General features: G+C 64.9%; 96 protein-coding genes, 3 tRNA genes and 6 pseudogenes (2 of these 105 cut by a window edge). 68 read left to right on the top strand and 37 right to left on the bottom strand.

All coding sequences use genetic code 11. From position 1 onward, the window contains the following. Positions 1-604 carry the 3' portion of a 2-dehydro-3-deoxy-6-phosphogalactonate aldolase gene (locus tag RX327_RS21070; RefSeq protein WP_317247000.1) on the top strand. Its footprint begins 32 nt before the window's first position, so 604 of the gene's 636 nt are visible here — the last part of the coding sequence; its start codon lies beyond the left edge, outside the window; it ends in the stop codon at positions 602-604. A 117-nt stretch (positions 605-721) separates the two neighbouring features. Here the strand turns inward: RX327_RS21070 and RX327_RS21065 are convergent, their stop codons facing one another. Then, positions 722-1,027, bottom strand: a complete 306-nt coding sequence (locus RX327_RS21065; RefSeq protein WP_050384599.1) for a hypothetical protein — start codon at positions 1,025-1,027, stop codon at positions 722-724. Positions 1,028-1,260: 233 nt separating this feature from the next. On the opposite strand from RX327_RS21065, the gene RX327_RS21060 reads away from it, so the two are divergent. Together RX327_RS21060 and RX327_RS21055 are read left to right on the top strand one after the other, a co-directional pair. Continuing rightward, on the top strand, positions 1,261-1,674 hold the full coding sequence (locus tag RX327_RS21060; protein ID WP_050384541.1) for an SRPBCC family protein: 414 nt from the start codon (positions 1,261-1,263) through the stop codon (positions 1,672-1,674). Positions 1,675-1,694: 20 nt separating this feature from the next. Beyond that, the gene (locus tag RX327_RS21055; RefSeq protein ID WP_082190588.1) at positions 1,695-1,934 is read left to right on the top strand and encodes a YdeI/OmpD-associated family protein; all 240 of its coding nucleotides are present in this window, start codon (positions 1,695-1,697) and stop codon (positions 1,932-1,934) included. 602 nt (positions 1,935-2,536) lie between these two features. On the opposite strand, the gene RX327_RS21050 is transcribed toward RX327_RS21055, so the two are convergent. Then, complete coding sequence (locus RX327_RS21050; protein WP_317246999.1) at positions 2,537-3,070, bottom strand: DUF992 domain-containing protein; 534 nt, start codon at positions 3,068-3,070, stop codon at positions 2,537-2,539. 1,222 nt (positions 3,071-4,292) lie between these two features. On the opposite strand from RX327_RS21050, the gene RX327_RS21045 reads away from it, so the two are divergent. From RX327_RS21045 to RX327_RS21035, 3 genes are all read left to right on the top strand, one after another. Continuing rightward, complete coding sequence (locus tag RX327_RS21045; RefSeq protein WP_317246998.1) at positions 4,293-4,811, top strand: hypothetical protein; 519 nt, start codon at positions 4,293-4,295, stop codon at positions 4,809-4,811. A 124-nt stretch (positions 4,812-4,935) separates the two neighbouring features. Then, positions 4,936-6,525, top strand: coding sequence for an alpha/beta hydrolase domain-containing protein (locus tag RX327_RS21040; protein WP_317246997.1), 1,590 nt, complete (start codon positions 4,936-4,938; stop codon positions 6,523-6,525). Between the two features lie 60 nt (positions 6,526-6,585). After that, positions 6,586-7,218: a TetR/AcrR family transcriptional regulator gene (locus RX327_RS21035; RefSeq protein ID WP_317246996.1), complete on the top strand. Its 633-nt coding sequence runs from the start codon at positions 6,586-6,588 to the stop codon at positions 7,216-7,218. 58 nt (positions 7,219-7,276) lie between these two features. On the opposite strand, the gene RX327_RS21030 is transcribed toward RX327_RS21035, so the two are convergent. Continuing rightward, positions 7,277-7,600 carry a peptide deformylase gene (locus RX327_RS21030; protein WP_317246995.1) on the bottom strand — a complete coding sequence of 108 codons (324 nt, stop codon included), beginning with the start codon at positions 7,598-7,600 and terminating at the stop codon, positions 7,277-7,279. 85 nt (positions 7,601-7,685) lie between these two features. Further along, positions 7,686-7,762: transfer RNA gene (locus tag RX327_RS21025), tRNA-Arg, on the bottom strand. 288 nt (positions 7,763-8,050) lie between these two features. Between RX327_RS21025 and RX327_RS21020 the strand changes: the two are divergent. The 7 genes and pseudogenes from RX327_RS21020 (at position 8,051) to RX327_RS20990 (ending at position 21,328) form a co-directional block, all read left to right on the top strand. Continuing rightward, positions 8,051-13,250, top strand: a pseudogene (locus RX327_RS21020) (alpha-2-macroglobulin family protein). Then, positions 13,247-15,457, top strand: a complete 2,211-nt coding sequence (gene pbpC / locus RX327_RS21015; protein ID WP_317246994.1) for a penicillin-binding protein 1C — start codon at positions 13,247-13,249, stop codon at positions 15,455-15,457. The pseudogene RX327_RS21020 and the gene pbpC overlap by 4 nt, the downstream one beginning before the upstream one ends. A 163-nt stretch (positions 15,458-15,620) precedes the next feature. Beyond that, positions 15,621-17,285 (top strand): glycosyltransferase family 39 protein, encoded by a 1,665-nt coding sequence (locus tag RX327_RS21010; RefSeq protein ID WP_317246993.1) that lies wholly within the window; start codon positions 15,621-15,623, stop codon positions 17,283-17,285. Between the two features lies 1 nt (position 17,286). Then, entirely contained in the window at positions 17,287-18,132 is an 846-nt protein-coding gene (locus tag RX327_RS21005; protein WP_050384545.1) for a phosphatase PAP2 family protein, read from the top strand. 66 nt (positions 18,133-18,198) lie between these two features. Further along, on the top strand, positions 18,199-18,990 hold the full coding sequence (locus RX327_RS21000) for a glycosyltransferase family 2 protein (RefSeq protein ID WP_317246992.1): 792 nt from the start codon (positions 18,199-18,201) through the stop codon (positions 18,988-18,990). Further along, positions 18,987-19,325 (top strand): lipid-A-disaccharide synthase N-terminal domain-containing protein, encoded by a 339-nt coding sequence (locus RX327_RS20995; RefSeq protein WP_317246991.1) that lies wholly within the window; start codon positions 18,987-18,989, stop codon positions 19,323-19,325. The genes RX327_RS21000 and RX327_RS20995 overlap by 4 nt, the downstream gene beginning before the upstream one ends. A 203-nt stretch (positions 19,326-19,528) precedes the next feature. Then, on the top strand, positions 19,529-21,328 hold the full coding sequence (locus tag RX327_RS20990) for a M23 family metallopeptidase (protein ID WP_050384546.1): 1,800 nt from the start codon (positions 19,529-19,531) through the stop codon (positions 21,326-21,328). A 49-nt stretch (positions 21,329-21,377) separates the two neighbouring features. On the opposite strand, the gene RX327_RS20985 is transcribed toward RX327_RS20990, so the two are convergent. Further along, the gene (locus tag RX327_RS20985; protein WP_317246990.1) at positions 21,378-23,075 is read right to left on the bottom strand and encodes a Na/Pi cotransporter family protein; all 1,698 of its coding nucleotides are present in this window, start codon (positions 23,073-23,075) and stop codon (positions 21,378-21,380) included. 336 nt (positions 23,076-23,411) lie between these two features. Between RX327_RS20985 and RX327_RS20980 the strand changes: the two genes are divergently transcribed. Further along, on the top strand, positions 23,412-23,657 hold the full coding sequence (locus tag RX327_RS20980; RefSeq protein ID WP_026192789.1) for a PilZ domain-containing protein: 246 nt from the start codon (positions 23,412-23,414) through the stop codon (positions 23,655-23,657). Between the two features lie 140 nt (positions 23,658-23,797). Next, positions 23,798-24,622: a tetratricopeptide repeat protein gene (locus RX327_RS20975; protein ID WP_317246989.1), complete on the top strand. Its 825-nt coding sequence runs from the start codon at positions 23,798-23,800 to the stop codon at positions 24,620-24,622. Positions 24,623-24,641: 19 nt separating this feature from the next. On the opposite strand, the gene RX327_RS20970 is transcribed toward RX327_RS20975, so the two are convergent. The 5 genes from RX327_RS20970 to metC all read right to left on the bottom strand — a co-directional run bounded on the left by RX327_RS20970 (position 24,642) and on the right by metC (position 30,441). Then, a complete protein-coding gene (locus tag RX327_RS20970; protein ID WP_317246988.1) occupies positions 24,642-25,910 on the bottom strand; it encodes a CpaE family protein in 1,269 nt (422 codons plus the stop codon). Next, positions 25,907-26,647, bottom strand: a complete 741-nt coding sequence (locus RX327_RS20965) for a CpaD family pilus assembly protein (RefSeq protein ID WP_157341260.1) — start codon at positions 26,645-26,647, stop codon at positions 25,907-25,909. Before RX327_RS20965 ends, RX327_RS20970 begins: the two co-directional genes overlap by 4 nt. Positions 26,648-26,679: 32 nt before the next feature. After that, the gene (locus RX327_RS20960; protein WP_410712069.1) at positions 26,680-28,149 is read right to left on the bottom strand and encodes a type II and III secretion system protein family protein; all 1,470 of its coding nucleotides are present in this window, start codon (positions 28,147-28,149) and stop codon (positions 26,680-26,682) included. A gap of 13 nt (positions 28,150-28,162) precedes the next feature. Further along, positions 28,163-28,963 carry a Flp pilus assembly protein CpaB gene (gene cpaB, locus RX327_RS20955; RefSeq protein WP_317246987.1) on the bottom strand — a complete coding sequence of 267 codons (801 nt, stop codon included), beginning with the start codon at positions 28,961-28,963 and terminating at the stop codon, positions 28,163-28,165. A 281-nt stretch (positions 28,964-29,244) separates the two neighbouring features. Continuing rightward, entirely contained in the window at positions 29,245-30,441 is a 1,197-nt protein-coding gene (gene metC / locus RX327_RS20950) for a cystathionine beta-lyase (protein ID WP_317246986.1), read from the bottom strand. Positions 30,442-30,764: 323 nt separating this feature from the next. On the opposite strand from metC, the gene RX327_RS20945 reads away from it, so the two are divergent. Genes RX327_RS20945 through RX327_RS20930 form a run of 4 tightly spaced genes read left to right on the top strand, consistent with a single transcriptional unit; the run spans position 30,765 to position 35,276 of the window. After that, positions 30,765-31,781 carry an amino acid ABC transporter substrate-binding protein gene (locus RX327_RS20945; RefSeq protein WP_317246985.1) on the top strand — a complete coding sequence of 339 codons (1,017 nt, stop codon included), beginning with the start codon at positions 30,765-30,767 and terminating at the stop codon, positions 31,779-31,781. 23 nt (positions 31,782-31,804) lie between these two features. After that, a complete protein-coding gene (locus RX327_RS20940) occupies positions 31,805-33,010 on the top strand; it encodes an ABC transporter permease subunit (protein WP_317246984.1) in 1,206 nt (401 codons plus the stop codon). Further along, positions 33,007-34,527, top strand: coding sequence for an amino acid ABC transporter permease (locus RX327_RS20935; protein ID WP_317246983.1), 1,521 nt, complete (start codon positions 33,007-33,009; stop codon positions 34,525-34,527). The genes RX327_RS20940 and RX327_RS20935 overlap by 4 nt, the downstream gene beginning before the upstream one ends. 11 nt (positions 34,528-34,538) lie before the next feature. Beyond that, positions 34,539-35,276 carry an amino acid ABC transporter ATP-binding protein gene (locus RX327_RS20930; protein WP_317246982.1) on the top strand — a complete coding sequence of 246 codons (738 nt, stop codon included), beginning with the start codon at positions 34,539-34,541 and terminating at the stop codon, positions 35,274-35,276. 63 nt (positions 35,277-35,339) lie between these two features. Here RX327_RS20930 and RX327_RS20925 read toward each other — a convergent pair whose 3' ends face one another. Then, positions 35,340-36,374, bottom strand: a complete 1,035-nt coding sequence (locus RX327_RS20925) for a cysteine synthase A (protein ID WP_317246981.1) — start codon at positions 36,372-36,374, stop codon at positions 35,340-35,342. Positions 36,375-36,988: 614 nt separating this feature from the next. On the opposite strand from RX327_RS20925, the gene RX327_RS20920 reads away from it, so the two are divergent. The 6 genes from RX327_RS20920 to RX327_RS20895 all read left to right on the top strand — a co-directional run bounded on the left by RX327_RS20920 (position 36,989) and on the right by RX327_RS20895 (position 47,126). Then, a complete protein-coding gene (locus RX327_RS20920; protein ID WP_317251294.1) occupies positions 36,989-38,458 on the top strand; it encodes an efflux transporter outer membrane subunit in 1,470 nt (489 codons plus the stop codon). Next, positions 38,448-39,893 (top strand): efflux RND transporter periplasmic adaptor subunit, encoded by a 1,446-nt coding sequence (locus RX327_RS20915; protein ID WP_317246980.1) that lies wholly within the window; start codon positions 38,448-38,450, stop codon positions 39,891-39,893. The genes RX327_RS20920 and RX327_RS20915 overlap by 11 nt, the downstream gene beginning before the upstream one ends. A gap of 48 nt (positions 39,894-39,941) precedes the next feature. Next, the gene (locus RX327_RS20910; protein ID WP_317246979.1) at positions 39,942-43,070 is read left to right on the top strand and encodes an efflux RND transporter permease subunit; all 3,129 of its coding nucleotides are present in this window, start codon (positions 39,942-39,944) and stop codon (positions 43,068-43,070) included. Then, positions 43,067-46,171: an efflux RND transporter permease subunit gene (locus tag RX327_RS20905; protein ID WP_317246978.1), complete on the top strand. Its 3,105-nt coding sequence runs from the start codon at positions 43,067-43,069 to the stop codon at positions 46,169-46,171. Before RX327_RS20910 ends, RX327_RS20905 begins: the two co-directional genes overlap by 4 nt. Before the next feature lie 35 nt (positions 46,172-46,206). Beyond that, complete coding sequence (locus tag RX327_RS20900) at positions 46,207-46,932, top strand: tRNA-uridine aminocarboxypropyltransferase (protein WP_317246977.1); 726 nt, start codon at positions 46,207-46,209, stop codon at positions 46,930-46,932. Between the two features lie 120 nt (positions 46,933-47,052). Beyond that, a tRNA-Cys gene (locus RX327_RS20895) sits at positions 47,053-47,126 on the top strand. A 43-nt stretch (positions 47,127-47,169) separates the two neighbouring features. Here RX327_RS20895 and RX327_RS20890 read toward each other — a convergent pair. Both RX327_RS20890 and RX327_RS20885 read right to left on the bottom strand, forming a co-directional pair. Then, positions 47,170-47,352: a hypothetical protein gene (locus tag RX327_RS20890; protein ID WP_024584196.1), complete on the bottom strand. Its 183-nt coding sequence runs from the start codon at positions 47,350-47,352 to the stop codon at positions 47,170-47,172. 435 nt (positions 47,353-47,787) lie between these two features. After that, entirely contained in the window at positions 47,788-48,432 is a 645-nt protein-coding gene (locus RX327_RS20885; protein WP_050385331.1) for a TetR family transcriptional regulator, read from the bottom strand. A 94-nt stretch (positions 48,433-48,526) separates the two neighbouring features. Between RX327_RS20885 and RX327_RS20880 the strand changes: the two genes are divergently transcribed. The 7 genes from RX327_RS20880 (at position 48,527) to RX327_RS20850 (ending at position 56,207) form a co-directional block, all read left to right on the top strand. Further along, on the top strand, positions 48,527-49,012 hold the full coding sequence (locus RX327_RS20880; protein ID WP_050385332.1) for a DUF1772 domain-containing protein: 486 nt from the start codon (positions 48,527-48,529) through the stop codon (positions 49,010-49,012). 259 nt (positions 49,013-49,271) lie between these two features. After that, a tRNA-Asn gene (locus tag RX327_RS20875) sits at positions 49,272-49,346 on the top strand. A 136-nt stretch (positions 49,347-49,482) separates the two neighbouring features. Continuing rightward, positions 49,483-49,662: a hypothetical protein gene (locus RX327_RS20870; RefSeq protein WP_028331942.1), complete on the top strand. Its 180-nt coding sequence runs from the start codon at positions 49,483-49,485 to the stop codon at positions 49,660-49,662. Between the two features lie 134 nt (positions 49,663-49,796). Next, positions 49,797-50,462, top strand: coding sequence for a protein-L-isoaspartate O-methyltransferase family protein (locus RX327_RS20865; protein WP_050385333.1), 666 nt, complete (start codon positions 49,797-49,799; stop codon positions 50,460-50,462). A 215-nt stretch (positions 50,463-50,677) separates the two neighbouring features. Next, positions 50,678-52,081 (top strand): TolC family outer membrane protein, encoded by a 1,404-nt coding sequence (locus RX327_RS20860; RefSeq protein ID WP_317246976.1) that lies wholly within the window; start codon positions 50,678-50,680, stop codon positions 52,079-52,081. 334 nt (positions 52,082-52,415) lie between these two features. Next, positions 52,416-53,150 carry a PopZ family protein gene (locus RX327_RS20855; RefSeq protein WP_317246975.1) on the top strand — a complete coding sequence of 245 codons (735 nt, stop codon included), beginning with the start codon at positions 52,416-52,418 and terminating at the stop codon, positions 53,148-53,150. 189 nt (positions 53,151-53,339) lie between these two features. Next, positions 53,340-56,207, top strand: a complete 2,868-nt coding sequence (locus RX327_RS20850; RefSeq protein WP_317246974.1) for a valine--tRNA ligase — start codon at positions 53,340-53,342, stop codon at positions 56,205-56,207. 18 nt (positions 56,208-56,225) lie between these two features. On the opposite strand, the gene RX327_RS20845 is transcribed toward RX327_RS20850, so the two are convergent. Next, positions 56,226-56,831 carry a DNA-3-methyladenine glycosylase gene (locus RX327_RS20845; protein ID WP_317246973.1) on the bottom strand — a complete coding sequence of 202 codons (606 nt, stop codon included), beginning with the start codon at positions 56,829-56,831 and terminating at the stop codon, positions 56,226-56,228. Between the two features lie 187 nt (positions 56,832-57,018). On the opposite strand from RX327_RS20845, the gene lipA reads away from it, so the two are divergent. The 3 genes from lipA to RX327_RS20830 all read left to right on the top strand — a co-directional run bounded on the left by lipA (position 57,019) and on the right by RX327_RS20830 (position 59,074). Further along, positions 57,019-57,978: a lipoyl synthase gene (gene lipA / locus RX327_RS20840; RefSeq protein WP_317246972.1), complete on the top strand. Its 960-nt coding sequence runs from the start codon at positions 57,019-57,021 to the stop codon at positions 57,976-57,978. A gap of 89 nt (positions 57,979-58,067) precedes the next feature. Continuing rightward, a complete protein-coding gene (locus RX327_RS20835; protein WP_317246971.1) occupies positions 58,068-58,607 on the top strand; it encodes a DNA topology modulation protein in 540 nt (179 codons plus the stop codon). After that, positions 58,607-59,074 carry a type II toxin-antitoxin system RatA family toxin gene (locus RX327_RS20830; protein ID WP_317246970.1) on the top strand — a complete coding sequence of 156 codons (468 nt, stop codon included), beginning with the start codon at positions 58,607-58,609 and terminating at the stop codon, positions 59,072-59,074. Before RX327_RS20835 ends, RX327_RS20830 begins: the two co-directional genes overlap by 1 nt. Before the next feature lie 87 nt (positions 59,075-59,161). On the opposite strand, the gene RX327_RS20825 is transcribed toward RX327_RS20830, so the two are convergent. The 3 genes from RX327_RS20825 to RX327_RS20815 form a co-directional block, all read right to left on the bottom strand. Further along, on the bottom strand, positions 59,162-59,557 hold the full coding sequence (locus RX327_RS20825; RefSeq protein WP_317246969.1) for a BA14K family protein: 396 nt from the start codon (positions 59,555-59,557) through the stop codon (positions 59,162-59,164). A gap of 173 nt (positions 59,558-59,730) precedes the next feature. Next, positions 59,731-60,330 (bottom strand): CinA family protein, encoded by a 600-nt coding sequence (locus RX327_RS20820; protein ID WP_317246968.1) that lies wholly within the window; start codon positions 60,328-60,330, stop codon positions 59,731-59,733. Position 60,331: 1 nt separating this feature from the next. Beyond that, positions 60,332-61,528 (bottom strand): bifunctional 2-C-methyl-D-erythritol 4-phosphate cytidylyltransferase/2-C-methyl-D-erythritol 2,4-cyclodiphosphate synthase, encoded by a 1,197-nt coding sequence (locus RX327_RS20815; protein ID WP_317246967.1) that lies wholly within the window; start codon positions 61,526-61,528, stop codon positions 60,332-60,334. Between the two features lie 285 nt (positions 61,529-61,813). On the opposite strand from RX327_RS20815, the gene dusB reads away from it, so the two are divergent. The 8 genes and pseudogenes from dusB (at position 61,814) to mgtE (ending at position 73,019) form a co-directional block, all read left to right on the top strand. Then, complete coding sequence (gene dusB / locus RX327_RS20810) at positions 61,814-62,815, top strand: tRNA dihydrouridine synthase DusB (protein WP_317246966.1); 1,002 nt, start codon at positions 61,814-61,816, stop codon at positions 62,813-62,815. Further along, positions 62,812-63,987 carry a nitrogen regulation protein NR(II) gene (locus RX327_RS20805; RefSeq protein ID WP_317246965.1) on the top strand — a complete coding sequence of 392 codons (1,176 nt, stop codon included), beginning with the start codon at positions 62,812-62,814 and terminating at the stop codon, positions 63,985-63,987. The genes dusB and RX327_RS20805 overlap by 4 nt, the downstream gene beginning before the upstream one ends. A gap of 9 nt (positions 63,988-63,996) precedes the next feature. Beyond that, a pseudogene (ntrC, locus tag RX327_RS20800) lies at positions 63,997-65,440 on the top strand (nitrogen regulation protein NR(I)). Positions 65,441-65,617: 177 nt separating this feature from the next. Then, positions 65,618-68,089, top strand: coding sequence for a sensor histidine kinase NtrY-like (locus RX327_RS20795; protein WP_317246964.1), 2,472 nt, complete (start codon positions 65,618-65,620; stop codon positions 68,087-68,089). A gap of 17 nt (positions 68,090-68,106) precedes the next feature. Next, positions 68,107-69,477, top strand: a complete 1,371-nt coding sequence (locus RX327_RS20790; RefSeq protein WP_317246963.1) for a sigma-54 dependent transcriptional regulator — start codon at positions 68,107-68,109, stop codon at positions 69,475-69,477. Positions 69,478-69,851: 374 nt separating this feature from the next. Beyond that, positions 69,852-70,100, top strand: coding sequence for an RNA chaperone Hfq (gene hfq, locus RX327_RS20785; protein WP_028179548.1), 249 nt, complete (start codon positions 69,852-69,854; stop codon positions 70,098-70,100). 11 nt (positions 70,101-70,111) lie between these two features. Beyond that, a complete protein-coding gene (gene hflX, locus RX327_RS20780) occupies positions 70,112-71,494 on the top strand; it encodes a GTPase HflX (RefSeq protein ID WP_317246962.1) in 1,383 nt (460 codons plus the stop codon). A gap of 154 nt (positions 71,495-71,648) precedes the next feature. After that, complete coding sequence (gene mgtE, locus RX327_RS20775; protein ID WP_050385345.1) at positions 71,649-73,019, top strand: magnesium transporter; 1,371 nt, start codon at positions 71,649-71,651, stop codon at positions 73,017-73,019. Positions 73,020-73,163: 144 nt separating this feature from the next. On the opposite strand, the gene mazG is transcribed toward mgtE, so the two are convergent. Then, complete coding sequence (mazG, locus tag RX327_RS20770; protein ID WP_317246961.1) at positions 73,164-74,021, bottom strand: nucleoside triphosphate pyrophosphohydrolase; 858 nt, start codon at positions 74,019-74,021, stop codon at positions 73,164-73,166. A gap of 128 nt (positions 74,022-74,149) precedes the next feature. On the opposite strand from mazG, the gene queC reads away from it, so the two are divergent. After that, entirely contained in the window at positions 74,150-74,869 is a 720-nt protein-coding gene (queC, locus tag RX327_RS20765; RefSeq protein ID WP_317246960.1) for a 7-cyano-7-deazaguanine synthase QueC, read from the top strand. A gap of 422 nt (positions 74,870-75,291) precedes the next feature. Here the strand turns inward: queC and RX327_RS20760 are convergent, their stop codons facing one another. From RX327_RS20760 to nthA, 3 genes are read right to left on the bottom strand one after another with little or no spacing between them, the layout of a single operon-like run. Beyond that, complete coding sequence (locus RX327_RS20760; protein ID WP_317246959.1) at positions 75,292-75,669, bottom strand: nitrile hydratase accessory protein; 378 nt, start codon at positions 75,667-75,669, stop codon at positions 75,292-75,294. Then, complete coding sequence (gene nthB / locus RX327_RS20755; protein ID WP_317246958.1) at positions 75,669-76,328, bottom strand: nitrile hydratase subunit beta; 660 nt, start codon at positions 76,326-76,328, stop codon at positions 75,669-75,671. The genes RX327_RS20760 and nthB overlap by 1 nt, the downstream gene beginning before the upstream one ends. After that, the gene (nthA, locus tag RX327_RS20750) at positions 76,325-76,954 is read right to left on the bottom strand and encodes a nitrile hydratase subunit alpha (protein ID WP_317246957.1); all 630 of its coding nucleotides are present in this window, start codon (positions 76,952-76,954) and stop codon (positions 76,325-76,327) included. The genes nthB and nthA overlap by 4 nt, the downstream gene beginning before the upstream one ends. Before the next feature lie 74 nt (positions 76,955-77,028). Here nthA and RX327_RS20745 point away from each other — a divergent pair. Beyond that, a pseudogene (locus tag RX327_RS20745) lies at positions 77,029-77,839 on the top strand (enoyl-CoA hydratase/isomerase family protein). Positions 77,840-78,078: 239 nt separating this feature from the next. Here the strand turns inward: RX327_RS20745 and RX327_RS20740 are convergent. Genes RX327_RS20740 through RX327_RS20730 form a run of 3 tightly spaced genes read right to left on the bottom strand, consistent with a single transcriptional unit; the run spans position 78,079 to position 82,293 of the window. Further along, complete coding sequence (locus tag RX327_RS20740; RefSeq protein WP_317246956.1) at positions 78,079-78,651, bottom strand: DUF6496 domain-containing protein; 573 nt, start codon at positions 78,649-78,651, stop codon at positions 78,079-78,081. A gap of 42 nt (positions 78,652-78,693) precedes the next feature. After that, the gene (locus RX327_RS20735) at positions 78,694-79,878 is read right to left on the bottom strand and encodes an acetate/propionate family kinase (protein ID WP_317246955.1); all 1,185 of its coding nucleotides are present in this window, start codon (positions 79,876-79,878) and stop codon (positions 78,694-78,696) included. Positions 79,879-79,881: 3 nt separating this feature from the next. Then, positions 79,882-82,293, bottom strand: coding sequence for a phosphoketolase family protein (locus RX327_RS20730; RefSeq protein ID WP_317246954.1), 2,412 nt, complete (start codon positions 82,291-82,293; stop codon positions 79,882-79,884). Positions 82,294-82,943: 650 nt separating this feature from the next. On the opposite strand from RX327_RS20730, the gene RX327_RS20725 reads away from it, so the two are divergent. The 3 genes from RX327_RS20725 to RX327_RS20715 all read left to right on the top strand — a co-directional run bounded on the left by RX327_RS20725 (position 82,944) and on the right by RX327_RS20715 (position 84,296). Continuing rightward, positions 82,944-83,291 carry a response regulator gene (locus RX327_RS20725; RefSeq protein ID WP_028331969.1) on the top strand — a complete coding sequence of 116 codons (348 nt, stop codon included), beginning with the start codon at positions 82,944-82,946 and terminating at the stop codon, positions 83,289-83,291. 394 nt (positions 83,292-83,685) lie between these two features. Next, positions 83,686-83,880: a hypothetical protein gene (locus RX327_RS20720; RefSeq protein WP_028331970.1), complete on the top strand. Its 195-nt coding sequence runs from the start codon at positions 83,686-83,688 to the stop codon at positions 83,878-83,880. Between the two features lie 236 nt (positions 83,881-84,116). Then, the gene (locus RX327_RS20715; protein WP_028331971.1) at positions 84,117-84,296 is read left to right on the top strand and encodes a hypothetical protein; all 180 of its coding nucleotides are present in this window, start codon (positions 84,117-84,119) and stop codon (positions 84,294-84,296) included. A 417-nt stretch (positions 84,297-84,713) separates the two neighbouring features. On the opposite strand, the gene RX327_RS20710 is transcribed toward RX327_RS20715, so the two are convergent. Together RX327_RS20710 and RX327_RS20705 are read right to left on the bottom strand one after the other, a co-directional pair. After that, positions 84,714-84,893: a hypothetical protein gene (locus tag RX327_RS20710; RefSeq protein WP_244482219.1), complete on the bottom strand. Its 180-nt coding sequence runs from the start codon at positions 84,891-84,893 to the stop codon at positions 84,714-84,716. A gap of 119 nt (positions 84,894-85,012) precedes the next feature. After that, the gene (locus RX327_RS20705) at positions 85,013-85,561 is read right to left on the bottom strand and encodes a response regulator (RefSeq protein ID WP_317246953.1); all 549 of its coding nucleotides are present in this window, start codon (positions 85,559-85,561) and stop codon (positions 85,013-85,015) included. On the opposite strand from RX327_RS20705, the gene RX327_RS20700 reads away from it, so the two are divergent. The 13 genes and pseudogenes from RX327_RS20700 (at position 85,536) to RX327_RS20640 (ending at position 96,341) form a co-directional block, all read left to right on the top strand. Continuing rightward, positions 85,536-86,546: a chemotaxis protein CheB gene (locus RX327_RS20700; RefSeq protein WP_050385370.1), complete on the top strand. Its 1,011-nt coding sequence runs from the start codon at positions 85,536-85,538 to the stop codon at positions 86,544-86,546. The two genes, RX327_RS20705 and RX327_RS20700, sit on opposite strands and share 26 nt — an antisense overlap. Beyond that, positions 86,546-86,815, top strand: coding sequence for a hypothetical protein (locus RX327_RS20695; RefSeq protein WP_028331974.1), 270 nt, complete (start codon positions 86,546-86,548; stop codon positions 86,813-86,815). Before RX327_RS20700 ends, RX327_RS20695 begins: the two co-directional genes overlap by 1 nt. Before the next feature lie 364 nt (positions 86,816-87,179). Further along, entirely contained in the window at positions 87,180-90,350 is a 3,171-nt protein-coding gene (locus RX327_RS20690; RefSeq protein WP_317246952.1) for a CheR family methyltransferase, read from the top strand. Next, complete coding sequence (locus RX327_RS20685; protein WP_317246951.1) at positions 90,351-91,097, top strand: Crp/Fnr family transcriptional regulator; 747 nt, start codon at positions 90,351-90,353, stop codon at positions 91,095-91,097. Between the two features lie 303 nt (positions 91,098-91,400). Beyond that, entirely contained in the window at positions 91,401-91,601 is a 201-nt protein-coding gene (locus RX327_RS20680; protein WP_028331978.1) for a hypothetical protein, read from the top strand. A 361-nt stretch (positions 91,602-91,962) separates the two neighbouring features. Beyond that, positions 91,963-92,217 (top strand): hypothetical protein, encoded by a 255-nt coding sequence (locus RX327_RS20675; protein WP_028331979.1) that lies wholly within the window; start codon positions 91,963-91,965, stop codon positions 92,215-92,217. Between the two features lie 266 nt (positions 92,218-92,483). Further along, positions 92,484-93,332, top strand: coding sequence for a hypothetical protein (locus RX327_RS20670; RefSeq protein ID WP_050385353.1), 849 nt, complete (start codon positions 92,484-92,486; stop codon positions 93,330-93,332). Positions 93,333-93,365: 33 nt separating this feature from the next. Further along, entirely contained in the window at positions 93,366-93,587 is a 222-nt protein-coding gene (locus RX327_RS20665) for a hypothetical protein (RefSeq protein ID WP_050385371.1), read from the top strand. 25 nt (positions 93,588-93,612) lie between these two features. Beyond that, entirely contained in the window at positions 93,613-94,035 is a 423-nt protein-coding gene (locus RX327_RS20660) for a hypothetical protein (RefSeq protein WP_050385372.1), read from the top strand. 108 nt (positions 94,036-94,143) lie between these two features. Continuing rightward, entirely contained in the window at positions 94,144-94,647 is a 504-nt protein-coding gene (locus RX327_RS20655; RefSeq protein ID WP_050385354.1) for a hypothetical protein, read from the top strand. A 2-nt stretch (positions 94,648-94,649) separates the two neighbouring features. Then, positions 94,650-95,732: a YihY/virulence factor BrkB family protein gene (locus tag RX327_RS20650; protein WP_050385355.1), complete on the top strand. Its 1,083-nt coding sequence runs from the start codon at positions 94,650-94,652 to the stop codon at positions 95,730-95,732. 53 nt (positions 95,733-95,785) lie between these two features. Beyond that, on the top strand, positions 95,786-96,010 hold the full coding sequence (locus RX327_RS20645) for a hypothetical protein (protein WP_028331984.1): 225 nt from the start codon (positions 95,786-95,788) through the stop codon (positions 96,008-96,010). A gap of 9 nt (positions 96,011-96,019) precedes the next feature. Continuing rightward, a pseudogene (locus tag RX327_RS20640) lies at positions 96,020-96,341 on the top strand (four-helix bundle copper-binding protein). Positions 96,342-96,532: 191 nt separating this feature from the next. Here RX327_RS20640 and RX327_RS20635 read toward each other — a convergent pair. From RX327_RS20635 to RX327_RS20625, 3 genes and pseudogenes are all read right to left on the bottom strand, one after another. Continuing rightward, entirely contained in the window at positions 96,533-96,964 is a 432-nt protein-coding gene (locus tag RX327_RS20635) for a CBS domain-containing protein (RefSeq protein ID WP_050385356.1), read from the bottom strand. A gap of 137 nt (positions 96,965-97,101) precedes the next feature. After that, a pseudogene (locus RX327_RS20630) lies at positions 97,102-98,350 on the bottom strand (DUF763 domain-containing protein). A gap of 87 nt (positions 98,351-98,437) precedes the next feature. Continuing rightward, the gene (locus tag RX327_RS20625; RefSeq protein ID WP_028331988.1) at positions 98,438-98,926 is read right to left on the bottom strand and encodes a ferritin-like domain-containing protein; all 489 of its coding nucleotides are present in this window, start codon (positions 98,924-98,926) and stop codon (positions 98,438-98,440) included. Between the two features lie 252 nt (positions 98,927-99,178). Here RX327_RS20625 and RX327_RS20620 point away from each other — a divergent pair, with 252 nt between their 5' ends. From RX327_RS20620 to RX327_RS20600, 5 genes are all read left to right on the top strand, one after another. Continuing rightward, the gene (locus RX327_RS20620) at positions 99,179-99,382 is read left to right on the top strand and encodes a CsbD family protein (RefSeq protein WP_028331989.1); all 204 of its coding nucleotides are present in this window, start codon (positions 99,179-99,181) and stop codon (positions 99,380-99,382) included. 101 nt (positions 99,383-99,483) lie between these two features. Continuing rightward, the gene (locus RX327_RS20615; protein ID WP_050385358.1) at positions 99,484-100,092 is read left to right on the top strand and encodes a cysteine hydrolase family protein; all 609 of its coding nucleotides are present in this window, start codon (positions 99,484-99,486) and stop codon (positions 100,090-100,092) included. A 640-nt stretch (positions 100,093-100,732) separates the two neighbouring features. Beyond that, on the top strand, positions 100,733-101,752 hold the full coding sequence (locus RX327_RS20610) for a TRAP transporter substrate-binding protein (RefSeq protein WP_317246949.1): 1,020 nt from the start codon (positions 100,733-100,735) through the stop codon (positions 101,750-101,752). Positions 101,753-101,792: 40 nt separating this feature from the next. After that, positions 101,793-103,682: a TRAP transporter large permease subunit gene (locus RX327_RS20605; RefSeq protein WP_317246948.1), complete on the top strand. Its 1,890-nt coding sequence runs from the start codon at positions 101,793-101,795 to the stop codon at positions 103,680-103,682. A gap of 25 nt (positions 103,683-103,707) precedes the next feature. Then, positions 103,708-105,357: an acyl-CoA synthetase gene (locus tag RX327_RS20600; RefSeq protein ID WP_317246947.1), complete on the top strand. Its 1,650-nt coding sequence runs from the start codon at positions 103,708-103,710 to the stop codon at positions 105,355-105,357. A gap of 4 nt (positions 105,358-105,361) precedes the next feature. Here RX327_RS20600 and RX327_RS20595 read toward each other — a convergent pair whose 3' ends face one another. From RX327_RS20595 to RX327_RS20570, 6 genes are all read right to left on the bottom strand, one after another. Then, positions 105,362-106,168, bottom strand: coding sequence for an MBL fold metallo-hydrolase (locus tag RX327_RS20595; protein WP_317246946.1), 807 nt, complete (start codon positions 106,166-106,168; stop codon positions 105,362-105,364). Then, entirely contained in the window at positions 106,165-106,956 is a 792-nt protein-coding gene (locus tag RX327_RS20590) for a TatD family hydrolase (RefSeq protein WP_317251293.1), read from the bottom strand. Before RX327_RS20590 ends, RX327_RS20595 begins: the two co-directional genes overlap by 4 nt. A 14-nt stretch (positions 106,957-106,970) precedes the next feature. Continuing rightward, entirely contained in the window at positions 106,971-108,971 is a 2,001-nt protein-coding gene (gene metG, locus RX327_RS20585; RefSeq protein WP_317246945.1) for a methionine--tRNA ligase, read from the bottom strand. A 73-nt stretch (positions 108,972-109,044) separates the two neighbouring features. Then, positions 109,045-110,091 (bottom strand): DNA polymerase III subunit delta', encoded by a 1,047-nt coding sequence (locus RX327_RS20580; RefSeq protein WP_317246944.1) that lies wholly within the window; start codon positions 110,089-110,091, stop codon positions 109,045-109,047. Continuing rightward, on the bottom strand, positions 110,088-110,774 hold the full coding sequence (tmk, locus tag RX327_RS20575; RefSeq protein WP_317246943.1) for a dTMP kinase: 687 nt from the start codon (positions 110,772-110,774) through the stop codon (positions 110,088-110,090). Before tmk ends, RX327_RS20580 begins: the two co-directional genes overlap by 4 nt. A gap of 1 nt (position 110,775) precedes the next feature. After that, positions 110,776-111,933: a D-alanyl-D-alanine carboxypeptidase family protein gene (locus RX327_RS20570; RefSeq protein ID WP_317251292.1), complete on the bottom strand. Its 1,158-nt coding sequence runs from the start codon at positions 111,931-111,933 to the stop codon at positions 110,776-110,778. Positions 111,934-112,200: 267 nt separating this feature from the next. Between RX327_RS20570 and RX327_RS20565 the strand changes: the two genes are divergently transcribed. Beyond that, a complete protein-coding gene (locus RX327_RS20565; protein WP_317246942.1) occupies positions 112,201-113,136 on the top strand; it encodes an alpha/beta hydrolase in 936 nt (311 codons plus the stop codon). A 33-nt stretch (positions 113,137-113,169) separates the two neighbouring features. Here RX327_RS20565 and RX327_RS20560 read toward each other — a convergent pair. Next, a pseudogene (locus tag RX327_RS20560) lies at positions 113,170-114,101 on the bottom strand (septal ring lytic transglycosylase RlpA family protein). A 794-nt stretch (positions 114,102-114,895) separates the two neighbouring features. Here RX327_RS20560 and RX327_RS20555 point away from each other — a divergent pair. Continuing rightward, positions 114,896-115,330 (top strand): NUDIX domain-containing protein, encoded by a 435-nt coding sequence (locus RX327_RS20555; protein ID WP_050385367.1) that lies wholly within the window; start codon positions 114,896-114,898, stop codon positions 115,328-115,330. Here RX327_RS20555 and RX327_RS20550 read toward each other — a convergent pair. Further along, a protein-coding gene (locus RX327_RS20550; RefSeq protein ID WP_082190639.1) for a low molecular weight phosphatase family protein crosses the window boundary here: on the bottom strand, positions 115,284-115,343 show its final stretch. It continues 420 nt past the right edge of the window; only the last 60 of its 480 coding nucleotides appear in the window; the start codon falls outside the window, past its right edge; its stop codon occupies positions 115,284-115,286. The genes RX327_RS20555 and RX327_RS20550 overlap by 47 nt on opposite strands.

Raw genomic sequence — 115,343 nt, 5'->3', positions numbered from 1 at the left:
GCTGGTCGCGATCCTGCGCGGCGTCAAGCCCGAGGAGACCGAGGCCATTGTCGGCGTGCTGATCGAAGCCGGCATGACCGCGATCGAGATTCCCTTGAACTCGCCCGATCCGTTCCGCTCCATCGCGATGGCGGTGAAGCAGGCGCCATCAGGCGTGTTGATCGGCGCCGGCACGGTGCTGACCGCGGCAGATGTCGATCGTCTCGACGAAGTCGGCGGCAAGCTCATGGTCTCGCCCAATGTCGACACCGAGGTGCTGGCGCGTGCGCGGGACCACGCGATGATCACGATGCCCGGCGTGTTTTCGCCGACCGAGGCGCTGCTCGCCGCGCGCGCGGGTGCGTCGAGCCTGAAATTCTTCCCGGCGAGCGTGCTCGGCGCCTCCGGCATCGCCGCGATCAGGGCCGTGCTGCCGGCCGGCGTGATGATCGCCGCCGTCGGCGGCGTCTCGGACCAGAACTTTGCGGAGTATGTGAAGGCGGGCATTCGCGCCTTCGGTCTCGGCAGCAGCCTCTACAAGCCGGGCATGACGGCCGCGGAAATTGCCGTCAGGGCAAGGGTGACGATCGAGGCTTATGACAGGGCCGTGGCGGACGCCGACTAAAGCGCGATGCGATCAGGATGAATCGTCTTCGCGCTTTAGGTTGTTGTTTGAGCATGATCTTTTCGGAAAACCGCTGCGCACCTTTCCGGATCATGCCTTAGACCCAAAGCAAGTGCGCTAATCGTCCCGCCTGCCGCCGTCGATCACCCTGAACAGCGGGGCCGCCTCGCGCGGATTCTCGAGCAGTTCTTCGACCATGGCGATCGCGGCCGCGACGTATTTCCCGGTCGCGGCGTCCAGCGGACGTTCGGCTTCGTCCGAGAGCGCGAGCCTTGCGCCTTCGAGCAGCTTGCGGGTGCGGACGGCGGACTCGTCGCCCGCGGTGAGGGCGACGCGCGCGATCGATCGCAGCACGAACAATTCGCCCTCCAGCCGCAGCAGGCGGTCGTTCAGCTTGCTCAGGACGGTGTTCAGGTTCCGCATGACGCGCTCTCCGGGCATTGGACCCGTCTTCCATACACGGTCATTCCTGACGAAATTCTTGTGACGACCACGCACCATTTGGTTGGTTGAATGGCATCCCGGATCTCCTCATGTTCCCGGCGGCCCGGGCGTTGCCATTTGACGAAGGCGTCGATGGCCCTAATAGAATGGCCGCGGTCCGGCGCCGCCCGGGAGGCGCGTCAGCTTCACCCCATCGCAACGAGGGAATAGATATGAGGATTGCCGTCGAAACGACCGTTGCCGCGCCGATCGCGGATGTCTGGCGCGCCTACACGACGCCCGACGACATCAAGCAGTGGAACGCGGCTTCCGACGATTGGCACACGACCGCCGCGACCGTCGACCTGCGCACCGGCGGCGCCTTCTCGTCGCGGATGGAAGCCAAGGACGGCAGCATGGGGTTCGATTTCGCCGGCACCTACACCAGGGTCGAGGAGCTCCGTCTGCTCGAATATTCGTTCGGCGATCGCAGCGCGCAGGTCGCGTTCACGCCGGAGACCGGCGGCGTCAAGGTGCAGGTCAGCTTCGACAGCGAGGATACCCATTCGGTCGAGCAGCAGCGCGGCGGTTGGCAGGCGATCCTGGACAATTTCAAGCGTTACGTCGAAGCCAAGCGGCGGTCCTGATCCGGCGATCGGAGGGCGTCGTGACGCTGAAGCGACCGCGCGCGGCGATGCCGGAAAGCATCCGCCGCGAGCTCGATGCGAGCGGACTGATGCAGTCGTTCAAGGCGCGCCCGCCGTATCGGCGCAACGACTATCTGCACTGGATCGGCCGCAGCGTGCGAACTGCAACACGGCGCAAGCGGATCGACCATATGCTGGCGGAATTGAAGGCCGGTGGAGTGTATATGGGAATGGCGCATCGGCCGAGCAAACCAAAGTGAAACTCTCGCGGCGTGATCGCTGCGCGCTGTGCGTCCTCATCGCTCGCTTGATGTTTTGGTCGCGCGAATCCTCATCGAAGAAAAAGTCGATCTCGGAATCGTCCATCGCGGTCCTGAAAAATATCGACGACCGACGCGCGCACTCACGATCTTCTAGCGAGGCATTCTTGGATTAAGAAATTGCGAAGCGCGCTGCCGGCGCTCACGGGCAAGTGGAACCTGCAATCGCACGAACGGAAAGCGATCAGTCCCTCAATCGCGGCCGGAACTTTGTTCACGCACGGAGAACTACGGAATCGTTTCGTGCGCTGAATGATAAAAACGGCGAGTGATTTCACGGCACACGGCGAACATCGAAAAAGAAAGGCCTCAGCGCGTGGGCCACGCTGAGGCCAAGTAGACACTTTGGTCGTGAGGCACCGTCGCCGGCGCCTCGGTGCCTAACCTACCTTTGTTTCTGTGTTTCCAAATGGCCCATTTGGGCCATGCCGCGTGATAGCCAATTTGGGACATGCGCCGCTGGCACAAAGTGTGCACACTTGGAGCTGTCAGGATTTTGCATCACCTTCCTGGGGCTAGGGCCAGCGCCGTTCGCATGTATTTCAAGCGGACGGCGTTGTGCATTCTGGCGACCGCGCGGGCCATGGCTTGGCTGCGCCCAGGGTCAGCGGTCCACCGGCCGAATCTCGAGGTTCTCGATTTTCAGGGGGCGGCGTTGAGGGGACGTTCTGCTCGTTCAACGGATGCAGCGTGATCGGCGTATTCGTGCCGCCGGCGAGAACGTTGACGCCGGCGCCCTCGGCATGGGCGTAGCCGCCGGCGAGATCGTCGCTGCCAAGCCACGGCACCGGCGCCATCACCTTCCAGGTCATGGCGACTTCTTGATCTCCGATCAAAACACCGAGGTTGCGGATGGCTGCGACATAACGACCGTCCGGCGTGCTATCGACGTGCAGCACGCAATTGAGGTTGGTCACCGGACCCACGACGAACCCGGTATCGGGTCCGCCGCGACACTCAAGCGTTCCGGCCTGCACCTGCTGCGCATTGGCGGCTGCGAGCGGCGCAGCGAGAACCGCCGCACCACACACAGCAGAGGCGATCGAACGGCATGTCATACGCATGGTGCCGGACAACGCGGATCGGCGCGCAATCGGCCCATTCCCCGCGAGCGGCCTTCGTTTGTGGTTAAGAGAGCCTTAGAGATGGGTTTGATTGCTGCCGACGGTCGACGTTCGCGAGCGATCGGCCAGGAAGACGACGATCAAGCAACGGCGATCCCTTTTTCATCGCCGTGCCGGCTGACACCTCGATTGTGTATCTATCGCCGTCGAACGAGCGTGCTTGATTTCCAGGCAGGAGAGTAACGGGGCGAGGCAAAGGACCGGTCCCGGCGCTGACGCCAAGCCGTTCGGATCACGGCGGTGAGCCTGTCCCGAAAAATTACGCCGCCGGGCTCGAAATGCATTGTCCCGGCGGCGCCTGTTCGAATCTGGGCCCGCAATCCCAGTCATGTTTGTGTCTGCAAAACCGGCGCCAAGGTTCGAGCGCCCCCGTAATCATACGGGGACTTGGGGGCCCGCGATGGATTGGTGTTGGCTGCGTGTGTGCTGGCGAAGGTCCGATTGTCCGTGTGATCCAAGCCGCGGCGCGAGAACGGCTGATCGCCACCGATGCTCCGCCCGCTCAGATATGATGCTCGAGCTTCCGCATCTCCTGCAGGCGAGCCAGGCAGAAATCCCGATACAATTCGTTGATGAAATCCCACATGACCTAATCCCCTTGGTCCAATGCCGGGACACTACGCCGGGTTTGTTTCCGGCCGGCTTCGCGGCTTGCGGAAAATGGTTTCATCGAGGAGGGAGGGTGGCGATCCCGGCAGGATTCGAATCTGCAACCCGCGGAGTAGAAACAAACCGGGCGCCGTGCCGCCGCGCGATCTCCTCCTCGCAATCGGCATTGAGCTGCCGCGCCTGGCGCGCTGCCCATGCCCGGTCACGCTCGCGGCACGCGTCGCTCTCGCTGCAGCTCGCGCGTCCGCAGGTCAGGTGCCGTAGACGTCCTGATACCTGATCCGCGCGTGGCGCTCGCCTTCGCCGTTGACGTCGAGCATCGAGACGCTGCCTTCGCGGCAGGAAACGTGTCGCGACAAAGCGTCAATAAAGAGTGATTAGCGAAATCGCTCGCAGCCAAATATTAGACGATCGGTCTAATTTATGGGTCTCGGTAAAATGCAGTGATTGGCTTTGGCGGAGTTCGGTCGCTGCCGAGCGCTGACGGATTGATCGAGACATCTTCAATAAGCAACGTCCGCCGACTCCTTCGCGGTTGGCTGGTTTCCAGCATGAGAGGTCACGCATGTTTCGCAGTATCGCGCTTGGAATGACGATCACTCTCGCAATGGCTCTAACCGCGCCGGTGGCCATTGCGCAGCAAAAGCACCACGTCAGCTATGATACGCCGGCAACTCAGACGGTATACACCCAACAACACGTCATCGACGTTGGCGACATTCCGGGACATCAAGCTCGGCTCTTCGAAATTCGGCGGACCTATGGGGGCGATGCCCCCATGATCAACGGGTCGAAGTTGAAGGAGCAGTGGACGCGCGGCATGTCGGACTACATCGATAACAATGGTCCGGCCCTCATCTACAACGTCTGGATACTGGAGAATGGCGACAAGTTTTTTGTCAGGACATCTCTGGTCGCCCAAAGCAGTGGAGACGGGAAGCTTACAAACATGACATCGGGCGTCATTACTGGAGGCACAGGTAGCCTCGCCAGGATTTGTGGCATCATTAGCAGCCACGGGCCGTCCGAGCCGAAGGCCGGCGTCAATGCCAATCAGACCGACATCGACTATTGGATGGAGTGAGAAGGTCTTCGCGACAGGCGATGGACCGGTGAGAAATTGCCGATCCATGATGTCCGCTTCTGATACGGCGTATCGTGATCAAAAAATGCTCGGAACCATCCGCTATCGACTATGGAGAATTCCCATGCCGCACCGTCGAAACGGGCCAATTGGGATGTTCTTGTTTTGCTTGTTCACCCTCATGTCGACGGCACGGCCCGCGAGCGCGGAAGTCACCCGGATCGAGTTCACGTCGAAGCAGCCTTACGGCACATTTCGTGCCGGCGATTATGTGATTTGGCAGGGCAAGATCCACGGCGACCTATCGCCGCAAGAGGTCATTCCGGGGATCGACAAGGCGTCGCGCAATGAACGTGGGCGCGTCGACTACGCCGCGAAGATTATTCTCATGATGCCGGCGGCTCCTCGCGGGGGAAACGGCGCATTGCTGGTGGACGTACCCAACCGCGGGCAAGTCTGGGCCGAGGCGATCTACAACTCGCCACGCGATGTGCGATTCCTCCCGGGCACGCTGGAGCAGGGCACGGGCTTTCTCCAGGATCACGGTTTCGCGGTTGCGGAGGTTTTTTGGGAGCTTGGACAGGGCGCGGACCTGCCTTCGTTCGCCGACGCCGACGGCAAGACACGCTTCGTCGAGGGAGTGGGCTTTGCGATCGTCCGCGACGCCGCGGATTTCCTCGCGCATGCAGCCTCCGACAAGGGTGGAACGCCCAACCCGCTCGGGGGAGCGATCAACCGCGTGCTCGCGAGCGGCAGGTCCCAGGATGGACGATTCCTGAAAACCTTTCTCCTGAACGGCTTCAACATGATGGGCAACCGGCGCGTCTTCGACGGCATGCATGTGTTCGTCTCGGCCGCCGGCCTTCTTCCGATCCTTCAGACGGGCGTTGGACCAATGTCGAGCGCCGAGGGGGCTCCCACATTCGACAATCCGGATTTTCCCGGCGTGAATGACGGACCTCTCACGATCGGCGAGATCACGGCCAAGGTCGAGGCGCGCGGCGAGGTGCCTCCGAAGATGTTACTCGTCAGCTCCACCACGGACTACTATTCGCTGCGCGCTTCGCTTGGCCGCACAGGCGCGTCCGGAACCGCGGATCAGCCACTGCCCGCCAATGCGCGGATGTACGATATCGCGGGCGGCCCGCACGTACCCGCCCCCAGGGCACCGGCCTGCACACTGACGCCGGGCCGCCTCGATTGGGCGCCGCTGTCGCGGGCCCTCCTGCTGCACCTTGATGCCTGGGTGAGCCGCGGCGCCAAGCCGCCCGCCAGCGAACTTATGCCGCTTGAAGCCGCGGGCGGCGAGCCACCTGCGCTGCGCGCCCCGACCCGGCTTTCCGCCGCAGTCATACAGGTGCCGAAGCGCGATCAGGACGGCAACGCGCTCGGCGGCGTACGGCTGCCGGATGTCGCGGTGCCGACCGGCACCAATGGCGCCCAGAACCAGCCGCAGACATTCACCTGCATGCTGATCGGGTCCTTCTCGCCATTCGCAGCGACGAAAGCGGAACGAGAGCGTACCGGTGACGCCCGCCCGTCGATCGAAGAGCGCTATCACGGCCGCGACGATTACGTGAACCGGATTCGGGTTGCCGCGCAGGATCTCATTAAGCGCGGATTCATGCTGCCGGAAGATGCAGCGGTGATCATTCAGGAAGCCGCGTCGAGCAACCTGTTCGCGCCCGCACCAGTGAATACCGAACCACGGTGAAGGTTCGTCCGCATCACAGGCGGTTTGCTTCTCCTAGACGATCGGTCTATTACGATCTGCATGAGCAAGACGCTGCCTCGCCGCCGTCGCGGGCGACCACCTAAAGAACTTGCCGGCACTAGCGCGACCCGTGACGCGCTGGTCCGTGCAGGTGTCGTCATGCTGACGGAGAAGGGCTATTCCGCGACGGGGATCGAGGAAGTCTTGCGTAGCGTCGACGTGCCGAAGGGCTCGTTCTACCACTACTTTGCGAGCAAAGAAGCGTTTGGAGCGGAACTGATCGACAGCTACGCCAGCTATTTTTCGCGGAAGCTCGACAGCTTCTTCCTGAAAGAGCAGCATCCCCCGCTCGAAAGGCTCAGGGGTTTTACCGACGATGCTGCGTCTGCCATGAAGCGCTTCCGCTATACGCGCGGCTGTTTGGTGGGCAATCTTGGCCAGGAGATGGGTGCACTTCCACAATCTTTTCGTCGGCAACTATTCGATGTGTTCATCGACTGGCAGCAGCGCACAGCCAAGTGCTTGAAGTATGCTCAAACCATGGGTGCGATCTCTTCCAGCCACGATTGCGACTGGCTTGCCGAATTCTTCTGGATCGGCTGGGAGGGCGCGGTCCTGCGCGCCAAACTCGAGCGCCGTTCCGAGCCGCTTCACTCCTTCTCGAAAGGCTTTTTCAAGCTTCTCAGTAAATGAGCCTTTTTGTCATTGGGTCGTTCAATATTACTGTATCTTCCTTTTCCCCAACCCCGCACTAGGCGGACATCTTCTCAAACCGCTTGATCAGCCGCTCCCGCTTCAGCCGCGACGGCCTGCCGATCCAGAACATCCCATCGAGTTGCTCGATCTCGTGCTGATGGCAGACGGCGCGCAGACCGTCGGAGTCTTCGGTCTGCATGTTGCCGTAGACGTCCTGACAGCGGATGCGGATGCGCGCGTGGCGCTCGACCTCGTTGTTGACGCCGGGCATCGAGACGCTGCCTTCGCGGTGCAATCGTTTCGTTGTGCGGAATAGGTCCGGGGATCTTCCGGTGATTTGGTGCAATATCTGGCGACAAACAGCGCCATTGATCCGCATTTGTTCTACACAAAGCGTGAATTTGCTTTGCGTCGCAAACCGGTTAAAGGCCCTTGAAATATAAAGAAAATCTGCCGGTGCAAACTGGCGATCCCGGCAGGACTCGAACCTGCAACCCGCGGAGTAGAAATCCGCTACTCTATCCAGTTGAGCTACGGGACCGTTGCGGCCTTGTAGCACCGCCATTATGAAAAATCCGCCTTTCCGCCAAGTCCGTCCGAACCGATTTTTGTGGTCGAACGACAAAGGCGAGCAGGGCGCCCGTCCTGCGTTGGCCTGTCCAGCCCGCCGAGCCGCACGATGCTGCCGTCGGGGCTGGTCAAAGGAATGTCGGCAATGCGATCTGCGACGTTTTTCGTCCGTTCATGTCCGTGCCTTCACTCCGTCACCTTTTCGCGCACTTTTGGCCCCAACGCGGCGTGCGACCGCGGGGCTTTCAGGAGCTCCATCATGATCGGATTGGTTCGTGCCGCCACGATATGCGCCACGCTGGCGTTCGCCCTGGTGAGCGCGCAGGCCGCCGACAAGGCCTTCAAACGCGACGATCTCGCCGATTCCGCAATCAAGCTGGAGGCCCAGATCAAGAGCGAGGCGGGCGCGGTCAACAAATCGGCCGCGACCCTGCGCACCGACGCTGACGCCGCGTTCAAGCGCAATGATTTCCGTGGCGGGCTGCAGATCCTCGGCCAGGTCGCGGCGACCACGCCAGAGGACGGCGCCAACTGGCTGCGGCTCGCGAGGACGATCTTCCAGATCCGGTCGGCGAGCTCGAGCGAGCAGACCTTCCTGCTCGAGCGCGCCTCGACCGCCGCCTATATCGCCTATCAGCGCGCCGGAAACCCGGGCGAGGAGGCCGACGCGCTCGCCGTGCTCGGCAAGTCGCTGGCCGAACGAAAATTGTGGCGGCCGGCGCTGGATGCATTGCGGCTGTCGCTCGACATGCGTGAGTTCGCCGACGTCCGCGGTCAATATGAGAAGATGCGCGACGAGCACGGCTTCCGGCTGCTCGACTACACCGTGGACTCGGATTCGGCGAGCCCGCGCGCCTGCTTCCAGTTCTCGGAAGAGCTTGCCAAGCGGACCGACTTCGCGCCGTTCCTGGCGCTGGCGGGGCAGGACAAGCCGGCGCTGTCGGCAGATGGCAAGCAGCTCTGCGTCGACGGGCTGAAGCACGGCGAGCGCTACAACATCAATCTGCGCGCCGGCCTGCCGTCCACCGTGAAGGAGGGCCTGCCGAAATCGGCCGAGTTCAACATCTATGTCCGCGACCGCAAGCCGTTCGTGCGCTTCACCAGCCGCGCCTATGTGCTGCCGCGGACCGGCCAGCGCGGCATTCCCGTGGTCAGCGTCAACACGCCCGCGGTCAACATCAACGTCTTCCGGATCGGCGACCGCAATCTGATCAACACGGTGGTCGACAGCGACTTCCAGAGGACGCTGATACCAGCTCTCCGATCTCGGCGATCAACGTGGCGTCAAGGTCTGGTCCGGCGAGCTCGCGACCGCGATGACGCTGAACCAGGACGTCACCACCGCATTCCCGGTGGACCAGGCGCTCGGCGAGCTCCAGCCCGGCGTCTACGTGATGACCGCCGCGGCCAAGGGCCCGGGCTCCCACGACGACGGCACGCTGGCGACGCAATGGTTCATCGTCTCGGACATGGGCCTGTCGGCCTTCTCCGGCAATGACGGTATCCACGTCTTCGTCAACTCGCTGGCTTCGACCGAACCGGTCGCCAACGCCGACGTGAAGCTGGTCGCCCGCAACAACGAGATCCTGGCGACCCGCAAGACCGATGCGGCCGGCCACGTGCTCTTCGAGCAAGGCCTGGCCCGCGGCGAGGGCGGGTTGTCGCCGGCGCTGCTGACTGTCATGGGTGAGAAGGCCGACTACGCCTTCCTGAGTTTGAAGACCAACGCGTTCGACCTCACCGACCGCGGCGTCGCAGGCCGGGCGATCCCGGCCGGCGCCGACGCGTTCGTTTATGCCGAGCGCGGCGTCTACCGCTCCAGCGAGACCGTCTATCTGACCGCGCTGTTGCGCGACGGTCAGGGCAATGCCGTCACCGGCGGTCCGATGACGCTGGTGATTGAGCGTCCCGACGGCGTCGAATTCCGCCGTGCCGTACTGGCCGACCAGGGCGCCGGCGGCCGCACGCTGGCCGTGCCCCTCAACTCGGCCGTCCCCACCGGAACGTGGCGGGTGCGCGCCTTCACCGATCCGAAGGGATCGTCCGTCGGCGAGACCACCTTCCTGGTCGAGGATTACGTCCCCGAACGGGTCGAATTCGATCTGACCAGCAAGGAGAAGGTGATCAAGGCTGAAGTTCCAGTGGAACTTCAGATCTCCGGCCATTTCCTCTATGGCGCGCCGGCTTCCGGCCTCCAGCTCGAAGGCGACATGCTGGTGGCGCCGTCGAGCGAGCGCCCCGGCTTTGCCGGCTATCAGTTCGGCGTCGACGACGAGGAGACCGCGAGCAACGAACGGACCCCGATCGAGGACCTGCCGGAGGCCGATGCCAACGGCGCGGCGACCTTCCCGGTGAAGCTCGAGAAGGTGCCGACGTCGACCCGGCCGCAGGAGGCGCAGATATTCATCCGCATGGTCGAGACCGGCGGCCGCGCCGTCGAGCGCAAGATTGTGCTACCGGTCGCGCCCGCCGCGGCGCAGATCGGCATCAAGCCCCTGTTCGGCGACAAGAACGTCGCCGAGGGCGACAAGGCCGAGTTCGACGTCGTGTTCGTCGCACCGGACGGCAAGCAGCTGCCGCGCAACGGGCTGCGCTACGAGCTGTTGAAGCTGGAGTTGCGTTACCAATGGTACCGGCAGAACTCGTCCTGGCAGTATGAGCCGGTCAAGTCGACCCGCCGCGTTGCCGATGGCGACGTCAACCTCGCCGCCGACAAGCCGATGCGCCTGACCTTCCAGCCGCAGCCCGGCCGCTATCGTCTCGACGTGAAGTCGAACGATGCGGATGGCCCGGTGACCTCGGTGCAGTTCGACGTCGGCTGGTATTCCGACGGCAGCGCCGACACGCCGGACCTGTTGGAGACCTCGATCGACAAGCCGCAATACGCCTCGGGTGACACCATGACGGTGTCGGTCAACGCGCGCACGTCAGGCAAGCTGACGGTCTATGTGCTTGGCGACCGCCTGCTGACCACCCAAAGCGTCGACGTCACGGAGGGCACCCGGCAGGTGAAGCTCCCGGTCGGCAAGGACTGGGGCACCGGCGCCTACGTCGTGGCGACGCTGCGCCGTCCGCTCGATGCGGCGGCCCAGCGCATGCCGGGCCGCGCGATCGGGTTGAAATGGTTCGGCATCGACAAGCAGGCCCGGACGCTGCAGGTGAAGCTGACGCCGCCTTCGCTGATCCGGCCGAACTCGACGCTGAAGATCCCGGTGAAGCTCGACGGGCTCAATCCGGGTGAGGACGCCAAGGTCGTCATCGCCGCGGTCGATGTCGGCATCCTCAACCTCACCAATTACAAGCCGCCGGCGCCGGACGATTACTATCTCGGCCAGCGCCGCCTGAGCGCGGAGATCCGCGATCTCTACGGGCAACTCATCGACGGCATGTCGGGCACGCGCGGCCAGATCCGCAGCGGCGGCGACTCCGCCGGCGCCGAGCTCCAGGGCTCACCGCCCGCGCAAAAACCGCTCGCGCTCTATTCGGGCATCGTCACGGTCGCCGCTGACGGCACGGCCGAAGTGAGCTTCGACATTCCGGAGTTCGCCGGCACCGCGCGCGTGATGGCGGTGGCGTGGACCGCCACGAAGCTCGGCCGCGCCAACACCGACGTCGTGATCCGCGATCCCGTGGTGCTGACCACGACCCTGCCGCGCTTCCTGCTCAACGGTGACAAGGGCACCATCAGCATGGATATCGACAACGTCGAAGGTGCAGCCGGCAACTATGCCATCAGCGTCAAGGCGAGCGGCCCGATCAAGGCTTCGGGTAATTCGACCACGACCGTGAAGCTCGCCGCCAAGCAGCGCTCCTCGCTGTCGCTGGGTCTCGAGGCCGGCGGCGCCGGACGTGCCGAGTTCGACGTCGACATCTCCGGGCCGAACGGGCTGACGCTGGCGCGCCACTATGCCTTCGACGTCAAGGCGGCGACGCAGGTGCTGGCGCGGCGCTCGATCCGCACCCTGGCGAAAGGCGAGAGCCTGACGCTGACCTCGGACATGTTCTCCGACCTCGTGCCGGGCACCGGCAGCGTCTCGGTCTCGGCCAGCCTGTCCACCGCGCTCGATGCGGCGACGATCCTCAAGGCGCTCGATCGCTATCCCTATGGCTGCTCGGAGCAGATCACGAGCCGGGCCATGCCGCTGCTCTATGTCAACGATCTCGCCGCCGGCGCGCATCTCGCCATGGACACCGAGGTCGACCAGCGCATCCGCGACGCGATCGAGCGGTTGCTGGCCCGCCAGGGCTCGAACGGCTCCTTCGGCCTGTGGTCGGCGGGCGGCGACGATGCCTGGCTCGATGCCTACGTGACGGACTTTCTCACCCGCGCCCGCGAAAAGGGCTTTGCGGTGCCGGACGTGCTGTTCAAGAACGCGCTCGATCGCATCCGCAACTCCGTCGTCAATGCCGACGAGCCGGAGAAGGATGGCGGCCGCGATCTCGCCTATGGCCTCTACGTGCTGGCACGCAACGGCGCCGCGCCGATCGGCGATCTCCGCTATCTCGCCGACACCAAGCTGAACAACCTTGCGACGCCGATCGCAAAGTCGCAGCTTGCGGCAGCTCTTGCACTGGTCGGCGACAAGGCGAGGGCCGAGCGGGTCTATGGTGCCGCGCTCGATGCGCTGAACCCGAAACCCGTGATCGAGTTCGGCCGGGTCGACTACGGCTCGGCATTGCGCGACGCTGCGGCGCTGGTCTCGCTCGCCGGCGAAGGCAATGCGCCACGCACCACGTTGACGCAGGCAGTGTCGCGGGTCGAGTCCGCGCGCGGACTGACGCCCTACACCTCGACGCAGGAGAATGCGTGGCTGGTGCTGGCGGCGCGGGCGCTCGCCAAGGAGACGCTGGCGCTCGATATCAACGGCCAGCCGGTCAAGACCGCGCTCTACCGCAGCTACAAGGCGGACACGCTGAGCGGCAAGCCGCTGAAGATCACCAACACCGGCGATGCGCCTGTGCAGGCGGTGGTCTCGGTGTCGGGCTCGCCGGTGACGCCGGAGCCCGCCGCATCCAACGGCTTCAAGATCGAGCGCAGCTATTTCACGCTCGACGGCAAGCCGGCCGACATCAGCAAGGTCAAGCAGAACCAGCGCTTTGCGGTGGTGCTGAAGATCACCGAGGCCAAGCCTGAGTACGGCCACATCATGGTGTCCGACTATCTGCCGGCGGGCCTGGAGATCGACAACCCGAACCTGGTGTCATCGGGGGATTCCGGCACGCTCGAGTGGATCGAGGACGGCGTCGAGCCGAAGAACACCGAGTTCCGCGATGACCGCTTCACTGCGGCGATCGACCGGGGTGCCAACGACAAATCGGTGTTCACCGTCGCCTATGTCGTGCGCGCGGTGTCGCCCGGCAAATATGTGCTGCCGCAGGCCTATGTCGAGGATATGTACAATCCATCGCGCTATGGCCGCAGCGGAACCGGCGCGGTTGAGGTGAAGCCGGCGAAATGAGTGATCGTGGAATGGGCAAGGACCGGCGCTCACATCTCTCCTCGTCATCCCCGAGTTTGACCCGGGGATCCACGTTTGCCGCGCGCGAGGAAGACGTGGATGGCCGGGTCGAGCCCGGCCATGACGGGCGCACCAAAGGGCTCGTTCTACGCGTCGTAGCCTGCTTCGTCGCCATTGTAATGGTCGCAACCGGCGCCTTCGCCGCCTGGGTCGTGTCGCTCGGGCCGCTGCCGCTCGACAAGGCGCAGCAGGTCTCGACCACGGTGATCGACCGCAATGGAAAGCTGCTGCGTGCCTATGCCATGGCGGATGGGCGCTGGCGGCTGCCGGTCGACGCCAAGACCAGCGTCGATCCGACGTACCTGAAACTGCTGTTCGCCTATGAGGACCAGCGCTTCTATGAGCATCACGGCATCGATCCGCTGGCGCTGTCGCGCGCCGCATTCCAGCTTCTCACCAGCGGCCATATCGTCTCGGGCGGTTCGACGATCACGATGCAGCTGGCGCGGCTGATCGAGCCGCGCCACCAGCGCTCGGTCTACGCAAAGCTGCGGCAGATGGTGCGCGCGGTCGAACTGGAGCGGCAGCTCTCGAAAGAGCAGATCCTCGATCTCTATCTCGCGCTCGCGCCTTACGGAGGCAATCTCGAAGGCATCCGCGCCGCCTCCATCGCCTATCTCGGCAAGGAGCCGAAGCGGCTGTCGCTGGCGGAGGCCGCGCTGCTGGTCGCGTTGCCGCAATCGCCGGAGCGGCGGCGGCTCGATCGTTACCCGGACGCCGCCCACGCCGCGCGCGACCGCGTGCTCGAACGCATGGTGGAGGATGGCGTGGTGTCGAAGGACGATGCCGCGCAGGCCACGGCGACGGCGGTGCCGAAGATGCGCAAGCAGATTCCGATCCTGGCGCCGCATTCGTCCGATCAGGCGATTGCGACGATGAAGGATGCGCCCATCATCAAGCTGACGCTCGACGCCACGCTGCAACGAAACCTGGAGCCGCTGGCGCGCGACCGCGCCATCGCGCTCGGGCCGAACATCTCGGTCGGGATCATCGTCGTCGACAACGAAAGCGGCGACGTGCTCGCGCGCGTCGGCTCGGCGGATTATTTCGACGAGAGCCGGGCAGGGCAGGTCGACATGACCCGCGCCGTCCGCTCACCGGGCTCGACGCTGAAACCCTTCATCTACGGGCTCGCCTTCGAGGACGGCTTTGTCCATCCCGACAGCCTGATCGACGACCGGCCGGTCCGCTTCGGCTCCTACGCGCCGGAGAATTTCGACATGACCTTCCAGGGCACGGTGCCGGTGAGGAAGGCGCTGCAATTGTCGCTGAACGTACCGGCCATCGTGCTGCTCGACCGGGTCGGTGCCAGCCGGTTGTCGTCACGGCTGAAGCAGGCCGGCACCAGTCTCGTGCTGCCGAAGGACGAGGCGCCGGGCCTTGCGATGGGTCTCGGCGGTGTCGGCATCACGCTGCAGGATCTCGCTCAGCTCTATTCCGGCCTGGCGCGGCTTGGCGCCACCAAGCCGTTGCGCGAGATCATGCAGGAGAATGACGGCCGCGACACGATGCGGCTGCTGGATCAGGTCGCGGCCTGGCAGGTCGGCAACGTGCTGCTGGGAACGCCGCCGCCGGAGAACGCTGCCCACAACCGCATCGCGTTCAAGACCGGCACATCCTACGGCTATCGCGACGCCTGGTCGGTCGGCTTCGATGGCCGCATGACCATCGGCGTCTGGGTCGGGCGGCCTGACGGCGCCCCGGTTCCCGGCCTGATCGGGCGCGTCGCTGCCGCACCGATCCTGTTCGACGCCTTTGCCAGGACCGGCAAGATCCCGGCGGCATTGCCGAAGCCGCCACGCGGCGTGCTGGTCGCCAGCAACACGAAGCTGCCGCCGCCGCTGCGCCGGTTCCGGCCGCTCGGCGAACTGGTCCGTAGCGGCAACGACCAGGCCCCGCACATCCAGTTTCCGCTGAACGGCTCGCGCATCGACGTCGATCAATCCGAGGACGGCCGCAACGCCGCGCTGCCGGTCAAGGTCGCCGGCGGGGTGCTGCCGCTGACGGTGCTCGTGAATGGTGTCTCAGCCGGGGACATCGACAGCCGGCGGCAGCGCCTGATCGATCCGCCCGGACCCGGCTTTGCCCGGGTCACCGTGATCGACGCCACGGGCGCCGCGGACACCGTTGTGATCCGCGTGCAATGATCGCACGGGAAAGCGGAGCGGCACGGTCGGAAAGCGGAACAGCACGGTTGTTTGCGGTGCGGTTTCATCGTATGCGAAACCCATGGTGGATGGCCTCCAACCCCGGCGCTTCGGAGCAGGGCAACAGTCTGTAAAACCTGCGCATTCGAGCCGCAGGCTGTTCATGGCGTTCGAGTTCGCAACGGCCAGCCAATGGCGTTCGATCCTGTTCCTGACGCTGACCTGCCTGGTGCTGTTTCTGCCAGGCTTCTTCACCATCCCGCCAATCGATCGCGACGAAGCGCGGTTCGCCCAGGCCACCAAGCAGATGGTCGAGAGCGGCGACTATGTCGATATCCGCTTTCAGGAGGACGTCCGCTACAAGAAGCCCATCGGCATCTACTGGTTGCAGGCGGCGGTGCTGAAGACCGTCTCCGCGCTCGGGGTGCCGCGCGCCCAGGTCCGCATCTGGGTGTACCGCCTGCCGTCCCTGATCGGCGCCATCGGCGCTGTTTTGCTGACCTATTGGACGGCGCTTGCCTTCGTGACGCGGCAGGGGGCGGTGCTGGCCGCCTTGATGATGGCAAGCTGGGTGCTGCTCGGCGTCGAGGCGCGGCTCGCCAAGACCGACGCGGTGCTGCTGCTCTGCGTGGTCGCCGCGATGGGGGCGATGGCGCGGGCCTATCTGTCGTGGCAGCGCGCCGAGGACGAGACGCATCCGCCCTGGAGCTGGCCCGCGATCTTCTGGACCGCGCTCGCTGCCGGCGTCCTGATCAAGGGCCCGCTGATCCTGATGTTCGTCGGCCTTGCCATGGCCGGGCTTGCGATTCTCGATCGGTCGGCGGCCTGGTTCTGGCGCATGCGCCCAGTCTGGGGTCTGATGTGGATGCTGGTGCTGGTGCTGCCGTGGTTCCTCGCGATCTTCTGGCGCGCGGGAGAGGCCTTCTTCGCGGACTCCGTCGGCGGCGACATGCTGAGCAAGTTGGGCGCCCAGGAATCCCATGGCGCGCCGCCCGGACTGTACCTCGCGTTGTTCTGGATCACGTTCTGGCCGGGCGCACCGCTTGCGGCGATGGCGGCACCCGCGGTGTGGCGGGCGCGGCGCGAGCCCGGCGCGCAGTTCCTGCTGGCCTGGCTGATCCCGTCCTGGATTGTGTTCGAGGCCGTGCTGACCAAGCTGCCGCATTACGTGCTGCCGCTCTATCCGGCGATCGCGATCCTTACCGCAGGCGCGGTGGAGCGGCGCGTGCTGTCGCGTTCGCCCTGGCTGTTGCGGGGCGCCGCCTGGTGGTTCGCGATTCCCGCATTCGGCGCGGTGCTGGTGATCGTCGGCGCGATCAAGGCGATCCATCAGCCGGTGTTTCCGGCCTGGCCGTTGTTCGCCGTCGCGATGGTGTTCGGCCTGATCGCGTGGTGGTTGTTCGAGGACAGCCGCGCCGAGCGCTCGCTGCTCAATGCGGTGATTGCCGCGGCGCTGATGGCAGCCGGTACCTATGGCGTGGTGCTGCCGCGGCTCACCACCGTATTTCCGAGCCAGGAGGTCGCACGCGCCTTGCGCAACGTGACCTGCGTCGGCCCGAAGGCGGCAGCCGCCGGCTTCCACGAGCCGAGCCTCGTGTTCATGACCGATACCTCGACGCTGCTCACCGACGGCTCCGGTGCGGCGGATTTCCTGCGGCAGGGCAGCTGCCGCTTCGCACTGATCGAGCAGCGCTCCGAGCGCAGCTTCGTGCAGCGCGCCGAGGCGATCGGGCTGCGCTACAAGGCACCGGTGCGCGTCGAGGGCTACAACATCTCGCAGGGCAAGGCGGTCTCGATCGCGATCTTCCGTTCCGAAGGGACGGAATGACATGCCGGCGCTGCCAGCCACCCCGGAATCCGCCAACTATTTCGGACGATTGCTGACGCTGGTTTGGCTGTCCTTTGCCCAACTCGTGCGGGCGCCGTCGCATTCGCGCCGCGCCGAGGCGGCGCGCCGTTCCGCGCGCCACGGACTTTTGCTCGTCGTCATTGTCGGCGCCGTGATCATCACGCTGATGTATGCGTTCGATGTCACCGAGATAAGTCTGATGCCGCCACGCGGCACGCCTGGTCTGTGGTGGGTAAGGACGCTCACCGATTTCGGCAAGGACGAGTATGTGCTGTGCGCGCTTGGCCTGCTGCTGATCGCGGTCGCGCTGGCGGCGCCTGCGCTGCGCGGCGTGCCGCGCGCCACCTTGCTTGGCTTCGGGACGAGGCTGCAATACCTGTTTCTGTCGGTTGTGCTCTCGGTCGCTGTCGGTGAATTGATCAAGTGGATCGTCGGCCGCGGGCGGCCCTTTGTCGGCGGCAAGGCCAATGCCTTCAACTTCCAGCATTTCGCCGGCACCGAGGCCTATTCGAGCTTTCCGTCGGGACATTCGATCACCGCGTTCGCGTTGGCCTTTGCCGTGTCCGCGGTGTGGCCGGGCGCGCGGTTCGCGATGCTGATCTATGCGCTGGTCATCGCCGCAACCCGGCTCGTGCTGCTGGCGCATCATCCGAGCGACGTGATGGCCGGCGCGCTGGTCGGGGTGATCGGCGCAATGGTCGTGCGCTACTGGTTCGCCGCCCGCCGCCTTGGTTTTGCCATTCATCGCGACGGCACTGTGGTGGCGCTGTCAGGACCGTCGGACGGGCGTCTCAAAAGGGTTGCGAGGAGCGCCTTCGCCCCATAAAAGCGGTCGCCCGATGGCCGGATCGGGCTGGTTCCATCGCCGACAACACCAACCACGAGTGCCGATTTGCCTGCTCCCGACCAGATTCCGGTCGCCGTTTCCATCGTCGTGCCTGTGCGCAACGAGGCGGACAATATAGCGCCGTTGATCGCCGAGATCGCGGCCGCGCTCGACGGACGTTGGGCCTACGAGATCGTCTACGTCAATGACGGCTCGACCGATGCCACCGGCGAGCGGCTGAGCGCGGTCATGGCCCGGCGGCCCAATCTCCGGCAGCTCCGCCACGCGGTCTCGTCGGGCCAATCGGCGGCCGTGCGCAGTGGTGTGCGTGCGGCGCGCGGGGACATCGTGGCGACGCTCGACGGCGATGGCCAGAACAATCCCGCCTTCCTGCCGGACCTGATCGCGGCGGTCGAGAAAAGCGCGCGCGTTGGGCTCGCCGCCGGCCAGCGGGTCGGGCGCAAGGACACCGGCTTCAAGAAGTTCCAGTCGCGCATCGCCAACGCGGTGCGCGGCATCATCCTGCGCGACGGCACACGCGACACCGGCTGCGGACTGAAGGCGTTCCGGCGCGACGTCTTCCTGATGCTGCCTTATTTCGACGGGCTGCATCGCTTCCTGCCGGCGCTGGTGCGCCGCGAGGGCTACGAGATCGCCTATGTCGATGTGATCGACCGGCCGCGCCACTCCGGCGTATCGAACTACGGCTTCTTCGACCGGCTGTGGATCGGAATCATGGATCTCGCCGGGGTGTGGTGGCTGATCCGCCGCAAGAAGCCGACGCCGGTCGTCACTGAAGTGGTCGCTGAAGTGCCCGGTGTCACTGGCGTGCCGGGCGTGACCGAGGTGAACGCATGATCATTCAATACGGTCAGGCGCTGAGCAACTATCTCTACGACGTCTTCGTCGCCAAGTTCGATTTCTGGCTCGCATTCGGGCTCGTCGCGCAATTGTTCTTCACCGCGCGCTTCCTGGTGCAGTGGATCGCGAGCGAGCGCGCCGGCAACAGCGTGGTGCCGATGGCGTTCTGGTTCTGCTCGATGGGCGGCGGGCTGATGACGCTGGTCTACGGCGTCGTGAAGCGCGAGCCGGTCATCATCCTCGGACAGTCGCTCGCGACCATCATCTACATCAGGAACATCATGCTGATCTGGAAGAACCGCGGCCGCGGGTCGAAAACGCTCGATAGCTGACTGCCGTCATCGTCGGAGCGGCGAGCGGTATGCCGGGCCTTGTTCGGCAATCTCGATAAATTCCAGCATAGGGCTCAGCCCGGCATCAATTGCGACCGAATCTGAACCAAGGTCAAACATTCGCCCCAAGCCGCATGGCATCTACGGCTTGCCGTGGGCGTGGCGGCATCTCGAGACCGTGCCCCAGGGGATGAGGGGCGTTGATGACCAGCCGTGACGAAGCGACGAGGGCGGGTGGTTATCTATCGAGCATCCCTGATATTCCGTCGCTTGACGAGCCGCCGCTGACAGGCGAGCGCAAATTGCCTGACCGGCGCGCCGTCAGCCTCCGCTGGATGGCGGGGACGATTCTGATCGGATCCGCCGCCGTCGCTCTTCTTGCCGGCGCGCTTCGCGGGACGTTTGGCGATCACGCGCGATTCGCAAGCGCGCCGGTCGTGTCACTTCCGCGCTTCGCAGGGCAGGTGGTTGACGAGGTGCGGCGCGGCGATCGTCTCGACCGGAGGCTCGGCTCGCAGGGCAATTCCGCTGCGCTCAAGATTGAGCAGCTGAGCGATGCCGGCGCGGTCCGTCGATTTACCCGCGTGTCGGCGCGGCTCGCGGAGATCGATCTCGAACCACACCAGGAAGCGCGGGGAGACGAAAAGGACGACGCGCGAGCGGGCTCGCAACGCGACCTGCTGTCGGAACTGCCAGCCATCATACGGACAGGTCCATCGCGGCGCCCACTGCCGGGCGGCACCAGCGCCTATGCTGATGGTGAGGACGTGCCGCATCCGCCGGCTCCGATAGGTGAGGCTGTCAACGTCACCAACCTTCCGAAGTCGCCTTCGTCATCGCGTCACCGGCGACATGTCATTATCGCGAGAAGCGGCGACACGCTGTCCGCCATTCTGCGGGCGCTGGCGGCGGCAGCGGAGGATGCGCCGGCGATCCTTGCCGCTTTCCCGTCGCCCGGCGCTCAAGAGACGCTGTCCGGTGGCGAGAAAATCACGGTCATCGAACAAGGCGGAGATGCCGGTTCGCCGCGCGGCCATGTCGCGACGGTGTCGATCGAACGGGCCGGCTCCAATGTGTCTGCCGTCGGTCGCACCGATCGCGGCCAATACCAGCCGATCGTACCGGAACAGCCCGACGTCGCCTCGCGGAGCTACAGCCCGCTGCGTGAGTCGATCGATACGCATTCCGTTCCGGGCGAAACGCTCCGTGACGGCCTCAACGCGCTTGCGCGCTCCAACCACGTCGATCAGGGGATCGTTGCTGAACTGATGCGGCTCTGTGGTCGCGATTTCGATCTCGACGAGCCGCTCGGCGACGCCGATGTGGCCGAGATCATCTATGCATCGAACGACATCGGTCAGCCGGAGTTGGTCTTCATCGATTTGACGGCGGGCGGACAGACCCGCCGGTACTATCGCTTCACGGCGCCGGACGATGGCAGCTCCGATTTCTATGATGAGACCGGCCAGTCCATCACCAAATTCCTGTTGCGCAAGCCGGTCGTGACCGGGCGCCTCGGCGACGGCTTCGGTTGGCGGATTCATCCGATCCTTGGCGACCGCCGCTTCCATGCGGGCGTCGATTATGCGGCGCCCTATGGTTCGCCCATCGCGGCCGCGGGCGCCGGCGTCGTCGAGACCGAAGGGTTCGAACGGGGGTACGGGAAATATATCCGCGTGCGGCACGACCGCGGCTATGAGACGACCTATGCCCACGTCGCGAGCTTCCCGCCCGGGCTGAAGATCGGAGACCGCGTCCGTCAGGGTGAGACGATCGCCTTCGTCGGATCGACCGGGCTCTCGACCGGACCGCACCTCTATTACGAGGTGCGGATCAACGGCCGCAACGTCGATCCGCTTCGGATGAAGCTGTCAGGCGGCCGGCTGCTGCAAGGGGATCTGCTCGGGGCGTTCGATCGCCAGCGTGACAGCATCAACCAACTCGCTGCGGTCTCTGCGCTTCCACAGCGGCGTTCCGGCTCCGAACATCGGCCGCCGACGTAGCGAGCACAGATCGCATCACGCCATGCCGCCGCGGCGGGCCTTGCCGGAATCAGGAACCCGGAGAGCTCGAAGGCACGGGCGCCGCAACCTCGGTCGCTTCCATGGTGCTCTCGCGGTCGGCGGCTGTTTCGCCGGCCGCGTCGAGCACGGGATAGGCGACCGAGCAGATATGCGAGTGGATGCGGCGCAGATCGCGCAGCACGTCCAGATGCAGCGACGTGGTCTCGATGGTCTCGGGACGGCCCTCGCGCAGGCGGTCGAGATGCCGCTCGACCGCGGCAAATTCGGCCGCGCGCAGCGCCGCCTTCTCGGTGAGCAGCTTGCGCGCCTCGTTGGCGTCCCCTGACATGAAGACGCCGAACGCGATACGCAGCGAGTCCATCGTGCGCTTGTGGAAGGCCGACAATTCCTCCGCGCCTTCGCTGGAGAATTGCAGGCGATGCTTGATCTTCTTGGTGGCGAGCTCGCTCAGGCTCTTGTCGATGATGTCGCCGATATGCTCGAGGTTGATAGCGAAGGAGATGATCTCCATCGCGCGCTGGCCCTCGCGCTCGTCCAGGCTGCCGCGGGTGAGTTTCGTGACGTAAAGCTTGATCGCCTCGTTCAGCCGGTCGACGGTGTTGTCCATCTTCGACACCTGGTCGACCAGGGCGCGATCGTTGGTCAGCATCGCCGCCATCACCTTGCGCAGCATGGCCTCGGTGTGATCGCCCATATGCAGCACCTCGCGCGCCGCATCGGCCAGCGCCAGTGAAGGCGTCTCCAGCGCGCTCTCGTCGAGGTAGCGCGGCCGTGATGGATCGGTCTCCTGCGCTCGCTTCGGCAGCAGACGCTCGAGCAGCCGCGCCATGTGGTCGAGCACGCCGATGAACAGCAGCGCGGTTGCAACGTTGAAGGCGATGTGGAACAGCGCAGTCGCCTTGGCGAGATCGGGCTGCCAGGCGTAGATGATCTCGGTGATCGGGCGCAGGAACGGCGCCACCAGCAGGATGCCGACGACGCGGTTGACGAGGTTGCCGACCGGCAGCCGGTAGCTCGCCGGATTGTCGCGCCGCGCGCCCTCCAGCAACGGATTGATGGCACTGCCGAGGTTGGCGCCGAGCACCAGCGCAAATGCAGCATAGGGCGAGATGAACTGGGAAAAGGCCAGCGACATCACCAGCAGCACGCTGGCGACACTGGAATGGACCAGCCAGGTGACGACGGCGCCGATCAGGATGCAGAGCACGGGATCGCCGGTGATCGCGCCCAGGAACACGCGCACGCCCGGAGCGTTCTCCGCCGGCGCCAGCGTGTCGAGCAGGATGTGCAGCGAGAGCAGCATCAGACCGAGGCCGATGCAGACGCGACCGATGTCCTTGATCCGCGAGCGCGGGCCGGAGCGGAAGGCGACGAGTCCGAGCACGAACAGGACCGGCGCAACGGCTGCGATGTTGAACGACAGCACCTGCACGATCAGCGTCGTGCCGACATTGGCTCCCAACATGATGGCGAGCGCCGGCACCAGGCTGACGATCTCTTCGGCGGCGAAGGAACTGGTGATCAGGGCAGTCGCGGTCGAGCTTTGGAGCAGGGCGGTCAGGCCGAGACCGGCGCCAAGGGCGGTAAAGCGATTGCGCAGCGCCCGGCCGAGCAGCCGCCGCAGGTCGGGACCGAAGGCGCGCAAAATGCCGCTGTGGACCATGTGCAGGCCCCACAGCAACAGGGCAACGCCGCCCATGAGATCGAGCAGAACAATGCTTCCCATGCTTCCTGGCATCCCGGCGAATTCGAGTCGAAACGATATAGGTATCGTCTATCGACTGGCGATCAACCCCTTTTTGTTCTCATGCGAACAGGACGGTAGCAACGCACGCTATCGAGTGGGGCGGCCTGATCGAAGGTGCGTGATGCGCCCTGCAGGACAAATAGCTCAACTATTCTATTTTTGATATCCAAGCTCGCGGGGCTGGGCGAGGGCGCCCCCGGTAAACGAATCTCGAATGCGACCGCTCAATTACGATGGGTTCCGCTAGGCAGTTTCCAATCTTTCCCGGCTATGACGGTAGGCTAGGAAGTTGCCCAGAAAGGCTTGGGGATCAGAATGTTTATGAATCGCCGCAAGAGCGAACGCCGCCCGTGCCGGAGCGTCGCCAAAATTCAGCTGGGCACAGGGTCGCTGCCACGCGACTGCATGATCACCGATATTTCGGCCGGCGGCGTCAAGGTGATCGCCGAATATCTGGAGATCCCGCCGGAATTCACCATCATCCTGTCGACCGGCAGTCCGCGTCAGTGCCGGCTGGCCTGGCAAATCGGGCACGAGTTCGGCGCCCAGTTCGTCGACTGAACCAGCCATTTGGCTGCTTTCTCGCCAGGCGTCCGGCAGCGCATCTGGGCCGGATGACGGCGACATGATGGCATCCTTAACCGGACCTTAGGGTTAAGCTGTGAGCATCCCGGAACCTTCGCCGTTCCGAGTCTCGCTTAATGTTTGAGAATTTACCCCGACCCTCAGGCCGCGCGCGCCGTCTCGCGGGCACGGTATCTGCCGTGATCCTGCTGATCGGGTTGTCCGCCTGTCAAACCTCCGGCCCGTCGGACATCACCGGCTCATTGGGCGAGACGGCGGAAGCCACGCCGGCCCCGGCCGATCCGCGGCGCGACATCGCGACCTACCACGAGCGTGTCCGCGCCAACCCGAAAGACACCGATGCCGCGCTGAAATATGCCCGTGCGCTGCGCGAGACCGGCCAGCGCGCGCAGGCGGTCGCGGTGCTGGAGCAGGCCGTGCTCGGCCATCCCAGCAACAAGGCGCTGCTCGCCGGCTACGGCCGCGCGCTCGCCGATAGCGGCAATTTCCAGCAGGCCTTCGACGTTCTCAGCCGTGCGCATACGCCTGAGGATCCGGACTGGCGCATCTTGTCGGCGCAGGGCGCGGCGCTCGATCAGCTCGATCGCCACGACGAGGCGCGGCAGTATTATGCGAGTGCGCTGAAGATCGTGCCTGACGATCCGTCAGTGCTCTCCAATATCGGGCTGTCCTATCTGCTGTCGAAGGACCTGCCGAAGGCCGAAGAGACGCTGCGCCGTGCCCGGGAGCGCGCCCCCGGCGACATGCGGGTGCGAACCAATCTCGCCGTCGTGGTTGGCTTGCAGGGCCGCCAGTCCGAAGCGGAAACCATCATGAAGGCCGATTTGCCGCCGGAGCAGGGCTCAGCCAACGTCGCCGCGCTGAAGCGGCTGTTGGCGCGCCGGGATGCGAGCCGCACCGACGCCGAGAAGATCCCGGTCGCAGCCAGTCGACGCGACTAGGGCGCTTTCAGGCGGGACGCTAGCCGGCGGCCCGGCGCCCGTCGTTTCGGCGCGACTGCAGCTTCTTGAGGATCGGCGACAGGAACAACTCGCGGGCTTCCGCGAGGTCGGGGCGGCCGGTGAGGCGCTGCGCGATCTGCAGGAAAGTCCTTGTGGTGCGGTGACGCGCGGAGACTTCCGCGATCATCTGACCGTTGTTGGCGGCTTCACCGAACAGCCTGCAATCGAACGGGATCACCGCGATCGGCTGGCTCTCCATGGTCTTGGCGAACGCCTTGACCTCGATCTCCGCGCGCTTGTGCATGCCGACCTGGTTGAGGCAGTACAGCGGCGGGCGGTCGTTCGGACGCGCGGTCCTCAACAGGTTCAGCATGTTCTTGGTGTTGCGCAGGTTCGCGAGATCGGGCTCGGCCACGATCACGATGTCGTCGGCGTTGACCAGTGCGCGCCGCGTCCAGCCGGACCATTGGTGGGGAACGTCGAGCACGATGCAGGGCGTGGTCATGCGCAGCGTATCGAAGATGGCATCGAACGCCTCGGCGCCGAAATCGTAGACCTGGTCGAGGGTGGCCGGCGCTGCCAGCAGGCTAAGATGATCGCCGCACTTTGCGAGCAGGCGTTCCATGAAGGCAGAGTCCGGACGGTCGGGCGAGAACACGGCGTTGGCGATGCCCTGCACCGGATCCTGGTTGTAGTCGAGCCCGGCGGTGCCGAAGGCGAGGTCGAGATCGACGACGACGGAATCCAGCGCGAGGTCGCGCGCGATGGTCCAGGCGACATTGTGGGCGACGGTGGACGCACCGACGCCGCCCTTGGCGCCGGCGACCGCGATCAGGCGGCCGACCGAGACCGCTTCGGAAGCCGAGAACAGGCTGCAGATCGAGCGAACGACGTCGAGTGTCTCGACCGGGCCGACCACGTAGTCGTTGACGCCGCGGCGCACCAGCTCGCGATAGGGCGCGATCTCGCCGGCCGTGCCGAGCACCACGACGCGGGTGCCGGGGTCGCAGACCGTGGCGAGTTCGTCGAGACCGGCCAGGAAATCATGATCCGGCTCGGTCTCGAGCATGATGACGTTGGGCGTCGGCGCCTTGTGGTAGGCGTCGATCGCCGCGGCGATGCCGCCCATATGGACCGAGAGATGAGCCTTGGCGAGCCGGCGGTCGTCGGCAGCCGCGCGTGCGTTCGCGGCGGTCGCGACGCTGGCGCAGAAGGCCTGCACGGAAATCCGCGGCGCCGGCGCGATGTAATCGTTCGCGTGCTGCGGCTCGTCTTGTTGTTCGGTCATTTCGCGGCGTCGCTCAGCTTGGCTTTCTCGGCTTCGGGGTAGGCGGTCGCGGTCGACTCACCCTTGCGGTATTTATCGAACGCGATCGTACGGCGCGGCGTGTAGGCTGCGGTCTCGGTGCGCGGCTGTTCGAGGTCGGACGGATTGGCGACCATCGCGGCAAGGTTACGCTGCGTGGCGCAGCCGAAATTGTCGTACTGCTTGTTCTCGTTGTAGCTCGGATTGTAGATCGAGGGACCAAGGTCGCTCGGCCACACTCCGCAGGGACCGGCGACCGCGGCCATCTTCGGATAGCTCAGCCGAATGGTCGGAAGCGCGCGCGGATCGTCGAGATGATAGGGGCGCTTGGTGATGGCATGGGCGGGCACGCCCATCGACGCCAGCAGGCCGCGGATCTCCTGATATACCGCCTGTGCCGAGCGCGCGTTCGAGCTGTCGGCCGGCACGTCGATCGCAATCGCGCCGGTGCCTTCGCGGCGCCAGGTGCGCGCCAGCCCCATGACGTCGTCGCGCTGCGTTTCGGTGAGATTGCCGCGGGCGCGGCCGACGAAGACGACGATCGATTGCTCGCCTTCGGTGATTGCGATCGGATGCCGCTGCCGGTAGTCGTCGCCCACGGTGCCGGTGGCAAGATTGTCGCCTGTCAGATTGCAGCCGCCGAGCGCGATCGCTGACGTGACAAGGGCGCCGAACAGCGACAGCCTCCTGGCACGACCAGCTTGTGTGTTGCGTGTCATCATAGGATCCCCCAACCCTTCAGGTCCGCGCCTCAGTCGATGATGAAGCCGAAATTGACTGGCGTGGCGCCGATCGGCTCGCTGCGGGCGGCGACGCCGTAGATGCGATTGACGCGCGCCAGCAGGGCCGACTGCGCGTCGGACGCCGGCGCGAAGCCGTCGTCGGGCCGCGACAATTCCTTCTGGGCGACCGCGCGCACCACATAGGGCGTCACGATCACCATCAGCTCGGTCTCGTTGTTGACGAAGTCCTGGCTGCGGAACAGCGCGCCGATGATCGGCAGCTGGTCGACGCCGGGCAGGCCGTTGATCGCCTGCTTGGTCTGCTGCTGGATCAGGCCGGCCATCGCCATCGAGCCGCCCGAGGGAACCTCCAGCGTGGTATCGGCGCGGCGGGTCTTGATCGAGGGAATGGTCGTGCCGTTCTGGCCGCCGGTCAGGGCGTTTTCCATCGAGACTTCGGAGACCTCGGTCATCACCTTCAGGCTGATCCGTCCCTCGGTCAGCACCACCGGCGTGAAGTTGAGCGAGATGCCGAATTTCTTGAAGCTGACGGTCTGAACGCAATTGCCGATCGTGCCCGACGTCGTCGTCTGGCAGGTGACGCCGGTCGGAATCGGAAACTCGCCGCCCGAAATGAAGGTCGCCGACTCGCCGGAGATCGCGGTGAGGTTGGGCTCGGCCAGCGTCTTCACCACGCCCGCGCTCTCCATCGCGCGCAGCGTCGCGGTGACGGTCGGCACGCCGAGCTTGTTCAGGGCTGCGCCCGTCAGCCCGTTGTTGGGGGCGAGCGCACCGTTATTGGCGGTGAAGGCGTTGGCGTTGTTGAAGACCACCGCGGCGGTGCCGTAGTTCATATTGGCGCTGAGATCGACGCCCAGCTGCTTGACGATGTCGCGGCGGACTTCGCCGACGACGACCTTGAGCATCACCTGGTCGCGGCCGCGCACGACGATGTTGTTGACGACCTTCTCGGCGCCGCCGACGAGCTTTGCGGCGACGTCACCGGCTTGCTGAGCCTCGACCGGGCTCGACACCGAGCCGGTCAGCATCACGCTGTCGCCGACGCCTTCGATCTGCACGCCGGGCAGCATCTGCTTCAGCGCCGCGCGCATGCCGTTGAGATCGCGCTTCACGGCGATGTCGTAGGAGGCGACCTGCTGGCCGTCGGCGGTGAAGAACACGACGTTGGTCTGGCCGACCTGACCGCCGATGATATAGGCGCGCTGCGCCGAGCGGATCACCGCGTTGGCGATCTTGGGATCGGCCACGAGCACGTCCTTGACCTCGCGCGGCAGGTCGATGACGACGGACTTGCCGACGCCGAGCGACACGGAGCGCGTCTTGGCGGCGATGCTGCTGGTCACCGCCACATCCGCGTTCTTGTCGGGATCGGTCGCGCTGGCAAGGGCAGGGATCAGCATCAGCGCGGTGATCGCCGACAATGACAGCGCGCGGACCAGCGTGGTCGACGTCGCCAATTGTTTCGCACCCGTCGTCATATCGAAGCCCCCATCACTTCTGTGTCGTCAGAGAGCTCGGGATGCCGAAGCGCACCACCTTGATGCTCTCGCCCCGCTTCGGGGCATGGTCTCTGGTCTCGTCGGTCTGCTCGTTGACATCGACGATGCTGCGCAGCGCGAGCGTCAGCGTGCCGCCCTGGCGCGCGGCCGAGAGCGTCGCGACCTGGTCGGGCCGGAGCTCGAGCGTGACGGTCTTGCCGAGCACGGCGTTCTGGCCGTCCTTTTCCTTCGGCGCCTGGTCGATCGCGAGCACGCGGATGTTGGACAGCAGGATTTCAGTGGTGACGATATCGCGGCCGCCTTGCTGATCGAGATTCTTGTCGCGACGCGACAGGATCACGTCGACGCGATCGTTGGGCAGGATGAAGCCGCCCGCGCCGGTCTCCGGCGAGATCTCGGTCGAGATCGCCCGCATGCCGGTGGGCAGGATCGCCGCCATGAAGCCGGAGCCTTCCGCCTTGACCAGCTTCTGGTCGCGGATCGGTTCGCCGACGATGAAGGGTGCGCGTGCGATCGAACCGATAACGTCGTTTATGGCGTTGGCGTTGGCGTCGTGACGGATGAACGCGCTGCTTGCAGTTTCAGCCGGCCAGCGCTGCCACTGGATGTCTTCGGCCTTGACCGATTGACCGAGCCCGATGTCGGACTTTGCGACCAGCACTTCGACGGTCGGCAGTTGCGCGACGGGCGGCGCGATCGGCGCCGGTTTGCGATCGCCGACGCTCGCGAGATACATGGCCGCGAGGCCTGCGACGCCGGCGATGCCGAGGACCACGATGCGTGCCGTTTTCATGCGATTGTCTGAATGCCCTTCACATAGGGCAATCGCGTCCTTGCGGCACTGACAGCCCTTCCCGAGGCATCACTACGGCCGCAAAAGTATAAGGGAACTTGATGGAAGGTCCGGACAATTAAGGGATTGGTGGGGATGGTGAACGGCGGGTTATCGGCGCGGTTGCATCTCCGCAGAATCCCGGAGATCGTGCGTGCTTAAGGCGTACGACGTTGGTCGCAACGCGGCGTCAGCGCCGGTGGAGCGTGGTTAATGTCGCCTAACGTGGCAGGGCGCGAGGATCAGAGCGCGGCCTTCAGCGCCGCAAATCCACGGTCGAGATCGGCCTTGAGGTCGTCGAGATTCTCGAGCCCGATATGCAGCCGCAGCGTCGGCCCGCCCGGCGACCATTTGGTCGCGGTGCGATAGTCGCTGCAGTCGAAGGGGATCGCGAGGCTCTCGAAACCGCCCCAGGAGAAGCCCATGCCGAACAGCTTCAGCGTATCGAGCATGGTGTCGACCGCCTTCTGCGGCGCGGGCTTCAGCACGATGCTGAACAGGCCTGACGCGCCGGTGAAGTCGCGCTTCCAGATCGCATGGCCGGGATCGGTTTCGAGCCCCGGATGCAGCACGCGCGCGACCTCTGGTCTGGCAGCGAGCCAGCGCGCCATATCGAGCCCGGAGCGATGATGCTGCGCCAATCGCACCGACAGCGTGCGCAATCCGCGCAGCGCCAGGAAGACGTCGTCGGGGCCCGCGCAGACGCCGAGCAGGCGGATGCCCTCGATGATCTGCGGCCAAGCCTTGGCATTGGCAGAAATCGTGCCGAACATGATGTCGGAATGGCCGCCGATATATTTGGTGGCCGCCTGCATGCTGATGTCGACACCCTGCTCGAGCGAGCGGTGATAGAGCGGGGTCGCCCAGGTGTTGTCGTCGATGACGAGCGCGCCGCGGGCATGCGCCACGGCCGATATCGCCCGCACGTCCGGCATCTCGAACGTCTGCGAGCCGGGCGCTTCGATCAGCACGGCGCGGGTGTTCGGCTTGAATAGCGTCTCGATGCCGGCGCCGATCAGCGGGTCGAAATAGCTGGTCTCGATGCCGTAGCGCTTGAGCATGTTGTCGCAGAAATTGCGGGTCGGCCGATAGGCATTGTCGCACACCAGAAGGTGATCGCCGGTTTTGAGCACGGCGAGCAGCGTGGTGCTGATCGACGCCAGTCCCGACGGGGCAAGGCCGACGCCAGCGCATTGCGGGCCTTCCAGCGCCATCAGCACGTCCTGCAGCGCCCGTGTGGTCGGGCTGCCGTGCCGGCCATAGGTGAACTCGCCGCGATGGGCGTGCAGGTCCTCGGCGGTCGGATAGAGCACGGTCGAGCCGTGGAACACCGGCGGATTGACGAACCCCTTCTGCGCCTTGGTGTCGCGGCCGGAGGTGACCAGCCGGGTGGCGGCCTGTTGCGGGTGGGAGGGCGTGGAGCCGTCGGAGGAGGTCATGGAGCGCTGCCGTTGAACTTTAGACTTTTTGCCGCAGCCGTACCGCGAAGACGGGGCCGGGCCGGGAGGTGTTACTAACAAGAGGTAGAAGACATGCGTCAACCCCTTGACCCGGCTCGTCAGTCGCTATGTGATGCGGCGCAACTACCAGTCGCCGCATGTTGAGGGGCCTGCCGCGACCTTCGATCCAATGTCTGACCGGTCTGCAGGTCAAACTGCCGGTCAAATCGGCATTTTTGCTGCAAGGGATCATTGGGATGGCCCGTGAACGCGAGGCGATCACAATGCAAACGTCCACCGGACGACCCTGAAAGGCCCCGCCCATGAAACGCGTATCCCTGGCTGTCACCCTTGCCGCTGCCGCCGCCCTGTCGGTCCAGGCCGCCTCGGCGCAAACGCTCAAGACCGTCAAGGACCGGGGCATGCTGTCCTGCGGCGTCAGCCAGGGCTTGCCCGGCTTCTCCTCTCCGGATGACAAGGGCAACTGGACCGGCATCGACGTCGACGTCTGCCGCGCCATCGCGGGGGCGATCTTCAACGATCCGACCAAGGTCAAGTACGTGCCGCTGTCCGCCAAGGACCGCTTCACGGCGCTGCAATCGGGCGAGATCGACGTGCTCTCACGCAACACCACCTGGACCATCTCGCGCGACACCTCGCTCGGCGCCAACTTCACCGGCGTGACCTATTACGACGGGCAGGGCTTCATGGTGAAGAAGTCCCTCAAGGTGAATTCGGCGCTCGAGCTCAACAGCGCATCGGTCTGCGTGCAGACTGGCACCACCACCGAGCAGAATCTCGCCGACTACTTCAAGGCCAACAACATGAAGTACGAGGTGATCGCTTTCGCCACCAACGACGAAACCGTCAAGGCCTATGAAGCCGGCCGCTGCGACGTCTTCACCACCGACGTGTCCCAGCTCTATGCGCAGCGGCTGAAGCTCGCCAACCCGGCCGACCACATGGTGCTCCCCGAGATCATCTCGAAGGAACCGCTCGGTCCGATGGTGCGCCACGGCGACGACCAGTGGTTCGACATCGTGAAATGGACGCTGTTTGCGATGATCACCGCCGAAGAGCTCGGCGTCACCTCGAAGAACGTCGACGAGAAGGCGAAGTCGGACAAGCCCGACCTCAAGCGCGCGTTCGGCACCGACGGCAATCTCGGTGAGCAACTCGGCCTGACCAAGGACTGGTTCTCCCGCATCATCAAGGCCGTCGGCAATTACGGCGAGATGTACGACCGAAACATCGGCGCCGGATCGAAGCTGCAGATCGCACGCGGGCTCAACAATCTCTGGAACAAGGGCGGCATCCAGTACGCGCCTCCGATCCGCTGATCGGTGACGAGGCGGCTGCGGCGATGACGACCGAGCCCCGAAAACCACCGCCGCAGTTCATCTTCCGCCTGAAGCGCGCGCTCGGCGGCCAGTCCGGCTGGACTGGCCTTGCCGTGCAGATCGTGTTCGCGGCGGTGTTGGCCTGGGTCGCCTATGAGATCGTGGCCAATGCCCGCGCCAACCTGGAGACGCAGCGCATTGCCTCCGGGTTCGGGTTTCTCAAAAACAATGCGGGCTTTGATGTCAGCCTGAACCTGATCCCGTATTCGGGGTCGGACACCTACACGCGGGTGTTCTTCGTCGGCCTGCTCAACACGCTGCTGGTTGCGGGCATTGGAATCGTCTTCGCCACCGTGATCGGCTTCATCGTCGCGCTGTGCCGGCTGTCGCCCAATTGGCTGTTGTCGCGCGTCGGCGAGCTCTATGTCGAGGTCATCCGCAACCTGCCGGTGCTGTTCCAGATCCTGTTCTGGTACCTCGCGGTGCTCGCGGCGCTGCCGGGGCCGCGCCAGAGCATCTCGCTGTTCAACGCCTTCTTCCTCTCCAATCGCGGGCTGGTGATCCCGCGGCCGATCGGCGAGGCCGGGCTTGATCCGTTTCTGATCGCGCTCGCGATCGCCATCGCAGGCGCGCTGGCGCTGCGCGGCTACGCAAGGCGGGCGCTGTTTCAACGCGGGCAGGCGATCCGGATCTGGCCCTATGTGCTCGGCCTGCTGACTGGTTTACCGCTGGTGACCATGCTGGTGTTCGGCTTGCCCTTCACCTTCGAGCTGCCGCAGCTCAAGGGCTTCAACTTCGCGGGCGGCTCGCGTATCATTCCGGAATTCGTGGCGCTGACGGTGGCGCTGTCGACCTATACCGCCGCCTTCATCGCCGAGATCGTGCGCGCCGGCATCCTGTCCGTTCACAAGGGACAGATGGAGGCCGGCTCGTCGCTCGGCCTGTCGCGCGGCACCACCTTGCGGCTGATCGTCGTGCCGCAGGCCATGCGCGTCATCGTGCCGCCGCTGACCAACCAGTACCTCAATCTCACCAAGAACTCGTCGCTGGCGGTCGCGATCGGTTATCCCGACCTGGTGTCGGTGTTCGCCGGCACGTCGCTGAGCCAGACCGGGCAGGCGATCGAGATCATCGCGATGACGATGGGCATCTATCTCCTGATCTCGCTACTCACCAGCGCCGTCATGAGCGTCTACGGTTGGCGCGTCAGCCGGAGCCTCGGCGCATGACCGACGCCATCGCGTCATCCTTTGTCCGGCAGGACCTGGTGCCTGAGCGCCGGGCGCCGGTGAAGACCACCGGCCTCGTCGGTTTCATCCGTACGCGCCTGTTCAACTCGCCGACCAATATCCTGCTCACGATCGTGGGCGCCTTGCTGCTCTGGTTCACCATCATTCCCTCCGTCAGGTTCCTGATGGTCGATGCGGTCTGGAGCGGCCAGGACCGAACCGCATGCCTCGCCGAGAACGCCGGCTTTGCTGTCGGCGCCTGCTGGCCCTACATCCAGGCGAAACTGCCGCAACTGATCTACGGCTTCTATCCCGAGGCGGAGCGCTGGCGGGTCGACCTGACCTTCGTCCTCGCGGCCGTCCTGTTGCTGCCACTCCTTGTTCCGCGGCTGCCGGCGAAGGGCCTGAATGCCGGCCTGTTCTTCGTTGCCTTTCCGGTGGTCGCATTCTTCCTGCTGCACGGCGGCGGACTAGCCGGTTTCGGCGTCAGCTGGGTCGCGAGCCTGTTGCAGCTGTTCGACGACAGCGTCGTCAATGCCGGTCAGGCGCTGGTCAATCTCAGCCGGAGTTCGGCGATCGGGCCGCTGCTGTGGGCGGTCGGCAACATCATCGTGCTCGTCGGCAGCCTGATCGGCTGGCTGATCTTTCCCGTGACCTGGCTGCGCGAGCAGCTTCAGATGTCGAGCCAGCCGCTGTGGTTCGACTTCCTGCTGACCACGGCGATCGTCTCGCCGATCCTGTTTTTCCTCGGCGGCGGCATGCGAACCGGACAACGCGCGCTGCTCGGGAGCCTGGCGAGCTTTGCCGCCATCGCGATCGTCATCAAGCTGATGGGCCTGGATCGCGGCGGATTGCCGATCGTGACGACCAATCTATGGGGCGGCCTCCTGGTGACATTGGTGGTCTCCGTCACCGGCATCGTCACCTCGCTGCCGATCGGCATCGCGCTGGCGCTCGGCCGCCGCTCCACCATTCCCTTGATCCGGATCTTCTCGATCGCCTTCATCGAGTTCTGGCGCGGTGTGCCGCTGATCACCGTGCTGTTCTTCGCCACCTACATGCTGCCCCTGTTCCTGCCCGGCAATTTCACCGTCGACGGCCTGGTCCGGGCGCTGATCGGCATAGCGCTGTTCACCGGCGCCTACCAAGCCGAGAACGTCCGCGGCGGGCTCGCTGCGATCCCGCGCGGGCAGGGCGAGGCGGCGGCCGCCCTCGGACTGTCGTGGTGGAAGACGACCTCGCTGATCGTGCTGCCGCAGGCGCTGCGTCACGTCATTCCGAACCTCGTCAACAGCTTCATCTCGCTGTTCAAGGACACCTCGCTGGTTTCGATCGTGGCACTGTTCGATCTCCTGGGCTCGTTGCATGCGACGTTCTCGGATCCGAAATGGTCGACGCCGTCGACCGCATTCACCGGCTTCGCCTTCGCCGGGATCATCTACTTCATCTTCTGCTTTGGAATGTCGCGCTACTCGCTGTTCGTCGAGCGCCGCCTCAACGCCCACCGCCGCAGCTGATCGAGGCCACCATGTCCGACCCCATCGTCAAGATTTCCGGCCTCAACAAATGGTACGGCGAATTCCATGTCCTGCGGGACATCGACCTGGCGGTCGCGAAGGGCGAGCGCATCGTGATCTGCGGGCCCTCGGGCTCGGGCAAGTCGACCTTGATCCGCTGCATCAATGCGCTGGAGGAATTCCAGGAGGGCGAGATCGTCGTCGACGGCATCGAACTCGGTCCCAACCTCAAGCACGTCGATGCCGTGCGTCGCGAAGTCGGCATGGTGTTCCAGAGCTTCAATCTGTTCCCGCATCTCACGGTCCTCGACAATTGCACGCTGGCGCCGATCTGGGTCCGCAACATCCCCAAGAAAGACGCCGAGGCGACCGCGATGAAATTCCTGGAGCGGGTCAAGATCCCGCACCAGGCCAACAAGTTTCCGGGTCAGATGTCCGGCGGCCAGCAGCAGCGCGTCGCGATCGCCCGCGCGCTGACCATGAACCCGAAGGTGATGCTGTTCGACGAGCCGACCTCGGCGCTCGACCCCGAGATGGTCAAGGAGGTCCTCGACACCATGGTCGACCTCGCCGAGGAGGGCATGACCATGCTGGTCGTCACCCACGAGATGGGCTTTGCCCGCGAGGTCGCCAACCGCGTCGTGTTCATGGACGCCGGCCAGATCATCGAGGCCAACACGCCGATGGAGTTCTTCGCCAACCCGCAGCACGCGCGGTCGAAGCTGTTCCTAAGTCAAATCCTGAGATGAGCGAGTAGGGAGTAGCGAATCGAGCTTCTCGCTATTCGCTACTCACCATTGGCTATTGGCTTCCTAGACCAGCGGCAGCTCGATCTTGCTGCGCTTTTCCAGCCATTCCGGGACCGGCAGGTTCTTCGAGCGCATGAAGTCCGCGTTGAACAGCTTCGACAGATAGCGGCTGCCGGAATCGCACAGCACGGTGACGATCGTCTTGCCGGGCCCGAGCTGCTTGGCAAGGCGGATCGCGCCGACCACGTTGATGCCGGTCGAGCCGCCGAGGCAGAGGCCTTCGTGTTCCAAAAGCTCATAGATGATGGTCACGGCTTCCTCATCGGAGATCAGGAACGCGGTGTCGACCTTCGCAGTCTCGACCACCGGCGTGACGCGTCCGAGCCCGATGCCTTCCGTGATCGAATCGCCCGGCGTTGATTTGACCTGCCCATTCTTGAACAGTTCATACATCCCGAAGCCGTGCGGATCGGCGCAGGCGGTGACGATGGCCGGGTTCTTTTCTTTCAGATAGCGGCTGACGCCGGCCAGCGTGCCGCCACTGCCGACCGAGCAGACGAAGCCGTCGACCTTGCCGCCGGTCTGCTCCCAGATCTCGGGGCCGGTGGATTCGTAGTGCGCCTTGGCATTGTCGAGGTTGTTCCACTGATCGGCAAACAGGACGCCGTTCGGCTCGGTCTTGCGCAGCTCGTCGGCGAGCCGCCGACCCACATGCTGGTAATTGTTGGGATTGGCATAGGGCAGGGCCGGCACCTCGATCAGCTCGGCGCCGCACAGCTTCAGAAAGTCCTTCTTTTCCTGGCTCTGCGTCTCCGGGATCACGATCAGGGTGCGGTAGCCGCGCGCGCTCGCCACGACCGCGAGCCCGATGCCGGTATTGCCGGCGGTCGCTTCCACCACGAGACCCCCGGGCTTGAGCTCGCCGCGCTTCTCAGCCTCCAGGATCATCCATTTGCCGGCGCGGTCCTTGACCGACTGGCCCGGATTCATGAACTCAGCCTTGCCGAGAATGGTGCATCCGGTCAGTTCCGAGGCGCGCTTCAGCTTGATCAGCGGGGTGTTGCCGATGGCTTCGATGACGTCTTTGTTGAATATCATGTCGGGGAATTTCTTTGCCGGGCTGTGTCTTGCTTGGCGAACCTAGTGTGCTGATCGAAAAAGGGAAGGGCTTTTGCACTGCGGCAAAAGACCGGTTCAACACGCTTGACCTCGCACGCGCGGATGTCACGGGCGTGGGGAGAACGCAGTTTTGCGGCGGTCGGGTCGGCCAGTAGAATCATCCTGTGGTCGGCGGTTTCGCACGAGTTGCGCGCTCTCGGCCAATCAAGACCTGACGGCGCAGTGGGCGGTGGCGCGAGTTTGGCGTCGCGCCGGCACATCTTGCGGATTCAATGCAACAGGAGCCGAGAAATCCCCATGAAATCTTTGTAAGAATCGTGACTTCCGGCACGGGGCCGAAATGCGCGGAAATGCCGTAAAAAATAGGGAAAAGTCGGCATTCAAGGTAGCCACGAATTGCTTGCGATGCGACGCCGCGCAATCGTGACGGGGCTGTCCGCCCCATTGTCCCAAGGGTAGAATGGGACAGGCAGGTTCCATTTGAAGCATACCCCCGTGAACGTCACCCAGACCATCGCTGAACGCGGCATTCGTGCGCCACGGGCGAAGTCTGGCTTCGGCGGAGAACGGGTGTGACCCAGCCCGTGTCCGTGATGGTGCCTGGAGGCCGGTTCGGCCTCGCCGTCCGCGCGCGCCGGCTCGCGGCACGCTCGCTTGTTGCGCTCGGCCTGGTCGCCGGCTCTGCCGGCTGCATTCTGACCCAGGACATCCCGGATTCCGCGCTCGACGTGCCTCAGGGCTACAAGGCCGCGCGTCTCGGCCGGCCGGGCGACGCGCTTCCGACGCTGGATTGGTGGCGCGGCTTCCGCTCAGCGGAGCTGACGCAGTTGATGGTGGAGGCGCAGACCGTCAACCTCGACATCGCCGCTGCCGTTTCGCGCATCGTCCAGGCCGATGCCCAGGCGCGGCAGGCGGGCGCGGCGCTGCTGCCGAGCCTCAACCTCAACGGATCGGAAACCTACTCGCGCACCTCCGGCTCCAGCGCCAGCGGCCTCACCAACGGCGGGCGCGAGGTGGTGAACTACAACGCCTCGCTCAGCGCGAGCTATCAGCTCGACTTCTGGGGCCAGAACCGCGACGCGCTGCAGACGGCGGAGGAGACCGCCGTTGCCAACCGGTTCGACCGTGAGGTGGTGGCGCTGACCACGCTGGCGAGCGTCGCCAATGCTTATTTCACCGTGCTGGCGACGCAGGACCGCCTGCGCACCGCGCAGCGCAACATCGCCAGCGCCGAGCGCATCCTCAATGCGATCAAGGAGCGCTTCAAGGCCGGCACCGGCTCCGATCTCGACGTCGCGCAGCAGGAGAGCGTGCTCGCCAACCAGCGCGCGCTGGTGCCGCCGCTGCGGCAGACGCTCGACCAGAGTATCAACGCGCTGGCGGTGCTGGTGTCGCGGCCGCCGGAAAGCGTGCGCGTCTCCGGCGGCTCGCTCAACGCCGTTGCGATCCCGCGCGTCACGCCGGGCCTGCCGTCTGAACTGCTGACGCAGCGACCGGACATCCGCCGGCAGGAGGCGCAGCTCGCCTCCGCCACCGCGAACATCGGCAATGCCCGCGCGCAGTTCTTTCCGACCATCCAGCTCACCGGCAATGGCGGCTACCAGAGCTCGGCGCTGGTCTCGCTGTTCCAGCCGCACGCGGCCTTCTTCCAGCTCGTCGGCAGCGCCACGCAGCCGATCTTCGACGGCGGCCGGATCCTCGGCAATTTCGAATTCGCCAAGGCGCGCCAGGACGAGCTGCTCCAGACCTACCGCAAGACGGTGGTGCAGTCGTTCACCGACGTCGACAATGCGCTGGTCGCGATCCGCGAGACCACGCGCCGGCTGCAGCTGCAGCGCGACGTGCTGTCGTCGTCGCGGCGCGCCTTCGACCTCGCCGAGCAGCAGCTCAAGGCCGGCACCGCCGACATCGTGACCGTGCTCAACACCCAACTGACCCTGTTCCAGGCGGAAGACGCCTATTCGCAGGCCCAACTGGCCCGGCTATCGGCGATCGTGAGCCTATATCAGGCATTAGGGGGCGGCTGGGAACCGAAGATGGAAAGACCGGTCGATGCTCTTTAAGCCCAACTCGACGGACGAGGAGAAAAGCAAGGCGCCGCGCAAGCGGAGCCTCCTCTCGCGCCTGCTTGGGCGCATGGTGTCCTTGCTCGTCACGCTCGTGATCCTGGGCGGCCTCGGCTATCTCGGCTGGCTCGCCTTCCAGCCCAAGCAAAATGGCGGCGGCGGGCGTGGTGCAGGCGCGCGGCCCGATCTGCCGGTGCCGGTGCTCGCGGCGACGCCGCATGTGCAGGACGTGCCGGTTTACCTCGACGGCGTAGGCTCGGTGAGGGCGCTCAACACGGTCATCGTGCGCTCGCAGGTCGATGGCAAGCTGCTCAAGGTGAATTTCGTCGAAGGCCAGGACGTCAAGAAGGGCGACGTGCTCGGCGAGATCGATCCGGCGATCTATCAGGCGCAGTACGACCAGGCGGTGGCCAAGAAGGCGCAGGACGAGGCCCAGCTCGCCAATCAGCGCATCGATCTCGCCCGCTACGAGCAGCTCGCCGCTTCCAATGCCGGCTCCAAGCAGCAGGCCGACACCCAGCGTGCGCTGGTGGCGCAGCAGGAGGCCATCATCAAGGCTGATCAGGCCCAGATCGACAATGCACGCGCGACGCTGAGCTATACCAAGATCGTGGCGCCGATTTCGGGCCGGGCCGGGCTGCGCCAGGTCGACCAGGGCAACATCGTCCACGCCTCCGACACCACGGGTCTCGTGGTGATCACGCAATTGCAACCGATCGCGGTGTGGTTCAGCCTGCCGCAGCAGCAGATCATGCGCGTCAACGCGGCCGCCGCAAAGGGCACGCTCGCCGTCGACGTGTTCGGAAACGACGGCATCACCGTGATCGACACCGGCAAGCTCACCGGCATCGACAACCAGGTCGACCAGACCACCGGCACGCTCAAGCTCAAGGCGGAATTTCCGAACGCCCATTACCAGCTTTGGCCTGGCCAGTTCGTCAATGTCCGTCTCAAGGTCGAGACCTTGACGCAGGCGCTGGTGGTGCCGACCTCTGCGGTGCAGCGCGGTCCGATCGGGACCTTCAGCTACGTCATCGGCGAGGACAACATCGTCTCGGCCAAGCCCGTGACGGTGACCCAGCAGAACGAGCATGACGCCGTCATCGCCAGCGGCCTGACCACGTCGGACCGCGTCGTGACAACCGGCTTTGCCAATCTCGCCGATGGCGCGAAGGTCGTGGTCGGCAAGGACGACGGGCCGCCGGCCGCCGATCTCGCGCCGCGCAAGCGCAGCCGCAATCCTGACGGCAAGCGCGGGGCGCAAGGCGAAGGTCAAGGCAAGGACGGTAAGAAAGACTGGCAGGGCAAGGACGGCGAGCATCGCGGCCGGCACGAGCACAGCGAAGGCGATCAGAAGGGGCAGTCCGGACCGGCGCCCGCGCCGGCAGCAGGGGGCGAACAGTCGGGCGGCGCGCCGAAGGCGCAGCCATGACCGGCATCCTGACTTCGTAATGTCCGATCTAACAGCGAGCACGCACCCATGGGCGTCTCCGAACCCTTCATCCGCCGGCCGATCGCGACCTCGCTGCTCGGCATCGCGCTCTTGATCGGCGGACTGCTGGGCTATTTCGCGCTGCCGGTCTCGGCGCTGCCTCAGGTCGATTTCCCGACCGTGCAGGTGACGACGCAGCTTCCGGGCGCCAGCCCCGACGTGATCGCCTCGCTGATCACCGCGCCGCTGGAGCGGCAGCTCGGCCAGATCCCGTCGCTGTCGGCGATGAATTCGACCAGCTCGTTCGGCGTCAGCCAGATCTCGCTCCAGTTCGACCTCAACCGCGATATCGACGGTGCGACCCAGGACGTGCAGGCCGCGATCAATGCCGCGGCCGGCGTGCTGCCCAAGACGCTGCCTTATCCGCCGACCTACGCCAAGGTGAACCCGGCGGATGCGCCGGTGATGACGCTTGCGCTACGCTCCGACACGATCTCGTTGCGCGTGATGAGCGATATCGCCGACACCATTCTGGCGCAGCGTTTGAGCCAGATTTCCGGCGTCGGACGGGTCTCGGTCCTCGGCGGGCTGAAGCCGGCAGTGCGCATCCAGGCCGATCTCGCGCGCCTTGCGGCCTACGGCATCGCCATGGAAGATCTGCGCACTGCGATCGCCAATGCCAATGTCTCGGGGCCGAAGGGCTCGCTCGACGGCGCGCAGCAATCCTACATCATCGCAGCCAACGACCAGATCGCCGCCGCTGACGCCTACAGGCCGGTCATCATCGCCTATCGCAACGGCTCGCCCGTCACCATCGGCGACGTCGCCCAGATCGTCGACGGCCTCGAGAACGACCGCACCGGCGGCTGGTACCAGGGCACGCCGGCGGTCATCATCGACATCCAGCGCCAGCCCGGCGCCAACGTCATCGACGTCGTCAGCCAGATCCGCGCCGAGATTCCAAAGGTCCAGCGCGCGATCCCGGCCGGCGTCAACCTCACCATCGTCTCCGACCGCACCGTCACCATCCGCGCCTCGGTGCGTGACGTGCAGTTTACGTTGATCCTTGCCGTCGTGCTGGTGACGCTGGTGGTGCTGCTGTTCCTGCGCTCGCTGCGCGCCACGCTGATTGCCGGCGTCGCGCTGCCGCTGTCGCTGATCACGAGCTTCGGCATCATGTATTTTGCCGGCTTCAGCCTCGACAATCTCTCGCTGATGGCGCTCACGATCGGCACCGGCTTCGTCGTCGACGACGCCATCGTCATGATCGAGAATATCGTCCGCCACATGGAGAACGGCGACAGTGCGATGGAGGCCTCGCTGAAAGGCGCCAGCGAGATCGGCTTCACCGTGATCTCGCTGACGGTGTCGCTGATAGCAGTCTTCATTCCGCTGCTGTTCATGTCGGGTCTCGTCGGGCGCATGTTCCGCGAATTCGCGCTGACCTTGACGATCGCGGTCGTGACTTCGGCGGTGGTCTCGCTGACGCTGACGCCGATGATGTGCTCGCGCCTGCTCAAGCACGCCCATGAGGAGCTGGCGGTGCCGGGCTTGGCCGCGATCAGCCGCTTCATTGACCGCACGGTGGAGTTCTACCATCGGACGCTGCTCTGGGTGCTGCGGCGCCAGCGCGCGACGCTGCTGGTGACGTTCGCGACCATCGCGCTGACGCTGATCATGTATGTGCTGGCACCGAAGGGTTTTCTGCCGCTGCAGGACACCTCGTCGATCACGGCGGTGACCGAGGCCGGGCCCGACGTCTCGTTCGCCGAGATGCAGCGGCGGCAGAGCGCGGTCTCAAACATCATCAAGGCCGATCCTGATGTGGTTGGCGTTGTCTCGGTGATCGGCTCGGGCTCGGTCAATCCGACCACCAATGTCGGCCGTCTGGTAATGACGCTGAAGCCGCTCGACCAGCGGCGCGAGGGCGTCGTCAAGGTGATCGAGCTGCTGAAGGAGAAGATCGCGACGGTGCCCGGCATGACCGTCTATTTCCAGCCGGTGCAGGACGTGCAGATCTCGACCCAGTCGAGCCGCTCGCAATACCAGTACACGCTGACCGCGACCGACGCCGCCGAGGTCTCGCAATGGGCGCAAAGGCTCGTCGCCGAGATGCGGCGCGACCCGATCTTCCGCGATGTCTCCTCGGAGGCGCAGGAGGGCGGCCTGCGCGCGGCGCTCGACGTCAACCGCCACCGCGCCGGCCAGCTCGGCGTCAGCCTTCAGGCCATCACCGACACGCTCAACGACGCCTTCGCCCAGCGACAGATCTCGACCATTTACGGGCAGGCCAACCAGTACCGCGTGGTGCTGGAGGCGCTGCCGATGTATCAGCGCGATCCCTCGATCCTCGACAAGCTCTATCTGCCCGGCGCCAACGGCGCGCAGGTGCCGCTGTCGGCCGTGGCGACGCTGAAGCGGACAACGGCGCCGCTCGCGATCTCGCACCAGGCGCAATTCCCGTCCGTGTCGCTCAGCTTCAACCTCGCGCCGGGCGCGGCGCTTGGCGATGCCGTCGAGGCCGTGAAGACCATCGAGACCCGCATCGGCATGCCCAACAGCATCGTCGGCGTCTATGCCGGCGATGCCGCCGAATTCTCGCGCTCGCTCGCCGGCCAGCCCTGGCTGATCCTGGCGGCGATCATCACCATCTACATCGTGCTGGGCGTGCTCTATGAGAGCTACATCCATCCGATCACGATCCTCTCGACGCTACCCTCGGCCGGCGTCGGTGCGATCCTGGCGCTGATGCTGTGCGGTCAGGATCTTTCGGTGATCGGCCTGATCGGCATCATCCTCCTGATGGGCATCGTCAAGAAGAACGCGATCATGATGATCGACTTCGCGCTGGAGGCCGAGCGCCGGCAGGGCATGTCGCCGAACGAGGCGATCGTGCAGGCGTGTCTGTTGCGCTTTCGTCCCATCATGATGACGACGCTGGCGGCGCTGTTCGGCGCGCTGCCGCTCGCGATCGAGAGCGGCACCGGCGCCGAGCTGCGATTCCCGCTCGGCATCTCCATCATCGGCGGCCTGCTGCTGAGCCAGCTCCTGACGCTCTACACCACCCCCGTGATCTACCTCGCGCTCGACCGCATCAACCGCCGGATCGAGCGGGCCGTGCCGGAGCCAGGTCCCAGCGGCCCGCCGATCGCGGGCGCCACCGAGGGCATGCAGTGATCTCGATCTCGGAGCCCTTCATCCGCAGGCCGGTGGGCACCACACTGCTTGCGATCGGGCTGTTCCTGGTCGGGATCGTCGCCTACCAGTTCCTGCCGGTGTCGTCGGTTCCGAATGTCGATTTCCCGACCATTCGGGTGTCGGCGTCCAGGCCGGGAGCCGATCCCTCGGTGATGGCCGCGACCGTCGCCGCACCGCTGGAGCGCAAGCTCGGCACCATTTCGGGCGTCGACCAGATCACCTCGACGAGCTCGCTCGGCACCACCAGCATCCAGGTGCAGTTCTCGATCGGCCGCAATATCGACCGCGCCGCGCGCGACGTGCAGGCCGCGATCAACGCCTCGCTCGCCGATTTGCCGAGCGACCTGCCGTCGCTGCCCAAGTTCCGCAAGGCCAATCCGGCCGCGTCGCCGGTTTTCGTGCTGGCGCTGACCTCGAAGACGCTGTCGGCAAGCGCGATCTACGACGTCGCCGATACCGTGCTGGCGCAGCGCATCTCGCAGGTGCCGGGCGTCGGCGACGTCACCGTGTCCGGCGCCGACCAGCCGGCCGTGCGGGTGCAGCTCAACCCCGTGGCGCTGTCGAACGCCGGGATCGCCACCGACGACGTCCGGACCGCGATCATCAACGCCAACCCGCTGGGGCCGGTCGGCATCTTCAATGGCGGCCGGCTGAGCGAGACGCTCTCGATCAACAAGCAGATGCGCACCGCCGCCGAATTCCGCGACATCATCATCAAGAGCTCCAACGGCAATTTCGTGCGGCTCTCGGACGTCGCCGACATCGAGGATTCCGTCCGCAACGCCCGCTCGATCGCCTGGTTCAACAAGCAGCCGGCGGTGCTGATCCAGATCACCAAGCAGGGTGATGCCAACGTCATCGACACCGTCGACGGCGTTCGCAAGATGCTGCCGGAACTGAAGAAATGGATTCCGGCGGGCGTCGAGATCTCCACTTTGGTCGACCGCACCGGCACGATCCGCGCCAGCGTGCTGGACATGCAGTGGACCCTGCTGGCGACCGCGTTCCTGGTGATGGCCGTTGTGTTCGTGTTCCTGCGACGGCTGACCCCAACGATCGCAGCCGGCATCTCGGTGCCGCTGGCGCTGGCCGGCACCTGCGCCGGCATGTGGGTCGCGGGCTTCTCGATCGACAATCTGTCGCTGATGGCGCTGGCGATTTCCGTCGGCTTCGTGGTCGACGACGCCATCGTCATGATCGAGAACATGTACCGCAACCTCGAGCATGGCATGCGGCCGTTCCAAGCGGCGCAGGAGGGCGCGAAGCAGATCGGCTTCACGGTGGTCTCGATCAGCCTGTCGCTGATCGCGGCGTTCACGCCGCTGATCTTCATGGACGGCATCGTCGGCCGGCTGCTGCGCGAATTCTCGCTGACGCTGACCTTCGCCATCCTGGTCTCGACGCTGGTGTCGCTCACGGTTACGCCGATGATCTGCGCCCATTACATCCGGGAGGCGACCTCGGATCATGCCACCTGGTACGATCGCGTCATCGAGGGCACGCTGTCACGTGTCGTGGCGTTCTATGCAGCGACGCTGCGGATCGTGCTCGGCTATCCCTTCCTGACCCTGGTGGTGTTCTTCGCCACCGTCGCGCTGACGGTGACGCTCTACATCAAGACGCCGAAGGGTTATTTCCCGACCGACGACAGCGGCTTCGTGATCGGCTCGACCCGGGCGTCGGCGGATATCTCGTTCCAGGCGATGCTTCAGCTGCAGCAGCGGCTCGCCGACATCGTGATGGCCGACCCCGCGGTCGCCGGCATCGGCTCGTCGGTGGGCTCCGGCGGCGGCCCGGGCGGCGCCACCTCCAACCGCGGCACCATGTTCATCAGCCTGAAGCCGCCGGAGGAGCGGGGCGGGATGTCGACCGCACAGGTGATCGACCGGCTGCGCCGCAACCTGTTCATGGTGCCCGGCATCCGGCTCTTCATGTTCGCCGCCCAGGACGTGCGCGCCGGCGGACGACAGAGCGATTCCGACTACCAGTACACGCTGACCAGCACTGATCTCGGCCTGCTGCAGAAATGGGCGCCGATCGTGGCCAAGCGCATGGAGAGCGTGGAGGGCATCACCGACATATCCTCCGACCGCGATCCCGGCGGCCTGCAGCTCAACCTCGTGATCGACCGCAAGACCGCCTCCAGCCTCGGCGTCAGGGTTCAGGACATCGACAACGCGCTCAACAATGCGTTCGCGCAGCGGCAGATCTCGATCATCTACACCCAGCGCAACCAGTACATGATCGTGCTGGAGATCGACCCGAAATTCCAGGTCGATCCCTCCAACCTCGATCGCATCTATGTCGCCGGCGCGGGCGACGCCCAGGTGCCGCTGTCGGCGCTGGTGCACTACCAGCGTGGATTGTCGGCGCTCGCGGTCTATCACTCCGGCGGGTTCCCTTCGACCACAGTGTCGTTCAACCTGCTGCCGGACGTGCCGCTGCAGGCCGCAACGCAGAACATCCAGCGCGCGGTCGAGGAATTGCACATGCCAGAGGGCATACGCGGCAGCTTCGACGGCAATGCCGGGGACTTCGCCAGGACCAGCGGCCGTCAGCCGCTCCTGATCCTCGGCGCGCTGGTCGCGATGTATATCGTGCTGGGGGTGCTCTATGAGAGCCTTGCCCATCCGCTCACGATCATCTCGACACTGCCCTCGGCCGGGCTCGGCGCACTGCTCGCCCTGCAGATCACCAACACGCCGCTGACGGTGATCGCCTTCGTCGGCATCATCCTGCTGATCGGCATCGTCAAGAAGAACGGCATCATGATGGTCGACTTCGCGCTCGAGGCCGAACGCCGGCGCGGCCTGTCCTCGGCAGAGGCGATCTTCGAGGCCTGCCAGGCGCGCTTCCGTCCGATCCTGATGACGACCATGGCGGCGCTGTTCGCCGGCATTCCGCTCGTGGTCGCGACCGGCCCCGGCACGGAGCTGCGCCGTCCGCTCGGCATCACCATCATCGGCGGCCTGTTCGTCTCGCAGATCCTGACACTCTACACTACGCCAGTGATCTATCTCCTGATCGACCGGTTGCGCCAGCGCCGCGAGCCGTCAGGCGTGCACGCACCCGCGGAATAGTTTGAATTGCACGATTGCAAGCGTATAGCGGAGCGATGTCCGAACCGACCGAAGCAAAAACCGATATCGTCGCCGAGATCGAGGAGTGCGCGCATTGCGGCAAGCCGATGCCGCTGTGCATCTGCGACAGCGTCACCCCGATCGAAAACCGGCTGTCGCTCCTGATCCTCCAGCATCCGCAGGAGCAGGACAGGGCGCTCGGCACCGCGCGGCTGCTTGCCAGGCATTTCGAGAACGCCGTGGTCCGGATCGGGCTGTCCTGGCCGAGCCTTGCCAAGGCACTGGGCCGGCCGGTGCCCGATCCGTCGCGCTGGGCGGTGCTCTATCTCGGCTCCGCCAAGGTCGAGGACCTCGAGACCGATGCCGAGATCGTCGCGATCAACCGCAAGGGCGAACTGGAGCCGCATCAGCGCGCCATCCTGGCCGACATCGAGGGCATGGTGCTGCTCGACGGCACCTGGAGCCAGGCCAAGGCGCTGTGGTGGCGCAATCCGTGGATGCTCAAGTGCCAGCGCGTGATTCTCGGGCCGAAACGGCCCTCGCTCTACGGCAGACTGCGGCGGGAACCGCGCCGCGACGGCCTGTCCACCATCGAGGCGGCCGCGATCCTGCTGGCGGGGCTGGAGAAGCGGCCGGATATTGCCGCAACGTTGTCAGGCAGTTTCGAGCGGATGCTGGCGAGGTTCCGGGAAGTGCAGGCCAAACTGCCGGAATTGGCGCCCAAACCGAAGAAGCGGGATTTCCGGAGGCGCCGGCGCTAGAGCCTGATCCGGAAAAGCGCGAAGCGGTCTTCCGGAAGGATCTTGCTCAAACAAGGGGCACCTTACCTTCCGGCTCGGTTGCCTATCGGAGAGAGGCCGTATATGAAGTCCGCCGCACGGGGCCACGTGGCGGAGTGGTTACGCAACGGTCTGCAAAACCGTGTACACCAGTTCAATTCTGGTCGTGGCCTCCATTCATCTCATCAATGGCTTGCAGCCAATCAATGAGAAGCCGCATTAGCTCGCGGCGTACCAACCTTCAGGAAACGGAATCAGCGGCCACGGCGCCTGGTTGTCATTGGCCGCGCGCGGTGGCGGCTGAATGCGGGGCGAGGGCTGAGCCACGAAATCCTCCTGAGCAATGGGCGCGATCGCCGTTCGCACGGCGTCCAGCAGCAGATCAAATTCGACTTCGCTCATCGCGCTCTCCGAGGTTCGAGAGCGCCATGGTCGCAAAACTGTCTTCGGTCCGGATTGAGCGATTCGTTCGAATTTTATGAAAAGAACGATGGCGCCCGTGTTGGTTAACAAATCGTTGGTGACCCTTCGGGAACCTAGGTCGGCGTGGCCGCACCTCATGTGAGACAGATCACATCTTGCGAAAAACTCCGCCCGGAATTCCCGGCAATCCTCATAGCCGTCAAATATCGCAGAAGTTTTAGGGAGCCGTGACAATGAGGCCGTGCATCGCGGGATACTTGTTGATCGCATGCCACCTCGATCCTCGGCTTTTGCTGACATGGTCTCACCAGTGGGCACTGTTGGGTGCTGCGGGCAGCTCCCGGACAGCGCAAATCGCCTACGCCCGCTGTCTATCGCCTCGAGCCGGAGGAAATTCCCGACGTCTGCGCGCCGTTACGTCAGTCCGGTGAGGTCGTGCGGCAGCATGGTCTTGAACTGCGTCAGCGCCTGCCGCGCCTTCCTCGGTGGCAGCATGATCGCGTGACGCACGGCGGCTGCGATCAGCGTCATGATCAGTGCTGAAAAGGTGGCGAAGGCGGCAGTCGGCATGCCGGGCGCAATCCGCCTGACCGCGTCGGACAGCAGGCCGGAGAGCACGGCCATGTCGTCCGCATCGAGCTTCTGCAGGGCGCGGTCGGCTTGCGTCGCCTGCCAGATGTCGCGCATGACAGGCTCGCGCATGAACATCTCGTAGTAGCTGTCGACGATCCGGCAAAGCGCCGGGTGCAGGTCGCGCGCGGTCGTCACCGTGGCCAGATCGCGCCTGACGCAATCGCGCCCGACCGCGTTATGGCGTTCGGCCAGGGTGCCGATGATCGCGGCCTTGTCCGGGAAATATTGATAGAGCGAGCCGAATGCGACGCCGCTGCGCGCGACGACGTCGCTCATGCGGAAGGCCTCGCTGCCCTTTTCCGCCATGATCTCGGTCGCGCAGGCAAGGATGCGCTCGAAGCGCTCGCGGCTGCGCTGCTGGGTCGGGGCAAGCCGCGCCAGCCCGGGGAGGGGGACTTCCACGGCCGCGGCCTTTCGTCTCGACATCTCTCGCTTCCCTGCGATCGGGGTTGACGGCCCTAATACGAGAGTTTATCGCATTTCACAAATACGAGTATATCTCGCATTTGGAGGCGGAACGATGCGCCAGATCCTGACCTCGGCCTTGCTGTGGTTTTCCGCGCTCGGTTGCGGCCTGCTCGCCGGGCTCTATTTCGCGTTCTCGGCTTTCGTCATGACCGCGCTCGGCCGCATCGATCAGGCCGCCGGCATCTCGGCAATGAACGCGATCAATGCCGATATCGTCCGCTCGCCGTTCATGCCGGTGTTCCTCGGCACCACGCTGTCCTGCGCTGTGCTGGTCGTGCTCGGCGGGCTCAGATGGCAGGAGCCGGGCGCGATTGCGATGATTTGCGGCGGCGCCCTCTACGTGGTCGGCATGTTCGTCGTCACGGTCGCCTTCAATGTGCCGCTGAACGATCAGCTTGCGGCCTCTGACCCTGCGGGCACGTCGGCGGCATCTGTCTGGGCGCGCTATCTGACCGACTGGACCTTCTGGAACCACGTGCGGACCATCTCCTCGCTGGCCGCGACCGCGCTGTTCATCGTTGCCATCGGCGGGCGATAGCCTGCCGGCTTGCGCGGCGAAGCCGGGCGGTGGTGCCCGAGACCAGAATCGCAGCCGCGGCGCGATCGCGGCGCTGGCGGTGTTTCAGGTGCCCGCAAGGGCGGCGGCCGGGCACGCACCGCGCGGAGGAATGGTTAAACCCTTGTAACGCAGAGATTTACGGTCCCCGGTAAAGTTTCGCCGGAGGGGCGATTTGGTTCTTTGCAAGGCCGAAAGGCTTTGTTATACGCTGCCCGCTCGCGAACAGAGGTTCGCCTTTTCCTCGGTAGCTCAGCGGTAGAGCATCCGACTGTTAATCGGATGGTCGCTGGTTCGAATCCAGCCCGGGGAGCCAGTTTGGTCTGGCCCCATCGATCCCCCAAATCGCCAATCACAAGCCCGTGGTCCGCAGCGGACAGGCCGAAAACGTCGTCAAATCGACTCAATAACGTTCAACACTCGCTTCCGTCGGGTCTTGAGAGGTGATTTTGATGACCATTAACTTGATCGACCTGTCGATGCCGCAGCCGACGCTCGTTCCGAATGACGCGCCTGACATCAGTGACGATGAATGCGTCCGCCGACTCGCGAAGGCCGTCGAGGAGCATGATTCCGAGCATCTCGACGAAGTGGCCCGCCTGATCGGCCGGCTTGCCGTCACGATCGAATAGACGGCGCCACGAGCCTGTTCTGGGAGCGCGATCGCCCGCCAACGGCGTGTTGCGTTTTGGCGGAGCTTGTTCCAAAAGATGGCCCTGTTCTAGCTTCTCCAGCGGCAATGCCGCGACTTGCAGGGTCTCCGCCAATGACCGGTTTTTCGACCGCGCGCCAGTATATGGTCGATGGTCAGGTGCGTCCGAGCGACGTGACCGATGATCGTATTCTCGATGCCATGCTGACCGTGCCGCGCGAGATATTCGTGCCGGCAAGCAAGCAGGCGCTGGCGTATCTCGACCTCGACCTCGATGTCGCCGAGGGCGGTGCGACGAGGCGCTGCCTGATCACGCCGGCGCTGCTCGCCCGGATGCTCCAGGCCGCCGAGATCAAGGCCACCGACCGCGTCCTCGTGGTCGGCTGCGCGACCGGTTACGCCGCCGCCGTCCTGGCGCGCTTTGCCGCAGACGTCTGCGCGACCGAAAGCGATCCGGCGCTTGCCGCAAGGGCGACCACGGCGTTCGCCGAGCTCGGGATCCAGAATATCACCGTCAAAACGGCCGCAGCCGCCGACGGCGATGCCGCGGGCGCCCCGTTTGACGTCATTATCCTCAATGGTGCCACGGAGATCGTCCCGACCGGGCTGTTCGGCCAGCTCAAGGAGGGGGGCAGGCTGGTCGGGGTGTTCGGTCTGTTGCCGCCGCCGCGCGCCACCCTGGTGACGCGCTCCCACGGGGATTTCGGCCATCGCGAGCTGTTCGACGCCTCGGCCCCCGTTTTACCCGGATTCGAGCGAGTTCCCGCCTTCGTCTTCTGACCCTCTCCTGCGGCGCAGGGCTGATAAAATCCCGTTCCGAATCAGAAGTGTGGCCCGTTTGCCCCATGTGAAGAGTTTCGACCGTGTTCCGTTGCGGGGTAGTTCCGTTGGGCCTAGCTGCGGACTAAGGTGAGGCGGGACTCACTTCGACTGAAGCGACCGCCGGACTGATTTGCGTGTGGGAGACGGCGACTACAATGATTGGATTTCCGGGGATGCGTGGGGTGAAGGTTGTCACCGCGGCTGCGACTGCCGTCCTTCTGTTGGCGGAGATGGGCCCTGTGCCCGCACTCGCCGATACAATCGAGGCCGCGCTGGTGCGGTCCTACCAAAACAATCCCCAGCTGAACGCGCAACGCGCGCAGGTGCGGTCAACGGACGAGAACGTTCCGCAGGCACTGTCGGGCTACCGCCCGAAAGTCGCACTGACGGCAAGCGCGGGGTACCAATACACCGATACGCTGACGACACAGGGCGGCGACGCGAACAATCTTGTCCGCACCCAAATCCATGGCGCCAACGCGCCGCGCAGCGCAGGCCTCACGGTCAACCAATCGCTGTTCAACGCGCAGACCGCGCCCAGGGTGCGCGCGGCGGAAAGCCAGGTCTCGGCGGCGCGCGAGGGCCTGCGTGTGCTCGAGCAGACCGTGATCCTGAGCGCGGCCACGATCTACATGGACTATCTCCGCGACTCCGCCATCGTCGAAGTTCAGCGCAGCAACACGCGCGTGCTGGAACAGACGCTGAAGCAGACCCAGGACCGCTTCAATGTCGGCGAAGTGACGCGGACCGACGTCGCGCAATCCGAAGCGCAGCTCGCGGCAGGTAAAACCCAGCAGCTCACCGCCGAATCGAACCTGACGACGACGCGTTCGAATTTCCGCCGCATCATCGGCAACGAGCCGCAGAACCTCGCGCCGGGCTCGCCGGTTGACCGGTTCCTGCCAACGACGCTTGCGGCTGCCGTTGATCTCAGCCTGACCCAGAATCCGAACGTCACCTCGGCGATGTACGGCGTCGACGTCAACTTCCTGCAGGTCAAGGTCAGCGAGGGAGCGCTGTTCCCGTCGGTCAACCTGCAAACGTCGGTGCAGCAGCAGTACGAGCAGACCCTGATCAGCCAGCGCGCGTTCAGCGCGGGAACGGCGGTCCAGCTGTCGGTGCCGCTCTACCAGGGCGGTGCGGAATATTCGCTGATCCGCCAGTCGAAGGAATCGCTGGCGCAGCAGCGCCTCGTGCTCGAACAGACCCGCGATCAGGCGCGCGCCAACGTCGTCACCGCGTGGGGCCAGCTGGTCGCCGGTAAGTCGCAGGTGGCATCGGCGCAGGCCCAGGTGACAGCATCCGAGATAGCGCTGAACGGCGTGCGCGAGGAGGCAAAGGCCGGCCAGCGCACCACGCTCGACGTTCTCAACGCGCAGCAGGCGCTGGTTAACGCCCGCATCGCGCTGGTTACCGCGCAGCACGACCGCGTCGTCGCGTCCTATAACGTGTTGAGCGCAGTTGGTCGCTTGTCACCGCAGGTGCTTGGCCTTTCGACCAACGTCTACGATCCGAGCGTGCATTACCAGCAGGTTCGTGACAACTGGGCCGGCGTACGCACGCCCGACGGCCGCTAAACACCTTCGCATCATCATCGCTTGTCGCGTCATGTTTGTGGTTCTGAGTTAATCAGGACCACAAACAGGCGCGTTTGCTTGCATTCGATAATTGGCCTGACATACCGTTTTGTCGGGCAGCAAGGCGATTCGCGGCGCGCCGGCGTAGCGTGATGACAGGTGCGACGCCACCTGTGATCACGCTGCATTGGGCGACACGAAGCTTGCACAAAGCCTCGGGCGGGCTTGATCTGGGGACAAGTCGGGCGGGAGCAATGAAAATCTCCGCCCACATCATCGGAACCGGCAAATCCTCTCGGGCTTGATGTAAAATCGTTTCGATGTGGAGTTGGAGATGACGCAACCTGCGAAGGTCCAAGAGCCCTCGATGGAGGAGATCCTGGCGTCGATCCGTCGCATCATTGCCGACGACGAGGCGAAGCCGGCCGCGGCCGAGAAGCCTGCGGCCGCCGCTGCAGCGCCGGCGCCGAAGGTCGAGCCAGCACCAGCAACCAAGCCCGCGATGAAGAGCCCGCCGCCCGCAGCGCCACCGGCCGCGAAGGCCGCCGCGCCCGCGCCGAAATCACCGCCGCCTGCGCCTGCACCGGCGGCCAGCAACAGTCAGGACGACATCGACTCGCTGCTCGCCAGCCTCGACGAGGCGACGCCCGCAGCCGAGATCAGGCCGTCGCCGCAGCCCGCAGCCCAGCCCGAAGCCGACGTGTTCGAACTCACCGACGAGATGGCGCTGCCGGACCCGGCCGCCGCGCCGTCGTTCCGCAAGGTCGAGCCGCAGGACGACCTCGAGTTCACGGAAGCGCGGAGCCGGGCGCCGGAACCGGCCCGGGAGCCGCCGGCGATCGAGACCGCGCCCATGCAGCAGATCATCTCGGGAACCACGATGCGGGCAGTCGAATCCGCCTTCAATTCCCTGGCCCATACGGTGCTCAGCAGCAATGCACGGACGCTGGAGGATTTGGTCAAGGAGATGCTGCGGCCGATGCTGAAGTCCTGGCTCGACGACAACCTGCCCGGGCTGGTCGAGCGGATCGTCAAGGCCGAGATCGAGCGGGTATCCCGCGGGCGCTAGCTCCGCCGCGGGCGCCAGTCCGCGCGGCGCTAGTAACGCAGCCGGCGCGAGGCTGGCTTCCGCCGTTGGGCCTAGCGGCCCTCAATCAGCTCCCCAAATGCCCTAAACGTCGATTTGACGTACCGGTCCGGTTGACTTGGTGCGCTCCGGCGGCTTTCTAACGCTTTCCATGGTCCACAGCGCATTGTCATGATCGAGAAAAATTACCAGCCCGCCGATATCGAGCACCGGATGGCCCGGATCTGGGAGGAGAGCGGTGCGTTCAAGGCCGGCCGGCCTGAACGCAAGGATGCCGTGCCCTTCACCATCGTGATCCCGCCGCCGAACGTGACGGGCTCGCTGCACATGGGTCACGCCCTCAACAATACGCTGCAGGACATCCTGTGCCGGTTCGAGCGCATGCGCGGCCGCGACGTGCTGTGGCAGCCCGGTACCGACCATGCCGGTATCGCCACCCAGATGGTGGTCGAGCGGCAGCTGATGGAGCGTCAGCAGCCCGGCCGCCGCGAGATGGGCCGCGCGAAGTTTCTCGAGCGGGTCTGGCAATGGAAGGCCGAGAGCGGCGACACCATTATCAACCAGCTCAAGCGGCTCGGCGCCTCCTGCGACTGGTCGCGCGAGCGCTTCACCATGGACGAGGGCCTGTCGAAAGCCGTCGTCAAGGTGTTCGTCGAGCTGCACCGCGAGGGGCTGATCTACAAGGACAAGCGGCTGGTGAACTGGGACACCAAGCTCTTGACCGCGATCTCCGATCTCGAGGTGCAGCAGGTCGAAGTCAAGGGCCACCTCTGGTACCTGCGCTATCCCATCGAGGGCCGCAGCTTCAGCCCCGAGGATCCGAAATCGTTCATCGTGGTCGCGACGACGCGCCCCGAGACGATGCTCGGCGACACCGCCGTCGCGGTGCATCCGGACGACGAGCGCTACGCCGATCTGATCGGCAAGAACGTGATCCTGCCGCTGGTCGGCCGCAAGATTGCGATCGTCGCCGACGAATACTCCGATCCGGACAAGGGCTCCGGCGCGGTGAAGGTGACGCCGGCGCACGACTTCAATGATTTCGAAGTCGGCAATCGCCACGGCTTGCGCCGGATCAGCGTGCTCGACAAGGAAGGCAGCCTCAGCCTGGTGGGCAACGAGGACTATCTGCGCGGCCTGCCGATGGGCGCCGACGAGTTCGCCGCCGAGTTTGACAAGATCGAGCGCTTCGCGGCGCGCAAGAAGATCGTCGCGAGGCTGGAGGAGTTCGGCTTCGTCGAGCGGATCGAGCCGCACACCCACATGGTGCCGCATGGTGACCGCTCGAACAGCGTGATCGAGCCGTACCTGACCGACCAGTGGTATGTCGACGCCAAGACGCTGGCCAAGCCCGCGATTGCGGCGGTGCGTTCGGGCGAAACGACGTTCGTGCCGAAGAACTGGGAAAAGACCTATTTCGAATGGATGGAGAACATCCAGCCCTGGTGCATCTCGCGCCAGCTCTGGTGGGGCCACCAGATTCCGGCCTGGTACGGACCTGACGGCAAGGTGTTCGTGGCCGAGACCGAAGAGGAGGCCGTCAGTCACGCGCTCGGCTATTACGTCGAGCAGGAAGTCATCACGGTCGAGCAGGGGCGCGAGATGGCGCTCGACCGCAACAAGCGCGAAGGCTTCATCACCCGCGACGAGGACGTGCTCGACACCTGGTTCTCCTCGGCGCTGTGGCCGTTCTCGACGCTCGGCTGGCCGGACGATACGCCCGAGGTGCAGCGCTATTATCCGACCAACGCGCTGGTGACCGGCTTCGACATCATCTTCTTCTGGGTCGCCCGCATGATGATGATGGGCCTGCACTTCATGAAGGAAGTGCCGTTCTCGACCATCTACATCCACGCCCTCGTCCGCGACGAGAAGGGTGCCAAGATGTCGAAGTCGAAGGGCAACGTCATCGACCCCCTGAACCTGATCGACGAATACGGCGCCGACGCGCTGCGTTTCACGCTGGCCCGCGAGGCGGCGCAAGGCCATGACATCCGCCTGTCGCCGCATCTGGTCGAGACCAACCGCAATTTCGCGACCAAGTTCTGGAACGCCTGCCGCTTCGCCGAGATGAACGAGTGCGTCAAGCCGGACGGTTTCGATCCGAAGGGCGCGAAGGAGACGTTGAACCGCTGGATCGCGCACGAAACCTCGCGCGTCACCCGCGAGGTCACCGAGACGATCGAGGATCATCGCTTCAACGATGCCGCGGGTGCGATCTACCGCTTCGTCTGGAACGTGTTCTGCGACTGGTATCTTGAACTCGCGAAACCCGTGCTGATGGGCGAGGAGGGCGCGGCCAAGGCCGAGACCCGCGCCATGATCGCCTGGACCCGCGACGAGATCCTCAAGCTGCTGCATCCGTTCATGCCCTTCATCACGGAGGAGCTGTGGGCGGTGACCGCAAAGCGTGACGGCCTGTTGGTGTTGGCGTCCTGGCCGCGCAAGCCGGGCGTGACCGGCGAGCAGCTGGCCGCGATCGCGACCGCCGGTCCGGTGGTCGATCCGATCATTCCGCCGGTCATCGCCGCGCTCGACGCCGACGAGTTCAGCGATCCTGCGGCCGAGGCCGAGATCGGCTGGGTGGTCGATCTCGTCACCGCGATGCGGTCGGTGAAGGCGGAAATGAACATCCCGCCGTCGACACTGACGCCGCTGGTGATCGCGGGCGCCTCCGACGAGACGCGGGACCGCGCGCGGCGCTGGAACGACACCATCAAGCGGCTCGCGCGATTGTCGGATATTTCGTTCGCCGATCATCCGCCGGAAGGCGCGGTGCAGCTCCTTGTCCGTGGCGAGGTGGCCGCGCTGCCGCTGAAGGGCGTGATCGACGTCGCTGCCGAGCGCACGCGCCTCGACAAGGAGATCGGCAAGGCCGACGCCGACATCAAGCGCGCCGAGTCCAAGCTGGCGAACGAGAAGTTCGTGGCCAACGCGCCGGAAGAGCTCGTCGAGGAAGAGAAGGAAAAGCGCGCGGCAGCAGCGGAGCGCCGCGCCAAGATCCTCGAGGCGATCGAGCGGTTGAAGAAGGCGTCATAGCGAACGACGCCGTGGCGATCAAAACCGCTTGCTGAGGAATTTCGATCCCTTCAGCCCATAGCGCCAGGGCAGCTCGACCGCCTTGGTGATGCCGATCCGCACCCCGGTGATGATTTCGGGTGCTTCGGTCCGCGCATGGAGCGCGATCGGGGCGCGGTCGAGTGGCAATTCGCTGTGCGCGATGGTGATGCCGAGCGCCTCGCAGAGCTTGCCGGGCCCCGAGCACAGCGCCCGCTCGTCCTCCAGCCCGCGCCGCCGGCGCATCGCCGCGAGCCCATGGGTCGGCTCGATCGCGCGGATCAGCACGGCGCTGGCCGAGCCTTCCGCCTCGCACACGAAGTTCACGCACCAGTGGATGCCGTAGGAGCGATAGACATAGGCAAAGCCGGGCGGGCCGAACATCACCTGGTTCCGTGGCGTCGGCCCGCGATAGGAGTGTGCCGCGGGGTCGGTATGATGATAGGCCTCGACCTCGACGATGATCCCGCCGACACCGTTGACCAGCATGGTCGCGCCGATCAGGTCGGGTGCGACCTCATGGACGCTGCGATCGAAGAAGGAGCGTTTCAGCGCCTTGCCGAGGCGCGGCGCGGTCGCGCGGATAGATCGGGGTTTTTGAGCCATTTTGAGGTGGGAATCGGCATGGAACGGACCGCAAGACTGCCAATATATGGGCTGGTCTGCTAGGGTCGCGGGACGGGTTGCGAGCCGCGTCAACACCGATTAGCTAAGCCCTTGGTTCGGAGCATGATCGGTTCGGAAAACCGGACTCCACTTTTCCGGATCATGCTCCCGCGACTTGCAGGCATCCATGGTCACCATCGTCGACACCATCTCCACCACTCAGCTCCGCCCGCGCCACCCCGAAAAGGTGAACCGGCCTGATTCCGCTTCGCCGCCCAAGCCGGACTGGATCCGCGTGCGCGCGCCGAATACCCGCGGCTATGCCGACACCCGCAACATCGTGCGGGCGAACGGCCTGCACACGGTATGCGAGGAGGCGGGCTGCCCGAACATCGGCGAGTGCTGGGACAAGAAGCACGCGACCTTCATGATCATGGGTGACACCTGCACCCGCGCCTGTGCCTTCTGCAACGTCAAGACCGGCCTGCCCGGCGCGCTCGAGGCGAGCGAGCCGGAATATGTCGCGGAGGCCACCGCCAAGCTCGGGCTTAGCCACGTCGTGGTCACCTCCGTCGACCGCGACGACCTCGCCGACGGCGGCGCGCAACATTTCGCAGAGACGATCGGCGCGATCCGGGCCGCGTGCCCCTCGACCACGATCGAGATCCTGACGCCGGACTTCCTGCGCAAGGAGGGGGCACTCGAGGTCGTCGTTGCGGCAAAGCCCGACGTGTTCAACCACAATCTCGAGACGGTGCCGTCGCGCTACCTCACGGTGCGGCCCGGCGCGCGCTACTTCCACTCGATCCGGCTGTTGCAGCGGGTCAAGGAACTCGATCCCACCATCTTCACCAAGTCCGGCATCATGGTTGGCCTCGGCGAGGAGCGCCACGAGGTGCTCCAGGTGATGGACGATCTGCGTTCGGCCGAGGTCGACTTCCTGACCATCGGGCAATATCTCCAGCCGACCCGCAAGCACCATGCCGTGATGCGGTACGTGCCGCCGGACGAGTTTTCGTCTTACGAGAAGGTCGCCTACACCAAGGGATTCCTGATGGTGTCGGCGAGCCCGCTGACCCGCTCGTCGCATCATGCCGGCGAGGACTTCGCCAAACTGCAGGCGGCGCGCGCGGCCCGCGGCCGCTAGATTTTGCAAACGGCGGTAGGCCGGCGCCGTCACGCGCCGTTGCTTGATCGGGCCTTGATCGAACCTCGACCGAACCTTGGACTGGACCAATGCAGCGCGTTCTGGTGATGGGATCGTCGGGATCCGGCAAGTCGACCTTTGCGCGGCGGCTGTCCGCCATGACAGGGATTCGGACCGTGTCGATCGATGCGCTGTTCTGGAAGCCGGGCTGGGTCGAGTTGGGCAGGGACGAATTCGAGCGCCGCATGACCGAAGCAGCCCGCGAGCCGCACTGGATCATGGATGGGAACTACATGAGGCATGGTGCAGGGGAATTGCGCCGGGAGCTCTCCGATACGATCATCTGGTTCGACCTGCCGCGGTCGACATGCATGCTCGGTATCTTCAGGCGGATAGCCGGGAGCTATGGCCAGGCCCGCCCGGAGATGGCGGAAGGCTGCCCCGAGAAGATCGATCTCGAATTCTTCCGCTACGTCTGGACCTATCGCCGGCAGCAGCGGCCGAAGCTGATCGAGTATTTTGCCGGCTTGCGGCCCGATCAATCGCTGGTCTGCTTCACCGATCGGGCGCAGGCGGATGATTATCTGAAGCGCCTCGCACTCGGGCAAAACCGTGCGAGTATCCACTGATGCCACGATTCTCAAGCAAGCGGCGGGTCCGGCACACCGCACCTCAGATGTTCGATCTGGTCGCCGACGTCGAGCGCTATCCGGAATTCGTGCCGCTATGCCAGTCGCTCAAGATCCGCCAGCGCACGCCCAAGGACGACGGCACCGAGGTGCTGGTTGCCGACATGACGGTATCGTTCAAGCTGATCAAGGAATCCTTCACCAGCCGGGTGACGCTCGACCGCGCCAATCTGAAGATCCTGGTCGAATATCTGCGCGGCCCGTTCAGCAATCTGGAGAATCGCTGGAGTTTTGAGCCGAAGTCGGAAACCGAATGCGATGTCGGCTTCTTCCTGAATTACGAATTCAAGAGCCGCATGCTGGCGATGCTGATGGGCTCGATGTTCGACGCCGCCTTCGCGCGGTTTGCCCACGCGTTCGAGAAGCGCGCGGATCAGGTCTACGGCAAGCCGCAGCTGTCGACGTAGCGAAGCCGTCTCGTTTGCCTCCCTGGAACGCAAATGCCCGGCACGAGGCCGGGCACGACGGATGATGCGTGGGACGCGTTCGCCGATTTACGGGCAGGATCGCCGCACGCCGCCGGATGCGATGTAGGTGCCCGAAGCGGGGTCGTAGGTACGGAAACGCTGGGAGCAATAGGCGTTGTTGTTGGCCTTGGCCTGGCTCGCCGCAATCGCGCCGCCGATGATCGCGCCGGCCGCCAGCCCGCCGATGATCGCCGCGCCGTTACTGCCACGATCGCGATAGTAACCACCGCGGTAGCCGTATCCGCCGCGATAGCCGTAACGCGGACCACCGTGCCAGTGCCGATACTGCACATGCTCGACGGAGGTAGGCTGGTCCTGCAATCGCGCGGGAGCGAGTGGTGCGGCGGACGAAGGCGCAACAGTCGACAGCGTCATGGCGCCAGCGCTGATGGCGGCCACGACCAAAGTTCCCAACTTCATCATTTTCTCCTTGTTGTGGGATTTTGCTGTTGGACGAACAATCGAAACAGCAGAGTTGGAACAACATAAAGCGGCGAAGCCGCGTCAAAGTTCCATTTCAGGTAAGCGTCACCGGGCCGCAGTTGACACAAGCCCGTGTCAGGCGGGCCGTGGCGCGACTCGACTTTTGGTTGGGCCTATCCGCGCGGCGGCCGGCGGCGTTTCGCAGCGTGGCTTCGCGGCGACCGAGCCACCCTTGGCCGCAACCGGCTGGCGGCCTCGCGACGCGGCTTGGCGGCCTGCGGCGGGCGCGCAAGCTCCATCAGCATGCGCAAGGCTTCGACCACCGAGCGCTGCCGCACCGCGCTGCGGCCGATCGCGCCAAAACGCTGCTCACGATGGATGATGCGGCCGTCACGCGCGGCGGCGGCGAAGTGCACGAGACCGACCGGCTTGCCGGGCGTCGCACCTCCAGGGCCCGCGATGCCGGTGATCGAGACCGCAAGGTCGACGCCGGCCTTTTCCAGCGCGCCGATCGCCATCGCGGTCGCGGTTTCCTTGCTCACCGCGCCGAACGTTTCCAGCGTGGCCGCCCTGACGCCGAGCATGACCCGCTTGGCGTCATTGGAGTAGGTGACGAAGCCGCGGTCGATCACGTCGGAGGAACCGGGGATGTCGGTCAGCGCGCCGGCGACGAGGCCGCCGGTGCAGGATTCCGCGGTCGCGATCGTCAGCTTGCGCATCCGGCACAGATCGAGCAGCGAGCGGGAGAGGGCGCGTGCGTCGCTGCCGCCCATGTCAGGCACTCCAGCCTTTATCGTCCCACGGGAGACGGACCGTGGCGCTCGCGGTTGCCGCGATGCCTTCCTCACGGCCGGTGAAGCCGAGTCGCTCGCTGGTCGTTGCCTTCACCGCGACGCGAGAGATGTCGACGCCGGAGATCTCGGCGATGCGCGCGCGCATGGTGTCGCGCAAGGGGCCGATCTTCGGCCGCTCGCAGATCAGCGTCACCTCGAGATTGGCGACGCGGCCGCCGCGCTGGGCGACGCGCTCGATGGCGTATTTCAGGAACTGGTCGGAGGAGGCGCCCTTCCATTTCGCATCGCTCGGCGGGAAGTGCGAGCCGATGTCGCCGTCGGCCAGTGCCCCGAGGATGGCATCCACCAGGGCATGCAGGCCGACATCGCCGTCGGAATGGGCGAGGAACCCCCTGGTGTGCGGCACGCGCACGCCGCAGATCATGACATGGTCGCCTTCGCCGAAAGCGTGCACGTCGTAGCCGGTGCCGGTCCTGATGTCGCCGAGCAGGGCAGCCAGGCGCGCTTCCTCGCGCACGAAATCCTCGGGAGTGGTGAGCTTCATATTGGCAACATCGCCCTCAAAGGTTGCGACCGTCAATCCCGCCCATTCGGCAATCGCGGCATCGTCGGTGAAATCAGAGCGCCCATCGCGCGCTGCGCGACGATGCGCCTCCAATATTACGTCGAAACGAAAAGCCTGTGGCGTCTGCGCGATCCGCAGGCGCGCGCGCTCCGGCGTCGCCTCGACATCGCCGCCCTCACCGGTGACCTTGATGGTGTCAGTGACGGGCACGACCGGGATCGCGGCGCCAGTGCGGCCCGCAGCTTCGATCGCACGCGAGATCACCCCTGCCGAGACGAAGGGGCGCGCGGCGTCGTGGATCAGCACGATGTCCGGCTTGTCACTTGCAAGCGCCTCGAGCCCGGCATGGACCGAGGCCTGCCGGGTCGCGCCGCCCGGCGTCGGCGGCCGATGGCGGAGGCCTGCGACCGCTTCATCGAACAGCGCGGTGTCGTCAGGATTGACCACAGGCTGCACTGCAAACACGTCCGGATGTCCGGAGAACGCCTCCATGGCGCGGTAGATAACCGTCTGTCCGCCGATCGTCCGGTATTGCTTCGGCCCGCCTGCGCCGGCGCGCAGTCCACGGCCGGCTGCGACTAGGATGGCTGCGGTACGCTCAGGCTTCGGCATTTTGAACCAGTGACAGACGAATCGGGGATGAGGGGGACGGCGAGGATCGCCGCGCACAGCCCTTAGCATGACCGCTGCGCAAAAACAGAGCGTTTGCCGATGACTGTGGGAAAAGCAGATTTTGTTGCAGTGCACTTGCACTGATGATAGGAATGTCTAAACTGTAGGCATGACGCTTGACTGCACAAGAATTGTGCGCAGAATAGACGACGTCAGCTGCAATGGCGTGGCTGACAGAACGACGAGACGGCTGTGACCGGCGTGCAAAGTACTCCTCGTAACCCATTGAAGATCGGCGATATTGCTGTCGCCAACCGGGTTCTCCTCGCGCCCATGTCCGGCATTACCGATGCGCCCTTTCGGCGACTCGCTGCCACTTTGGGCGCCGGCCTGGTGGTCTCCGAGATGACCGCCAGCAACGATCTGGTGATCGGCAAGCCGATGTCGAAGCTGCGTTGCGAGGCAGCCGGGGTCGGCCCGCATGTGGTCCAGCTCGCCGGCTGCGAGACACACTGGATGGCGGAAGGCGCCCGGATCGCCGAAGCCGAAGGCGCCGATATCATCGACATCAACATGGGCTGTCCGGCCCGCCACGTCACCGGCGGCCAGTCCGGCTCGGCCTTGATGCGCGACCTCGACCATGCCCTGAGCCTGATCGATGCGACGATCGCGGCGGTGAAGGTGCCGGTGACGTTGAAGATGCGGCTCGGCTGGGACGACCGCACGCGCAACGCTCCGGAGCTGGCGCGGCGCGCGGAGGCCGCAGGCATCAAGCTCGTCACCGTCCATGGCCGCACCCGCTGCCAGTTCTACAAGGGCGAGGCGAACTGGAACGCCGTGCGCGCCGTCAAGGACGCCGTCACCGTCCCGGTCGTGGTCAACGGCGACATCACCTCGTTCGACAAGGCTGTCAGTGCGCTCGAGATGTCGGGTGCCGACGCCGTCATGATCGGCCGCGGCGCGCAGGGGCAGCCCTGGCTGCCGGGACAGATCGGCCGCCGCCTCGAGACCGGGATGGCCGAGGCCGCGCCGTCGCTCGCCGAGCAGCTCAAGCACATTCGCGCGCTCTATGACGAAGTTTGCAGCCACTATGGCCTGCGCATCGGGCTCAAGCATGCACGCAAGCATCTCGGCTGGGCGCTGGAGGCTGCTGCGGCCTATAGCTGCGCGCCGGCCGCGACATTGAAGACCTGGCGGCAGGCGATCCTGACCGCGGAAGAGCCGTCCAGCGTGCATCGCTCGCTCGCCGACGCCTACGACGATTTTGCCTGGAGTGCTGCCGCATGACGTCAGCCATGGAATTCCGCCGGCCGGTGCCGACTGACGGGGAGGCCATCCTCAATGCGCTGCCCAACCCGGTGCTGCTGGTCGCGCCCGACGGGCGGATCGTCGCCGCCAATATCGCGACCGAGGCCTTCTTCGAGATCTCGACGCAGTTCCTGAAGCGGCAGTCGTTGAAGGAACTGGTGCCGTTCGGCAGCCCCTTGCTGGCGCTGATCGACCAGGTGCGCTCGTCGAATTCGCCGGTCAACGAATACAAGGTCGATCTCGGCACGCCCCGCATGGGCGGCGACCGCCAGGTCGATCTGCACGTGGCCCCGCTCACCGAGCGGCCCGGCCACATCGTGGTGATGCTCCAGGAGCGCACCATCGCCGACAAGATGGACCGCCAGCTCACCCATCGCAGCGCCGCACGCTCGGTGATCGCGCTCGCCGCCATGCTGGCGCACGAGATCAAGAACCCGCTGTCCGGCATCCGCGGTGCCGCGCAGCTCCTGGAACAGCAGGCCTCGTCCGAGGACCGCATGCTGACGCGGCTGATCTGCGACGAGGCCGACCGCATCGTGACGCTGGTCGACCGCATGGAGGTGTTCGGCGACGAGCGCCCCGTGGTGCGCGGCCCCGTCAACATCCATTCGGTGCTCGACCATGTGAAACGGCTGGCGCAGTCGGGCTTTGCCCGCAACATCCGCTTCATCGAGGACTACGATCCCTCGCTGCCGCCGGTGCTGGCGAACCAGGATCAGCTGATTCAGGTGTTCCTCAATCTCGTGAAGAACGCCGCCGAAGCGGTCGCCGATCTCGGTACCGATGCGGAGATTCAGCTCACCACGGCGTTCCGGCCGGGCGTGCGGCTGTCGGTGCCCGGCAAGAAATCGCGGGTCTCGCTGCCGCTGGAATTCTGCGTCAAGGACAACGGCTCTGGCGTGCCGGATGATCTTCTGCCCAACCTGTTCGACCCGTTCGTGACCACCAAGCAGACCGGCTCGGGTCTCGGCCTGGCGCTGGTCGCCAAGATCGTCGGCGATCACGGGGGCATCATCGAATGCGAATCTCAGCCGCGCAAGACCACCTTCCGCGTGCTGATGCCGATGTATAGCGCCGCCAAGCAACTCGACCAAAGCAACCGCGATGACGTTCCGGGTACGTCCTCGCCTGCCTCTCAGGATGCACGATGAGGAACACCAATGCCCGCAGGTAGCATTCTCGTAGCCGATGACGATACCGCCATCCGCACCGTACTCAATCAGGCTCTGTCCCGCGCCGGTTACGAGGTGCGGCTGACCGGCAATGCCGCAACGCTCTGGCGCTGGGTCAGCCAGGGCGAGGGCGACCTCGTCATCACCGACGTGGTGATGCCGGACGAAAACGCCTTCGACCTGCTGCCGCGGATCAAGAAGATGCGGCCGAATCTGCCCGTCATCGTCATGAGCGCGCAGAACACGTTCATGACGGCGATCCGCGCTTCCGAGCGCGGGGCCTACGAATATCTGCCCAAGCCCTTCGACCTCAAGGAGCTGATCGCCATCGTCGGTCGCGCGCTGGCCGAGCCGAAGGAGCGGGTTTCCAGTCCCGCCGACGACGGCGAGTTCGAACTCGATCCCGCTGGTCGGCCGGTCGCCGGCGATGCAGGAAATCTACCGCGTGCTGGCGCGCCTGATGCAGACCGACCTCACCGTGATGATCACGGGCGAGTCCGGCACCGGCAAGGAACTCGTGGCGCGGGCGCTGCACGATTACGGCAAGCGCCGCAACGGCCCGTTCGTCGCGGTCAACATGGCTGCGATTCCGCGCGATCTCATCGAGTCCGAATTGTTCGGGCACGAGCGCGGTGCCTTCACCGGCGCGAACACCCGCGCCTCCGGCCGGTTCGAGCAGGCCGAGGGCGGCACGCTGTTTCTGGATGAGATCGGCGACATGCCGATGGAGGCGCAGACCCGCCTGCTGCGCGTGTTGCAGCAGGGCGAATACACGACGGTCGGCGGCCGCACGCCGATCAAGACCGACGTGCGCATCGTCGCGGCCTCCAACAAGGATCTGCGTGTCCTGATCCAGCAGGGCCTGTTCCGCGAAGATCTGTTCTTCCGCCTCAATGTCGTGCCGCTGCGGCTGCCGCCCTTGCGTGAACGCATCGAGGATCTGCCGGATCTGGTGCGGCACTTCTTCACGCTGGCCGAGAAGGATGGGCTGCCGCCGAAGAAGCTCGACTCGCTGGCGCTGGAGCGGCTGAAGCAGCACCGCTGGCCCGGCAACGTGCGCGAGCTGGAAAATCTCGCCCGGCGCCTTGCCGCCCTCTATCCGCAGGACGTGATCACGGCCTCCGTCATCGACGGCGAGCTTGCGCCGCCCTCGGTCACCTCGGGCAGCACGGCGACCGTCGGTGTCGACAATCTCGGCGGCGCGGTTGAGGCGTATCTGTCCTCGCACTTCCAGGGCTTTCCGAACGGCGTGCCGCCGCCCGGCCTCTATCACCGCATCCTCAAGGAGATCGAGGTGCCGCTGCTCACGGCCGCGCTGGCCGCCACCCGCGGCAACCAGATCCGCGCCGCCGACCTGCTCGGCCTCAACCGCAACACGCTGCGGAAGAAGATCCGGGACCTGGACATCCAGGTCTATCGGAGCGGAGGGTAGAGGTTGACGGGGCCGGCACGGGCCCCACCACCGTTATTGAGTAGTCACAAATGGTTTTGAGGACACGGCGCCGCACCAGCGTTTGCGCCGCGGAAATGTCGCAATTCGGCAACATTGTGATATGATTGCATCAGTTCGCAATTCCCGCGGGCGATCGCTCTCAGCTCAATTGCCGGTATGACCAGCGCAGAGACCACCGCTTCAACATTACACGCCCCACCGGCCGAGCCCAATGCAGAGGCGCGGGGCTTCCCGCTGCGGCGCTGGCTGGCGCCGTTTGCCGTGGCCATCGCGCTGCTGTCCGCCTTCCTAACCTTCGTGGTGCTGACCGGGCTGACCCCGATCGAGCCCACGTCCGAGGTGGTCCGCTCCTTCCTGATGATCAATGCCGGCACCATCCTGCTGCTGGTCGGCATCATCGTCCGGGAACTCTGGCAGCTGATCTTGGCGCGGCGGCGGGGCAGGGCGGCAGCGCGCCTCCATGTCCAGATCGTCAGCCTGTTCTCGATCGTGGCGGTGCTGCCGGCGGTGCTGGTCTCCGTCGTTGCCAACGTCACCATCGAGCGCGGCCTCGACCGGTTGTTCTCCGGCCCGACCAGGGAGGTGATCCAGAACTCGCTGACGATCGCGCGGGCCTATATGCAGGACCACGCCCAGCTCATCAACGGCGACACGCTGGCGATGGCCAATGACCTCGCCCATGCGCGGCCGCTCTACGACCAGGATCGCATGACGTTCCTGCAGCTGATGACGGCCGGCGCCGAATCGCGCAATCTTCCGGTCGCGGTGCTGATGGACAAGGACGGCAAGATCGTCGCCAGCGCCGAGACCGGCGTTCGCCTGAACTACGAGGCGCCGCCGCCCGACATCCTGAAGGACATCAACGAGACCGAGCCGAAGATCTCGGTCTTTCCGGAAAACTACGTCGCCTCCGTGGTCCGCCTGCGGGCCTATGACGACATGTTCCTGTATGTGGCGCGGCTGCTCGATCCGGCGGTCGTTGCCCAGCTCAAGCAGACGCAGACCAGCGCGGCGGAATATGCCCAGCTCGAGACCCGCAGGCTCGGCATCCAGGTCGCCTTCGCGCTGATGTTCGCGGTGATCGCGCTGACCATCCTGATGGCCTCGGTGCTGATCGGCCTTAACTTCGCCAACTCGCTGGTCTCGCCGATCCGGCGGCTGATGAACGCGGCGCAAACGGTCTCGACCGGCGACCTCCATGTCCAGGTGCCCGTGCATCAGTCGGAAGGCGATCTCGCCCAGCTCGGCGAGACCTTCAACAAGATGACGCAGGAATTGCGCAGCCAGCGCGACGAGCTCGTCAATGCCAGCGACCTCATCGACAGCCGCCGCCGCTTCATCGAGGCCGTGCTGTCCTCGGCGAGCGCCGGCATCATCGGCGTCGATACTTCCGGCAGCGTCGGCATCCTCAACCGTTCCGCCGAGAAGCTGATCGGGCACTCCGAAGCGGAGACGCTGGGCCATCCGCTCTCGGACGTGCTGCCCGAGCTCGACGAGATGATGAAGACGGCGCGGGAAGGGACCCAGCGCCTGGTGCAGGGCCAGATCACCATCCTGCGCGACGGCCATGAGCGCAACCTGTCCGTCCGCGTCTCGGCCGAGCAGACCAACCAGCCGCACGACAGCTACATCATCACGCTCGACGACATCACCGAGCTGGTCTCGGCCCAGCGCACCTCGGCCTGGGGCGACGTGGCGCGCCGCATCGCTCACGAGATCAAGAATCCGCTGACGCCGATCCAGCTCTCCGCCGAGCGCATCCGCCGCAAGTTCGGCAAGTCCATCACCGAGGACAAGGACAAGCAGATCTTCGACCAGTGCACCGACACCATCGTGCGCCAGGTCGACGACATCAGGCGCATGGTCGACGAGTTCTCGCGCTTTGCGCGGATGCCCAAACCGGTGATGGAGGGCGAGGACGTCGCCGACACCGTGCGGCAGGCGGTGTTCCTGATGAAGGTGGCCCATCCCGAAATCGATATCGAGGCCGAGTTCAAGGACGATCCGCTCCGCGCCCAGTTCGACCGTCGGCTGATCTCCCAGGCGGTCACCAACATCGTCAAGAACGCCACCGAGGCAATCGAGCAGGTTCCCCCCGAGGAGCTCGGCAAAGGCCGAATCGACGTCGTGGTGTCGCGCGAGGGCGACGACGTGCTGATCGACGTCATCGACAACGGTATCGGCCTGCCCAAGGTCGCGCGCTCGCGCCTGCTCGAGCCGTACGTCACCACGCGCGCCAAGGGCACGGGCCTGGGGCTGGCCATCGTCGGCCGCGTGCTGGAAGACCATGGCGGGCGGATCGAGCTGAAGGACGCCTCCGACTTCCGCGAAGGTCAGCGCGGCGCCTGGATGCGGATGCGCTTTGCCGTCACGGGCCAGGCGGCCAAGCCGGAGAACAAGCCCGAAAGCAAGGACCAAAAACCGGACGTCAAACCGGACAAGACCGCACCGGACAGTGAAAAAAATCCGCCGGAGGAGCCGACCAACGGCCCGGCACAAGCGACCAACAATGAACCAAAAATCCAAGAAACGACCCAAGAACCTATCCGAGATCCCGCTGATCAAGGGCCAAATAATCAAGAGCCAAATGCGCAAAAGCCAAAATTCAAAGCCGCGACGAGCGACTGACAAGGCAGGTGTAACCCATGGCAAGTGACATTCTGATTGTCGACGACGAAGCTGACATTCGCGACCTCGTTGCGGGTATTCTGGACGATGAGGGCTTTTCCACCCGGACCGCACGTGACAGCGATACGGCGCTCGCCGAGATTGCCAATCGGCGGCCGCATCTGGTGTTTCTCGACATCTGGCTGCAAGGCTCCAAGCTCGACGGCTTGCAGCTGCTGGAGCAGGTCAAGAAGGACAATGCCGATCTGCCGGTCGTGATGATCTCCGGCCACGGCAACATCGAGACCGCGGTCGCCGCGATCAAGCGCGGCGCCTACGATTTCATCGAGAAGCCGTTCAAGGCTGACCGGCTGATCCTGGTCGCGACCAGAGCGCTGGAGAACTCGCGACTTAAGCGCGAGGTCAAGGAGCTGAAGCAGCTTGCGCCGAGCGCGAGCCAGCTCGTCGGCCGCTCGCCGAGCATGAACCAGCTGCGCCAGACCATCGAGCGCGCAGCGAAGGCCAACAGCCGCATCCTGATCGTCGGCCCCGCCGGCGCCGGCAAGGAATTGACCGCTCGCACGCTGCATACGGCCTCGGGCCGTGCCGACGGTCCCTTCGTGGTGATCAACGCGGCGGCGATCACGCCCGAGCGCATGGAGCACGAGCTGTTCGGCATCGAGCAGTCCAATGGCGAGCAGCCGCGCAAGCCTGGTGCGCTCGAGGAAGCCCATGGCGGTACGCTGTTCATCGACGAGATCGCCGACATGCCGCGCGAGACCCAGAACAAGATCTTGCGCGTGCTGGTGGAGCAGTCGTTCCAGCGCGTCGGCGGCACCGCCAGGGTGCAGGTCGACGTGCGGATCATCTCCTCGACCGCGCGCAACCTGGAGGAGGAGATCGCGGCCGGCCGTTTCCGCGAGGACCTCTACCACCGGCTCTCGGTGGTGCCGATCCGCGTGCCCGCGCTGTCGGAGCGGCGTGAGGACATTCCGGAATTGATCGACTATTTCATGGAGCAGATTTCCGCCGGCAGCGGCCTGCCCAAGCGCCAGATCGGGCAGGACGCGATGGCGGTGCTGCAATCCCATGTTTGGCCCGGCAATGTGCGTCAGCTCCGCAACAACGTCGAGAGGGTCATGATTCTCGCGGCAGGGGGGCCGGAGGTCATCATCACGGCCGACATGTTGCCGCAGGACGTCGGCTCGATGGTGCCGGCGATGCCGACCAGCAACAATGGCGAGCACATCATGGGCTTGCCGCTGCGTGAGGCGCGCGAAGTGTTCGAACGCGACTATCTGATCGCCCAGATCAGCCGCTTCTCCGGCAATATCTCGCGCACCGCGGAGTTCGTCGGCATGGAGCGCTCGGCGCTGCATCGAAAGCTGAAGGCGCTCGGGGTCGGCTGACCCCGGCGCGGCAGGTCGGCAGGTCCGCCGGCGGCTCGGAGCGGAGCCCGGCGGTTACCAGCCGGGGAGCCGACAGGCGGCTCTCGGGGGCGGTTTGGTCGTTCAGCGGGGCGAGGGCGGGGCCGGTACAACCGGGGATTTATCCACTCTCCACGAGAATATTCGTCTCTTTCCCCGCACTTTCTTAGAATTGCCACCGTGTTCCTACCGACTGCACCGCGAACTGGCTTGCCTAAAAACCGCGCGTAGCCTCTAATCCTACCGCTATGCCTGCCGGAGGGGGATCTCGTGGCAGGTGGGCGGCCGGAGGAGGCTCCGTCAGAGAGCAGCAACCGGTTCAATAAAAAGAAGCACAAGCTTGCGGGACAAAAACAATGGCGGCAGACCGCGCACAAAACCTACAGGACACCTTCCTTAATCACGTTCGCAAAACCAAGACGCCACTGACGATCTTTCTGGTCAACGGAGTGAAGCTCCAGGGCATCGTGACCTGGTTCGACAATTTCTGTTTGCTGTTGCGGCGCGACGGTCACTCGCAGCTGGTCTACAAGCATGCGATCTCGACCATCATGCCGGGCGCACCCATCCAGTTGTTCGAAGGCGGCGAGGATCAGCCGACTTGAGAGTGATCTGATTGGAACCCTTCAATCGTGAAGGGGGCGCCGACCGTGCGCGGTCGGCGGGGGACGGCAGCACCGGGCGGGTGATCGTCATCGGCCCGTACCTGCGCACGCGCCGTGGCGACGGCGATGCGCAAACGGCTTCCTCTGTCCGCGACTATGAAGCGCGGATCGAGGAAGCCGCCGGCCTCGCCGGTGCGATCGACCTCAGTGTGGTGGACTCGGTCATCGCGCCGATCAGTCAGATCCGGCCCGCGACCTACCTCGGCAAGGGTAAGGTCGAGGAAATCAACGGGCTCGTCGCCAGCAACCAGGTCGAGCTCGTGGTGATGGATTGCGCGCTATCGCCGATCCAGCAGCGCAATCTCGAGAAGGAATGGCAGGCCAAGGTGCTCGACCGCACCGGTCTCATTCTGGAGATCTTCGGCCGCCGCGCCAAGACCAGGGAGGGCTCGCTCCAGGTCGAGCTTGCGCATCTCAACTACCAGCGCTCGCGCCTGGTGCGCTCATGGACCCATCTCGAACGCCAGCGCGGCGGTTTCGGCTTCATGGGCGGTCCTGGCGAGACGCAGATCGAGGCGGACCGCCGCCTGATTCAGGAGCGCATCTCCAAGCTCGAGAGCGAGCTTAAAAAGGTGCAGGCGACGCGGCGTCTGCATCGCGCCGGCCGCCAGCGCGTACCGTATCGCGTCGTCGCGCTGGTCGGATACACCAATGCCGGCAAATCGACGCTGTTCAACCGCCTGACCCGCGCCGACGTGCAGGCGGCCGACATGCTGTTTGCGACGCTCGACCCTACCTTGCGAGCACTCACTTTGCCGCATGGCGGCAAGGCGATGCTGTCGGACACCGTCGGCTTCATCTCCAATCTGCCGACCCAGCTCGTCGCCGCCTTCCGTGCCACGCTGGAGGAGGTGCTGGAGGCCGACGTCATCCTGCATGTCCGCGACATCTCGCACGAGGATGCGGAGGCGCAGGAGCGCGACGTTGAGGCAGTGTTGCGCCGGCTCGGCATCGATCCCGACGCCGACGGCGGTCAGCGTATCATCGAGGTCTGGAACAAGATCGACCGCTTCGATCCCGAGGAGCGGGACAATTTGGGCAATATCGCCGCGCGCCGTCCGCTGGAGCGGCCATGCTTCCTGGTTTCGGCCGTATCAGGTGAGGGCATCGATCCACTGCTTGCCGCGATCGAGGAACGCCTCGCCGCCAAGCGCACCACGCTTGATCTCTCCGTCGACGCCTCGGACGGTGCCGGCATCAGCTGGCTGCACCGCAACGCCGAGGTCCTGTCGAAGGAGCTGCACGACGGCCGCTTCGACATGACCGTGCGGGTGGACGAGACCAAGCGGGACATCGTCATGAGCCGGTTCGCCGCCGTCCCCTACGAGGCGTAAGCCCTCGAATACGGTCCCTGCAATCTTTCGAAATATGACGATGCCGTGACGTTGCAGGGTGCCGATGCGCCTGCGACGTGGCGTCGCACTTTCTGTTTGAAATCCGCGCCGCCTTGGTTCATTGCGCTGCAGAACGCAAAGCCGAGGCGGATCGATGCAAGACACCAGCGAAATCATCACGAAAGAGACGCTCGCCGGCCAGAGCGGTGATCTTGCCCACGAGCGGGCGCCCGAAATCGTCGAGGCGCTCAATGCCCGGGAGCCTGCGGATGCCGCGAAGCTGCTGCGATCGCTGCCTGCCGAGAAGGCGATCGAGGTGCTTGACCTGCCCGGGCTCGACAACACCTGCGAGATCCTCGCCGAGCTGCCGAAGGATACCGCGGTCTCGCTGCTGTCGGGCGTCTCCGACGACCGTGCCGCCGATATCTTCAAGGAGCTGGTCGAGCCGCTGCGCACCACGCTGCTGAACGGCCTCAATCCGGAGACCCGCAACGTCATCTCGGGGCTGTTGGCCTATCCCGAGCGCAGCGCCGGCAGCATCATGACGACCGAGTTCGTCAGCGTGCCCTCGAGCTGGACCATCGCCGAGGTCTTGCATCACATCCGGATGGTCGAGCGCACCCGCGAGACCGTCTACTCGATCTTCGTGATCGACCCGGTCAAGAAGACCCTGATCCAGGCCGTGCCGCTGCGCCGCCTGATCTCGGGCGATCCGCACGCCAATGTGCTGACCGCGGCGCCGGCGCGGAAGCCGCTGATGATCTCGCCGGAGGCCGACCGCATGGAGGCGGCGCGGCTGATCTCGCGCTACGACCTGCTCGCCGTCGCGGTCGTCGACGGCCCCGGCCATATCCTCGGCATCGTCACGGTCGACGACGTCATCGACGCCATCGTCGAGGAATCGACCGAGGACGCCCAGAAGTTCGGCGGCATGGAAGCGATCGACGAGCCCTATTTGCGGATCGGTTTCGGCGAGATGATCAAGAAGCGCGCCGGCTGGCTGTGCGCGCTGTTCCTGTCGGAAATGCTGACCGCGACCGCAATGCAGTCGTACCAGAGCGAGCTCGAGAGGGCGATCGTCCTGACGCTGTTCATCCCGCTGATCATGAGCTCGGGCGGCAATTCCGGCTCGCAGGCAACCTCGCTGTTGATCCGCTCGCTGGCGCTGCACGAGGTGCGGCTGCGCGACTGGTGGCGTGTCGCCGTGCGCGAGGTGCCGACTGGTATCGTGCTCGGCGCCATTCTCGGCCTGATCGGCGTCGTCAGAATTACGCTGTGGCAGACGCTCGGCCTGTTCGACTACGGCCCGCATTGGGTGCTCGTCGCTGCGACCGTCGGTGTCGCGCTGATCGGCATCGTCACCTTCGGATCGCTGTGCGGCTCGATGCTGCCATTCATCCTCAAACGCATCGGCTTCGACCCGGCCAGCGCCTCCGCGCCGTTCGTCGCGACACTGGTCGACGTCACCGGCCTCGTGATCTATTTCGGCGTTGCCGCGGTGATCCTGCGCGGGACGCTGTTGTGAGCCAGTTGTGGGAAGAGGCAGTCCTGTCCCGCACACTCATTGTCGTCCCTGCGAAAGCAGGGACCCATAACCACCGGCCCTCATCGTTGCGCACGGTCGCAGTTCCGCGTTTGCGCGGGACTGTCACCGTCAGTCACAGTTAGATCACGCGGTATGGGTCCCGGCTTTCGCCGGGACGACAGCGGTGTTTGCGCTCTTCGCTTCATTCCACAACGCGTCCATCTCCTCCAGCGACGCACCATCGAGCGAACGTCCCTTCGCCGCCAGCGCCTTCTCGATATAGGCAAAGCGCCGCTCGAATTTCGCGTTGGTCGCGCGCAGTGCGGCTTCCGGATCGGCATCGACATGGCGGGCGAGGTTGACGAGGGCGAACATCAGGTCGCCGGTTTCTTCCGCCAGCTCCTGCTTGTCGTTGCGATCGAGCGCGGCCTCGATCTCGTCGGCTTCCTCGCGGATCTTTTGCAGCACCGCGCGCGGGTCGTTCCAGTCGAAGCCGACGGTGGAGGCCTTGCGCTGCAGCTCCATGGCGCGGGTCAGCGCGGGCTGGCCGGCCTTGACGCCCGACAGCAGCGATTTGTGCGACGGCGCTTCTTCCGGCGGCCGGCGTGCGGCGCGTTCGGCTTTCTCCTCGGCCTTGATGCGGTCCCAGGCGCTCTTGACGCCGGCCGGCTGGATATTGCCGTCCTTGTCGGCGAAGACGTGCGGATGACGGCGGATCATCTTCCTGGTGATCGCCTCGACCACGTCGCCGAACGCGAACGCGTTCTGCTCCGAGGCCATCTGGGCATGGTATACGACCTGGAGCAGGAGATCGCCGAGCTCCTCGCGCAGATCGTCGAGATCGCCGCGGGCGATGGCGTCGACCACTTCATAGGCTTCCTCGATCGTGTAGGGCGCGATGGTCGCAAAATCCTGTTCGAGGTCCCAGGGGCAACCGGTGACCGGCGTGCGCAGCGCAGCCATGATCTCGATCAGACGGGAAATGTCGCGGCATGGGGTCATGGGGCACCGGCATCAAAGAGGTATTGGCTTTATGCCAAAACACCCCTCCCGATCCCAGTAAAACACGCCGGAAACACGGCACTGTCCACGGATTGGCCACGGCGCCGCCAAGTGCTAAATCGCGTTCCATGACCGATCAGAACGCCTCCGAGACCGCACTGGTGCTGTTCTCCGGCGGCCAGGATTCCACCACCTGCCTGGCCTGGGCCTTGTCGCGCTTTGCCCGCGTCGAGATGCTCGGCTTCACCTATGGCCAACGCCACGCGATCGAGCTCGATTGCCGGGACCAGCTGCTGGCCGGGATCAAGCGGGTCCGGCCGGAATGGTCCGCGAAGCTCGGCGACAGCCACACGCTTGATATCCCGACGCTGGCGGCGGTGTCCGAGACCGCGCTGACGCGCGACGTCGCGATCGCGATGGGGGCCGACGGCCTGCCCAATACGTTCGTGCCCGGCCGCAACCTCGTCTTCCTGACCTTCGCCGCGGCGCTGGCCTATCGACGCGGGATCAGCCACATCGTCGGCGGCATGTGCGAGACCGACTATTCCGGCTATCCCGATTGCCGCGACGAGACCATCCGCGCCATGCAGGCCGCGCTCTCACTCGGCATGGCCAGGAAGTTCGAGCTGCACACGCCCTTGATGTGGATCGACAAGGCCGCGACCTGGAAGCTGGCGCACGATCTCGGCGGCGAGGGGCTCGTCGACCTCATCCGCGAGCACTCGCACACCTGCTATCTCGGCGAACGCGGCGCGCAGCACGATTGGGGCCATGGCTGCGGCGAGTGCCCGGCGTGCAGCCTGCGGGCGAAGGGGTGGGCGGAGTACGTCGCGCAGGGTGGCCCGTAACCGTGGGCTGATGGCCCCGCAGGGCGCACGGCCAAAATATCGAAAACAACCCCATGCAAAGGAGTTGGCGGCTGCTGGCGTTCGACACGGCAACTTGACACGTCGGGCAACTCAACGGTACTCTTCTATTATACAGAAATAGCGCAGGTGCGGCTCGATTGGGTCATCCGGTGCGCTGCGGCTTCTCGGCTCAATCTCTGGAATGCTGGATTACCAGGCATGCGCGGGTGCTGACAGCGCTAGGTATGGCGCCTTGAATCGCGAACTCATCCCCATCGTCGTCCCGGCGAAGGCCGGAACCCATAACCACGAATGGTCATTGTTGAGCGATGGTGGAACGACAAGTCGCGTTCACACAATATCCGCCGCGGAGTATGGGTCCCTGCTTTCGCAGGGACGACGGGGAGAGAATCGGGCGAGCGCTACGCAAAATCCGCCGCCGTCAGCTCGATCGGCTTGCCGTGCGGCGTGCGATCGGCGGCGTGGTCCCAGGCGTCGCGATAGCGGTGCAGCGTCTCCGGTGTCGTGACGCCCTTGGCGGCGACGAGATGTTCGAGCGTCGCGAGCCAGTGCTGGTAGTAGGTCTCGCCGGTGTCGGGATCGCCGGCCGCCTGCGCGCGCTTGATCTGGTCGGCGAGTGCCGCAGCCCATTCGGTCCAGGTGAACACGCCGCGGTCATGCAGCGTCAAGGCCATGGCGAACGCCTGCGCCTCCCACGGTGCGCGGAACACCGGGCCGTCCTGGTCGCGGGGAATGCTGGAGACGGCGCTGGTGGCGCGCGCGGCGGCACCTGCATCCATCACACGGCCTCCAGATAGGGCTCGAACGCGTCGATCGAGACCTTTGTGGTCAGATCAGCGTCGGGGCCCCAGAGTTCGCTGCCCTCGAACACCACGGTGTAGAGCCATTGCGGATTCTCGCCGGCGTCGTTGGCGACCGTATCGGGAAACACGTGACAGCCATGATCGCGCTCGATCACGCCGACATGGCCGCGCACGTAGCGCGGCAGCCTTGTGTGCGTGGCCGGATGGATGTTCTTCGCGCGCACGCGGTCGCCGATATTGAATTTCGCCGGAGCCGGGGCAGGGCGGTCAAATTTGCCGCGCACCATCACGCGCTCGACATTGCCGAGGTCGAACTTGCCGTGCTTGAGCGCTTTCGCCGGCGCGACGGAATGCCCGGCGGCGACGTCGTCGTTCGAGATGAAGCCCTTGTCGAGCAGCAGGGCTTCCAGCCCGAGCAGCCATTTCTTGTAGTAGGAGCTCGCGAGATAGACGTGCGGCGGCAGCGTCTCGCGGTAGAAGCGCGAGGTATCGATGTTGAAGGCGCCGGCCGCGCCCATCGCGCGCACCATGGCAAGCACACGCGCTTCCCAATCCGCGTGAAACATCGGCTCGTTGGGCTCGGGCTCGACCTTGCCGAACCCGTCCATGCCGCCCATGTCGTGCACGCCGTTCATGACGGGGCTCCAGGCTTCCGCGGAAAGCCGGTGCCGATCATGGAGTCGCGGGTGACGAGTTCGGCGAGCTGCTCCTCGGTCCAGCCCTCCGTGCCTGCAGGGCGCATCGGCAGCACCAGGAAGCGCGTCTCGGCGGTCGAATCCCACACCCGGATTTCCATGTCCTTGGGCAGGGTGACGTCGAAATCGGCGAGCACGCCGCGCGGATCCTTTACGGCGCGGGAGCGGTAGGGCGCAGCCTTGTACCAGACCGGCGGCAGTCCCAGCATTTCCCAGGGGTAGCAGGAGCACAGCGTGCACACGACCATGTTGTGCCGCTCAGGCGTGTTCTCGACCACGACGAGGTGGTCGCCGACGCGGCTCACATAGCCGAGCGTGCCGATCGCCTTGCTGCCGTCCTCCAGCAGCGCCGTCTTGAACGCGGGATCGGTCCAGGCCTTGGCGACGACGCGCGCGCCGTTATGAGGGCCGATCCTGGTCTCGTAGGCCTGGATGATGGCATCGAGCGCGGCGGGCTCGACATAGCCTTTTTCGGTCAGGATCGTCTCGAGCGCGCGCACGCGCAACTCGGTCTCCGACAGTTCGGAATGGTCGTGATCGTGGTGGTGATGATCATGGTCGCTCATGCCCACAGAATAGGCGAAACCGTCGTGCTATGTCGAGGCAGGCAGTACACAAGAATGCGAGCGGGGAGGTATGCGTGGTTGACTACGTGAAGATCGAGAAGGGCCTTGGGCCTGAGGGCCGGATTGCGGTGGTCCGTTTCGACCGCGGCGACGGCATCAACGCACTCTCGCCGGAGGCATTGCGGCAGCTGACGGCAGCGGCGCGCAGTTTCGAGGATGACGCCGCGACATCGGTCGTCGTCTTGACCGGCAGCTCGGGCCAAATCGTTCAGCGCCGGCTTCGACCTCAAGGATGCGGAGGGACGTTCGCGCAAGGAGATGGATCTCGGCACGCTGCGGCGGCATCTCAAGCTCGGGCCGCGCCTGACGCACGCCTGGCAAGAGATGGAGCAAATCACGATCGCGGCGATCGAGGGCTTTTGCGTCGGCGGCGGGGTGGCGCTCGCCGTCGCGCTCGACTTCCGCATCATAGGCCGCAACGCGCATTTGCGGGTGCCCGAGATCGGGCTCGGCATGAACATGAGCTGGCAGAGCATCCCGCGCATGCTGCATCTGATCGGGCCGGCCCGCACCAAGCAGGCGGTCATATTGGCCGACCAGCGCATCAGCGCGGACGAGGCCTATGAATGGGGCCTGGTGGAACAGGTGACCGATCCTGGAAAGTCATATGACGCCGCGATGGCGCTCGCGGCGAAGGTCGCCGCACAGCCGCCGCTCTCGGTCGCCATGACCAAGCTGACCGTCAACCGGCTCGCGCATGCGCTGGACGATCTCGCCAGCCACATGGATGTCGATCAGTTCGCGCTCGCCAGCCTGAGCGAGGATCACAAGGAGGGCGTCGAGGCCTTCCTCGGACGGCGGAAGCCGCGCTTCAAGGGGCGCTGATGCGTGTCGTTCAAGAGCCTTCCAGGCTTCGGAATGGCCAAGGCCCTGACGCCGGGCCGAAGCGTCAGGGCCTTTGCAGTGCGGAGACGACCCCGGCACCTTTGCGGGCCCTGGGGCCGACGCTGGGGTCATCCGCCTGCACCGTTGTCGAGATCGAGCAGGCATTGGCTATCATGCGCCCATCGCCGGTGTCCGCATTTGCCTATGTGAATCGCCATCGTCCTCTCGGACCGCCGGGCTCACTTTCGCCGTCGCGCTCTGGTGCGGGCTGCTTTCTTTGCTGCGGCCGAACGGACGGCCGATCCCTTGGTTTTTGCCGCCTTGCGTGCCGCGGCCGAGCGGGCCGATGCAGAACGCCGCGAGGCCGCGCGCCGCGTTTGTTTCGACAGCGCCGTGTGCGACGCCGCGCTGCGCGGTTCCCGTTTCAGGACGTTGGACACCGCTCGCGAGACGCGCGGCCTGCGTCTGGTCTTTCGCTTGCCCTGGCCCGCCTCATAGGCGTACTCCGCGCTCTTGCGAGTGGTCGCCTTGGCCGCGCCTTTCTTGGGTGGTCGAAGCGCAACGCCCGCGCGCCTCGCCTTCGACAGGCCGATTGCAATGGCCTGTTTGGAAGATCGCGCTCCGTGCTTGCCACGGCGAACGTTGCGAATTTCCTCGTGCACGAACTCGCCCGCCTGGGTGGTCGTCGACTTTCCCGCGCGCCGGTCCTGTCTGGCCTTTTGCATCGTCTTTCGTTCCGGCATCATCGTTCTCCCGTTGCCGATTTCGGTTTCCGGGACATCAACGTCCGGCTCAAGGAAACGGTCCTTCAAGCATCGATGCGGCCACTGCCGCAGGAGCGCCTCTCGTCGATCCTAGGTTCCCGAGATCAAGGCTGCGCAGTGGCGAGCGATCGCTGCTTCCTCGTTTGTCGCCATGACGAGCACGTCCACCGAACTGTCCTCGCAAGCAATGTGCAGCTGTGCCGCGGTGTTGGCGGATGGATCGAGCTGGACACCCAGCCATCCGAGTTGGTCGCAGACCTGGGTGCGAACTTCGCTCGCGTGCTCGCCGATGCCGCCGGTGAAGACCAGGCAGTCCAGGCCGCCGAGCGTGCCAGCCATCGCGGCGACCTGTTGCGCGATGCGGAACGCGAAGAGATCAACCGCTTCCTTCGCGGCGGGCTCCTGGCTTGCGAGCAGGACACGCATGTCGGAGGACACGCCCGAAACGCCGAGCAGGCCCGATTGGTGATAAAGCAGCTGCTCAAGGTCGTCGACCGACATGCCGTGCCGCTGCTGGAGATAGAGCAGCACGCCGGGATCGATCGTGCCGCAGCGTGTGCCCATCACGAGGCCGTCGAGCGGCGTCAGCCCCATCGTGGTGTCGATGCTGCGGCCATCGCGCAATGCGCAGAGGCTGGCGCCGTTGCCGAGATGCGCCACCACGGTGCGCTTCGCGGAAAACTCCGGCGAGATGTCGGCAAGGCGGCCTGCGACATATTCAAAGGAGAGGCCGTGAAAGCCGTAGCGCCGAATGCCGGCGCGTTCGAGATGTCTCGGGATCGCAAACCGATTGACGGGTGGCGCGATGCCATGATGGAACGACGTGTCGAAGCATGCGACCTGCATCAGTTCCGGCCGGATCGCGCTGATTGCCCGGATTGGCGTCAGGCAGCGAGGCTGATGCAGCGGCGCCAGCGGGGTGAGGGCGTCGAGGACGGCAAGCACCGTCCGATTGACCTCGACCGGTCGCGGAAATTCGCGGCCGCCGTGTACGACGCGATGTCCGACGGCACGCAACCGCTCGCCAAGATGATGTTCGATCCGTGCCAGGACATCGGCGAACAGCCGATCGGGCGACGCATCTGGTTCGGCTTGCTCCAACGCGAACGACGCGCGGCCGGCCGGATCGGTGAAGACCAATCGCGACGCGCCCTCGTGCTCGTCGATCTGTGCTTTGCAGAGCAGCGCAGGATCGGCATGCGAAGCATCGAAAACGCCGAACTTGATGCTCGACGAGCCGGAGTTGACGACCAGAACCGCATCGGACGTCGGCATGGCTCAACCGCCGGATTTGGCAGGGGTGGCGCCGCCAGCGCTGTTCGGCCAGACCCAGTCGCGGATCTCAGGCATGTCCTCGCCATGCTCGCGCACATATCGCGCATGCGCGATCAAGGCGTTCCGGTATCCTTGCTTGATCTGTGCGGCCTTGGTCGCCAGACCCGGTACGCGTTCGATTGCCTCGATCGCGAGATGATAGCGGTCGAGCCCGTTGAGCACGACCATGTCGAACGGCGTCGTCGTGGTGCCTTCCTCGGCAAAGCCGCGCACATGCATGTTGTCGTGATTGGCCCGGCCATAGGTGAGCCGGTGGATCAGATATGGGTAGCCGTGGTAGGCGAATATGACGGGGCGATCGCGCGTGAACAGGCTGTCGAAGTCGCGATCGCTGAGGCCATGAGGGTGCTGTTGCCTCGGCTGCAGCGTCATCAGGTCGACGACGTTGACCACGCGGATATTGAGGTCGGGGAGGGCCTTGTGCAGCAGATCAACGGCGGCGAGCGTCTCCAGCGTCGGAACGTCACCCGCGCAAGCCATCACGACATCGGGCTCGCGTGTGGCATCCTCGGTTCCGGCCCACGTCCAGATGCCAATGCCGGCATCGCAATGGGTGGCGGCGTCCTGCATCGAAAGCCATTGCGCGGACGGTTGTTTGCCGGCGACGATGACATTGATCCGATCGTAGGTTCGCAGGCAGTGATCGGCAATCCACAGCAGCGTGTTGGCATCCGGCGGGAAATAGATGCGGACGATGTCCGCCTTCTTGTTGGCGACAAGATCGACGAATCCGGGGTCCTGATGGCTGAAGCCGTTATGGTCCTGGCGCCAGACATGCGAGGTCAGGAGATAGTTGAGCGAGGCGATCGGGCGCCGCCACGGCAGGTCGCGCGTGACCTTCAGCCATTTGGCATGCTGGTTGAACATGGAATCCACGATGTGGATGAAGGCCTCGTAGCAGGAGAAGAAGCCATGACGTCCGGTCAATAGATAGCCCTCCAGCCAGCCCTGGCAGAGGTGCTCGCTGAGGACTTCCATGACGCGGCCGTCTTGAGCGAGATGGACATCATACGGCTCGATCGGCTCCATCCAGACGCGCTCGGTGGCCTCGAACACGGCATCTAGCCGGTTCGACGCGGTCTCGTCCGGCCCCATGATGCGGAAATTGCCGGCATCCGCATTCAGCTTGAGGACATCGCGCAGGTATTTTCCGAGCTCGTGGGTCGCTGCGGCGACCGTCTGACCCGGATGCTTCACGTCGACGGCAAATGCGCGGCAATCCGGCAGCCGGAGCTCACGTTTCAAAAGGCCGCCATTGGCGTGCGGATTGGCGCCCATCCGGCGGTTCGCGGTCGGGGCGAGGGCCTGGAGCTCCGGGATCAGCGCACCATCCTTGTCGAACAGGTGCTCGGGATGGTAGCTGCGCATCCAGTCTTCAAGCAGCCTGAGATGCGCGGGGTTGTCGCGGACTTGCGCGATCGGTACCTGATGCGCGCGCCAAAAGCCCTCGACCTTCTTGCCGTCGACTTCCTTCGGGCCGGTCCAGCCCTTCGGGCTGCGCAGCACGATCATCGGCCAGCGCGGCCGCTCCGATCGTTTGCCGCCTCGCGCCTCGGTTTGGATCTTGTGAATTGCCGCAAGCGCGTCATCGAGGGCGGCAGCCATGGCGCGATGCATCGGCATCGGATCGTCGCCCTCGACGAAAAGCGGCTCATGTCCGTAGCCGCGAAAGAGGCTGCGGATTTCCTCGTCGCCCATCCGTCCGAGCACGGTGGGATTTGCGATCTTGTAGCCGTTGAGATGCAGGATCGGCAGCACGGCGCCGTCATGCGCCGGGTTCAGGAACTTGTTCGAGTGCCAGGACGCGGCGAGAGGGCCGGTCTCGGCCTCGCCGTCGCCGACCACGCATGCGACGATCAGATCAGGATTGTCGAATGCCGCGCCATAGGCGTGCACCAGCGCGTAGCCGAGCTCGCCGCCTTCGTGAATGGAGCCGGGCGTTTCCGGTGCCGCGTGGCTTGGGATACCGCCGGGGAAGGAAAACTGCCGGAACAGTTTGCGCAGACCGTCCGCGTCTCGGCCGATGTCGGGATAGATCTCGCTGTAGCTGCCTTCGAGATAGGTGTTGGCGACCATGCCGGGGCCGCCATGGCCGGGGCCGCAGACATAGATGATGCTGAGGTCCAGCGCGCGGATCACGCGATTGAGATGGGCATAGATGAAGTTCAGGCCGGGCGTGGTGCCCCAATGGCCGAGCAAACGCGGCTTGATGTGCTCGGGCCGCAACGGCTCGCGCAGCAACGGATTGTCGAGCAGGTAGATCTGCCCGACCGAGAGGTAGTTGGCGGCGCGCCAATAGCGATCGAGCAGATCGAGGTTGCTGGCGGTCGTTCTTTGTTCGATCGTTGCCTTCATGGAGCCAACTCCTTCCCAAAACAATCACAACAGCTACAGGTTGATCCGTCCGGTGATGATCGTGCTCGACTGATGGCGAGGCCGGGCGGGACGTCGGGCAGCGATAGTGGCGGCGGTTCTTGGCTGATGCATTGCGTTCGCCGGCTCCAACCGCAGGCGCCGATCCTCGTTCCTTCCTTTGCCGCCTTGGAGCGGCGCATCCGCACAGCCTAGCGGTGACGGCGACTGATTTGTTCTTCGACATCGGCAAACAAGGCATCTCCGGGCGGGATCACCGATCTCTCATATGTAAATGCCGGAACCAGGCAGAGAGATGACAAGCGACAGCGAATGATGTTTCGACCGCGATTCGATATCCGCCATAGTCAGCCGAAGGTACAGTTGATGAATCTCATCGACCGCTACTTTTTCGCAGCAACGATGACCGTGACAATTGTACTCTGGCTGTACCTTGGGTTGCTGGTGGCCGGTAGCTGACGGCGTGTGCCTGAAAACGGGACCAGTCCCACCTCGGCGTCGAAATACCCCGCCCTCTGAAATAGGCCATAGTCGCTGTCCTGAAGGTGCGCGGAACGGCGCGCGTCGGGAAACCCAACCAGCGCGACAACGTTAACACCTCGATCATCCGCGCAACTGGCAGAGGTGCTGCTATGCGTACGATCTTGATCGTGGAAGACGAGTATTTCATTGCCGATGACTGTGCCGCGCTGGCACGACAGGCCGGCTATCACGTCGTCGGCCCGTTCGCTTCGATCGACGAAGCCCGCCCGCACGCTTCCGGAGCCTCTGGCGCGCTGATCGACATCAACGTCAATGGAACCTCGTCCTACAAGTTGATCGATGCCCTGCTTGCGATGGGAACACCGGTCACCCTGTACACCGGCTACGACGCCAGCACGCTGCCCGAGAAGTATGCGCATCTCCCGGTGGTGACCAAGCCGCGCGGGTGTGCGGAAGCTCTCGGGATGCTGTGCAAGCAGATGAACGTCGCCGGATAGCTGGCGAGCTGAACGCTGATCGATGGGCGCGCCGGGATGCGCAGCGGCGTTGGGTCCCGGCCCCCCGTGCGCAATGGCACCAAAGAGAATGAGAGCTCGCTGCTCTTTCCACACGTCGTCCCTGCGAAAGCAGGGACCCATAACCACAGGGCTGCGTTGTTGACACAGGCTGTGGCTCCAGCACAGCAAGCCAACTGACGTCGGCGGCTACGGCTCCCTGCTTTCGCAGGGACGACACCGCATGTTTTGCGCTGTGGTTCCCAACACAGCACTTTGTTGGCAACTTTCCTGGCCGAGGTTTGTTGTCTCCTCATCATCGGCCAAGGCTCTGCCGTAGGCGTCGGTGGCTGAGAGACCGATTGTGCTCCCGCCTGCATAACCAGGGAGCGCGCCCATGCCCAACGAGCGGCACATCTATCGCCTTTCCAATTCCCACGATCCGGATCTGGACGATGCCCGGCGGACGAGCCGGGTCGTCGGCCACGCACGCAAACTCCTCGCCGAAAGTCCCGCCAGCACGTTTCTGGGCCGTAAAACGCAGGAACCCTTTCCGCAAGAGGAAAGCCAGTACGGGAACCTGAAATCCTAACTTGCGTTGCTTTCGCAACCTTGCGGAGGCGGAACCATGCGGGATGGCAATTACGGGGACCAACTCGCCAACTATCAGGCTATGGAGCCCGCATCGATGCGAGCGCCGAACGTGCGCTCGAACAATTTTCGAAGTCTCATGGACTGATATGTTTGTCGCACCGCTTGCTGGGTAAACCTGCCCCCGACTTATCCCATGACAGGGCGGACGCAGCGATCGAGTGGCATGTTTCGCCGATGATCGATCCCCTGTTCGCCCGCGCTCAGCTTGCCATCGAAGAAAGTCACACTTTGCGCGCACAAAAGAAATCGCTCGCCGATCAGCGAGACGATCAGCTTGCCGAGCTGCGGCAATCGGTGCGTAATTCCGCGAGCGCGCGCATGGAGATCAAAGCTCACCGCGACAACAGCACGTAGGGCTCTCGCTGGTGGGGCCGGGCACGGGCAATGTCCCGATCGGTCGGTAGGCCGACCAAAGCGGGATGAGATTAGGTTGAATCGTCATCGCGCCTTAGCTCTTTGTTTGAGCATGATCTTTTCGGAAAACCGCTTCGCACTTTTCCGGATCATGCTTTAGCGGGCTTTGATGAAGCGTTCGAGAAGCGCAGAGAATTCGTAGCTCAGCGCCAATCGTCGCCAGGATCGCGCCAACAATTCGTAATCCTTGCGCGTCGTTTCGACGCTGGATGTCGAGGCCTTGCGGTCGGCTTCGTCGGCCAGTTGCCGGCATTCCGCGATCCGATCTGTTGAATCGTGCAGTGTCGCTGTCCTTCCTGAAAACGATGGGAGGATGCGTCACGCCGCCGGTTCGCCGGAGATCGTTAGCCGAGACAATCAGACAATATGAGCGTCACCAGGCCTCAAGGTCCTGAGTTGCGCGACGACGAGGCGCAACTCGTCTGCCAATTGGGCGTTACGGATGCGGGTTTCCGTGACGGTCGAGAGGTCGGCGATCAGCGCGCGTTCTGCGGCCGTCTGCTCCAGCAGCTCGATACGTCTTTCGATCTCGGTCATTACGCACCCCCGTCCGATATCGTCACTGCAGTATCGTGAGGCTCTCTGCAGATCTCCGCACTAACATTTGCAAATGCTCGAGCGGATATTCGCGCCCGGAGGCGTCGTGAGACGGGTGGTCAAGCCTGCGGATCAATCTGGTTCATGGGATCGCCGTGCAGGATCATGCCGGCGAGCCCGTGCGCCATGGCGCGATGATCGAACGGTTTCTCCCACAGCGGGACGTCCGCGAACTCGGTGCTCAGCACGATCTTGTCGTATCCCGAGGTGAACACGATCGGCACGCCGCGCGCCTGCAGCTCGCGCGCAACCGGATAAATCATCTGCTTGCGGATGTTTACGTCGAGCACCGCACCATCGATCACGCCGCCATCGTGAAGGATACGAAGCGCATCGTCGATGTCGCCGGCCGGCCCGGCGATATCGGCACCGAGCGCGCGCAGCGCGCTGCGCATGTCGTCGGCAAGGAAATATTCGTCTTCGACGATCAGGACGCGCCGTCCGGTCAGGAGTGAGCGTTCGCGCAAAGGTGCAAATTCAGACATGTCGATTCCGGCCGTACCCGGCGTGATATCGTCGCAAAATTGGAACATAGGACGAATGCTCGTCTTGTTGCAAATAATGTCGGAAAAGGCAGGTTCCATGTCCAATCGCGACATCATCGTCATCGGCGGTTCGGCTGGGGCGACGGCACCGTTGAAGCAGATTTTGGGCCGACTGCCGACGGACCTGCCGGCCGCGGTCTTCGTCGTATTGCACATACCGTCCCACGGCATCGGCATTCTCTCCACGGTCGCGAGCGCCGCCGGCAAGCTGCCGGTCCGGCAGGCGGAAAGCGGCATGGTCATCGAAAATGGTCACGTCTATCTGGCGGCGCCGGACCACCATCTGCTGATCCAGGACGGCCACCTGATGCTCGGCCGCGGGCCACGCGAAAATCTGGTCCGGCCGGCGATCGACGCGCTGTTTCGCTCGGCCGCACTGCACTACGGACCGCGGGTGATCGGCGTCGTGCTTAGCGGCCTGCTGTCCGACGGCGCGGCGGGCCTGAACGCGATCAAGCGCTGCGGTGGAGTTGCGCTGGTTCAGGAGCCCCGGGACGCGATGTCCGACGAAATGCCGCTCAGGGCCTTGGAGGCGACCACGGTCGATCTCTGTATCCCGGGTGCACGGCTTGGCGATGTGCTGTCCGAACTGGCCCGGGAACGGGCCGGCGCGGTGCTGCCGATCCCGCCCGAGATCGTGCTGGAGGTGAAGATCGCGGCGGGCGAGCGCGTCGGCAGCGATACGCTGGTCGAAATTGCCGATCCCGCGCCCCTGACCTGTCCAGGGTGCGGCGGCGTCCTTTCCGAGCTCAAGGTGGGGCACCCGCTGCGATTTCGCTGTCAGGTCGGTCACGCCTATACGGCCGACGCGCTCGCCAAGGAGCAGGAAGGCCGGGTCGACGAGGCGCTCCGGGTCGCGCTCCGCATCATCGAGGAGCGCGCCGAACTGGTGCACCGCATGGCCGATGACGGCCGCCAGAGCGGTCGCCCGGCGATCGCGCAAATGTATGACGCGCGCGCCGCTGAATACCGCGAATACGCCGATATGATCCGGCGAGTCATGCTACAATCACTCGATCCGAAACGACCGGCGCGGAAGGAACCGTGATGGCCAGCGCTGAGCATGCGAACTGGGCCGAACAGTTGCGGTCCGAGCGCGAGCTGCTGGTCAAGGCGGACATCGACATCGAGGAGGGCTGGCGGCGGCTGCGCAGCCAGCAGGATCTGCTGGATTGGCTGCAACGGGCCGGTCACGACACTGTGCAAGCCGAGCGGCTGGTCGGCTTGCTCAAGCAGACCTTAATCGAGTGGGAGCGGCATCGAACCTTGATCGTGCAGCGGGTCGCATATCTCGAGGAGCGGGTGACACGGCACTAGCGCCTGGGAGGAGGATCGGGCACGCGCCTCGCTGCCCTGAACTCCGCTCCAAGTTCGAACATGTGGTCAAACTGCTGGAGGACGCGCCGGCGCCAGAGGTCATTCTCGTCGATGAGGCGATGGGCTTCTGCGGTCGCCCGTTCCGCGCGCCTGATCAGGGCCGCGAGCTCTCCGGATCCATCTATGGTCGGGTCGGCTGCCATCACCTAACTATGACCCTTCCGGTTTTGGAGAGCAATCGATCCCGGATTCGAGGTTCCCGGGAGGTTGGAGAATTCCTACCTATCCCGTTGGGATAGGACTAAACTCTGCTATCAAAAGACGCGGGCGAGACGCCAGCAGGAGAATGAGAGCCGCTGCAATCATGGATGATGTTGGCCAACCCCAGAGCGGAGACGAAGAGCGCCAGTCCAAGGCGCCGCTGATCATCGGTGTGGGCGCGTCCGCCGGCACCCTCGACAGCATCGAGCGGTTCTTCTCGAAACTGAGGCTCAATCCGGATCAGGCCGTCGTGCTTGTGTTGCAGTACCGGGATGCCATAGAGGACACCCGGTTGCGCGAGGCGTTGCAGCGATCGGAAGGCGCCCGACTGTCCGAGATCAGCGACGGACAGCTCGTCGAGGGCGGCGTGATCCATCTGTGTCCGTCCGACATGATCACCACCGTTCATGGCGACCGTTTCGCCGTGCGGCGCGCCGAGCAGGCGCGCGCCGAGCGGGCCACCATCGACAGCTTCCTGGTGTCGCTGGCGGAGGAGCGCGCCGAGGAATCGATCGGCGTGGTGCTGGCCGGCACCGGTGGCGACGGCACGCTCGGGGTCGCGACCCTGAAGGATCATGGCGGCCTGGCGATCGCCGAGCGCATCGGGGAGGGCGAATCCAACCCGCATGAGGAAGGCAATTCGGCCGCCGCGATCGCGGACTACGTGCTGCCGCCGGAGGAGATTCCCGAGCACATCCAGCTCTATGCCCGCCATCTGCGACGCCTGGAGGAGAAGCAGGGGTTCGACGAGGTGCTGGCCGCGGCCGCGACCTCGCTGTCGCGGATCGCCGACATCCTGCGCAACAAGACCGGCAACGATTTTCACGGCTACAAGCAGAACACTTTCCTGCGCCGCGTGCAAAGGCGCATGCAAGTGGTCCAGATGGACGATATCTCCGCTTATGTGGAGTTCCTGCGCAACGACCAGGATGAGGTGCAGCATCTCTTCAACGATCTCCTGATCGGAGTCACCGAGTTCTTCCGCGACAAGCGCGAGTTCGAGGTGCTGGAGACCCAGATCATCCCGAAGATCTTCCAAGGCAAGGGCGCGGCCCAGCAGGTTCGCGTCTGGGTGCTCGGTTGCGCCACGGGTGAGGAGGCCTATTCGATCGCCATCCTGCTGCGCGAGCATATGGCCGGTCTCGACTCGGCGCCGCAGGTGCAGATCTTCGCCACCGACATCGATGGCCGCGCGCTGGCCGCCGCACGGGTCGGCCGCTACCGCACCTCCATCGAGGCCGACATGACCAGCGAGCGTCTGGCGCGCTGGTTCGTGCGCGAGGGTGACACCTATTGCGTGGTCAAGGAGCTGCGCGAGATGTGCATCTTCTCCCAGCACAACGTCATCAAGGACGCGCCGTTCTCCCGGCTCGACCTCGTCTCGTGCCGCAACCTGCTGATCTACCTCAACGCAGAGCTTCAGAACCGTGTGATCCCGCTGTTCCACTTCGCGTTGTTGCCCGACCGCTATTTGTTTCTCGGCAATTCCGAGAACGTGACGCGGCATCCGAAGCTGTTCGTGCCGATCGACCGCCGTGCACGCATCTTCAGGAAACTCGACACCGGAATGCGGCTGCCGCCCGAATTTCCGATCACGACGGCGACCGGGCGGGCCGCGATCGACGTGCCGCCGGTGCGCGCCGTTGGTCACGATGTCGGCCTCGAGCGGCGCGCCCAACGCATCGCAGAGCGCTATGCGCCGGCCTATGTGATCACCGACGACCACTTTCATATCCTGCATTTCTCCGGCCGCACCGGCCGCTATATCGAGCCGACCGCAGGCACGGCGACGCTCGATCTGCTGCAACTCGTGCATCGAGATCTCAGGCTGGAGCTGCGCACGGCGCTCAGCCGTGCCGCGGAAATCAATGAGGCCGCCCATGCCGAGCAGGTGCAACTCGGCGTCAACGGGCATCGCGTGCTGGTCGATATCACGGTCGAGCCGATCCAGGACGGCCCTGCCGGTCATCGCAACTTCGTCGTCCTGTTCAAGGATGGCCCGATCCGGCAGGCGGAGCACGCCGAAACCAATCCCAACATTCTGGTCAGGACCGAGCATGTCGAGCGGCTCGAGAGCGAGCTGCGCGCGACGCGCGAGCGTCTCCAGGCCACCATCGAGGAGCTCGAAAGCACGAATGAGGAGCTGAAATCCTCGAACGAGGAATACCAGTCGCTCAACGAAGAGCTTCAGTCCGCCAACGAGGAGCTCGAGACCTCACGCGAGGAGTTGCAGTCGGTCAACGAAGAGCTGACCACTGTCAACGGCGAGCTGGCGCACCGCGTCCAGGAGTTGACCCGCGCCACCAGCGACCTCAAGAATTTCCTCGAAAGCACGCAGATCGCGACCGTGTTCCTCGACAACGATCTGCGGGTGATGACGTTCACCCCGGCGATCACGCAAATCCTGCACCTGGTGGAAACCGATGTGGGCCGCCCCATTTCCCACATCAAGGCGCGCATTCCGATCGAGGAGCTCTACGACGACGTTCGCCGCGTGCTGCGTACCCTTGCGAGCGTCGAGCGCGAGGTGACCGCGCCCGACAGCGGCACGCGCTATATCGTGCGCATCCTGCCGTATCGCAGCATCGACAATTTCATCGCCGGCGTCGTGATCACCTTCATCGACGTCACCGCGATCACGCGGGCGGAGGAACGGCAGCGGCTGCTGCTCGCCGAGCTGCAGCATCGCGTCCGCAACACGCTCGGCGTGGTCCGCTCGATCGCGCGCCGCTCGGCCGAGACCAGCGCGAGCGTCGAGGAATATGCCTCGCATCTCGACGGCCGGCTGAACGCATTCGCCCGGACCCAGGCGCTGGTCACCCGCGATCCCGAAGGCGGCGTCGACCTCGAATATCTCGTGGTCGAGGAATTGCTTGCGTACAACGCGAAGGAAGACGAGCAACTGAAGGTCAAAGGTCCCAGGATCCGCCTGCAGCCCAAGGCCGCGGAGACCTTCGCGCTGGCGATCCACGAGCTCGCAACCAACGCCTTGAAATATGGCGCGCTGGGCCAGACCGCCGGGCGCATCGACGTCTCGTGGCGCATCGATGATGCGGCCGAGCCGCGACAACTGGTGTTCGACTGGCACGAACGCAGCGGACCCGCGGTCACGCCGCCGCGCCGCAGGGGATTTGGGTCTGATCTCCTGGAGCGAACGCTGGCGTTCGAGTTCAAGGGCAAGACCACGCTCGAGTTCAATCCGTCGGGACTCCGCTGCACGATTGCGATACCAATGAGCCCGCAAGCCATCCATACGCCGAGCATGGGGAGCTAGATGCATCCCCCGATCCTCGAGGGAAATCTGGCGCAGCCGGTAATCCGGCGGCTCAACGCCATGCGGCAATTGTCCGAACGCGGGATCGCGTTGCTGCAGCAGGCGATCCAGGAGGGGCTACATCGCGCCCGCCCGGGCGAAGACCTCGCCACCGAAGGCGATCCGGTCGACAGCGTCAGGATCATGCTGTCGGGCTGGCTCTGCCGCTACAAGACGCTCGAGGACGGCCGGCGCCAGATCGTCAACTTCATCTTTCCCGGCGAGAGCTGCGACGCTTGCGTCTATCTGCTGTCGGTGATGGATCATTCGATCGGCGCACTGACCCCGGTCACCTATGCCGACATCAAGCGTCCGGCGTTCGAGCAGCTGCTTGCGAGCGACCGTACGCTGGAGGAGGCGCTGTGGTGCGAAACCATGGTAAGCAGCGCGATCCAGCGGGAATGGACGGTCAATATCGGGCGGCGAGTGGCGCTGGAGCGTGTCGCGCATCTGTTGTGCGAACTCTACGAGCGCCTGCTGCCGATCGGAATGATCGACGGCGATTCCTGCCTGTTCCCGGTGACGCAGATGGACCTGGCGGACGCCACCGGCCTGTCGGTGGTCCATCTCAACCGCACGCTCCAGGAGCTGCGCGCCTCGGGGCTGATCGTGCTGCGCGACCGTACGCTGATGATCAAGGACCTGAAGCTGCTCAAGGACACGGCGCTGTTTTCGGCCGACTATCTGCACACCAAGCGGCACGGCTGAGACGCGGCAAGCCGGCTCTATGCTGCTCCCCCTGAAATCGCGACGGATGCGGGTGCGGCGGGCGCATGAGGCGCCGCAGGCATTCGCCGACGCGATCCTTGAAATGTCGCAGCGGGACTGACGCGGGCGCGCGTCATTTTGCAGAGCGCACTGACGATCTGAACATGACAGTGATTTGTCACGACGAAGACAGCGCGACGGTCGGCCGCGCAAGATTTGGATACGACTGTTAACATACTTGAACTCCTCTCGCGCGGTCTCGCGCTACGATGCGGTTCAATCCACGAGGGCAGGGAGGCAATCATGCTCGATGGAGAGACGGCGGCAGTGCTTCGCGCGGTGCTCGACGAGGTCTGCGGAGGCGTGCCGCGCTCGGATACGACGAAGCGGACCAACGTCGCTTCCGGATTGCTGCAGGCCATTCGCGAGGGACGCTCGTCAATCGATGAGCTGCGCATCGCAGGCCAGGCCGCGTTGCGCACCGCCCCGAGCATGTGGCGCTAAGCAGTCTGATCGGGCAATCGCAGCGGCACGATTGTGCGTCGCACATTTGCAGACGTTAGTGCCGGAACCGACTGCGACGCGCATGCTCTCGCGAGCTGACGCGCCGACCGGCCGTCAGCGCAACCAGGAGAACCCCGCTACGACCCCAGCTCTTCACCTCTGAGCTGGGGTCACTTGTGTCGAACAGGTGGGAGCGGAGCCACAGCGGTCGAGCGGAGCGCGTCGATGGCTCCTCGATCTGGTCCGCCGGTCACGTCCAGCCGCCATGATGGTGAAGGAACGTTCAGGAAAGTTCCGATCCTGTTCCTGCAACATGCGCGGACGACGGTTGTTATCACGGCGTACTAGAAAGGAGGATGCCATGACGAAGCTTACTTACGCTCTTGCCGCGGTTGCGGCACTCTCGATAGCGGCACCGACCGTTGCGAGCGCGCAGGGTGTGGGCATCTATGTCGGCCGCGACCACGGCTACTACGGGGATCGATATTATGGTGGCCCGCGCGTCGACGTATACCGGCATGACCGGGGCTGGCACCACGGCTGGTACAACCATCATCGCGACTACTACCGCGACCGCGGCTTCGTGATCCGTGGTCATGACTGGGACGACGACTAACGGTGCTGGTCGCGCGTCGCGATAAGCAGATCGCGACGACCAATGAGGGCCTCGCTTCGGCGGGGCCCTTTTTATTGGCTTACTGCATCGCGTTATTGGCTTGCTGCATCGCGCCCGTTCGTCCCCGTAGGAACCTTGGCTTCTCCACCAGATTGTCAGGACGAGATGGACGGAGGAGGTTTGCATGAACCAGTTGATTTATCTGGTCGGACTGATTGTGGTCATTTTGGCGATATTGTCGTTCTTCGGGCTGCGGTAGGCGCGTCATGGATAACGAGCGAGGGCTTGCTGTGTCCGCCGCCAACAGGACCGGGCTTCGGCTGCAATGGAGCCCGGTCATTGCCGGCGCGTTGGCAGCGGCGGCGCTGTCGGTGATCCTGATCGGCTTCGGCGCGGCGGTCGGATTGGGTGTCAGTTCAAGCTCGCCGTCATGGCGCGATGCATCGGCTGCGCTCGCGTTGCTGTCGGGGCTGTATTTGATCCTGCAGGCGCTGGTGAGCTTCGGCGTCGGCGGCTACATCGCCGGTCGGGCGCAGCGCGTGATCGGCGCGACGCCATCCGACGAGATCGACAGCCGCGACGGGCTTCACGGCCTGACCGCTTGGGCGCTCGCCGTCATCCTCGGTGCGACAATCGTCGCGCTGGTTGGGCTGTCGACCGCGCGCCCGGTGGTCCAGAACCGGCCATCTGCGACGGCCGCGGAGCCGTTGCTGAGCGCCGAGCTCGACCGCCTGTACCGGTCGCAGCGGCGTCCGGCCAATATCGATATCGGCTATGAGCGGGCGGAGGCGGGCCGCATCCTGCTGACGAGCTCCGGCCGCAGCGGCGTCAGCGCCGACGATCGCAGCTATCTGATCCAGCAGGTCGCGGCCGCGACTGGTCTGTCTGCGGCTGACGCGGAGAAGCGCGTCGACAGCGTGATGGGCGATGCCAGGACCGCCATCCAGCGGTCGCGGCGCAGCGCGGTGATTCTGGCGTTCTCGGTTGCGGCGGCGCTGCTGTTCGGTGCGGTCGCCGCGTGGGCCGCGGCCGGCGCGGGCGGCCGTCACCGCGACGGCGCCGCGCTGCCGGAGTGGATGGGCGGCAGGCCGACGACGGCCGTGCCGATTGTCTGATGCAGTTGTGAATGTCCTTCAAGGGAGACGATGATGGCAACGATCTTGGTGATGGATCACTCCGGCGACACGAGACAGCAGTTCGATCCCGACAACAGTGAGCAGCTGGCCTGGGCGAATGCGCGCTTCACCCAGCTCACGTCGGATGGCTACACCGCGGCAATCCGGCAAGCGACCGGAGAGGCGAAGTTGGTCCGCGCGCTCGATCCGACCGCCGAGGAAACCCTGTTCTATCCGAGGCTGGTCGGCGGCTGACGCCATGCTCGCCCGTCTGCGCGAGATGTCCCTGCGATCCGTGCTCCGGCGCGCTGCCGGCACGCTGGGTGCGACGCTGGCCGCGATCTGGGATCGCTGGAAGGCGTATGAACGAATCGAGGCGCGCGGACTTGCGCTGCTGTCCGCGTGGCTGTCACCCGAGCAGCGGGCGCAGTTCGAAAAGTATAAGCGCTTCGACGTCATCGGCTCGGAGTCCGGCAAGCGATACCGGATTTGCTACGGCACCTCGACCAACGTCTATGAGATGGACGGCGGCGGCCGCATCGTGCTGGGCTGGTGCTTCCGGCCCGTCGGCTCGCTGGCGGCGGGCGACGTGATGCTTGCCCAGAAGATCGCGCTCGAAACCGACGAACGCGCGACGCTCTTGGTCGCGAAGCCATTCCCGAGCTCCATGCCGCCGCGCGCAAATCTCCCTCCGGTCAGTTAGCGCTCGGCCCGCGCTATCCCGCAGGGCGCGAACTGTCGCGCGTTGCCGGGGGAGGAACGTCGATCTTCCTGCCGGGTTGTCGGGTGCCAACTTGCTACGGACCTCGTCATGCGCGTCAACACCTGGCCGTCTTCGCTGAGCCTGATCTTCCGCTCCTACCTTGCGGATTTGCGGCAATGGCTGGGGCGCCTGGTGACCGGCTACGCACTTGCATGCAGCTTCATGCTGGCAGGTGCGGTCTCGCTTCTGATCGCGATCGGGATCGGGGTTGGCGCGGCTTTCCACGCCCTTGAAGTGCACTACGGCATCTGGATCGCATATGCCGCGATCGGGGGCGTCTTTGTCCTCCTCGGGATCGTGGGGTTGATCATGGGCCGCGTGCTGCTCGCGCGTCCTGCGCCGGCCGCGCCGCGCCCGGGCCGACAGGCCGACATGCTCAAGCGCGCGATCGCAGTGCCCGTCGCCGCGCGGCTGATCGCCACCACTCGGACGGGAGCAGGGGCGAGCGTAGATCCCACCACCCGTGCGCTGGCCGCCGGGGCTGCAATCATGCTTGTCGGCTGGTTTGCTGCATCGCGCACCCGGCGTCAGCGCGACGCGATCCAGGACTAGCGATGGCGCCGCGCAATTGGACGAACGACCTGATGCTCGCCGGTGCAACGGCTCTGGCGACCCTGGCGATCTCTCGCCAGCTGTCCCGATCGGAGCGGCGGTCCGCTCGGGAGCAGGCCGTCGAACCCGCGCTGGCCGAAACCCGGGATCGTGGACGGCTCGCTGACACGCCGCTCGAGATTCCGGCTGCCGGCTGGAAGGACATTCTGCTGCGCACCTATCAGCAGATCGACGAGGACCGCCTGCTGGCCACCGCGGCCGGCGTCGTGTTCTACGGCCTGCTCGCGATCTTCCCGGCGATCACCGCGCTGGTCTCGAGCTATGGCCTGTTCGCCGATCCGTCCACGATCTCATCGAACCTGCAGAGCCTGGCGCTGATGCTGCCGGAAGGCTCGTTTGCGATCGTCCAGGACCAGATCGCCCGCGTGCTCGCGAAGGGGACCTCGACGCTCGGCCTGACCTTTGCCGCCGGCCTACTGATCGCGATCTGGAGCGCCAATGCCGGCATGAAGGCGATCTTCGATGCGCTCAACGTCGTCTATGACGAGAAGGAAAAGCGCAGCTTCGTCAAACTCAATTTGATGTCCCTCTCGTTCACGATCGCCGGACTGATTTCCATCATGTTGATGGTCGGAGCGGTGGTCGTCGTCCCGCTTCTGCTGCAGCAGGTCGGATTGGGCACGACGGCGGAGCTCGTCATCCGGTTCGGACGGTGGCCGATCCTGGTGCTCCTGCTCCTCACCGCGCTCGCGGTGCTGTACCGCTACGGCCCGAGCCGAACCAGGCCGCGCTGGCAGTGGCTCAGCGTCGGCGCCGTTGCAGCGGCCGTGCTGTGGCTGGCCGGTTCGGTGCTGCTCTCCTGGTACCTGGCGAACTTCGGCGATTACAACGCGACCTATGGCTCGCTGGGGGCGGCCATCGGTCTGATGACGTGGATGTGGATGTCCGCCATCATCGTGCTGTGCGGGGCAGAGCTGAATTCAGAGATCGAGCATCAGACCATGCTCGATTCGACCGAGGGCCACCGCAAGCCGCTCGGAGCGCGTGGCGCAACCATGGCCGACACGGTCGGCAGGGCGTCCTAGCCGGCGCAGATCCCGCAGCAGCGCATCCGGCAATGAGCATAGGAACCAACGGCATGACCCGGGCTTATGCAAAAATGGTTGAGATCAACGTGCTGGAAAAACCGATCGAGCGGATCAAGCAAACCTGCGAGCTGATGGGCATCGCGGACAGGTTCGACCGCGCGCTTCCCGAGCTTGAGACCTTCCTCGAAGCCGAGATCGCGCAGGGCGAGGTCCGCGAGTCGAAGCTGACCCTTGATGGACTCTGCTACCTGCGCCAGCTGCTGGCGCAGGCGTGAGGTATCGACATGGCATTCTCTGAGGAAATGAACCGATGCGTCGAGACCTGTCTGTCCTGCTATAGGACCTGCCTCGGCACGGCCATGAACCATTGTCTCGTCACCGGCGGCAAGCATGTCGAGCCGGCGCATTTCCGATTGATGATGGCTTGTGCGGAAATGTGCCGGACGGCGGCCCATTTCATGCTGATCAACACCCCGCACCACAAGCACACCTGCCGGGAATGCGCGGAGATTTGCGGCGAATGCGCCGAGGATTGCGGGCGGCATGGACGAATGCGTCGCGATGTGCCGCTCATGCGCGCAATCCTGCCGCGCGATGGCGGCCTGAGGGCGCGGGCTCCTTGTTCGGTCAATCGGAGCTGACGTAGTGGGCGCGCCAGAGCAGCGCCGTGACGATCAGGGCGATGACCCCGGCGGCAATCACGATCCACGGTACATAGTCGGCCATTGGCGCACCTGACGCTCCGCTTCGCGAGCTGGGCTTTTGCGAGCCTGGGCCGCGAAGCGGAGCCAGTAGATCTAGAGTTGCGCGTGCTGGGTGGTCGGGCGTGAGATCCGGCTGAGCGCCATGCCCGTACCATCGCTGGCCTGGATCAGGGCGATATCCCCGAGGGCGATGATTCCGACCAGGCGCTTGTCCCGGCTCAGCACCGGCAAGCGCCGAACCTGGATCGCACCCATGTTCTGCGCGATGTCCTCGAGCTCCTGATCCTCGAAGCAATACTTCACCTCGGCCGTCATGACGTCGCCGACCCGCGAGTCGGGGCCGCGACCCATTCCGATGCCGCGAAGCGCGATGTCGCGGTCCGTGATCATGCCGACCAGGCGCTCGCTATCGGCAACCGGCAGCAGGCCGACACCGAGCGCTGCCATCGCCTCTGCGGCATCGCGGAGCGTATCGTCGGGGGTGCATAGCTGGACGTCAGGTGTCATCGCGTCGCAAACCTTCATGGTAGCCTCTCCATTTGGCTGGTTGCGTCAACGGCCTAACGATGCCGCCCGGAACGGCGTTCCTAACATTGTCGCCGCGGCCAGGTCGCAGGCGTCCTCCGGGAACGACATGTCGGCGCCGGCCGGCCGCGGTCCTACTAGGGCTTGGTGATCCCGTTGCGCTCGGCAAGGTCGGCTTCCCAGCCGAACACCGAGCGGCCGTCGAGTGCGGGCGAATGGGCGCGCTCGTTCGCGACAAACGCCTCGAAGGAGGGGCCGGTGGCGGTTCGTTCCAACCTGCGGGCCTGATCATCGAGCCGCTTCAAGGCCTGCATCTCCTCATCGCGGCCGAGCTTTGCCTGCTGCACGGCCGACTTCAGCACCCGGATGGTCTCGTCATAGACCTTGATCGGAACGGGGTAGGGATGTCGGTCCTTGCCGCCATGGGCGAGCGAGAAACGCGCGGGATCCCTGAAGCGATAGGGTGCGCCGTGCACGACCTCCGCGACCATCGCGAGCGACCGCACGGTGCGCGCGCCGACGCCCGGCGTCAGCAGCAGTTCCGGGAAAATCCAGCGGCCCGCGATCGGCAGCCGCGGCCAAGGTGCCGTGCAGGCGGCGGACGAACACGTCGCTCGAGCGCACGTCGTGATGCGCGGGCATGATCAGGTGCAGGAGATCCGGTTGCGCGGTCACGCTCTGCGTCAGCTCGGCATATTCGCGCGTGATGCCGTCCGGCCCAAGCGCAGCGAGCAGATCGAGCTGCGCCTGGCGCGAGCTTTCGGCGCGATGATCGGTGAGATTGACGATCTCCCCCTGCTGCGGCCCGTCGATTGCGCTGTGTGGCGCATCGACAAAGCTCTTCAGCGCCTCGGAATGCCAGTGATAGCGTCGCGCCTGCCGCTTGTCGCCGTTCATACCCTGCTGCACCACCGTCCATTTGCCGTCGGCTGTCACGAAGAAGCCGTGCAGGTAAAGGTCGAAACCGTCCTGGACCGCGGCGCTGTCGACCTTGGCCACCAGACGGCTGGCGCGGGTCAGTCTGGCGCCGTCGAATCCGACGCGGTCGCCGAGGGCGGACAGTTCATCGGGCGTGCGGCGCGAATGCTTGCCGCGCCCGCCGCAGACGTGGATTCCGAGCTCGCCTTGCAGCGGCGCCAGACCGCGCTTCAGCGCGCCGATCACGGAGGTGGTGATGCCGGAAGAGTGCCAGTCCATCCCCATCACGGCGCCGAACGACTGGAACCAGAACGGATGCGACAGCCGTTGGAGGAACGCATCGCGGCCGTAATGATGCACGATCGCCTGGGTGACGATGCCGCCCAGCATCGCCATGCGTGTCGCCAGCCATGGCGGCACGCGGCCACCATGGAGCGGAAGATCGGCGCTGCCGGTGCGTCGGGCCATTGGGCTCCCGGATGCTGAATCGGCGTATAATCTACCAGCAAATGCGAGCGTGTGTACTAAGCGGACGTCGCTTCATCGCCCGTCTCGTCAGGCCGCTTCGGCGTTGATGCTGCTGACGGCGAGCTTGGTGAGCGCTTCATCCGTCTTCTTTTCCTCGGCCAGGGTCTGGTCGATGAGCTTAACCGCATCCTTCATGCTGAGCCGGTTGGCCCAGGCTTTCAGGGTGCCGTAGCGAGCGATCTCGTAATGCTCGACGGCCTGGGCTGCCGAGAGCAGGCCCGCGTCGAGCGCCGGCGTGTCGGCATACTCCTCCATGATCTCCTTGCCCTCGTCGATGATCCCCTCGATGGCGTCGCACTTCTTGCCGCGCGCCGGCTTGCCCATCAGGTCGAAGATCTGCTCGAGCCGCTCGATCTGTCCTTCGGTCTCGTCATGATGCTTCTCGAACGCCGCACGCAGATCGTCGGACTCGGCGGCCTTGGCCATCCGCGGCAACGCCTTCAGGATCTGCTTTTCCGCGTAATAAATGTCCTTGAGGGTATCGAGGAAGAGGGCGCTGAGATCCTTGTCCGGCATTGGTCGCTCCGTGAGTTGGGTGAATAGTCCGGAGTGCCAACACGAGTGCGGAAAGCAAGTTCCTATCCTCGATCGATGCGCGGCAAAGCGCATTCTCGGCTGTCGCGCATTCAAGCGCGTCACGATGGAGCTTGGTCGGATTGCGAAGTCTGGATTGCGAAGTCTTGATTGCGAAGTCTTGCCGCAACGCGGCTTCGGAACGAAGCCTCGACCGGCCCGTTGGTCGGTCTCATCGTTCAAGGGAGAACCGCGATGGATTGGAATCGTGTTGAAGGCAATTGGAAGCAGGTCAAGGGTAAGGTCAAGGAGCAGTGGGGCAAGCTCACCGATGACGATCTCGATGTGATCGACGGCAAGCAGGACCAGCTCGAGGGCCGTCTGCAACAGCGCTACGGCTATGCCAAGGATCAAGCCGCCAAGGAAGTGAACGACTGGTACGGCCGCCAGAAATGGTGAACGGCACCACATTCCGGGCCCCGCTTCGGCGGGGCCTTTCGCGGCCTGAGCGGCTGATCCTGCGTGTGACGGCATCCGGCCGGCGCGCGCAGGAGTGAGCGATGGGACAGCTTCTCACTCCGCCGGGTCCGCGCGCGGCGCACCTGTGCATCGACATGCAGCGGCTGTTCGAGCCCGGGGCGCCCTGGGCGACGCCCTGGATGGACCGCGTGCTGCCGCGCATCATCAAGCTGGCGCAGCATGCGCCTGAATGCACCGTATTCACCCGCTTTATTCCGCCGCGCTCGAAGCACGACGCGCGAGGGATTTGGCGGGCCTATTACGAGAAATGGGAATGCGTGACCCGCGAGCGGCTCGATCCGGAGTTGATCGAGCTCGTGCCGGCGCTCGCTGCCTGTGTGCCGCCGGCTGCCGTCGTCGACCGGCCGATCTATAACGCGTTCGGCAATGGGCGCCTGCAGGCTCATCTGGATGAGCACGGGATCGATACGGTGATCGTGTCGGGCGGCGAGACCGACGTGTGCGTGCTCGCCAGCGTACTGGCCGCGATCGATATCGGCTATCGGGTGATCGTGGCCGAGGACGCGCTATGCAGCTCTTCCGATCAAAGCCATGACGCGCTGCTGCAGCTCTATGCCGAACGCTTCAGCATCCAGATCGAGGTGGCGTCCACGGCCGACATCCTCCGGATGTGGGCCCTCGACGACTGAAGCGACAACGCGCCGAAGCGAGGTACTGGTATCAGGGCGATCGGAGCAGGGGTGGCAATACCTGCTTCCTGGGGCTGAGCTGACGCCGGCGGATGGGTAGCTGCGGGGCAGCCGTTCTGGTCCTGCCAGCGATTGACCATGCGAGACGATCGGGATGACCGGACCGCACAAGTCGAGGCAGGCGTGCCTGGCGGATACGGCGCATCGCCCAGCCGCTGGAAGGCAGGACTGGGCCGTCAATCTGCCAGACGGTACCAAGGTTCCTGATTCTCGGCCTTGCGGCGAAGGTTAGCGGAGCAACGGAAAAGCTGCCGGCGATCGTGGCCAGGCCCATATCCGTAATTCGCATAAGGTATATTATGGAATATCCATATCTACAATTGGATCAGATATTTAGTGGGAAATCTTCGCACCAATCCGCAAGTTGGCATGTGTGCTGATGTGTCCAAGCCGTTCGTCGGGCTCGTGCTGACGCCGCAGCGATCCACGCGCGCCCATCTCATCTGAAAGCCGATATTGCCGCCGCGTACGGACGCTGCAATAAGCCCCAGCTGTGCAGAGATCGCTGGTGACCCCGCGGCATCAGGTCCGTATAGGATGGCATCTCAGAACAACAACAAGCCTCTTGAGGGAGCAACCAATGAGCTTTTCACGACGCACGCTGCTGAAGGTTTCCGCCGCTTCCGCCGTCCTCGGCGGGATTGGCGCGCCCTATGTCGCGCGCGCCCAGTCGGCCGAGTTCTCTTACAAGTTCGCCAACAATCTGCCGGAGTCGCATCCGTTCGTGGCGCGTGCCCGGGAGATGGCCGCGGCGATCAAGAGCGAGACCGGCGGCAAGTTCGACCTGCAGATCTTCCCGAACAACCAGCTCGGGTCCGACACCGACATGCTGAGCCAGATCCGCTCCGGCGGCGTCGAGTTCTTCACGCTGTCGGGACTGATCCTGTCGACCCTGGTGCCGGCGGCGTCCATCAACGGCATCGGCTTCGCGTTCCCGGACTACGACACGGTCTGGAAGGCCATGGACGGCGATCTCGGCGCCCATGTCCGCGGCGAGATCAAGAAGGCCGGCCTCGAGGTCATGGACAGGATCTGGGACAACGGCTTCCGCCAGACCACGTCGTCGACCAAGCCGATCACCGGTCCGGACGACCTCAAGGGCTTCAAGATCCGCGTGCCGGTGTCGCCGCTGTGGACCTCGATGTTCAAGGCGTTCGATGCGGCGCCCGCCTCGATCAATTTCAGCGAGGTCTATTCGGCGCTCCAGACCAAGATCGTCGAGGGCCAGGAGAACCCGCTCGCGATCATCTCGACGGCAAAACTCTACGAGGTGCAGAAATACTGCTCTTTGACCAACCACATGTGGGACGGATTCTGGTTCCTGGCCAACCGCAGGGCCTGGGCGGCGCTGCCGGACGATATCAAGACCATCGTCGCCAAGAACGTCAACGCGGCGGCCGTCAAGGAGCGTGAGGATACCGAGAAGCTGAACGCCACCGTAAAGCAGGAGCTCACGGGCAAGGGGCTCGTCTTCAACCAGCCCGAGGTCGGGCCGTTCCGCGACAAGCTCCGCGCCGCCGGTTTCTACGCCGAGTGGAAGGGCAAGTACGGCGAGAAGGCCTGGGATCTGCTCGAGAAGTCCGTCGGCAAACTGTCCTGATCGATCAAAGCAGGAGGCGCTTGCCAGCGGGAGATTTGCTATGGCTCATGTCGAGATGACGCCGGCCGTGGCCGGCGAGGCGGCGTCGCAGCCCCCTCGCCGCCGCTCCATTCTCGGCTCCATCGACGCGGCGCTCGGGATGCTGGTCGAAGTCCCGGCGGCGATTCTCGTCGTCGCCGAAATCGTGATCCTGTTCGCCGGGGTGGTCGCGCGCTACGGCCTGCACCGGCCACTGATCTGGTCCGACGAGCTCGCTTCGATCCTGTTCCTGTGGCTGGCCATGCTCGGCGCGGCGGTCGCCTTCCGCCGCTCCGAGCACATGCGCATGACCGCGGTGGTCGCAAGCGCGGGACCGCGGCTGTGGGCCTATCTCGACGTCGTCGCGACCTGCGCCGCGCTGGCGTTCCTGATCCTGATCGTGCGGCCGGCCTATGAATACGCCTATGAGGAAAGCTTCATCACGACGCCGGCGCTGCAGATATCCAACACCTGGCGCGCGGCGGCGCTGCCGGTCGGCACCTGCCTGATGGCGCTGTTCGCGCTGCTGCGGCTGGCCCGGGTCGGCGATGTCAAGACCTTCCTGCTGGCCGCGCTGACCGTGGCTGCGCTGATCGGCGCGTTCTGGCTGGCGGAGCCGCTCCTGCGGCAGCTCGGCAATCTCAACCTCGTCATCTTCTTCGTCGGCGTTGCCGGCTTCTGCGTCTTTGCCGGCGTGCCGATCGGCTTTGCCTTCGGCATGGCGATCTTTGGCTATCTCGCGCTCGCCACGCGCACGCCGGTCATGGTGCTGGTCGGGCGCATGGACGAGGGCATGAGCCACCTCATCCTGCTCTCGGTGCCGCTGTTCGTGTTCCTCGGCCTCCTGATCGAGATGACCGGCATGGCGCGGGCCATGGTGGCGTTCCTGGCGAGCCTGCTCGGCCATATCAGGGGCGGTCTGCATTACGTGCTGGTCGGCGCGATGTACCTGGTCTCCGGCATTTCCGGGGCCAAGGCCGCCGACATGGCCGCCGTCGCGCCCGTGCTGTTTCCCGAGATGAAAGAGCGCGGTGCCAAGCCTGGCGACCTCGTCGCGCTTCTTGCGGCGACGGGCGCCCAGACCGAGACGATTCCGCCGAGCCTCGTCCTGATCACGATCGGCTCGGTGACCGGCGTCTCGATCTCAGCGCTGTTCACCGGCGGCCTGCTGCCGGGCGTGGTGCTCGCGATCACGCTGTGCATGCTGGTGTGGTGGCGCTACCGCGGCGAAGACCGCAGCCACGTCCAGCGCGCCACCGGCAGCGAGATTGGCAAGGCGTTCGTGTTCGCCCTGCCCGCGCTCGCGCTGCCCTTCGTGATCCGCTACGCCGTCGTCGAGGGCATCGCCACCGCGACCGAGGTCTCCACCATCGGTATCGTCTATGGCGCCTTCGTCATCGGCCTCCTGATCTACCGCAAGTTCAACTGGCGGCGACTGCTGCCGATGCTGATCGACACGGCGTGCCTGTCGGGCGCGATCCTCTTGATCATCGGCACGGCGACCGGCATGGCCTGGGGCCTGACCCAATCAGGCTTCTCGCGCTCGCTGGCTGCGGCCATGACGGGATTGCCCGGCGGAGCGGCGACCTTCATTGCCGTCTCGATCCTCGCCTTCACCATCCTCGGCAGCGTGCTGGAGGGCATTCCGGCCATCGTGCTGTTCGGGCCGCTGCTGTTTCCGATTGCGCACCAGGTCGGCGTCCACGAGGTGCACTACGCCATGATCATCATCCTGGCGATGGGCATCGGCCTGTTCGCGCCGCCGTTCGGAGTCGGCTATTATGCCGCCTGCGCCATCGGGCGCGTCGATCCGGCCGAGGGTATCCGGCCGATCTGGGGTTACATGCTGGCGCTGTTGATCGGCCTGATCATCGTCGCCATCTTCCCCTGGATATCGATCGGCTTCCTGTAAAGCACCTTGCGGATGGGATAGAGCCATGAGTGCAGCTCAGAACCAGTACTCGATCGGGTTGGACAAGACGCCGGCCAACTACGTGCCGCTCTCGCCGCTGAGCTTCCTGGCGCGCTCGGCCGCCGTCTATCCCGACCATCTCAGCGCGGTCTATGAAGGCCGCAGTTTCACCTGGAAAGAGACCTACGAGCGCTGCAGGCGCTTCGCGTCCTATCTCGCGGGTCATGGCATCGGCGTCGGCGACACCGTTGCGGCGATGCTGCCGAACATTCCGGCGATGAACGAGGCGCATTTCGCCGTGCCCATGACCGGCGCCGTGCTCAACGCGCTCAACATCCGCCTCGATGCGCCCTCGATCGCGTTCCAGCTCGACCATGGCGGCGCCAGGATGATCCTGGTCGATCCCGAATTTTCCGGCGTGATCGCGGAAGCCTTGACCCTGATGAAGAGCGCAAAGCCATTCGTGATCGACGTCGATGACGCGGCCTTCGGCGGCGGCAAGCGGATCGGCGAGATCGAGTATGAGGCGGCGGTCACGGCGGGCGATCCCGGCTTCGTGGAACGGCCGCCGGCCGACGAATGGGATGCCATCGCGCTGAGCTACACCTCGGGCACGACAGGCAATCCCAAGGGCGTCGTCACCCATCATCGCGGCGCGTATCTGAACGCGGTCAGCAACATCCTCGCCGGCAATCTCGGCCAGCATCCGGTCTATCTCTGGACGCTGCCGATGTTCCACTGCAACGGCTGGTGCTTCCCGTGGGCAATTGCGGCCGCCGCCGGCATCAATGTCTGCCTGCGCAAGGTCGAGCCGACCAGGATCTTCGAGCTGATCAGGGAGCACGGCGTCACCCACATGTGCGGCGCGCCGATCGTCTACAACACGCTGATCAACGCACCCGATGCGCCCAAAGGCAATGCGGCCCGCCGCGTCGTCGGCCTGATCGCCGGCGCTGCGCCGCCGGTCGCGGTGCTGGAAGGCGCCGAACGCATCGGCATCAAGCTGACACACGTGTACGGCCTGACCGAGGTCTACGGCCCCGCCTCCGTCTGCGCCGAACAGCCCGGCTGGGACGAACTGCCCGCTGCTGAGCGCGCGCGCATGAAGCGCCGGCAGGGCGTGCCCTACCCGCTGCAGGAAGGCGTCACGGTGCTCGATCCCGAGACCATGCGCGAGGTGCCGCGCGACGGCGAGACCATCGGCGAGGTCATGTTCCGCGGCAACATCGTGATGAAGGGCTATCTCAAGAACGAGAAGGCAACCAGGGAAGCGTTCGAAGGCGGCTGGTTTCACACCGGCGACCTCGGCGTGCTCGACGAGCACGGCTACGTCATCATCAAGGACCGCTCCAAGGACATCATCATTTCCGGCGGCGAGAACATCTCCTCCGTCGAAGTCGAGGACATCCTCTACAAGCACCCGGCCGTGCTGTTCGCGGCCGTAGTCGCCAAGCCCGATCCGAAATGGGGTGAAGTGCCCTGCGCCTTCGTCGAGCTGAAGGACGGCGCCAAGGCGACCGAGGCCGAGATCATCGCCTATTGCCGCGAGCACATGTCGGGGTTCAAGACGCCGAAGGCCGTCGTGTTCGGACCGATCCCGAAGACGTCCACAGGCAAGATCCAGAAATTCCTGCTGCGCAACGAGGTCGGATCGGCGAAGGCGATCTCGGCCTGAGCCTTCAGCCTGCCCGGTCGAGCGTCAGCCGCATGCCGTCATGGGCCGGGATGACGTCGGCCGGCAGGCTCTGCCGCAGCACCTCGTAGTCGAGGTCGGAATGCATGTTGGTGATGATCGCGCGCTTCGGCTTGAAGCGCTCGATCCACGACAGCGCGTCCGCAACGCTGAAATGGCTGGGATGCTGCGCATAGCGAAGTCCGTCGACAATCCAGAGATCGAGACCTTCGAGCGTCGGCCAGCTCTCCTGGGGGATGTCGTGCAGATCGGGCGTGTAGGCGGCGCCGCCAATGCGGTAGCCGAGCGCCGGGATCTTGCCATGATGAACCAGGAAGGCCTCGAGCTTCAGCGGACCGCCCTTCCCCAGGATGGTCTGGCTCTCGCCCGCCTCGATCGAATGCCGAGTCAGGATCGGCGGGTAGTCGCTGCCCTCCGGCGAGATGAAGCAATAGGAGAATCGCGACAGGATGTCCTTGGCGGTCGACTGGTTGAAGTAGGTCGGGATACGACGGCGCATGTGCATGACGACCGAGCGTAGATCGTCCATGCCGTGGGTCTGGTCGGCGTGCTCGTGCGTCAGGAACACTGCGTCGATGTGGTCGACATTGGTCGAGAGCAACTGCTCGCGCAGATCCGGCGAGGTGTCGATCACGATGCGTGTCGTGCCGTGCTCCATGGTGCGCTCGGCCATGAGCGAGCAGCGGCGACGGCGGTTCTTGGGATTGTTGGGATCACAGGCGCCCCAGCCGAGCGCCGGGCGCGGCACGCCGGCGGAGGAGCCGCAGCCCAGGATCGTCAGCGTCAACGTCATGCAGCAACCTTCGGCGCCGGCACCTTCGAGAACAGGCGGAAGAAGTTTTCGGTGGTCTGGCGCGAGATCTCGTCAAACGACACGCCGCGTGTCTCGGCGAGCACTTTTGCCACCTCGACGACATAGGCCGGCTCATTGCGCTTGCCTCGAAACTTGCCGGGCGCAAGATAGGGCGAGTCGGTCTCGACCATGATGCGGTCGGCCGGCAGCTCGGCTGCCAGCGCGCGCAGCGCGTCCGACTTCTTGAAGGTCAGGATGCCCGTGAACGAGATCGACAGCCCTAGCGCGATCGCCTTCATCGCAAGCTCGCGGCCGCCGGTGTAGCAGTGCAGGACAGCTTTGAACGAGCCCTTCGCGACTTCAGCCTCCAGGATGCGGCCGCAATCCTCGTCGGCCTCCCTGGTATGGATGACCAGCGGCAGGCCGGTTTCGCGCGCCGCCGCGATGTGCGCGCGAAAGCCGCGCTCCTGGGCCTCGCGCGAACCGTGCTCGTAGAAATAGTCGAGCCCCGCCTCGCCGAGCGCCACAACCTTCGGATGCCTGGTCAACTCGATCAGTTCGCTGGCCGCGATGCCGTCCTCCTCGTCCGCGTTGTGCGGATGGGTGCCGACCGAGCAATAGACGTCGGGAAAGCGCTCCGTGATCGCGAGCAGCCCGCCGAGCCGCCGCACCCGCGTCGAGATCGTGACCATGCGCGTGATGCCGGCCGCTCGCGCCCGCGACACGATCCCGTCGAGGTCTTCCGCAAAGTCCGGAAAATCCAGGTGGCAGTGGCTGTCGACCAGCATGAATTTCGAACCGCTCACTCGGTCTTCGGTTCCACATAGCGCGGGAATACGCCGACAGGCGCCGGCAGAACCGTGCCCGGCCTGATCCGCTCGGCGACCGCGGCAAAGCTGCGGGCGTCAGCAGCGATACCGAGGCTGTCGAGCATCTTGGCGCAGGACTCCGGCATCACGGCCTGCGCCATGATCGCGACCTGGCGGACGACTTCGGCGGTGACGTAGAGCACCGTCTTCTGCCTGGCAGGATCGGTCTTCGCGAGCGCCCACGGCGCCTCGCCGGCGAAATAGCGGTTGGCCTCCGCGACCACGGCCCAGACGGCGTTGAGCCATTGATGGATCTGCTGCGTCGCCATGGCCTCGCGCGAAGCAGTGATCATGCCGTCGGCCATTGCCAGAATCGCCTTGTCGTTGTCGCTGAAATCCCCGGGCTCGGGCAGCACGCCGCCGAACTGCTTGGCGATCATCGAGAGCGAGCGCTGCGCGAGGTTGCCGAGGTCGTTGGCGAGATCGGCATTGATGCGCGCAACGATGGCCTCGTGATTGTAGTTGCCGTCCTGGCCGAACGGCACCTCGCGCAGGAAGAAATAGCGCATCTGGTCGACGCCGTACTGGTCGGCGAGATTGAAGGGATCGACGACGTTGCCGACCGACTTCGACATCTTCTCGCCCCTGCTGAACAGGAAGCCGTGAGCATAGACCCGCCTCGGCAGCCGGATTCCGGCCGACAGGAGGAAGGCCGGCCAATACACCGCATGGAAGCGGATGATGTCCTTGCCGATGACGTGCACATCGGCTGGCCAGTAGCGCCAGTTCTTGTCGCTCTCATCGGGGAAGCCGACGCCGGTGATGTAATTGGTCAGCGCGTCGACCCAGACATACATCACGTGTCCTTCGTCGCCAGGCACCTTCACGCCCCAATCGAAGGTGGTGCGCGAGATCGAGAGGTCCTTGAGCCCGCCGCGCACGAAACTCATCACCTCGTTGCGGCGCGAATCCGGACCGATGAAATCGGGCTGGCTCTCATAAAGGTGCAGCAGCTTGTCCTGGTACGCCGACAGGCGGAAGAAATAGCTCTTCTCCTCGACCCATTCGACCGGCGTACCCTGCGGGCCGCGGCGGACATTGTCCTCGCCGACGACGGTCTCGTCCTCGGCGTAATAGGCCTCGTCACGGACCGAGTACCAGCCCGAATAGGTGTCGGCATAGATGTCGCCGTTGTCCTGCATACCGCGCCAGATCGCCTGCACCGACTCGTGATGCGCAGGCTCCGTGGTGCGGATGAAGCGGTCGAACGACACGTTCAGACGCTCGTCCATTTCCTTGAAGCGCGCCGCGTTGCGGGTTGCGAGATCGAACGGCGTCATGCCTTCGTTCTGCGCCGTCTGGATCATCTTCTGACCGTGCTCGTCGGTGCCGGTCAGGAAGAACACATCCTTGCCATCGAGTCGCGCAAAGCGCGCCAGCGCGTCGGTCGCGATCGCCTCATAGGCGTGACCGATATGCGGGCTGCCATTGGGATAGGCGATCGCGGTCGTGATGTAGAAGACGTTGTCGCGGTCCGCGGCGGGCATCGGGACGGAAGCGGCCGCAGGAGCCACCACTGCGGGTTTGGGCTGCTTCGGCGCGCGAACCTTTGCCGGTCTCGGCGCCTTCTCGGCAGCCGGAGGCTTCGAAGCAGCGGGCTTCTTTGCCGCCGGCGCGACGGCTGCTGCGGCCGCCTGCTTCGGCGGCGCCTTGGTGGCCTTCGCAGCAGTTTTCTTGGCCGTTTTCTTGGCCGTCTTCTTCGCAGCCTTCTTGACGGCTTTGTTGGCGGCTTTCTTCGCCGCCGATTTCCTGGCGCGCTTGGCTCCGGTCTTGGACTTGGACGTGGACTTGGCGGCCTTCTTCGCCTTCCGGGTGACGCGCCCGGCCTTCTTGGCCGCCCGCGACTTCGCCGTGGCTTTGCTGGTCGCGCGAGCGGGCGATGCCTTCTTCGTCTTCTTGGCTTTTTTCGACGATGTCTTCTTAGCGGTCGCCACCACGGAATCCTTTGCAGATCGAAACGAGATTGTCGGGAGTGTTGTCAGACGGATGTGTTGTCAGACGCGGTGTCTATCGGGTCGCATCCGCGAGCATCGAAAACACCGAGAAGACCAAGGGCTTGCGCTCCAGATTGTAGGTTTCGGTGTCGCGCGCGGCGCGGACGATCTTTTCCCATACCTCAGCTAGGCGCGCAAGGCGCGGCAGGTTCTGGTTGGCATTGGCCTCATCCGCATGCAGCCGCTCCGCGATCCAGCGGTCGATGCCGTCGATGAAGGCGGCGAGCGCGACGCGGTCGCTGGTGCCGAGCGCTTCGCCCAGCGCATGCAGCTCACGCGGATCGACGCTCGGAAGCGTCGCGAGCAGCGCGGCCGTGCGTTGCTGCAGCTTGAGCGCATCGCCGCCGAGCAGCGACAGCGCCCGCCCGATGCTGCCTTCGGAAGCCGCGGCGGCTTCCGCCAGCGCCGGATCGTCGGCCTCGATATCGGTTGCGGCCGCGGCCGCGCGCACCACATCGTCCGTCTCGAGCGGCCGCAGCAGCAATTTGCGGCAGCGGGACAGAATGGTCGGCAGCACCCGTGACGGTGCGTGGCTCACCAGAAGGAACAGCGATTGCTGGGGTGGCTCCTCGAGGATCTTCAGAAGCGCATTGGCCGCGTTTGGATTGAGCTCGTCGACGGTGTCGACGATGCAGACGCGCCAGCCTTCGGCTGCCGCGGTCGAGCCGAAGAACGCGATCGTCTCGCGCGTCTCGTCCACGGTGATCACGGTGCGCATCACGCCGCGATCATTAAGGCCGCGCTCGAGCACAAGGAGCCCGCCATGAGCGCCTGCCGCGACCTGCCGCGCTACGGGGTCGGCCGGATCGACCCGTAGCGTCGGCGCCTGCTGAACCTGGGACGATTTCGGATTGCGAAACGCCAGCACGAAGCGCGCCATGCGGTAGGCCAGCGTTGCCTTGCCGATCCCTTGCGGCCCGCCGATCAGCCAGGCATGTGGAATGCGCCCGCTGCGATAGGCATCGAGCAAGGCGGTCTCCGTCTCGCGATGCCCGAACAAATCCGGCGTTTCGCGCGGATGGCGGGCGGCGCTCTCCCGTTCGACCTTGCGCGCGCTCATGCGATGCTGTCCGCCGCAAGCGTTGCGCGCAGATGTTCGCGCAGCGCGGCCCATATCCTGGCCGCGACCGTGTCCGGATCGGCCGTAGCGTCGATCAGGACGCAGCGCTCCGGATCTTCGGCCGCGATCCGGCGGTACGCATCACGCAAGTCCTGATGGAACTTGATGCCTTCGGCCTCGAACCGATCGGCGGTGGCGTTGCCGCGTCGCGCGGCGGCGCGTTGCAATCCGACCTCGACGGGCACATCGAGGATGAAAGTCAGGTCGGGCTTGAGATCGCCGATGGTCACGCGCTGCAAGGCGTTGACGAGTTCGGGCGACACCTGCCCGAGCTTGCCCTGATAGGCCCGCGTCGAGTCGGCGAAGCGGTCGCAGAGCACCCAGGTGCCCTGGTTGAGCGCAGGCAGGATCACGGTGCGGACATGGTCATCGCGCGCGGCGGCAAACAGCAGCGTCTCCGCCTCGGGGCCGAGCAGCTTGCCCATGCCGGACAGCACCAGGTGACGCATGATCTCGGCGCCTGGCGAGCCGCCCGGCTCACGGGTCACGATCGCGCGCAGCTTGGCGCTATCGAGCCGTTCGGCAAGCTTGCGGATCTGGGTCGATTTGCCCGCCCCCTCGCCGCCCTCAAAGGTGATGAAGCGACCGCGCAAGCTCGGCCGTTGGACTGCTGCTTCCGCCATGTCAGAGCTTCTCGACCCCTGCGCGGAACATGCCGATGACCAGCTCCTGGGCGCCATCGAGCGCGCGACGCATCGTCGATCCGGTGCCGACGGCGTCCGCTGCGAAGACCGGAGTCTCCATCGCGACATTGGCGCCGCGCCACACCCGCACCACCCCGATCTTCTGGCCGGCGGTGATCGGCGCCTTGACCGGGCCGCTATAGATGACGCGTGCCAGCAGCTTGTCGTTGCCGTTCTTCGACACCATCACTTTGATCGGATCGGGGCTGACGAGCTTGACCGAGCGGCTCTCGCCGCCGAACACCTTGGCGTAACCGACCGTCTGCTCGGCCGGGATCAGGGTGCGGGTCTCGAAATTGCGGAAGCCCCATTCCAGCATCTTCTTGGCTTCCGTGGCGCGATCCTCGGGGTCTTCGAGTCCGTTGACGACGACGATCAGCCGCGTGCCGTTCTGCACGGCCGAACCCACCATGCCATAGCCGCCTTCCTTGGTGTAGCCGGTCTTGAGACCGTCGGCGCCTTCCATCGAATTGAGCAGCGGATTGCGGTTGGGCTGGCGGATCTTGTTCCAGGTGAACTCCTTCTCGCCGAACAGTTTGTACCTGTCCGGGTAGGTCAGGATGATGTGCCGGGCGAGCATGCCGAGCTCGCGCACCGTCATCTTGTTGCCGGGGTCGGGCAAGCCGGTGGAATTGCCGAAGGTCGATCTGGTGAGGCCGAGTTCGCGGGCGCGCTTGGTCATGAAGTCGGCCGCGAAGATCCGCTCATTGCCCGCCATGGCCTCGGCAAGCGCGATGCAGGCGTCATTGCCGCTCTGGATGATCGCGCCGTGCAGGAGATCGTCGACCGAAACCTTGCTGTTGATGGCCGCGAACATGGTCGAGCCGCCCGAGGGCGCGCCGCCCCGGCGCCAGGCATTCTCGCTGATCCGGTACTCGTCCGTCGGCTTGATGTCGCCTTTCTTGATCGCATTGAAGACGACCTCCGCGGTCATCAGCTTCATCATGCTCGAGGGTGCGCGCAGCTCGTCGGCGTTCTTCTCGAATAGCACGCTGCCGCTGGAGGCTTCGATCAAGATCGCAGTCGGGGCATCGCCATCGAAGCCGGCCTCTTCCGGTTTCTTGGCGCCCTGGACGCTCTGGTTGGCGGCATAGACCATTCCGCCGCAACCGATCGCCAGCGCGACCGCGGCCGCGACCAGGCCGCGCCAGCAACGCCCGGCGCGAGCTGACAACGTGCGGGGAACTGCGGTCTGGGCTGCCATCGGCGATGTCCTGAAAGACTGCGTTCTAACAGCTGGAAGTATCGCAAACAACTGAGGTTTCTGCGCTTGTGCACGGCCGGCCGGATTGCCGGTTGCGTTGAACATCCGTATCCTTGGAACCAGCTAACGTCAGCAGAACCGGCAAACAAGGCGGAAACGCGAATGTCATCCTCCCGCACCATCTCCGCCAACGGCATCGACATGTTCGTGCGCGAGGCCGGGCAAGGCCCGCTGGTCGTGCTCTGTCACGGCTGGCCGGAACTGTCCTATTCATGGCGGCACCAGATCGCGGCGCTGGCCGCGGCAGGCTTTCGGGTCGTTGCGCCTGACATGCGCGGCTTCGGCCGCACCGGCGCGCCGGCCGAGGTCGGCGCCTACACGATCTTCGATACGGTCGGAGACATGGTGGCGCTGGTTGCCGCGCTCGGCGAGACCAGGGCGATGGTGGTCGGCCACGATTGGGGCGCCCCGGTCGCCTGGCACGCGGCGCTGTTCCGGCCCGACATCTTCACCGCGGTCGCGGGCCTCAGCGTGCCGCCACCGTTCCGCGGCCGTGGTCGTCCGCTCGGGACCCTGCGCGACAGCGGCATGACCAATTTCTATTGGCAGTATTTCCAAACACCGGGCATCGCCGAGGCAGAGCTCGAGCGCGACGTCGCCCGCACCATGCGCATCGTGCTCGGGCGTGGCGTCTCCGATCCAAGCTCGATGTTCGTCGACGAGGCCAAGGGCTTCCTCGGCAAGCTGCCGGCCGGAATGCCGTTGCCGGCCTGGCTGACCGAGGCCGACATTGCCGAATTCGCCGAAGGCTATCGGCAATCCGGCTTCCGCGGCGGGCTGAACTGGTACCGCAACATCGACCGCAACTGGGAGCTGACCGCGCCCTGGCAGGACGCACGGATCCACCAGCCTTCCCTCTTCATCGCAGGCTCAAGAGACGCGGTGATCACCGGCCTGATCGGCGCCAAGCGCGTCGCGGACATGGAGCGCGTGCTGCCGAACCTCAAGCAGAAGCTGATCATCGAGGGCGCCGGCCACTGGATCCAGCAGGAACGCCCCGACGAGGTCAACGCGGCGCTGATTGCGTTTCTGAAGTAATTAGGCCAACAGCCTGATCTGTAAGCGCATGGCTCAGTAGAGGCCGCGCCCGCTCAGGACTTCGGCCGGTCCGCGCGCGTCGATCGGGACATAGGCGGCGGCCGGGCTCGGGCTTGCGGCATAGCGCGCATCACCCTCATAGGAGACTTCGCGCGGATTGTTCAGAGCGCGGCGGTGCGACCGGCTCGAGGCCGACATTTCGGAGGTCGCGCTCACCGAGGCGTAGTCGGCCTGGGTGTTGCCGAGGCTGTAGGGCCGCCCCTCCGGCAACGGAACGTCGCCACGGACCCGGCCCGAGGAGGACGGCAGCTCCGGCACGAACGGCTTTGCCGAGGCGACACGGACCATCGAGGGCGACGGTGCCGGGAGCCGGTGCGCAAGGTGGCCATCAGCTGGCGGTCGTCGGAGCCTTCAAGCGGCGCCCGGCCGACATATTCGACGCGGACCTTGGCGACACCATTGCCTTTGAATTCAAGGAGTTCGGCAGCCTTGTTCGAGACGTCGATGAGGCGATTGCCGTGATAGGGCCCGCGGTCATTGACGCGAACGACGAGCGATCGGCCATTGCTCAGATTGGTGACGCGGGCGTAGGACGGCATCGGCAGGGTCGGATGCGCCGCGGTCAGCGAGGTCATGTCGAACACTTCGCCGTTGGCGGTCAAGCGGCCATGGAAATCGTCGCCGTACCAGGACGCCATGCCCTCGGCGCGGTAGTTGACGTCCTCCTCCGGCACGTAGGTCCGGCCCGCCACGACATAGGGCTTGCCGACACGGTAGGTGCCGCCGCCCTTCGGCACGGGATCACCCAGCGCCACCACGCGCGGGCTCGACGATACTCCGTATTTGGGGTCGACCCGGCTGGCGAACTTGTTCGAGGAGGCACAATTGGCGAGGACGAGGCACGTCGCCACCGCAACGGCGCCGCGCGCCGTCCGGATCATCGAATCTGGCCGTCTAATCCCCATCTGCCCCAAGTACCATTCTGCCGGACCAGCGCCTACTCCGAGGCGTCGAAGTCCCTTACCGTCGCTGTGCGGCCCACCTCCGCACCAGAGCGTGACGATATCGCAACCGGAACACGGCGGAAATGGGGAGAGCCGGCGGGCGGTGGCGTCTTGGTGAATGGTCTGTTGCGCCTCCTCCGTCGTTCTACTGACCTTCGCCCCTGCCAAACGCCCTCGCCTGTCCCGCGATCAGACACACTGTTGCAGCAAATCATCAGTCGGGGGGCATCTTGGATTCCAACAATTGAATCTTTTTGACTGTGCAAGGCTGCAATCGTTTTCTCGTCCGCGTGGGGCGCAAAGGAAGTTTGCGATGATCGAGACGGTTACAGCGGTGATGGGCTTGGTGAGTGCGGCGATCTTCTTGGCGCACGCCGTGGAAGGCTATCGGCACCGGGCCTGACAGTCCGTTGAAGGCGGAAAGACGCGTCACCTCTTTCCAGGAGTGAATGTTCGGAAAGCTTTAATCAATTCGGATGAGCATCGATTGAAGGCGGGTGTATCATGCGTAATCACGATTTGGTCTCCGACGGATTTCTGACCCTGACCGCGGCAAGCCTCGTGCTGCTGTGCTCGAGCCTGCTGGCGTTCGCTTTCGGCTGAACGTTTCTGAGATCTCGGGCGCTATCGGCGCCCGCGCGACGGGCATCGGTTTGCCCTTCCTTATCCCTCGCCAATCGGGTTGCGGCAGACGCGCAGTCTCTCCCCGCCCCACTCGTGACGCATCCTCGCCGCTTCCCGAAGAGGACGTACGGATGACCGGCAGTATCAGGGAGGGAACGTCCGCCCTTCTCGTCAGCACAGATGGCCGGCTGCTGATGCAACTGCGCGACGACCTCCCGCATGTTACCGATCGCGGAAAGATCAGCCTGTTTGGCGGCCGGCGGGAAGGCGCCGAGACCTTCCTCGAATGCGTGGTGCGCGAGATCCACGAGGAGATCGGCTACTACGTACCGCCCGAGCGTTTCGAGTTGATCGGCCGCTATTCCGGTCCCGATCATGCAACGCCAAACGGCACGCTTCGCGGCGAGGTGTTCCTCGCGCGCGACGTGCCCATCGACCAACTGACGGTGACTGAAGGCCGCCTCGAGATCGTCGCCATCGACGACCTCGAACGCATAAGCGGCAGGCTCGCGCGCCCGGCTACGTTTGCGCTGGAGATCTTCCTGAAGCGCGAACCGATGACCTGAGCGCTGAAACCAG

Origin of the sequence: Bradyrhizobium sp. BEA-2-5 (assembly GCF_032918025.1) — a bacterium.
Classification (GTDB): Bacteria; Pseudomonadota; Alphaproteobacteria; order Rhizobiales; family Xanthobacteraceae; genus Bradyrhizobium; species Bradyrhizobium pachyrhizi.
This window is presented reverse-complemented; position numbering and strand designations above follow the sequence as displayed.

Excerpts from the sequence above, each read along its gene's own strand:
- RX327_RS21030 (WP_317246995.1), bottom strand. The coding sequence starts at position 7,600 with ATGCGGATCAATGGCGCTGTTTGTCGCCAGATATTGCACCAAATCACC.
- nthB (WP_317246958.1), bottom strand. The coding sequence starts at position 76,328 with ATGAACGGCGTGCACGACATGGGCGGCATGGACGGGTTCGGCAAGGTC.
- cpaB (WP_317246987.1), bottom strand. The coding sequence starts at position 28,963 with ATGAAAACGGCACGCATCGTGGTCCTCGGCATCGCCGGCGTCGCAGGC.
- RX327_RS20920 (WP_317251294.1), top strand. The coding sequence starts at position 36,989 with ATGGTGCCTGGAGGCCGGTTCGGCCTCGCCGTCCGCGCGCGCCGGCTC.
- RX327_RS20680 (WP_028331978.1), top strand. The coding sequence starts at position 91,401 with ATGCTCGATGGAGAGACGGCGGCAGTGCTTCGCGCGGTGCTCGACGAG.
- RX327_RS20960 (WP_410712069.1), bottom strand. The coding sequence starts at position 28,149 with ATGACGACGGGTGCGAAACAATTGGCGACGTCGACCACGCTGGTCCGC.
- RX327_RS20915 (WP_317246980.1), top strand. The coding sequence starts at position 38,448 with ATGCTCTTTAAGCCCAACTCGACGGACGAGGAGAAAAGCAAGGCGCCG.
- RX327_RS20910 (WP_317246979.1), top strand. The coding sequence starts at position 39,942 with ATGGGCGTCTCCGAACCCTTCATCCGCCGGCCGATCGCGACCTCGCTG.
- RX327_RS20865 (WP_050385333.1), top strand. The coding sequence starts at position 49,797 with ATGACCGGTTTTTCGACCGCGCGCCAGTATATGGTCGATGGTCAGGTG.
- RX327_RS20625 (WP_028331988.1), bottom strand. The coding sequence starts at position 98,926 with ATGCCGGACAAGGATCTCAGCGCCCTCTTCCTCGATACCCTCAAGGAC.
- RX327_RS20925 (WP_317246981.1), bottom strand. The coding sequence starts at position 36,374 with ATGATATTCAACAAAGACGTCATCGAAGCCATCGGCAACACCCCGCTG.
- queC (WP_317246960.1), top strand. The coding sequence starts at position 74,150 with ATGACCGATCAGAACGCCTCCGAGACCGCACTGGTGCTGTTCTCCGGC.
- RX327_RS20795 (WP_317246964.1), top strand. The coding sequence starts at position 65,618 with ATGACCAGCGCAGAGACCACCGCTTCAACATTACACGCCCCACCGGCC.
- RX327_RS20900 (WP_317246977.1), top strand. The coding sequence starts at position 46,207 with ATGTCCGAACCGACCGAAGCAAAAACCGATATCGTCGCCGAGATCGAG.
- RX327_RS20715 (WP_028331971.1), top strand. The coding sequence starts at position 84,117 with ATGATCGATCCCCTGTTCGCCCGCGCTCAGCTTGCCATCGAAGAAAGT.
- mazG (WP_317246961.1), bottom strand. The coding sequence starts at position 74,021 with ATGACCCCATGCCGCGACATTTCCCGTCTGATCGAGATCATGGCTGCG.
- RX327_RS20940 (WP_317246984.1), top strand. The coding sequence starts at position 31,805 with ATGACGACCGAGCCCCGAAAACCACCGCCGCAGTTCATCTTCCGCCTG.
- RX327_RS20845 (WP_317246973.1), bottom strand. The coding sequence starts at position 56,831 with ATGGCTCAAAAACCCCGATCTATCCGCGCGACCGCGCCGCGCCTCGGC.
- lipA (WP_317246972.1), top strand. The coding sequence starts at position 57,019 with ATGGTCACCATCGTCGACACCATCTCCACCACTCAGCTCCGCCCGCGC.
- RX327_RS20645 (WP_028331984.1), top strand. The coding sequence starts at position 95,786 with ATGACCCGGGCTTATGCAAAAATGGTTGAGATCAACGTGCTGGAAAAA.
- RX327_RS20570 (WP_317251292.1), bottom strand. The coding sequence starts at position 111,933 with ATGGTCTATGCCGCCAACCAGAGCGTCCAGGGCGCCAAGAAACCGGAA.
- mgtE (WP_050385345.1), top strand. The coding sequence starts at position 71,649 with ATGCAAGACACCAGCGAAATCATCACGAAAGAGACGCTCGCCGGCCAG.
- RX327_RS20760 (WP_317246959.1), bottom strand. The coding sequence starts at position 75,669 with ATGGATGCAGGTGCCGCCGCGCGCGCCACCAGCGCCGTCTCCAGCATT.
- RX327_RS20815 (WP_317246967.1), bottom strand. The coding sequence starts at position 61,528 with ATGCCGAAGCCTGAGCGTACCGCAGCCATCCTAGTCGCAGCCGGCCGT.
- RX327_RS20650 (WP_050385355.1), top strand. The coding sequence starts at position 94,650 with ATGGCGCCGCGCAATTGGACGAACGACCTGATGCTCGCCGGTGCAACG.
- RX327_RS20605 (WP_317246948.1), top strand. The coding sequence starts at position 101,793 with ATGGCTCATGTCGAGATGACGCCGGCCGTGGCCGGCGAGGCGGCGTCG.
- RX327_RS20980 (WP_026192789.1), top strand. The coding sequence starts at position 23,412 with ATGTTTATGAATCGCCGCAAGAGCGAACGCCGCCCGTGCCGGAGCGTC.
- RX327_RS20975 (WP_317246989.1), top strand. The coding sequence starts at position 23,798 with ATGTTTGAGAATTTACCCCGACCCTCAGGCCGCGCGCGCCGTCTCGCG.
- RX327_RS20735 (WP_317246955.1), bottom strand. The coding sequence starts at position 79,878 with ATGCCGACGTCCGATGCGGTTCTGGTCGTCAACTCCGGCTCGTCGAGC.
- RX327_RS20660 (WP_050385372.1), top strand. The coding sequence starts at position 93,613 with ATGTCCCTGCGATCCGTGCTCCGGCGCGCTGCCGGCACGCTGGGTGCG.
- RX327_RS20830 (WP_317246970.1), top strand. The coding sequence starts at position 58,607 with ATGCCACGATTCTCAAGCAAGCGGCGGGTCCGGCACACCGCACCTCAG.
- RX327_RS21045 (WP_317246998.1), top strand. The coding sequence starts at position 4,293 with ATGTTTCGCAGTATCGCGCTTGGAATGACGATCACTCTCGCAATGGCT.
- RX327_RS21040 (WP_317246997.1), top strand. The coding sequence starts at position 4,936 with ATGCCGCACCGTCGAAACGGGCCAATTGGGATGTTCTTGTTTTGCTTG.
- RX327_RS21065 (WP_050384599.1), bottom strand. The coding sequence starts at position 1,027 with ATGCGGAACCTGAACACCGTCCTGAGCAAGCTGAACGACCGCCTGCTG.
- RX327_RS20970 (WP_317246988.1), bottom strand. The coding sequence starts at position 25,910 with ATGACCGAACAACAAGACGAGCCGCAGCACGCGAACGATTACATCGCG.
- RX327_RS20635 (WP_050385356.1), bottom strand. The coding sequence starts at position 96,964 with ATGAAGGTTTGCGACGCGATGACACCTGACGTCCAGCTATGCACCCCC.
- nthA (WP_317246957.1), bottom strand. The coding sequence starts at position 76,954 with ATGAGCGACCATGATCATCACCACCACGATCACGACCATTCCGAACTG.
- RX327_RS20855 (WP_317246975.1), top strand. The coding sequence starts at position 52,416 with ATGACGCAACCTGCGAAGGTCCAAGAGCCCTCGATGGAGGAGATCCTG.
- RX327_RS20685 (WP_317246951.1), top strand. The coding sequence starts at position 90,351 with ATGCATCCCCCGATCCTCGAGGGAAATCTGGCGCAGCCGGTAATCCGG.
- RX327_RS20820 (WP_317246968.1), bottom strand. The coding sequence starts at position 60,330 with ATGGGCGGCAGCGACGCACGCGCCCTCTCCCGCTCGCTGCTCGATCTG.
- RX327_RS20600 (WP_317246947.1), top strand. The coding sequence starts at position 103,708 with ATGAGTGCAGCTCAGAACCAGTACTCGATCGGGTTGGACAAGACGCCG.
- RX327_RS21060 (WP_050384541.1), top strand. The coding sequence starts at position 1,261 with ATGAGGATTGCCGTCGAAACGACCGTTGCCGCGCCGATCGCGGATGTC.
- RX327_RS20675 (WP_028331979.1), top strand. The coding sequence starts at position 91,963 with ATGACGAAGCTTACTTACGCTCTTGCCGCGGTTGCGGCACTCTCGATA.
- RX327_RS20700 (WP_050385370.1), top strand. The coding sequence starts at position 85,536 with ATGTCCAATCGCGACATCATCGTCATCGGCGGTTCGGCTGGGGCGACG.
- RX327_RS20985 (WP_317246990.1), bottom strand. The coding sequence starts at position 23,075 with ATGGGAAGCATTGTTCTGCTCGATCTCATGGGCGGCGTTGCCCTGTTG.
- RX327_RS20945 (WP_317246985.1), top strand. The coding sequence starts at position 30,765 with ATGAAACGCGTATCCCTGGCTGTCACCCTTGCCGCTGCCGCCGCCCTG.
- RX327_RS20725 (WP_028331969.1), top strand. The coding sequence starts at position 82,944 with ATGCGTACGATCTTGATCGTGGAAGACGAGTATTTCATTGCCGATGAC.
- RX327_RS20935 (WP_317246983.1), top strand. The coding sequence starts at position 33,007 with ATGACCGACGCCATCGCGTCATCCTTTGTCCGGCAGGACCTGGTGCCT.
- hfq (WP_028179548.1), top strand. The coding sequence starts at position 69,852 with ATGGCGGCAGACCGCGCACAAAACCTACAGGACACCTTCCTTAATCAC.
- RX327_RS20990 (WP_050384546.1), top strand. The coding sequence starts at position 19,529 with ATGACCAGCCGTGACGAAGCGACGAGGGCGGGTGGTTATCTATCGAGC.
- RX327_RS20655 (WP_050385354.1), top strand. The coding sequence starts at position 94,144 with ATGCGCGTCAACACCTGGCCGTCTTCGCTGAGCCTGATCTTCCGCTCC.
- RX327_RS20730 (WP_317246954.1), bottom strand. The coding sequence starts at position 82,293 with ATGAAGGCAACGATCGAACAAAGAACGACCGCCAGCAACCTCGATCTG.
- RX327_RS20615 (WP_050385358.1), top strand. The coding sequence starts at position 99,484 with ATGGGACAGCTTCTCACTCCGCCGGGTCCGCGCGCGGCGCACCTGTGC.
- tmk (WP_317246943.1), bottom strand. The coding sequence starts at position 110,774 with ATGGCGGAAGCAGCAGTCCAACGGCCGAGCTTGCGCGGTCGCTTCATC.
- RX327_RS20825 (WP_317246969.1), bottom strand. The coding sequence starts at position 59,557 with ATGATGAAGTTGGGAACTTTGGTCGTGGCCGCCATCAGCGCTGGCGCC.
- RX327_RS20710 (WP_244482219.1), bottom strand. The coding sequence starts at position 84,893 with ATGACCGAGATCGAAAGACGTATCGAGCTGCTGGAGCAGACGGCCGCA.
- RX327_RS20610 (WP_317246949.1), top strand. The coding sequence starts at position 100,733 with ATGAGCTTTTCACGACGCACGCTGCTGAAGGTTTCCGCCGCTTCCGCC.
- RX327_RS20930 (WP_317246982.1), top strand. The coding sequence starts at position 34,539 with ATGTCCGACCCCATCGTCAAGATTTCCGGCCTCAACAAATGGTACGGC.
- RX327_RS20880 (WP_050385332.1), top strand. The coding sequence starts at position 48,527 with ATGCGCCAGATCCTGACCTCGGCCTTGCTGTGGTTTTCCGCGCTCGGT.
- RX327_RS20835 (WP_317246971.1), top strand. The coding sequence starts at position 58,068 with ATGCAGCGCGTTCTGGTGATGGGATCGTCGGGATCCGGCAAGTCGACC.
- metC (WP_317246986.1), bottom strand. The coding sequence starts at position 30,441 with ATGACCTCCTCCGACGGCTCCACGCCCTCCCACCCGCAACAGGCCGCC.
- RX327_RS21035 (WP_317246996.1), top strand. The coding sequence starts at position 6,586 with ATGAGCAAGACGCTGCCTCGCCGCCGTCGCGGGCGACCACCTAAAGAA.
- RX327_RS20870 (WP_028331942.1), top strand. The coding sequence starts at position 49,483 with ATGACCATTAACTTGATCGACCTGTCGATGCCGCAGCCGACGCTCGTT.
- RX327_RS20595 (WP_317246946.1), bottom strand. The coding sequence starts at position 106,168 with ATGACGTTGACGCTGACGATCCTGGGCTGCGGCTCCTCCGCCGGCGTG.
- RX327_RS20890 (WP_024584196.1), bottom strand. The coding sequence starts at position 47,352 with ATGAGCGAAGTCGAATTTGATCTGCTGCTGGACGCCGTGCGAACGGCG.
- RX327_RS20580 (WP_317246944.1), bottom strand. The coding sequence starts at position 110,091 with ATGAGCGCGCGCAAGGTCGAACGGGAGAGCGCCGCCCGCCATCCGCGC.
- RX327_RS20665 (WP_050385371.1), top strand. The coding sequence starts at position 93,366 with ATGGCAACGATCTTGGTGATGGATCACTCCGGCGACACGAGACAGCAG.
- RX327_RS20850 (WP_317246974.1), top strand. The coding sequence starts at position 53,340 with ATGATCGAGAAAAATTACCAGCCCGCCGATATCGAGCACCGGATGGCC.
- RX327_RS21005 (WP_050384545.1), top strand. The coding sequence starts at position 17,287 with ATGCCGGCGCTGCCAGCCACCCCGGAATCCGCCAACTATTTCGGACGA.
- RX327_RS20965 (WP_157341260.1), bottom strand. The coding sequence starts at position 26,647 with ATGACACGCAACACACAAGCTGGTCGTGCCAGGAGGCTGTCGCTGTTC.
- RX327_RS20590 (WP_317251293.1), bottom strand. The coding sequence starts at position 106,956 with ATGCTGGTCGACAGCCACTGCCACCTGGATTTTCCGGACTTTGCGGAA.
- RX327_RS20885 (WP_050385331.1), bottom strand. The coding sequence starts at position 48,432 with ATGTCGAGACGAAAGGCCGCGGCCGTGGAAGTCCCCCTCCCCGGGCTG.
- RX327_RS20620 (WP_028331989.1), top strand. The coding sequence starts at position 99,179 with ATGGATTGGAATCGTGTTGAAGGCAATTGGAAGCAGGTCAAGGGTAAG.
- RX327_RS20705 (WP_317246953.1), bottom strand. The coding sequence starts at position 85,561 with ATGACGATGATGTCGCGATTGGACATGGAACCTGCCTTTTCCGACATT.
- RX327_RS20565 (WP_317246942.1), top strand. The coding sequence starts at position 112,201 with ATGTCATCCTCCCGCACCATCTCCGCCAACGGCATCGACATGTTCGTG.
- RX327_RS20860 (WP_317246976.1), top strand. The coding sequence starts at position 50,678 with ATGCGTGGGGTGAAGGTTGTCACCGCGGCTGCGACTGCCGTCCTTCTG.
- RX327_RS20695 (WP_028331974.1), top strand. The coding sequence starts at position 86,546 with ATGGCCAGCGCTGAGCATGCGAACTGGGCCGAACAGTTGCGGTCCGAG.
- pbpC (WP_317246994.1), top strand. The coding sequence starts at position 13,247 with ATGAGTGATCGTGGAATGGGCAAGGACCGGCGCTCACATCTCTCCTCG.
- RX327_RS21010 (WP_317246993.1), top strand. The coding sequence starts at position 15,621 with ATGGCGTTCGAGTTCGCAACGGCCAGCCAATGGCGTTCGATCCTGTTC.
- RX327_RS20720 (WP_028331970.1), top strand. The coding sequence starts at position 83,686 with ATGCCCAACGAGCGGCACATCTATCGCCTTTCCAATTCCCACGATCCG.
- RX327_RS20790 (WP_317246963.1), top strand. The coding sequence starts at position 68,107 with ATGGCAAGTGACATTCTGATTGTCGACGACGAAGCTGACATTCGCGAC.
- RX327_RS20670 (WP_050385353.1), top strand. The coding sequence starts at position 92,484 with ATGGATAACGAGCGAGGGCTTGCTGTGTCCGCCGCCAACAGGACCGGG.
- RX327_RS20690 (WP_317246952.1), top strand. The coding sequence starts at position 87,180 with ATGGATGATGTTGGCCAACCCCAGAGCGGAGACGAAGAGCGCCAGTCC.
- RX327_RS20555 (WP_050385367.1), top strand. The coding sequence starts at position 114,896 with ATGACCGGCAGTATCAGGGAGGGAACGTCCGCCCTTCTCGTCAGCACA.
- RX327_RS20805 (WP_317246965.1), top strand. The coding sequence starts at position 62,812 with ATGACGTCAGCCATGGAATTCCGCCGGCCGGTGCCGACTGACGGGGAG.
- RX327_RS20995 (WP_317246991.1), top strand. The coding sequence starts at position 18,987 with ATGATCATTCAATACGGTCAGGCGCTGAGCAACTATCTCTACGACGTC.